We start from the raw sequence: 94,203 nt of genomic DNA on the forward strand, positions 1-94,203 counted from the left end.
CCCCAGGCTCGCCGCACTGCGTTGAATGGTCGCGCTCGCACGGGGCTCCGCTGGTCACGCAAGCTACCGCTCTCCGCCCCAGGCTCGCCGCTCCGAAGTAAGGTCGGGGACATGCTGCGCATCGGAGCTCATGTCGATCAGGACGACCCCGCCGCTCACGCCGAGGAGGTGGGGGCCGAGGTGGTGCAGTTCTTCCTCGGTGATCCCCAGGGCTACGACAAGCCCGTGCTGCCCGCCAAGGCGGTCGAGGGCGTGGACATCTACATCCACGCGCCCTATCTGATCAACGTGGCCACCACCAACAACCGCATCAGGATCCCCAGCCGCAAGCTGCTGGAGCAGCACCTCAAGGCGGCCGCGGGGCTCGGCGCCAAGGCCCTGATCGTGCACGGCGGCCACGTCAACAAGAACGACGACCCGCAGACCGGGTTCGACAACTGGCGCAAGGTGTTCGAGCGCATGGAATGCCCCATCCCCGTGCTGATCGAGAACACCGCGGGCGGCGGCAACGCGATGGCGCGCAAGCTGGAGCGCATCGCCCGGCTCTGGGACGCGCTCGACGGCTTCGACGTCGGCTTCTGCCTCGACACCTGCCACGCGCACGCGGGCGGAGAGGAACTGGTCGACCTGGTCGACCGAGTCAAGGCCATCACCGGCCGCATCGACCTGGTCCACTGCAACGACTCGCGCGACGAGTTCGACTCCGGTGCCGACCGCCACGCCAACCTCGGCCAGGGGAAGATCGACCCCGAGCTGATCCTGGCGGTGTGCCGGGCGGCCGCGGCGCCGGTCGTGGTGGAGACGCCCGCCGCCGGACAGGCGGACGACATCGCGTTCCTGAGGAAAAACCTCTAGCGAATGCACACAGCCTGTGGATAACTTCCCTGGATTACCGAGACGAAGAAACGGGTATAGGCATCAGCCCGCCCACGCGCCACTCAGGAACCGGGCCGTATTGACCAGCATGAGCGGCCCGGAAATCAGGGCATAGAGCGCGATCACCCACGCCCGCCTGGTCGCGACCTTGGCCACCAGCACCCACAGCGGGAACCACAGCACCAGCGAGCGCGGGATCGACAGGTAGTACGCCGACGTCATCAGCGCCGCCGCCTGCGCCCCCGTGTAGACCAGTTCGCTCCACCTACGCAGCACGAGCAGCCACACCAGCACGGCGACGGCGACCACGGCTCCGGCGATCTCCATGCGGAAGGCCACCGCGAAGTCGTCGACCCCCATGGCCGAGCGCCAGGTCGTCTTCCACGCCTCCCACGGCCACTCGAACTCGCGCCCCCAACCGGCCTCCTGCGCGTGCTTCCACGCCAGCCAGTCGCCCGACCTGCCGTAGTGGTAATACGAGTACGCCACCAGCGGCATGAAGGGCACGACCAGCCACCCGGCCCGCCGCGGTGCCTCCCTGCTCGCGAAGAACTCCACGACGAGCGCCACCGCCAGGAACAGCCCCGTGATCCGCACGCAGGAGGCCCCCGCCGCCAGCAGCACCGCCTGCGGCCACTGCCCCTGCCTGGCCGCCAGCCACGCGGGGATGGCGAAGGCCAGGAAGAGCGACTCGCTGTAACCCGCCGACAGGAACACCGCCATCGGGAAGACCAGCAGCGCCAGCACCGCCATCCACCCGTTGGCGCCCTCGAGCTCGGCCAGCCTGGCCAGCGCCACCATGGCCACCGCGCCGGAGACCAGCGAGATCAGCACCCCGGCCGCCGACCAGTCCGGCACCACGAGGTGCACGACGCGCAGCACGGCGGGCAGGCCGGGGAAGAACGCGGGCAGTCCGTCGTCCGCGGGCCTGCCCGGCTCGCCGTCGTAGCCGTACTGGGCGATCGTGATGAACAGCCCGGCGTCCCACTTGCGCCACTTGTCGGCGTACTCGCCGAGCGTCACACCGAGCAGTGTCGCCACCAGCAGCCCGGCCCGCGAGCCGAACCAGAGCAGCAGCGCGTCCCGGGTGGCCGAGCGAGTGATCATCGAATGACGGACGCCAGCGTGAACCGGTCAGGCGCGTCGTCGAAGACGCCGCCTCCCTGATCGTCGACGTCGGCCTGCCGCACCACGTCCTTGTCGGGCCGCAGGATGTCCCGGACCACGAACGCCATCATGATCGCGATCGTGATGATGCGTCCCCAGACAGCGGTGAAGTACGTGTCGTCACCGATGCCCAGGTCGTCCCGGTCGAGCGGAGACTGGGAGAGCAGGTAGAGCCAGATGGCCACGAAATACCAGACCTCGGCCAGCTGCCAGAGCACCAGCGGCTTCCAGTTGGGCCTGGCCAGCACCGCGAACGGCACCAGCCACAACACGAACTGCGGCGACCACACCTTGTTCGTCATCATGAAGGCGGCCAGCGCCAGGAAGCAGATCTGCGCCAGCCGCGGCCGGCGCGGTGCGGCCAGCGTGAGCACGGCGATGCCCAGGCACAGCAGCGCCAGCGACAACATGCCGAGCGTGCTGACATCCCACTCACCGAGGACCGGCCAGCCCTTGTTCTGGAAGAACAGCCATGGCGAACCCCAGTCGATCCCCCGCTCCTCGGAGAAGACGTAGAACCTGCGCCACCCCTCCCAAGCCAGGATCATGAACGGCGCGTTGACCACGATCCACGCGACCGCCGCCGAGACCATCGTCACCAGGAACGGCCGCCATCGCCCGGTACGCCACGTGAGCAGGAACAACGCGCCCACGAACATCAGCGGGTAGAACTTCGTCGCGATCGCGAGTCCCAGCAGCACCCCGGCGAACACGTGCTGACGCCGCGCCCAGGCCAGCAGCATGCCCATCGACAGCGCGCCGGCGACGAGGTCCCAGTTGATGTACGCGGCCAGCACCACGGCCGGCGAGATCGCGTACCAGAGCGCGTCCCACCGCCGCGTCGGCCCGGCCACCGCGGCCATCAGCAGGACGCCGATCACCAGGCAGATGCCCAGCAAGATGACCGTCAGGTCGTAGAACCTGACCGCCTGCGCGACCCTGTCGATCTCCAGCGCCCGGGCGATCCAGCTGATCACCTGCATGACCTCGCCCAGCACCACCGGGTATTCGACCTGCTTGTCGAAGGGCACCTGGGCGAAGTAGGGGTTCTGCTCGTACAGCTGCCGGTCGAAGTAGAGCGGGTAGATGTCGGTGTAACAGAAGTTCGTGTACGTGGACACCTGGTCGTTCCAGCCCCCGGTCCGGCACGGCAGCCGCACCACGTACGCGAGGGTCGCCCCCAGGGCCGCGATCAGCCCCAGGGGGAGGAACGGCACGGCACGCATCATCAGGGGGACGCGTGCCTCGGTCGTCTTCACCAACCCTCTTCCCGCCCCGTGGGCCGCGGAGCGGGCGCCAGGCCGCCGCCGAACCCTCCGTCGTCGCCGCCCTGCGGGAACCCGTCGTCGGTGTCCTCGCCGATGCCGTCGTCACCGGTGGTGCCGTCGTCGCCGGTGGCACCGTCGTTGCAGGGCGGGAAGAGGCAACCCTGGTCGCCGGTGGACGGGTCATCCTCGGCGAACGGGTCCTCGTTGGTGAACGGGTCCTCATCGGCACTGGGGGTGGGCGAAGGCGTGGGCGTGGGGCTCGGCACGATGTTCTGCGGCTGGCCGTAATCGGCCTTCTGCGGGAACTGCTCGATCGGCTTGCCCTCGTGCGCGAGCAGCATGAACTTCTGCCAGGCGGCGGTGGGCGGACCGGCGCCCTCGAACTCGAGGGACACCTCGTAGGGCCTGGTGTACGGGTTGTTGATGTTGTACTTCTTGCTCGGCTTGCCCTTGGGCGTGATCGGGCAGTTGGAGTGGATGGGCGGGACGACCGTGCCGTCCTTCCTCCGGCACTCCTCGCGGTAGAACCCGACCGCGGCGGAGTACTGCGGCGTGTAGCCGACGAACCAGGCGCCGTTCTCGTCGTTGTTCGTGCCGGTCTTGCCGGCCGCCGGGCGGCTGCCCAGCCCCTGGCCCCGCGCGGTGCCTCTCTGGAGCACGGCCTGCATGGCCACCGTGGCGTCGGCCGCGACGCCTTCGTCGATGACCCGCTTGCTGACCCGCTGCTCGGGGTAGACGACCTTCTTGTTGAGCTTGACTTCCTTGACCACGTGGTAGCGGGTGTACTTGCCGCCGTTGGCGAAGATCGAGTAGCCCGCGGCCTGCTCGACCGGGGTCACCGGAGCGCTGCCGATGGCGAACTGGTACTGGTGGTCCGCGATGTCCTTTTCCATGTCCTTCTGGTTGAACCCGGCCGCCTCGACGAGGTTCTTCACATCGTCGATCTTGTTGGGCAGGGCGAAGGCCATGGAGACGAACGCGGTGTTGACCGAGTCGGCGGTGGCCTTGACCACGTCGACGGCGCGGCCCACATTGTGGCTGTTCCTGAGGCCGCGCTCGAAGCCGGGGATCTTCTCCGGCACCGTGTCGCTGCCCGGCACGTAGCTCTTGAGCGAGTAGCCGGCCTGGAGCCAGGCGGCCAGCACATACGGCTTGAACGCCGAGGCGGCCTGCTTCTTGGACTCGAAGGGCTCGTTCCACGGGTCGGTGATGTAGTCGGAGCCGCCGTAGAACGCCACGACGCGCCCGTTACTCGGGTCCACCGCGGCCAGGCCGGCGTGGAACTCCTTGTTCATCCCGCTCATGGTGGTCGTGACGGCTTCCTTCGCCGCCAGCATGAGCCTCCTGTCGAACGTGGAGATGATCTGGTAGCCGCCGCTCTCGATCTCGTCGGAGGTGAGGCCGCGGGCCTCCAGCTCCTTCAGCACCTCCTCCACCATGTAGCCCTTGAGGCCGCCCAGCACGTTGGTGTCGCGGTACTTCTCCGTCTTGGGGAACTGGGCGGTCTGCTTGAGCTGGCCGTACTTGTCCGGCCAGAGCTCGGCCATGTTGTCGATGACGTTCTTGAAGCGGGCCCTGAGCGCGGGCTCGTCGGCGTCCCAGTTCGGCTGCTGGATGCGCGCGGCGAGGTAGGCGCTCTGCTCGGGGGTCAGCTTCGCGGCGGTGACATCCTTGCCGAAGTACGCCTTCGCGGCGGCCTGGACGCCGTAGGCCCGGCCGAAGTTGACCGTGTTCAGATACGTCTCGAGGATCTTGTCCTTGGACATGGTGTCGTCGAGCTTGACGGCCACGAAGATCTCGTTGACCTTCCGCTTGATCGACACTTCCTGACTGAGGCCGTCGAAGTAGTTGCGGGCCATCTGCTGGGTGATCGTCGAGGCGCCCTGGAGCTGCTGGCCGGTGGCCGTCATATACAGGGATCGGATCATGCCGGGGATCGAGATGCCGGAGTCCTCATAAAAGGTCTGGTTCTCGATGGCGATCGTCGCGTCTCTGACGGTCTGCGCCATCTGCGTGAGATTGACCTTCTCCCGCTTCGTGCCGAGCCGGGCGATCTCCCTCTTGCCGTCGTTGTAGTAGATCGTGCTCTGTTGCGCGGTCGCCTCGTCCTGGGTACCGGTGGGCACCGTGGTGTTGGCGTACGCCACCATGATCATGCCGAAGAGGCCGGCCACGAGCACCACGATGCTGGCCACGATGATCTTCCAGCTCGGCACGAACCTGCGCCAGCCGCCGCGGTTCTTCGTCGGCGGCCCAGGCGGACCAGGAGGCTCCGGCGGACCACCCTGCGGCTTCCTGCGCGAGCGCCGCGGGCTCTCGCTGATCATGGTCTCTTCGTTACTCACCGTGTGCGTGTCCTGGCGAGCTCGTGAGCGCGAGCGCGGCGGCGGCTGCTCGCCGGGCTGCGGAACCGGGGCGTCACCCCGGGGTGGCGAAGAGCCGTCGTACGGCTGCGCGGCCATGGTGCCCGTCTGCTCGAAGGCCGCTTCCGGACGACGCTGCGGCTGTGCCGAACCCATGGGTGCTTCGCCGGTTTGCGGTGGAGAACCCTGGGGCACAGAACGGGATGAGCTGGAGCGACGGCGCCTTCCCGGGCGGGCCGTCCCCTCATTCATGCTGTTACTCACACGTCCTCGCACTGTCGTCGGAACAAAAAACGGCGGTGGGCGTGAGGTTTCTCGCCGCCCTCGGTCTTCACGCTTGGCCGAAGAGGTCAGGCGGTCCGTTCCCGAGGACGTACGAAACCGTCAGGTGGTTCCAGGAACAACCTTGGCAGACCTCGACGACGTACACCCGGAACTCATCGTAATCATGGGCCATGGCCGCGAGTTCCGACGCGACCTTTGCCTGTCCGGCATGCCGTCCGAGCGCATCCCCGTAGACATAGGTCACGTTGGTGACGTTCTCCCTTTCGCACACCGGGCAGAGGCGTTCGGTCGGCTCGCCGAAGTGGCGTGCCGCGCGAAGGAGGTAGGGCTGTGCGTCGCAGATTTCGCCGCGCGAGGTGCGCCCGGCACGCAGAGAGCGGACTACCGCCTTTTTCGCGAGACCGTAATCCACCACCCTTCGCTGTGACCACATGAGCGCCAGACTACGGCGTTTCAACGGATCATCCCAACGACTCAGCAAATCCATAGATTGCCGCGATATAGCAGCCCGACGTATCCTGGGGATGTATCGGCTCGATACATCGACGCGAGAGGGGGCGGTTTCCGATGGCCGGCGGACAGGGCAGGGTCTTGGAGCTGGCCGTGCTCGGGTCGCTGCACGAGACGCCGCTACACGGTTATGAGCTGCGCAAACGGCTCAACGCCCTGCTGGGGATGTTCCGCGCGTTCTCCTACGGGTCGCTGTATCCCTGTTTGCGGTCACTTCTGGCGCAAGGCCTCATCGCGGAGGAGCAACCGGCTCCCACCACGATCGTCGGCGGCAGATCGAAGATCGTTTACAAGCTGACCGCCGAGGGGAAAGAACGGCTGCAGGAGCTGCTGACGCAGGCCGGGCCTTCCGCCTGGGAGGACGAAAGCTTCGGTGTGCACTTCGCGTTCTTCCGGCACACCGAGGCCGAAGTGCGTCTGCGCATACTCGAAGGCCGCCGTAGCCGGCTTGAGGAGCGGCTCGACGCCGTGCGGACGGCGCTGGCACGCACCCGGGAGCGCCTCGACAGTTACACGCTCGAGCTGCAGCGTCATGGGCTCGAGTCCGTCGAGCGCGAGGTGCGCTGGCTGAACGAGCTGATCGCAACGGAGCGTCGGGCCTCATCCGAGGAGAGGCCCGAAAGAGATACCACGTCAACTGATGAGTAAGGGAGCGAGTGCGATGGGTTCGGTTCGCGTGGCCATTGTCGGTGTCGGCAACTGCGCGTCGTCGCTGGTCCAGGGCGTTCACTACTACAAGGACGCCGACCCGGACACACGGGTCCCGGGCTTGATGCACGTGAGGTTCGGCGACTACCACGTCGGCGACGTCGAGGTCGTCGCGGCGTTCGACGTGGACGCCAAGAAGGTCGGCCGTGACCTGTCCGAGGCGATCGTCGCCAGCGAGAACAACACGATCAAAATCTGCGACGTGCCGCCCACGGGGGTGACGGTCCAGCGCGGCCACACCTTCGACGGCCTGGGCGAGTTTTACCGGGAGATCATCGAGGAGTCCGACGAGGAACCCGTCGACGTGGTCCAGGTGCTCCGTGACAACGACGTCGACGTCCTGGTCTCCTATCTTCCGGTGGGCTCGGAGGATGCCGACCGCTTCTACGCGCAGTGCGCCATCGACGCGGGCGTGGCGTTCGTGAACGCCCTGCCGGTCTTCATCGCCTCCGACCCGGAGTGGGCCAGGAAGTTCACCGAGGCCGGGGTGCCGATCGTCGGCGACGACATCAAGTCGCAGGTCGGCGCCACGATCACGCACCGCGTGCTGGCCAAGCTGTTCGAGGACCGCGGGGTGGAGCTGCTGCGCACGTACCAGCTCAACTTCGGCGGCAACATGGACTTCATGAACATGCTGGAGCGTAAGCGGCTCCAGTCCAAGAAGATCTCCAAGACGCAGTCGGTCACCTCGCAGATCCCGCACGAGATGGGCAAGGCCGACGTCCACATCGGGCCGTCGGACCACGTGCCGTGGCTGGACGACCGCAAGTGGGCGTACGTGCGGCTCGAGGGGCGGTCCTTCGGTGACACGCCGCTCAACCTGGAGTACAAGCTCGAGGTTTGGGACTCGCCGAACTCGGCCGGCATCATCATCGACGCGGTGCGGGCCGCCAAGATCGCCCTCGACCGGGGGATCGGCGGGCCGATCCTGTCGGCGTCGTCGTACTTCATGAAGTCGCCGCCCAAGCAGTTCTCGGACGACGAGGCTCGGGAGTACGTCGAGAAGTTCATCAGGGGTGAGGTCGAGCGCTGACCGCCGCCTGGCCCACGGCGCCGTACCCGCTGGTCGGGTGCGGCGCCTGTTTTTGCGGCGTTCAGAGCGGCCTGGGAGCCCCCGGAAGGGTCAGAGACGGGCGGCCGGGGGCAGTTCGGCTGCCGGGGCGGGTCGCCAGGTCAGGGGGTCGGAACCGAGCTCGGTCAGCAGGGGGACCTGTTCGCGGCACCAGGGCGAGATCGCCAGCAGGCCGTTCTGGACGCCTTCGGCGAACTCCTTCCACGGCATCCACCGCGTCTTCCCCACCTCCTCCGGATTCGGCACCACAGGTCCGTCCACGACGACGCGGTAGACCGGGCAGAGCTCGTGCTCGACGATGCCGTTGGCCATGACGGCACGGTAGGAGAAGGCGGGCAGTATCAGGTCGGCCCGGTCGACGGCGATCCCCAGCTCGTACGACAGCCGCCGCGCGACGGCCCGGTCCACCGCCTCCCCCGGCAGCGGATGACCGCAGCAGCTGTTGGTCCAGACCCCCGGCCACGTGACCTTGTGGTCGGCCCTTTTGGTGAGCAGCACGTGGCCTTCAGGATCGAAGACATAGCTGGAGAACGCCAGATGGAGCGGGGTCTCACGGCCGTGCACCGATGTCTTGGGCGCGGTGCCGAGCGCGTGGCCGTCGCGGTCGACCAGCACAACGTGTTCCTCAGTCGTCACGCTATGAAGCGTACGAGATCATGACGACCGCTGGGAACAGGCGACCCACCCGCTGCGCGGACCTCCCCCGCATCCTATTGGACGGCCGCTTGGCTAGGCTGGCGGCGTGTCATTTGTCGCCGATCTCCGCGTCGTCCTGCGTGGCAGGGACTTCAGACGGCTGTTCGGCACGCGGCTGGTCTCCCAGTTCTCCGACGGGATCTTCCAGTTCGGCGTGGCCGGATTCGCCTTCTTCAGCCCTGAGAGCCAGACGACCGCACTCCAGGTGGCCGCTGGACTGGCGGTGCTGCTGCTGCCGTACAGCATCCTCGGCCCCTTCGTCGGCGTGTTCATCGACCGCTGGTCGCGGCGTCAGATCCTGGTGGTCGCCCCCATCGTGCGTGGCGCGCTGCTGCTGGTGGCCGCGGGGCTGGTCGCCGCCGACGTGCCGGACGCGGTGTTCTACGGGGCGGCGCTGGGCGTGCTCGGGGTCAACCGGTTCTTCCTGGCCGCGCTGGGCGCGTCGCTGCCGCACGTGGTGCCCGCGGAGCGGCTCATGGCGGCCAACGCGGTCACGCCGACGTCGGGCACCGTGGTGACGTTCATCGGCGTGGGCGTGGCGGTGCTGCTGCGGAAGGTGTTCGGCAGCGACGACTTCGGCGTGGCGCTGCTGCTGATCACCTCTGGCGTGGTGTTCGGGCTGAGCTCGCTGGTCGCGCGCACGATGGACCGCAGGCTGCTCGGCCCCACGTACGACCCCAAGAGGCCGCAGGCCCGCCAGGCTCTGCGCAATGTGGTCGTCGGCCTCGTGGACGGCGCCAAGCATCTGGTGAGCCACCGCGTCGCCGCCGCCACCATGGGCGCGATGGGCGCGCACCGCTTCTTCTACGGCATGGCCACCGCGCTCGGCATCATCCTCTACCGCTACTACTTCTACAACGGCGACGCCGATGCCGCGCTGGGAGGTGTCACCCTGGTCGTGGCCACCTCCGGCGTCGGCTACTTCCTGGCCGTGATCATCACCCCGTACGCGACCGAGCGGTTCACGATCGAGCGCTGGGTGCCGATGGCCCTGTCCGGCGCCGGGGTGCTGACGGCGGCGCTGGTGCTGCCCTTCCAGGAGTGGGGGCTGCCGGTGGCCGGGTTCGTCCTGGGCGTGGCCGGGCAGAGCGTCAAGATCTGCGCCGACACCACGGTCCAGCGCGACGTCGAGGACATCTACCTGGGCCGGGCGTTCTCGATCTACGACATGCTCTTCAACGGCATGTACGTCCTCGCCGCGGCCCTGTCGGCGGCCATCCTGCCGGCGAACGGCAAGTCATACCTGGCCGTCGTGATCGTCTCGCTCGGCTACCCGGCGGCGGCGCTCGGCTACCGGTTGATCACCCGCCAAGGTCGTCCGACCTCGACCACTCCAGCAGCGCCTCGGTAGCCGCCTCCTTGCCGATCATGCCCTTGTCGAGCCTGAGGTCGAGCAGGAACTTGTAGGCCCGTCCCACCACCGGCCCGGGACCGATGCCCAGGATCCGCTGGATCTCGTTGCCGTCGAGCTCGGGCCGGATCTTGGCCAGCTCCTCCTCGTCGGCGAGCCTGGCGATGCGCTCCTCGAGGTGATCGTAGGTGCGCGACAGCGCGACCGCCTTGCGCTTGTTGCGCGTGGTGCAGTCGGCCCTGGTCAGCTTGTGCAGCCGGTCCAGCAGGTGCCCGGCGTCGCGTACGTAGCGCCGCACGGCGCTGTCGGTCCACTCCCCCGTGCCGTAGCCGTGGAAGCGCAGGTGCAGCTCGACCAGCCGCGCGACGTCGGCCACCACGTCCTTGGGGAACTTCAGCTCCGCCATCCGCTTCTTGGTCAGCTGGGCGCCGACCACCTCGTGGTGGTGGAACGACACCCGTCCGCCCGGCTCGTGGCGGCGCGTCTTCGGCTTGCCGATGTCGTGCATGAGCGACGCCCAGCGCAGGATCCGGTCCGGCTTGCCGTCCTCCTCCTGCGCGATGGCCTGGTCGAGCACGGTCAGCGTGTGGTCGTAGACGTCCTTGTGCCGGTGGTGCTCGTCTATCTCCAGGCGCAGCTTGGGCAGCTCGGGCAGCACGTGCGCCGCCAGGCCGGTCTCGACGAGGAGTCGCAGCCCCTCACGCGGGTAGGCGCCGCAGATGAGCTTGTCGAGCTCGTCGCGGATGCGCTCGGCGGAGACGATCTCGATCCGCTCGGCCATCGCCGTCATCGCGGCCAGCGCGCCCGGATCCACGGCGAACCCGAGCTGGGACGCGAACCTGGCGGCCCGCAACATGCGCAGCGGGTCGTCGTCGAAGGAGCGCTCCGGCGTGCCGGGCGTGCGCAGCAGCTTGCCGGCCAGGTCGTCGAGCCCGCCGTACGGGTCCGTGAACTCGTGCCCCGGCAGGCGCACCGCCATCGCGTTGACCGCGAAGTCGCGCCGCTCCAGGTCGGCCTCCAGCGTCTCGCCGTACATGACCTCGGGCTTGCGGGACTTCGGGTCGTACGACTCGCTGCGGTACGTCGTGATTTCGATCAGCCAGCCGCCCTTGCGCAGGCCGACTGTGCCGAAGTCGATGCCGATCGTCCACACGGCGTCGGCCCAGTCCCTGACCAGCTCCAGCACCCGCTCGGGGCGGGCGTCGGTGGTCAGGTCGAGATCGTTGCCGCTGCGGCCGAGCAGGATGTCGCGCACAGGACCGCCGACGAGGGCCAGCTCGTGGCCCTTGGCGACGAAAAGGCGGCCGAGCTCGTCGGCCACCGGGGCGATCTTGCGGAACAGGTCGGTCATGGCCCGCTGCTGGCTTTCGGTCAAAGTTGAGTCGGACAAACCGGGTCGGGTCCTTCGTCGGTCTGAACTTCCGGAACATATCCCCCGAGCCACACCAGGTCCGGGTTACCTTCGGTCAAGGGACCGTCGGGGGCCAGGGCAACAAGGCTAGGAGGTCTATATGAAGGACGCCCTCGCGATCCACCGCTGGCTCCTCGCCCACCAGGTCCATCATGAGATCGTACGCCTTCCGCGCCCCATGACATGCGCGGACGAACTACCCGAGACGCTCTCCGCAGCGCCCGGGAGGTGCCTGATGGTCACGGTTTTCGAGGTCGCCACCAGGATCGGGGGCGAGGCCGTCGTCGCGGTCGCCTCCTCGGTGGCACATCCCCCGCGCCCGGGAGCCGTAGGTGGTCTGCTCGGCGTGCGCCAGGTGCGACCGGCCCCGGCCCACGTCGTCAACGCGGCGACCGACTACGCCGACGGGCTGGTCTGCCCGCTGCTGCTGCCGGAGTCGTTGCCGATGCTCATCGACGACCGGCTGCGGGCCGACACGGAGGCCGTCTTCACCGCCACCGGCGAACGCCACACCGCCCTCAGTGTTCGGGCGCTCGACCTGCTGACACTCCTGCCAGGCAAGATGGTCGACCTGCGCAGCCCACGACCGCGAGGATCACGTGAGGCGGTCGCGGGGCGGCACTGAACCCGTACCATTGCGGGCGTGCGTCGTCGTACTCCAGCTCGGGCGTCCGCGTGATCCGTAAGGCCACGCTGCTCGCAGCGCTGTCCGCCGCGTTGCTCGCCCCACTGGTGGCGGCGACGCCGGACACGGCTGCCGCGAAGGCGAGCAGGCAGGGCATCAGCCTGTCGATCGCGTCGATCACACCGGACGTGCCCGACAGCCAGACCGATGTGATCAAGTTCACCGGCACGCTGCGCAACGACACCGGCGCGCCACTGTCAGGGTTGCGCGTCCGCCTGCGCTACACGGGGCAGAAGTTCACCGACCGCGCGCTCATGGCGGCCTACGCGACCGACCCGAACCCGGCGACACTCCCGGGCAAAGCCTCGTTCAGCTCCGCGATGGACATCCCGCCTCTGGCGGCCGGCGCGCAGGCACGGTGGGAGTTCACCGCGACGCCGGTGCAGCTCGAATACCGCTCGTTCGGGGTCTATCCGATCGCCGTCGACGTCGCGCAGAACGGCATCCCGGCGACCCAGGTGGCGCCGCAGCGGACCTATCTGACGTACGCGCCGCCCACGGTGCCGAAGGTGCCGCGCAACAAGCTCGCCATCGCCCTGCCCGTCATCGACCAGCCGCATCGGGCGACCGACGTCAACCCATCGCCCGACGCGAAGGGCGCGGCCCTGTTCGTTGACGACAAGCTGAGCCAGGCGATCACCGGAAAGGGCCGCCTGGCCGACATCGCCCGCATCGCCCAGGTCGCGCCCAGCGAAGCCACCTGGTTCATCGAGCCCTCGCTGCTCGACGACCTGTCCATGATGACCAAGAACTACCAGGTCAAGGCCAAGGACAGCGTGACGGCCAAGCCCGCCAACACCGAGGCCGGGCAGTGGCTGACGGCCATGCGCACCTCGCTGGCCGACTCCCCCGTGGTCGCGGTCCCGTACGCCGATCCCGACATCGCCGCGCTCGCGCACAAAGGGCTGGACGACCAGACCAACAAGGCGATCCAGCTCGGCGGTCAGAAGGCCAGGGCGCTGCTCGGCCGCAACGACGTGAAGACCACCGTCAACTGGCCGGCCGCGGGCGTGCTCGACGCCGACGCGCTCGACCTGCTCTCGGTCAGCGACGACAAGGTCAACAAGGTCCTGCTCAACTCGACCAACCTGCCGCCGCAGCCGCCCGTCGCGTTCACGCCCGACGCCGCCTCGACGATCGACTCGGTCAACGGCCCGGTCACCGCGCTGGTCGCCGACCCCGAGCTGAGCCGCCTGTTCGAGCCGGCCGGCCCCACGTCCGTGCTGCTCAGCACGCAGCGCTTCATCGCCGAGACTGCCATGATCTCCGCCGAGCCCGGCCAGACCCAGCCGAGGTCGCTGGTCATCGCCCCGTCCCGGCGCTGGGACCCCAACCCGGCGCTCGTCTCCGCCCTGATGAAGACCGCGGACCGGCTGCCGTGGCTGCGGCTGACCACGCTGGACTCCATCAAGCCGGGCAAGGCGTCGGTTCCACGTGCCGGCCTGACCTACACCGAGCAGGACCGCAAGGAAGAGCTGAGCGCCAAATACCTGACGCCGGTCAAGGACCTCGCGGCGAAGGCGCAGCTCACCTCCCTGATCACGAAGGCCAGGACGCCGTCGAGCTTCGACGCGGCGGTGCTCAGGGCGACCTCGTCGGCCTGGCGCAACAGCACGCGCATGGGCCGCGCGGTGACCAAGCTGGTGGACTCGGCCGTCGTGGAGCGGATCGACAGGGTCCAGATCACCGGGACGGGGCCCGACCGGCTCCGCACCCTGGCCGGCACCAACGGAGTCGTGCCCATCAGCGTGAAGAACTCCCTGGGCACCGACATCGCGCTCTACATCGACGTCCGGTCGAACGACCCCGATCTGCTGCAGGTCGACTACAGCCAGCAGGAGCCGATGACCATCAACGCCGGGCAGAGCGGCATGGTCCAGGTGGAGATGAAGGCCACCCCCGGCACCAGCGGCGACGCCACGGTCACCGTCCAGCTCAGGACCGCTGACAACAAGGCGTACGGCAAGCCGCAGCGGCTGACCATCCGCACCACCGGCTACACCGGCATCGCCTCCGTGATCGTGGGCGCGGCGCTCACCGTGATGCTCGCCGCCGTGGTGCTGCGGGTCCTGCGGCGCAGGTCGGAGCGGAAGCTGGCGCGGACCGCCAAGAACCGGGAGAGGGCAACCGTATGAGCCGCATGTTGCGTGCCAGCGCCATCATGGCGGCGGGCACGATGGTGTCCAGGGTCACCGGGTTCGTGCGGACCATGGTGCTCGCGTACGCCATCGGCACGGCGGCGCTGGGCGACTCCTACAACGCGGCGTACGCGATCCCGTACAGCATCCTCGACCTGCTGCTCCTCGGCGTACTGAGCAGCGTCGTGGTGCCGATGATCGTCCGGGCGCAGCAGCACGATCACGACGGCGGCCGGGCCTACGAGCAGCGGCTGCTGACGGTGGCCGCAGTAGCGCTGATAGGCGTGGCGGTGGTCGCCGTTTTCGCCGCGCCGCTGCTCATCGACCTCTACACCGACTGGGCTCCGGGCAGCAGGAAATACGAGGTCGCGGTCACGCTGGCCCGCTTCATCCTGCCGCAGCTGGCCTTCTTCGGCGTGGGTGCGGTGGCGGGCGCCATCCTCAACACGCACGATCGCTACGGCGCGCCCATGTGGGCGCCGGTCCTCAACAACCTGGTCGTCATCTGCGTGTTCGTGGCCTACGCCGTGATGACCGGGTCCCGCGGCCCCGAGATCGAGCTGGTGACCGACGGCGAACTGGCGCTGCTCGGTCTGGGCACCACGGCCGGCATCGTGGCACAGGCGGCCGTGCTGATCGTCGCGTTGCGGCGGGTCGGGTTCTCCTTCGTGCCGCGCTTCGACGTGTGGAACGCCCGGCTGGGCGAGATGGCCAAGGCCGGCGTCTGGACGATCGGCTACGTCATCGTCACCCAGCTCGGTTTCGTGCTGACCACCAACCTGTCCAGTTCAGCGGGCAATGTGGTGGAGGGGCACGGCATCACCCCGTACACACTGGCGTTCCAGCTCTTCCAGCTGCCGTACGGCATCATCGGCGTCTCGGTGATCACGGCCATGTTGCCGCGGATGAGCCGGGCCGTCGGCGAGGGCCGCTTCGACGACGTGCGCAGCGAGTTCGGGTCCAGCGTGCGGCTCGTCTGCGCGCTCATGATCCCGGTGTCGCTGCTGCTCATGGTGCTCGGCCCGGCGATCACCGTGCCCATCTACGCGCACGGGGCCACCCCCATCGCCGACGCCGTCTACATCGGCAACGTGCTGCAGGTCTACGGGCTGGCGCTGGTGCCGTTCTCGGTGTTCCAGCTGCTGCTGCGGGTTTTCTACAGTTTCGGCGACACGCGGACGCCGGTCTTCGTCGGTGCGGGCACGACGGCGGTCAACGCGGCGCTGATGGTGCTGTTCTACATGCTGTTGCCGGCCCGTTACGCGGTGATGGGGCTGGCCCTGGCCTACGCGATCGCGTACGGGCTGGGCGCGGTCCTGTCCTGGTGGCTGGCCAGCCGCCGGGTCCAGGGGCTCGGCGGATGGGCCATCGGCATGGGGCTGACCAGGATGTACCTCGCCTCGCTGCCCACGGCCGTGCTGGCGCTGACCACGGTATGGATCGTGACCCAAGTGTTCGGCGGGCTCCATTTCGGCAATTCGTTGATCGTTCTGGCCGTCGGCGGGGGCCTTGGCCTGCTGCTGTACCTCGGTGTCGCCCACAGAATGCGCATACCGGAGGTCAACTCGATCGTTGGGATGGTCGCAAGACGGGTAGGTCGGTAAAGAAACTCGGCACTACGATGGAGTCCGACACGCGCGAATGGAAGCAGGAGGGGCGTGGGCGGATCCACCCGGCATAGCGTGCCTTCGTGGGACACCACCACGCAGGTGAGTCGAGTCATGAGCACGCCCGATCGGCCAAGCGGAGAGAGCCTGTGAGCACGTCGGCCGTCGAACCCGGCACCCGTCTTGCCGAGCGCTTCCGGCTCGAGGACCGCGTCAGCGAGTCCGACGGCGCGACATTGTGGAAGGCGATCGACGAGATCCTGGCCCGTCCGGTGGCCGTGCACACCTTCGCCCCGGACTTCCCCCGCGTCCACGAGGTCGTCACGGCCGCCCGCGCGGCGAGCAGGCTGACCGACCCGCGGCTGACTCAGGTGTTCGACGCCGCCGAGGACGAGAAGCACGCCTACGTCGTCAGCGAGTGGGTCACCGGTGAGACGCTCACCGACCTCCTGTCCTCGGGCCCGCTGGAGCCGGAGCGCGCGGCCGGGCTGGTCGCCGAGGCCGCCGAGGCGCTCGCGCACGCCCACGAGTCGCAGCTCTACCACCTGTGCCTGCGCCCGGCGCACCTGGTGTGGACGACCGGAAACACGGTCAAGGTGCTCGGCGTCGCGGTCGACGCGGCGATGTACGGCCTGACCACCGACCAGCCGGCGCTCGACGACGCCGAGGGGCTGGGCCGGCTGCTGTACGCCGGACTGACCGGTCACTGGCCCGGCGACGAGGAAGAGGGCGGGCTGCCCGCCGCCCCCATGACCGACGGCCACTTCTGCACGCCCCGCCAGGTCACCGCCGGAGTGCCCGGCTACCTCGACGCCGTGACGGTGCGGGCGTGCCTGCCCGAGGCGCGCAAGGGTCAGGGCGCGCTGGCCAGCCCGTCCGAGGTCGCCGCGTCGCTGGCCGACGTGGCCAGGCCCATGCCGATTCCGATCTCCTATCCCTCGACGCCCGCGGTGGCCTCCGCCTCGCACACCGAGGGTCTGGACATCGCGCACCGCCAGCAGCGCACCGTTTCCCGGCCGACGCCCCCACCGCGACGGCCGCCGAGCGGCGGCAGCACACTCAACAGGGTGCTGATGACGCTGGTGGTGCTGCTCGTCATCGCCGCGGTCGGCGTCGGCGCCTGGACGATCGGCCGCAGCCTGGGCAGCCCGACCGAGCCCCAGGCCAAGAGCGCCAGCCCGAAGGCCTCCACCTCGGCCTCGACGCCCGTCCAGACGATCAAGCCGGAAGAGGCTCAGGGATTCGACCCGCTCGGCGACAAGGACGAGAAGTCGGACAAGGCGAAGCTGGCCATCGACGGCAAGCCCAGCACCTTCTGGGAGACCGAGGGCTACACCAGCGCCGAGCTGGGCAACCTCAAGAAGGGCGTAGGACTGCTGCTCGACATGGGCAAGTCCGTTCAGGTCAGTGACGTGATGGCTACGCTCTCCGATGCGGGAGGCGCGACCGTCGAGCTCAGGGTGGGCGACTCGCCCGATCTCGACGCGCTGAAGACGGTGGCGACCGAGAAGAACGCGGCGGGAAAGACCACGTTGAAGCCTGATCAAGCGGCGACCGGTCAGTACGTTTTGATCTGGTTTACGCGTCTTCCGGCAGAAGCGGGCGAGTTTCATGGCACCATCTATGAAGTAGTGGTGCACTCTCCCGGATCGGCATAATCAGGAATCTCTCTTGTGAACTCCCCACCCGAGACACCCTCAGCAGCGGAGCGGCCGGCAGTCACAGACGCCGAGCTGCTGACCGCGCACATCAACGGGGATCCTCACGCCTTCAGCGAAATCGTCAAGAGGCACCGCGACCGCATGTGGGCGGTCGCCCTGCGGACGCTCGGCGACCCTGACGAGGCCGCCGACGCAGTCCAGGATGCCTTCGTCTCCGCATATCGCAAGGCCGCCACGTTTCGCGGCGAGGCGGCCGTCACGACGTGGTTGCACCGCATCGTGGTCAACGCCTGCCTCGACCGGATGCGCCGCAAGTCCGTCCGGCCGGTGGCCGACGACGAGCTCATCGAGGCCGCTGAACGTGAAAGCCCGCTTCCCGACCAGACCGTCGAGCGCGAAGTCTCGATGGAGGTTTCGGCCGCGCTCAAACTTCTGCCCGCCGACCAGCGTGCGGCGCTGGTCCTCGTCGACATGATGGGATATTCGGTCGAAGACGCAGCTCAGGTGCTCCAGGTTCCCAGCGGCACCGTCAAGAGCCGGTGCGCCCGAGGGCGCGCGAAACTTGCCCCAATTCTTTCGCATCTGCGGAACCGAACGGACCTCAATCGCGTCTCATCCGCGAAGGGAGCAGAACTTCGTGACGGGTGATACGCACTACGATCTGGAAATCCTGGCCGAGCTGGCCGAGGGTCTCCTAGACGCCGCCACGGCGCGCCAGGTCCGCGAGCATCTCGCGGTCTGCGACCCCTGCGGGGAGCTACTGGCTGACCTGGCGGCGGTTCGCGAGGTGCTCGCGGCGACTCCCACTCCGGCCATGCCGATGGGTGTCGCACTGCGCATCGACAAGGCCCTTGCGGCCGAGGCGGGGTCTCGGCGGGGAGGTGTCGGCCTCGCGGAAACACCTGACTGGGACGAACTCATGCGGGACGCCCCGTGGGAGCGGCCGGTCAAGGCGCCCGAGCCCGCACGCTCGGCGGCCGGCTCCGAGGAGGTCGCCCCCGAGCCCGCGCGCCTAGGGGTGGTCTCCGACGACGGCACCATCGTCCCGGCCAAGCGCAGATCGTCCGGCCGGCGCCGATGGGCGCTGCCCGCGGTCGCGGCCGCGGCGGCCGCCGCCATGGTCGGCACGGTTGTGGTCTCGACGAACCTGCTCGCCTCGGGCGGAGACGGCGCCAGCGCGCCACGGGTCGTCGCGCTGCCGTCCGCCGACGTGTCCAGGAGCCCGATGATAACCAGGGCGTACACAATGACCGACAGCGGCTACAACTACAGCGACAACGTGTTGAAGCAGCCGCTGGAGAGCCTCTTCGGGCCGATGCCGATCATCCGTGGCGACGACGCCAGCGCCGACAAGGTCGCCAGGTGCGTCGGCAAGGTGGGCGAACGCAGCGGCCTCGGCGCCTTCACGGTCGACCAGGGGCAGTACAACGGCCAGGAAGCCCTCATCGTCGCCTCGTGGAAGAACAGGGCCGCCAAGAAGGTCCGCATCGACATCGTCGATCCGTTCAACTGCAAGAACCTGCGCAAGCCCACCATGGGCCGCTGGTAAAAGTACGCATCGCGGTTGTTGCCGCAGATAGGAGCCCGCGGAAACGCGGGCTCCTTCGTTTTGCCGGGGCGTTGTGGGTAGGGCAGGGAATCACGGCGGCCTAGGATCTGTTGACGCCGGTGCAACAGCAGACGAGGAAGGCGTGGAGCGTTGAGCGACGTTCGTAACGTAATCATCATCGGGTCCGGCCCAGCTGGCTACACCGCGGCCGTCTACTCCGCGCGCGCCGAGCTCAAGCCGCTGGTGTTCGAGGGCTCCGTCACCGCCGGCGGCGCGCTCATGAACACCACCGACGTGGAGAACTTCCCGGGTTTCCCGGACGGCATCATGGGTCCCGACCTCATGGACAACCTGCGCAAGCAGGCCGAGAGGTTCGGCGCCGAGCTGGTCGCCGACGATGTCATCGAGGTGGACCTGGAGGCGAACCCCAAGGTCGTCAAGACGTACACCGAGACCTACTACGCCAAGTCCGTCATCCTGGCCATGGGTTCCGGCTACCGCGAGCTCGGCCTGGTGAACGAGAAGCGCCTGTCCGGCCACGGAGTGTCCTGGTGCGCGACCTGTGACGGGTTCTTCTTCCGCAACAAGGACATCGTGGTCGTCGGCGGCGGCGACACGGCGATGGAGGAGGCCACGTTCCTGACCCGGTTCGGGCGCATGGTGACGGTGGTGCACCGCCGCGACACGCTGCGGGCCAGCAAGATCATGCAGGATCGGGCGTTCGCGAACGAGAAGATCCGCTTCGTGTGGGACTCCGAGGTCGTGGACGTGCTCGGCGACGCCAAGGTCGAGGCCGTGAAACTGCGCAACATCAAGACCGGCGAGGAGTGTGAGCTGGCCACCGACGCGCTTTTCCTGGCCATCGGCCACGATCCGCGTACGGACCTGGTCAAGGGGCAGATCGACCTGGACGAGGACGGCTACGTCAAGGTGGCCTCCCCGACCACCGCGACCAACATCCCGGGCGTGTTCGCCGCGGGCGACGTCGTCGACCACACCTACCGCCAGGCCATTACCGCGGCCGGCACCGGCTGTGCAGCCTCGCTCGATTCTGAGCGCTGGCTGGCCGAAAACGAGAAGTAAGGAGCGCACCGTGAAGGCTGTCACCGACGCCACGTTCGAAGCCGAAGTCCTCAAGAGCGACAAGCCCGTGCTGGTCGATTTCTGGGCGGAGTGGTGCGGCCCGTGCCGTCAGGTCTCGCCCATCCTGCAGGAGATCGCCAACGAGCACGGCGACAAGCTGGAGATCGTCAAGCTCAACATCGACGAGAACCCTGAGGTTCCGCGCCAGTACGGCGTGCTCCAGATCCCCACGATGAACGTCTACAAGGGTGGAGAGGTCGTGAAGCAGATCATCGGCGCCAAGCCGAAGGCCATGCTGCTTCGTGAGCTCGAGGGCATCATCTAGGTCGCCGCTCGCGGCGCGCTTCGCCCGGAAGAGCCCCTCGCGGTTTCGCGGGGGGCTCTCGCATGCGGCGCTGAGTCGCTCTCAGACGGGACGTAGTGCCCGTTCCGGGCTCATGGACCCCAGGAGCCGTTCCAGGGCCACCTCGACGTCCTCACGCCACGAGACGGCGGTCTTGAGCTCCAGCCGGAGCCGCGGGAATCGCAAATGCGGACGAACCGTTTTAAACCCCACAGAAAGCAAATATTCCGCCGGAACTACGCAACTAGGCTCTTCCCACTTGAGGTCGCCGAACGCTTCGATGGCTTTCACGCCGCGCCGCGTGAGGTCTTTGGCGACGCCCTGGATCAGCATCCTCCCCAGCCCGCCGCCGGAGAACTCGGGGATGATGTGCGCCGTCATCAGCAACACGGCGTCGGCGCTGACCGGCGAGGTGGGGAAGGCCACAGAGCGCGGACTGTAGAGTGGCGGGCTGTAGAGCACGAACCCTGCGGGAACCCCGTCGACATAGACGATTTTCCCGCAACTCCCCCACTCCAGCAGCGTGGCGGAGATCCAGGCTTCCTTCTCCAGTCCCGGGTCGCCCGACTCCACCGCACGCTCCCCGCTGACGGGATCGAGCTCCCAGAACACGCACCGCCGGCAGCGGCGCGGCAAATCTTCAAGGTTGTCCAGGGTTATGTTGACAAGCCGGCGCGACAACTACGGCCCCTATCGTTGACCCGGAAAAGCGCGCGAAAACCGCGTCCCCAGGTGGCATCGTAGCTCAGTGAAGAAGACGCCAGCGGACACCACGACGGTCGAGCCCGGTCACGTACGACATGTCCGTCTGGCGTAATCTGGTATTTCCGCCCGATATGACACCTAGGAGGTGGGCCGTGACAGGAGAGCTGGATCACGGTCAGACACCCGCGACCCAAGGGTCGCGCATCGATGCTTACGTCGATCGGTACGCCGCGCGAGCTGCCGGGATGGTCGCCTCCGAGATCCGAGCTCTCTTCGCCGTCGCGTCGAGGCCCGAGGTGGTCTCGCTCGCGGGCGGCATGCCGTACGTCACGGCTCTCCCCCTCGACATGGTCGGCGAGCTGGTCTCCGAGCTCGTCACCATGCGCGGCCCCGTCGCGTTGCAGTACGGTTCCGGCCAGGGTGACCCGCATCTGCGTGAGCAGATCTGCGACGTCATGCGGCTGGAGGGGATCCATGCCGGGGCGAACGACGTGGTCGTCACCGTGGGGTCGCAGCAAGCGCTCGATCTGATCACGCGCATCTTCATCGACCCGGGCGACGTGGTGCTCGCCGAGGGTCCCTCGTACGTAGGGGCACTGGGTACGTTCTCCGCCTACCAGGCCAAAGTGGTCCATGTCGCTATGGATGATCAGGGCATCGTGCCCGAATCGCTGGCCCAGACCATTTACGCGCTGGAGACCGCCGGGGCGCCCATCAAGTTCCTCTACACGATCCCCACCTTCCAGAACCCCGCCGGCGTCACGCTGAACATCGCCCGCAGGCAGCAGGTGCTCGACATCTGCCAGCGGGCCGGGGTGCTGATCATCGAGGACAACCCGTACGGGCTGCTCGGCTTCGACGGCGATCCCATGCGGGCGCTGCGTGCCGACAACCCCGACGGCGTGGTCTACCTGGGATCGTTCTCCAAGACGCTCGCCCCCGGCTTCCGGGTCGGCTGGGCTCTGGCCCCGCACGCCATCCGCGACAAGCTCGTGCTCGCCATGGAGTCGGCCGTGCTGTCCCACTCCTCGTTCACGCAGCTGGCCGTGGGGCAATACCTGGCCACGCAGCCGTGGCAGGAGCAGATCAAGACGTTCAAGGAGCTCTACCGCGAGCGACGCGACGCACTCCTGGACGCCCTCGACTCCCTGATGCCGCCCGAGGTCACGTGGACCCGCCCAGGCGGAGGCTTCTTCGTCTGGGCCACCCTTCCCGAAGGGCTCGACTCCAAGGCCATCCTGCCGCGGGCGGTGGCCGAGCGGGTCGCGTTCGTGCCCGGGACCGGGTTCTACTCGGACGGCAGCGGGGCCCGGCACATGCGGCTGTCGTACTGTTACCCCGAGCCGGACCGCATCCGCGAAGGGGTGCGGCGGCTGGCCGGGGTGATCGAGCAAGAGATGCAACTGCGGGACACGTTCGGGACCGGGTCAGTACGCGAACACGCCGGCGTGGACACACCTGGGCCGGATCTGGCTTAGCGGGTTTCCGCCGCGGGGTCGGCGTCGCCTTGGTCATGCCGGGCGGCACCGGCCCCGCCGCTTTTCGGGCTCGGGGCTTTCGGGCTCGGGGAAGCGATCACCGCACCTCACCCTCATGGAGCTCCGGGAGAAACGCCGGAGGTGGGCGGCTCGGACGGCGGCGCGCGGGAGAATCGTGGGAGAAGCACCTCACGTACACCATTCGCCCCCGGCGCCGGTACGGTTGGACAGCGTGCGATCAGCGGAGGAGATGTGATGAGCGATCTGGGCCACGTGCTTGTGCTGGCCGGAGGCCTCTCCTATGAGCGGGAGGTGTCTCTGCGCTCGGGTCGCCGAGTCAGCGAGGTGCTGCGCGCGGTCGGCGTCGACGTCGAGGCCCGCGACACCGACGCCTCCCTCGTGCCCTCGATCCTCGCCGACCCGCCGGACGCGGTCTTCGTGACACTGCACGGCGGCGCGGGCGAGGACGGCGCGATCCGCTCCGTCCTCGAGCTCCTCAACGTGCCGTACGTGGGCGCCGACCCGGACGCCTGCCGGGTGGCCTTCGACAAACCGACCGCCAAGGCCGTCGTCCGCTCCGTCGGCCTGAGCACGCCGGAGTCGGTCACCCTGCCGAAGGAGACCTTTCACGACCTCGGCGCCACGGTGGTGCTGGGCCGCATCGTGGAGCGGCTCGGCCTGCCGCTGTTCGTCAAGCCGGCCCGGGGCGGCTCCGCGCTGGGCGCGTCGATCGTCCGCACCGCCGAGGAGCTTCCCGCCGCGATGGTCGGCTGCTTCGCCTACGGCGACACCGCACTCATCGAGCGTTACGTCGACGGCGTGGAGGTGGCGGTCTCGGTGGTGGACTTCGGCAGCGGCCCGGTCGCGCTGCCCGCCGTGGAGATCGTCCCTGACGAGGGCGTGTACGACTACGCCGCCCGCTACACGGCCGGGCACACCGAGTTCTTCGCGCCGGCCCGCCTGCCCGCCCAGGCCGCCGCCGCCTGCGCCGAGACCGCGGTCACGGCCCACACCGCTCTCGGGTTGCGCGACATCTCGCGTACGGATCTGATCGTCGACGCCGCCGGCGTTCCCCATTTCCTGGAGGTCAACGTGGCCCCCGGGATGACGGAGACCTCGCTCCTGCCGATGGCAGCCGAAGCGGCCGGCCAAGACCTGGGCGAACTCTGCCGCACCCTCCTCCAAAACGCCGCCGCCCGCTCTCGCCCCTGACTCCTGCCGGCAAGGCTTGGGCCGTGTCCCCATCGGTCCAAGCTTCCCCGCCCGCGAGGGCTTCACGAACCAGCGCCGCCGGCCGTTTCCGGCTTGACGCCGTCAGCTTTTCCATGGCGCCGGCAACTCGTCCAAGTGTGACGCCAGGGATCTGGATCGCACCACAGATCAACCCACCAGTCCGTCCCCTCGGATCGGGCACCGGCAGGTGGCTCTCTCCCTCGACACCTTGAACATGACGCACGGGAGCAACTCCGCGGAGCGCCACTACTCACCCGCGCACACCACCCGCAGTGCCGGCATTGCCCGCCCGCGCTTCCTGTGCCGGACCCGACATCATCCACAGTGGGGCGCTCGCACCGCAACGCGCTCCACTGACCGCCACCAGCGCTTGTCGTCGTTCGGCACCGCTCAGGCCGAGCCGTAGCCGGCTGCCTGGATATCTCAGCGCGCACCGCCGCAGCATCAACCTGCTTGCCCTCCCCCACGTTGGTCGTCGCCGCTGCAACCGCATACGTGAAGGCGACCGATCGAGCGAATCTCCCAACCAGTCGGCAGTCGTAGCCTTACGGTGTGCTGATCGATCCGACGTACCCGAAGAGTTTCGCCAGCGACAACCACGCGGGCGTGCACCCCGACATCCTCGATGCCATCGCCGCCGCCAACCACGGAGACGCACCTGCCTACGGCGACGACAGCTGGACCTCCGCCTTCGAGGTCAAGATCAAGGAGGTGTTCGGCCCAGGCGCGGAGGGCTTCGCGGTGCTCAACGGAGCAGGCGCCAACATGGTCGGCCTGGCACTCATGCTCGGCCGCTACGACGCCGTCATCTGTGCCGACAGCGCCCACATCGCCACCCACGAAGCGGGAGCGGCGGAGCGCCTGCTCGGCGTGAAGCTGATGACGGTGCCCACCGAACACGGCAAGCTTCAGCCGGACGACATCAAGGCCCGTTTGGGCGGCATCGGCAACGTCCACGAAACACAGCCAACGGTCGTCTCCATCTCGCAGGTCACCGAACTCGGCACGTGCTACTCCCCCGACGAGATCACCGCCCTCGCCGACACGGCACACGCGGCGGGCCTACGCCTGCACATGGACGGTGCCCGGCTCGCCAACGCCGCGGCGTACTTCGGTTGCGACCTGAAGACCATCACCGCGGACGCCGGGGTGGACGTCTTCAGCTTCGGCGGCACCAAGAACGGCGCCCTCGCTGCCGAGGCGGTGGTGGTCCTCGACCCCTCTCTGACCGACGCCGTGCCCTACCTCCGACGCCAGTCCCTTCAGCTCGCCTCAAAGATGCGCTTCATTTCAGCGCAGCTCTCCGCGCTCCTGACCGACGACCTCTGGCTCCGGAACGCGGCACACGCCAACCAGATGGCCGCACGCTTGGCGAACGGGATCGCGGACATAGCCGACGTCTCCCTGGCTCAAGCCGTTCAGTCCAACGCCGTCTTCGCCGCTCTCCCACCCGCAGTCACGGAGACCCTTCTCCGCCGCTACTCGTTCCATTACTGGGACAAGGCGGCCGGCATCGTCCGCTGGATGACCGCCTTCGACACGACGTCTGAACACGTAGACGACTTCCTGGACGACATCCGCAAGGCCGTCGCCTCAACGTAGGACGCGCCGCTGCCTGGCCTTGGTTTCACGTGAAACACATCGCCTTCCGCCGCGCCTGTGAGCGGCGCGCACCCCCGCGCGCTCGCCCCTGTTTCACGTGAAACCAAGGCGGCCCCCAACGAACGCTCTTCGGGGCGGGCACGGGGCGTTTCACGTGAAACACGGCCGAGCCAAGGCGCCTACGAAAACACAGCGAGCGATAATGCGTCCCATCTGAGGACGACGCAGCCACCAAGGCCATGCTGCGCGCTAAGAAGGGAGCCGGCGCCGCCGATGGGCAGCATGCCCTTCTCCCGCCCGGCATCCAGTGCGGCGTCAGTCCCTGAGCTGTGAAGCCCCGCGAGCTTACGAGGATGACCCCGGGGTGCGCCCCGGGGAGCCTGGGACCCCGTAAGCGTGGGACCCGTAAGCGTCAGCCCGTGAGACCGTAAGCCCGCGAGCCAAGCCCTCATGGGACCCCCGAGTCCCCGAGTCCCCGAGTCCCCGAGTCCCCGAGTCCCCGAGTCCCCGAGTCCCCGAGTCCCCGAGTCCCCGAGTCCCCGAGGAGCATAGGCCCGCCAGGATCATGGGTCCGCGCCCCGTGAGGCGTGACGCGTGACCCCATGAGGTGTGAGGGTTCTGGAGTCGGTGAGGGGCAGGAGTTCGCAACTCGGTGAGCGCGTGAGCCGGTGCTGAGTGAGAGCGGCAAGTTCCGGGTGACGGGTGACGGGTGACGTGGCGACGACGGATCCACGGAGGCGACGGAGGCGACGGATCGACGCACGGACCCGAGCTGAGCGCGGACCCGAGCTGAGCGACAGACAGACCAACCGAGGGATCTACGCACGGACTCGACCTGAGCATGGACCCGACCGAGGGTGGGGATGTTTCACGTGAAACCGTGCGGCGGGCGCTCAGTCCCCGGCTTCGCGCATCGCCCGGACCGCCTCTGGCGCCATGGTGCCGATGATGCGCTCGAGGTCGTCGATCGTGGCGAACTCAACGACGATGCGGCCCTTGCGGCGGCCGAGGTCGACCTTCACCTTGGTCTCGAAGTGGTCCGAGAGGCGGTCAGCCAGATGGGTCAGCCCGGGTGCCGTGGGCTTGGCCACCTGGCGTTCGCGGGGCGGCTTCGTGGCGGCCTTGGCGCTGCCCATGGCGACGATCTCCTCCACGGCCCGCACCGAGAGGAGCTCCGCCACGATCCGCTTTGCCAGCTGGACTTGCTCCTCGGCGGAACTCAGGCCGAGGAGAGCGCGGGCATGGCCGGCACTGATGATCCCGGCGGCGACCGTGCGCTGAACTTCGGGCGGAAGGTTCAGGAGGCGGAGGGTGTTCGTGATGTGGGAACGGGACCGCCCCACCTTCTGGGCGAGCTGCTCGTGCGTCGCCTGGAAGTCGTCGAGGAGTTGTTGGTACGCGGCCGCCTCCTCCAGGGCGTTCAACTGCTCGCGCTGAAGGTTCTCGATCAGCGCGTCCCGGAGGAGATCGGTGTCCTGCGTGTTGCGGACGATGGCGGGCACGAAATCCAGACCGACCTGCTGGCACGCGCGCCAGCGCCGCTCCCCCATGATCAGTTCGTACTGACCACCACCAACGGGCCGGACCACGATTGGTTGCAGCAGGCCGACCTCGCGGATGGAAGCGGCTAGTTCCTCAAGTCGGTCCTCGTCAAAGATCTCTCGCGGCTGGCGCGGGTTCGGGACGATCGCCTTGAGTGCGACCTCCTTGAAGTACGCTCCCGCAATCGGCTTCGGCCCGGCCTCATCCGTCGATCCGTTGGCTGGGGCCGCCACCATCCCCGTGCCGTCAACGATAGGACCGGTCGGGATGAGCGCCCCGAGCCCTTTGCCCAATCCCCGCCGCTGCTGACTCACTGCGTCTCCTCACCCACCCGGCCGATTCGGGTCACTCCAGGAGAGGTTACCGTCGCGGGCCTAGCGGGGTGCCCCCTCGCCACACACCGTCCTATTGGATTTACACCGACACGGTCACAAATCTGCCCAACCCCTGACCCGTCCCCGGCGTCCTCCCCCCAGCCCTTCATCGCCGCCAACGCTTCCCAAGGCCATGGCGCGGAGAGCACAGTCGGCCCCCGTAGCGCACAAACGGGAGCGGCGCAGTCGCCGGCGCGGAAGCAGGCGGACGCCGAATCGGCAGCCGGAGCCTCACGCTGACGCGACGACATCGCCTACATGGACGCCGGACACACCGACACGGGCGCCGGAGGCCGGAGGCAGGACGCGGCGTAGACGCAAGACGCCGGCGCGGCGGGCCGGGGCACAGGCGCCGGATGCGAAGGCCGGACACGGGCGCGGGCGCCGGAGGCCGGAGGCCGGACGCGGACACGAAGGCCGGACACGAAGGCCGGACACGAAGGCCGGACACGGCGTGGACGCCGGACGCGGGCGCCGGACGCGGGCGCCGGATGCGGATGCAGGCGATTGACAGCATTCAGAGACGGCGGCAGAGGGCACCCACCAGCCGGCTGATCCACCCCCGTGTATCCACTGTCCGGGGCGGGTGCGATTGGCTCCATCCTTCGCGCGGAGGAAATGCCGTCTGCTGCCTGAGCGCGGGCATGGAGCGCCGTGATGCCGACAGTGGACAGTGCCCGTTCCGATGCCTCCGACGAGGGCGTAGCACCCACTACGGTCTCGCCGAGGCATCGTCTGTGGGCGATGCCCACGCACAGATCCGTGCCGCGAGCTGCCACCGCCCGTACTCAACGCTCAGCAACCAGCGAAACAGAGCCCAAGGTGGGCGGCCAGGAACCCTGGGTCATCAGCGCCGGACTCGAACGGAGCAACGTCCCGGCGTGATCGTCAGGCCACGGTGGCGCGGTGTGCGATCTCGCGTGCCGCGTCCATGTAAGCCATGGCGCCACTCGAGCCCGGATCGTACGTCATGACCGACTGCCCATAACTGGGCGCCTCCGAGAGGCGCACACTTCTCGGGATCACGGTCTTGAGGACCGTGTCGCCGAAGTGGGCGCGTACCTCCTCCGCAACCTGCGACGCCAGCCGCGTGCGCCCGTCGTACATCGTCAGGACGATCGTCGACAGCCGCAGCGTCGGGTTCAGGTGGGCCTTGATGAGATCCACGTTCCTGAGGAGCTGGCCGAGGCCCTCCAGCGCGTAGTACTCGCACTGGATCGGGATCATGACCTCCTCGGCGGCCACCAGAGCGTTGACCGTCAGCAGGCCCAGGGACGGCGGGCAGTCGATGACGATGTAGTCGAGGTCGATCGCGTCGTACGCGGCCAGCGCCCGGCGGAGACGGGCCTCCCGCGCCACCAGGGAAACCAGCTCGATCTCCGCACCCGCCAGGTCGATGGTGGCCGGCGCGCAGTAGAGGTTCGGCATGTCCGGGACCTGCTTCACGATCTCGGCCATGGGCAGGTCGTCAACCAGGACCTGGTAGACGTCAGGCACGTCGCCACGATGCTCGGTCGCCAGGGCGGTGGACGCGTTGCCCTGGGGGTCCAGGTCCACCACGAGGACACGCTCGCCATGCATGGACAGGGCGGCGGCGATGTTCACGGATGTCGTGGTCTTGCCGACGCCACCCTTCTGGTTCGCCACCGCGATCACCCGGCACTTCGAGGGGCGGGGCCAGATGCCGTCGCCAACGCCGGGGGCCTCGCCGGTCTGGGCGGCCGTCTGGGTTGCGGATGTTTCACGTGAAACCACTGAGCTGAGCGCCTCTCGTACCAACGGCGAATCGCCGGGGTTCAGGGGGGTCTGGGTCACGATGGCCATCCTTTCAACCAGTGGTGTGCCGGTGCCGGGAATTTGCTGTCGCGACACGCCCATTTCGGGCCAGCCAACCCCGGTTGGACTCTCAGACGGACGGTTGCCTGGCCATCCGAGACCGCATGACGCGACTGGCACAACCGTCACCTCCTTCGTCGCCGCCTGACTCGCTCCGGCGCGCGACCCGCTACCACCCGAACCAATGTTGCAGGCGGCTCGACCTTACCGCGCCCGACGGTCACAAGCTCGGCCGTTCGCGCTCCGCTGGCCTGCAATTGGGCCTCGGCCTCGGCCAGCTCGCCGGCGGCCCGCTCCCCCTTCATGGCGATCAACTCGCCACCCTCGCGGAGCAGCGGCATCGCCCATGTCAGGAGGCGCTCGAGCGGGGCCACCGCACGGGCGCTGGCGACGTCGAACACGCGCTTGCCCACCAGCTCCTCCGCCCGCCCCCGCAGCACCTCGACGTTGTCGAGTTTGAGCGCCTCGACGCACTCCTCCAGGAACACCGTACGGCGCAGCAACGGCTCCAGCAGCGTGACCGTGAGGTCCTGCCGCACGATCGCCAGCACGAGCCCCGGCAGCCCCGCCCCCGAGCCGATGTCCACCAGCTGCACGTCCTGCGGCACGACCTCGGCGACCACCGCGCAGTTGAGCAGGTGACGATCCCAGATCCGCGGCACCTCCCGCGGGCCCAGCAGCCCGCGGACGACGGCGGGACCCGCCAGGAGCTCGGCGAACGTGTTGGCGCGATCCCAAGCCTCCCCGGCGAAGACGTCCCGCGCTATGTCCGGCGGTTCCGGAAGCTCATCGCTCACTGGTCGGTGGCCCTTTCTTGGTGCTAGGTCGTAGCCGGGCGTGAACGCTCTGACGAGGACAGGCGTGGACAGGTCCAGAGCCGGTCCCTACCAAGGCTAGACGGGCGATCACAAGGGAAGACTAGCGGGCTGGTCCCAAGGTGACCTTCGAGCACGCCGCCGTCGTGGTGGGACCATCAGTCACCTTTTGGGGCCATATAGGGATTCAAGTGCCCATATCGGCAAATATCAGTAAATATCGGCCGTGCGCGGCACGTACAAGGATAAAAGAAAACGGCCGCCTGCCGCGCACTCAGGCGGGCAGCCGACCGCATCTCCCAACAAGAACCGCCCGCTCAGGCGGGCATGACCACCACGTACCGGTGGGGCTCCTCGCCCTCGGACTCACTGCGCAGTCCGGCGGCCGCCACCGCGTCGTGGACGATCTTGCGCTCGAAAGGCGTCATCGGCTGCAGCGCCTTCGGCTCGCCGCGCTCCCTCACCTGGTCGGCGACCTCGGTGCCGAGCTTGGTGAGCTCTGCGCGCCGACGCTCGCGGTAGCCGGCCACGTCGAGCATGAGCCGCGAGCGCTCCCCCGTCTGCCGATGCACGGCCAGGCGGGTGAGTTCCTGCAGCGCCTCGAGGACCTCTCCCCCGGGTCCCACCAGCTCATTGCTCTTGAGGCCCACGACGGAGACCATGGCGCGGTCGCCCTCGACGTCCATGTCGATATCGCCGTCGATGTCGGCAATGTCGAGAAGTCCCTCGACGTAGTCGGCAGCGATCTCGCCCTCCTGCTCGAGGGCCGCGAGATCAGGCTTCTGCTCGGCCTCGGTCATGGCCGGCCTCTCCTTCGTGTTCAAGACTTCTTGCTGCCGGTGCGCTTGCTGCGAGGCTGGCGGCTCGGCTGCTGCCTAACGATCTTAGGCTCCGGCGGGGGCGGAGGAGCCTGCTCTTCCGGCGGGGTCTTGCGGAGCTTGGCGATGAGGCCCTGCTTCGGCTGCACGGGGATCACGTTGCCCTTGGCGTCGAACTCGGGCATCGGGTGCCTGCTGTAGAACCAGTGCTGCTGACCGAGCGTCCACACGTTGGTGGTCACCCAGTACATGATCAGACCGAGCGGGAAGTTCAGGCTGAAGAAGGCGAACAGCGGAGAGATGTACATCAGGATCTTCTGCTGCTGCGCCATGGGGTTGTCCGGCATCTGTGCCATGGAGCGGGTGACGCTCTGCCGAACGGTGAGGAACGTGGTCAGCGAGCTGATCGCGACGAAGACGCCGATGACGACCTTCTCGGCAACCTGCGGAGCCCCGAAGAAGGTCGAGGGCAGCGGGGCGCCGAGGATGAGGGCATGCTTGGCGCTGTCGACCAGTTCCTGCGTCATGCCGAACTTCGCCTCGTCCGCCGCGATCGCCTGGAGCACGGTGAACATCGAGATGAAGATCGGGAACTGGGCCACGATAGGGAGGCAGCCCCCCAGAGGGTTGGCGCCCGCTCCTTGGTAGAGCGCCATGACCTCCTGGTTCATGCGCTGCTTGTCGTTCTTGTAGCGCTTGCGGAGCTCCTGGACCTTCGGCGCCAGCTCCTGCATCTTTCGCGACGAGCGCATCTGCTTGAGGAACAGAGGGAAGATCAGGATCCTCATGAAGATGGTCAGCGTGATGATGGTGAGCGCCCAGGTCAAGCCGCTGTTCGGGTCAAGGACCGTACTGTAGGCCTGGTGGATCCAGGCGATGACTTGGGCGACGGCTGTGTACAGCCAGTTGAGCCAGGACAGCTCCACCGAGCTATCTCCCTTGCGTTTCGTGGGACCGGACCGGGCGTGGGGGCACCGGGTCTATACCTCCGGGATGGAATGGGTGGCACCGCCCGATGCGCCGGACAGTCAGCCATATGCCGCGCACCGCTCCGTGCACGGCAATCGCTTCGAGTCCGTATGCACTGCACGACGGGTAGAAACGGCAGCGCGGACCGAGCATCGGGCTGATGAACGCCCGATAGAACCGGATCGGGATGATCAACACCCGAGCGGCGAGGCTCGGCACCCCTTGCGCCTGCTCCGTCATTTCTGTCCACCCGTCGAGGACTCGCGCCGCCTGAGCAAACGATCCAGCGCTGAATCGAGCTCGGCGGCCAGGTGCTCGAATCGCGCGGACGCGGCCGGTGGATTGGCGCGTACCACAAGCAGGCTACCTCGCGGCAGCCAGTCGAGACGGTCCCGCATCAGGTGTCGGAGCCGTCGCTTGACCTTGTTCCGGGTAACGGCGCCACCGACGGCCTTGCTCACCACGAAACCGACTAGCGGTGACTCTTCCCCGGAAATGCCAAGATGCACCACCAGGGTTGGGCGCCCCGCGCGCTTGCCGCGCCGGACCGCCGCTTCGAAATCCTCCCCGCGCCGCATGCGGGATCGATGGGAAAGCACCGTATACGCCTAACGCCCGCCGGCGAGATCCACCGGCGGGCACTCTGCTCCCAACAAGAAACCTGCTCGTTGGACTGCCACTTTACTGTCGCGCCCGGTCAGGCCGCGGTGGCAGTCCACTCTGCAGGTTTCTCATGGTCGGGACGGTCAGGCCGACAGCTTCTCGCGGCCCTTGCGGCGGCGAGCGGCGAGGATGGCGCGACCGGCCCGGGTGCGCATCCGCAGCCGGAAGCCGTGGGTCTTCGCGCGGCGACGGTTGTTCGGCTGGAAAGTACGCTTGCTCACGGGTGGGCTCCAGGCTTGATGATGCGCCCGGTCGGGCGCCTAACACACGAATGGCTTGTCAGGGAAGCAAGGGCACGCGAAATAGCCGTCGCGTGACAAGCCGACCGTCGTACGTTACGGGCGAACACCGCCCCAGGTCAAACCGGACGGGTTATCCACCTATCCACAGGCGGGTTTTCCACGGCCCGGGCGACGTCCACAGTATGTGCACCCAGGTGCCACTAGGCTGTGGACAACGTCTTGAACACAGCTGTGCACAAGGCTACTGTCGGCCCTTCCGGACCCGCCGAAACACTGTGCACAACATGTGGAGATCCTGTGGAGGACCTGGGCACGAAGCCCGGCCGCCACGTTGTGGATGAACGGACCGCTGATCGACCCGGCGGACACGTCATGTGGATAAACGATCGCGGGGGGCCGCGAGAGGGAGGAGGGGAACCGCACTGTGAACAGTGTCGACCTCGGCACGGTATGGGCGAGGGCCCTGGGCAACTTCCTCAACGAGAACGTGCCGATCCAGCAGCGCACGTGGCTGTCGATGGTGCGCCCGATCGCCCTGGCCAACGACACGATCGTGCTCGGCGTCCCCAACGACTTCCTCAAGGACCTCCTCGAGCAGAAGCTGCGCCCGCTGGTGGCGCACGCGCTGTCCCAGGAGCTCGGCCGGACCATGCGGCTGGCCGTGATGATCGACACAACGGCTCCCGAGCAGCCGCCCGGCGACTTTCGTCAACAGCCTGTGGCTCAGAGTTATCCCCAGAGTGTGGAGAGCCAGCCACGTTTTGCACAGCCGGTGCAACCCCAGCACCAGCAGGCTTCCGAGCCTCCGCAGTTCTATTCTCCACAGCCGGAGCCGGACCGGGTATCCACCGAATATCCACAGCCGGGCTTCTCTTTTGAACAGGCGCAGCCGTACACACCCCCTGTGGAGAAAGCGCCGGAACCGGCGCCGAACCGGTGGGAGGCGAAGAGCAACAAGCCCAGCGAACCAGCCAGGCTTAATCAGAAGTACACATTCGAGACATTCGTCATCGGGGCCAGCAACCGGTTCGCGCACGCGGCGGCCGTGGCCGTGGCGGAGTCGCCGGCGAAGGCGTACAACCCGCTCTTCATTTACGGCGACTCGGGGCTGGGGAAGACGCACCTGCTGCACGCGATCGGGCATTACGCCCAGAGCCTGTACGACGGCGCGCGGGTCAGATACGTGAGCTCGGAGGAGTTCACCAACGACTTCATCAACAGCATCCGCGACCACAAGGCCGACGGATTCCGCGGCCGCTACCGGGCGATCGACATCCTGCTCGTGGACGACATCCAGTTCCTGGAGGGCAAGGAGCAGACGCAGGAGGAGTTCTTCCACACCTTCAACACGCTGCACAACGCCAACAAGCAGATCGTCATCTCCAGCGACCGGGCGCCCAAGCAGCTGATCACGCTGGAGGACCGGCTGCGCAACCGGTTCGAGTGGGGTCTGATCACCGATGTCCAGCCGCCCGAGCTGGAGACCCGGATCGCGATCCTCAGGAAGAAGGCCATCCAGGAGGGCCTGGCCGCGCCGCCCGAGGTGCTGGAGTACATCGCCAGCCGCATCTCCACCAACATCCGCGAGCTCGAGGGCGCCCTGATCAGGGTGACCGCGTTCGCCAGCCTCAACAGGCAGGGCGTCGACCTGCAGCTGGCCGAAGTGGTGCTCAAAGACCTGATCACCTCGGAGTCCGACACCGAGATCACCATTGCGGCCATCATGAGCGAGACCGCCGACTATTTCGGCATCAGCATCGACGACCTGTGCGGCACCTCGCGCAGCCGGGCGCTCGTCACCGCCCGGCAGATCGCCATGTACCTCGCGCGCGAACTGACCGAGCTGTCGCTGCCGAAGATCGGCCAGCAGTTCGGCGGCCGCGACCACACCACTGTCATGCACGCCGAGCGCAAGATCCGGTCGCTCATCGCGGAGCGCCGGTCGATGTACAACCAGGTCAACGAGCTGACAATGCGTATCAAGCAGACACAGCGTGGATCTTGACGGTCATGCACAGCCTGTGGAAAACACTGTGGAGCAGCGGAAACGCCGAAAGACTGCGGCCGTACGCCTGGCAATGCCGTGAAAAATCCACCCACAGGGGCTGGGGACAAAGGTGGGGACACCTGGGGAGAACCTGGGGACGACTCGTGGATAACGTGTGGACGGCGTGTGCACAGTCGATCTGGGACTCCAGAAGGGCCACTTTTACCCCGTGGACAACCTGTGGAAACCTCGTGGATAACCCCGGGTTTCCCGTGGACGAACGCACCATGATCTGGGGAAGAGCTGTGGGGAAAGATTCGCCGTCCCCAGGCGCCGAAGTTTCCCCCAGGCTTCGCCCACACCGGCAGTGGATGAAAACAGGGCGGCTGACCAGCCACAACGCTGGTTGTCCACAGTTCCCACAGCCCCTAGTGTGATGACCTCTTATCTCTCTAACTAAGAAACTCAAAGACCCATAGTTGGGGTTCTCCCGGAGCGCGAGCGCGGGACAGTGGATCCTTGAGATCCTTGAGTCAACGACGAAACCAGGAGGCTGATCACCGTGATGTTCCGAATCGAGCGAGACGTCCTCGCTGAGGCGGTGGCATGGACGGCACGCAGCCTCCCGGCGCGCCCGTCGGTGCCCGTCCTCGCCGGCATGCGCTTGGAGGTCACGGAAGAGCAGCGGCTGAAGCTGTCCGGATTCGACTACGAGGTCTCCGCCGAGGTGACGCTCGAGCTCCACACCGGTGAGCCGGGGGTCGTCCTGGTCTCGGGCAAGCTGCTCGCCGAGATCACCCGCGCTCTTCCCGCACAGCCTGTGGATTTCGTGGTGGAAAGCGCCAAGGCGGTCGTCACATGCGGCAGCGCCCGGTTCACCTTGCTCACCATGCCTGTGGAGGACTATCCCTCGCTCCCGGCCATGCCGCCGGCCGCGGGCCGGGTCGGCAGCGACGTGTTCGCCTCCGCCGTCGGCCAGGTCGCCGTCGCCGCGGGCCGGGACGACACGCTCCCGATGCTCACCGGCGTGCGGATGGAGATCGAGGGCGACACCGTGACCCTCGCCGCCACCGACCGCTACCGGCTGGCCGTACGCGAGCTGAAGTGGCAGCCGGGACAGCCCGACTTCGCCGCCATCGCGATGATCCCCGGAAAGACGCTCGCCGACACGGCCAAGGCGCTCGGCACGACCGGCGCGGAGGTCGAGATCGCGCTCAGCTCCGCGGGCGGCACCGGCGAAGGCATGATCGGCTTCTCCAGCGCGGGACGACGGACCACGACGCGGCTGCTCGACCCCGAGTTCCCGAAGTACCGATCGCTGCTGCCCACCGAGTTCTCCGCCCGCGCCGACCTGTCCACAGGGTCGTTCGTGGAGGCGGTCAAGCGCGTGGCCCTCGTCGCCGAGCGCAACACCCCGGTGCGGCTGGCGTTCAAGAGCGGTGAGGTCGTCCTCGAAGCGGGCAGCGGCGACGAGGCGCAGGCCGTCGAGGCCCTGCCTGTGGATTACGAGGGCGAGGAGATGAACATCGCCTTCAACCACCAGTTCTTGCTCGAGGGCCTGGGCGCCATCGATTCGGACGTGGCGCGGCTGCAGATGACCACGTCCACGAAGCCCGCTATCCTCACCGGTGGCAAGCCTGTGGAAGACGGAGCCGCCACGGACTACCGTTATCTGATCATGCCCATCCGCCTGTCAGGCTGAACCTGTCATCGGGGATGATGGAAGCCTCACAAGGGGGTAGAGGACAGTCATGCAGATCGGCATGGTGGGACTGGGCAAGATGGGCGGCAACATGGCCGAACGGCTGCGCCGCGGTGGTCACGACGTCGTCGGCTATGACCGCGATCCCTCGATCAGCGACGTGGAGAGCCTGAAGGACCTGGTCGAACGCCTCCAGGCGCCACGCGTGGTCTGGGTCATGGTCCCGGCGGGCAAACCCACCCAATCCACGGTCGACGACCTCGGTGAGCTGCTCGACGAGGGCGACATCGTCGTCGACGGCGGAAACTCCCACTATGTGGACGACCAGAAGCACGCGGCCGAGCTGGCCGAGAAGGGCGTCGGCTTCGTCGACTGCGGCGTGAGCGGCGGCGTCTGGGGCCTGCAGAACGGCTACGCGCTCATGTGCGGCGGCGACAAGCCCCACGTCGACCGGCTGATGCCGATCTTCCAGACGCTCAAGCCCGAGGGCGAGAACGGCTTCGTCCACGCCGGCGAGGTCGGCGCCGGGCACTTCGCGAAGATGGTCCACAACGGCATCGAGTACGGCATGATGCAGGCCTTCGCGGAGGGCTGGGAGCTGCTCGAGGCCTCCGACGTGGTCAAGGACGTCAAGGGCTCCTTCGCCAGCTGGCGCACCGGCACCGTGATCCGCTCCTGGCTGCTCGACCTGCTGGTGCGGGCGCTGGACGACGACGAGCACCTCGACCAGCTGCGCGGCTACGCCCAGGACTCCGGCGAGGGCCGGTGGACCGTCCAGGCGGCCGTGGACCACGCGGTGCCGCTGCCGGTCATCACCGCCGCGCTCTTCGCCAGGTTCGCCTCGCGCCAGGACGACTCCCCCGCGATGAAGGTGGTCGCGGCGCTGCGCAACCAGTTCGGCGGGCACGCGATCGCCTCGGCCGAGGGCAGCACCGGCAAGGGCGCCGACGCGCCGGGCGCGGACGTGAAGCCTCCGCGCGAGGCCGACCGCTAGTTCGCGTGCCGGTGAGCGCAGAGGCGCGCGTGGCCCACTAACCTTCGTGTGGTGTATGTCGCCCACCTGTCGCTGACCGACTTCCGGTCCTACGCATCCGTGGAGCTCGGCCTGGAGCCGGGCGTCACGGCCTTCGTGGGGCCCAACGGCCAGGGCAAGACCAATCTGGTCGAGGCCCTCGGCTACGTCGCGACGCAGTCCAGCCACCGGGTGGCGAGCGACGCGCCCCTCGTACGCCGGGGCGCCGCGCGGGCGATCGTGCGCTGCGCCGTCCACAGGGACGACCGGCGGGCGCTCGTCGAGCTGGAGATCAACCCCGGCAAGGCCAACCGCGCACGGCTCAACCGCTCCCCCGTGTCGAGGGCGCGCGACGTCATCGGCCTGCTGCGCACGGTGCTGTTCGCCCCGGAGGACCTGGCGCTGTCCAAGGGCGACCCGTCCGAGCGTCGCCGCTTCCTCGACGACCTGCTGGTGGCCAGGGCGCCCAGATTCGCCGGCGTACGCGCCGACTACGACCGGGTCCTGAAGCAGCGCGGGGCCCTGCTGCGTACGGCCGCGCAGGCCCGCAGGGGGACCAGGGGCGCCAAACGCCAGGACAGCGACACCGCCTTTGCCGCGGCGGGCGCGGGTGACGTGCTGAGCACGCTGGAGGTGTGGGACGCCCACCTCGCCAGGCACGGCGCCGAGCTGCTGCGGGCGCGGCTGGAGCTCATCGAGGCGCTGCGGCCGCTGGTGGCGGGCGCGTACGCGGCGCTGGCCCCCACGAGCGCCCCGGCCACGCTGGCATACCGGACCACGTTGTCCACAGGTGGGGATGCGGAAGAGGGGGGTCCCGAGGGTGAAATCCCCGGTGGGCGGGGATCTTTCGATACACAGACGTTATCCACAGACTTGGGGAAAACCCTTGAAGAACGTCTGCGGGAGCGGCTATTGGAGGTTCGCTCGGCGGAGCTGGAACGCGGCGTCACGCTCGTCGGCCCGCACCGCGACGATCTGGTGCTCGGCCTCGGTGATCTGCCCGCGCGGGGCTACGCCAGCCACGGCGAGTCCTGGTCGTTCGCGCTGGCGCTGCGGCTGGCCGCCTACGACCTGCTGCGGGCCGACGGCGGCGATCCCGTGCTGATACTCGACGACGTGTTCGCGGAGCTCGACACCCAGCGCAGGCGCCGCCTCGCCGAGATCGTCGCGCCCGCCGAGCAGGTGCTCATCACCGCCGCCGTACCGGATGACGTGCCGCAAGAGCTGACCGGAGCTAGATTCGACGTCGCGGAGGGGAGCGTGACCCGTGTCAGATGAGGACAACAACCCCACGGCCAAGGGCGTGGCCATGGCCAGGGAGAAGCTCGCTCAGGCGAAAGCCGACGCGGCCAAACGCGGGCAGCTCCCCCGGCGCGAGCCCAGGCGCAAGGCCGCGGGCCCGCGCAGGGAGGGCGGCGATCCACAACTTTTCGGACGCGCCATCGCGGATCTGCTGGCCGATCGCGGCTGGGAGCGATCGGCGGCCGTCGGCGGGGTGTTCGGGCGCTGGTCCGACATCGTGGGTCCTGACCTGGCCGCACACGCCAAACCCGAGTCCTTCGACGACGGTGAGGTGGTGATCGTCGCCGACTCGACCGCGTGGGCCACACAGGTGCGGCTACTCGCGCGCACCCTCGTACGCAGGCTCAACGAGGAGCTCGGCGACGGCACGGTGACGAAGGTCAAGGTCAGGGGACCGCAGAACGCGCCTCGTCCTACGGGAGGGTTGCGGGTGACCGGAAGGCGGGGCCCGAGGGACACCCACGGTTAGGCGCCGAGGGCGATCAGACAGCCGCAGACGCGATAGGCCCCCTTTCCGGAGGGGGGATGCTTGCCTGGGGGCAAAACGAGCTAGCGGGCATCACAGGCGCGTTCATTGCCACCTCCGGCCTCCGGAGGCGGTAGAATGAAAAAGGATTCCGGACACGTCCGCTTGCGTGTCACCCCGGCAGCAAGCCGACTCCCCTGGGTGACCGCGCATCGGGGCACTCACGACGGTGACGGGCACGGCAGGGGCAGCTTTGTACTTCACGCCTCCCCCGCCGCGTGTCCGCGGCAGGAGGATTTCGCAGTTGTCCTACGACGCTAGCTCAATCACCGTACTCGAAGGACTTGAGGCGGTTCGCAAGCGACCAGGTATGTATATCGGCTCCACCGGGGAGCGTGGCCTGCACCACCTCGTCTACGAGATCGTGGACAACGCGGTGGACGAGGCGCTGGCCGGTTACGCCGACAGGATCGATGTCACGCTTCTCGCCGACAACGGCGTACGCGTGATCGACAACGGCCGCGGCATCCCCACCGGCATCCACCCGGTGGAGAAGCGCTCAGCCGTCGAGGTCGTGCTTACCACGCTGCACGCGGGCGGAAAGTTCGACAGCCAGTCCTACGCGGTCTCCGGTGGCCTGCACGGCGTCGGCTCGGCCGTCGTCAACGCGCTGTCCACCGCCATGGAGGTCGAGGTCAAGCAGGAGGGCCACTACTGGCGCCAGGACTACATCAACTCCAAGCCCGTCGCGCCGCTGGCCAAGGGCGAGGAGACGGATGAGACCGGCACCACGATCACGTTCTGGCCCGACTCGGACATCTTCGAGACCACCAACTGGAACTACGAGACGCTCTCCAGGCGCTTCCAGGAGATGGCCTTCCTCAACAAGGGCCTGACGATCACCCTCACCGACGAGCGGCCCGACCACATCAACGGCCAGCCGCGCCGCGTCGAATACCTCTACCAGGGCGGCCTGGCCGACTTCGTGCAGCACCTCAACGCCAAGAAGGAGCCGGCGCACGCGTCGATCGTCTCCTTCGAGGAGGAGGGCGACGGCATCGCGGTAGAGATCGCCATGCAGTGGAACAACTCCTACGCGGAGTCGGTCTACACGTTCGCCAACACGATCAACACGGCCGAGGGCGGCACCCACGAGGAGGGCTTCCGCGCGGCGCTGACGACGATCGTCAACCGCTACGCGCGCGAGCAGAAGTTCCTCAAGGAGGGCAAGGACGACAACCTCACCGGTGAGGACGTCCGCGAGGGGCTGACCGCGATCATCTCGGTGAAGCTGTCGGACCCGCAGTTCGAGGGCCAGACCAAGACCAAGCTCGGCAACACCGAGGCCAAGTCGTTCGTCCAGAAGGCCTGCAACGACCACCTGCGCGACTGGTTCGAGCGCAACCCCGGCGAGGCCAAGGACATCATCTACAAGTCGCTGCAGGCTTCCCGTGCCCGCATCGCCGCCCGCCAGGCCCGCGACCTGACCCGGCGCAAGTCGCTGCTGGAGTCCGGCAGCGGCCTGCCGGGCAAGCTGGCCGACTGCCAGTGGAACGACCCGGAGAAGTGCGAGCTGTTCATCGTCGAGGGCGACTCGGCCGGCGGCTCGGCCAAGGGCGGCCGCGACTCGCGTTTCCAGGCCATCCTGCCGATCCGCGGCAAGATCCTCAACGTGGAGAAGGCGCGGATCGACAAGGTCCTGAAGAACAACGAGGTCCAGGCGCTCATCACCGCCCTCGGCACCGGCGTGCACGACGAGTTCGACATCGCCAAGCTGCGCTACCACAAGGTCATCCTCATGGCCGACGCCGACGTCGACGGCCAGCACATCAACACGCTGCTGCTGACGCTGCTGTTCAGGTTCATGAGGCCGCTGATCGAGGCCGGCCACGTCTACCTGTCGTGCCCGCCGCTCTACAAGATCAAGTGGGACCGCAAGGGTGAGGACGCCTCCTACGCCTACTCCGACAGCGAGCGCGACGCGGTCATCGCCGAGGGCATGGCCAACGGCAAGCCCGACCCGCGGCCGCGCGACAACGTACAGCGCTTCAAGGGTCTGGGCGAGATGAACGCGGGCCAGCTCTGGGAGACCACGATGAACCCGGCGACCCGGCTCCTGCGCCTGGTCACGCTCGACGACGCAGCGCAGGCCGACGATCTGTTCAGCGTGCTCATGGGCGAGGACGTGGAGGCGCGGCGCGACTTCATCATCCGTAACGCCCGCGACGTGCGCTTCCTCGATGTTTAAGGATCTTTACCTGTGACGGACGTGAACACCACTCCCCCGGCTGACCGCATCGAGCCTGTGGACATCCAGTCCGAGATGCAGCGCAGTTACATGGACTATGCGATGTCCGTCATCGTGTCCAGGGCGCTGCCGGACGTGCGCGACGGTCTCAAGCCGGTGCACCGGCGCGTGCTCTACGCGATGTACGACGGTGGCTATCGTCCCGACCGCGGCTACTTCAAGTGCGCTCGCGTCGTCGGCGACGTGATGGGCACCTACCATCCTCACGGCGACACCTCGATCTACGATGCGCTGGTCCGCCTGGCGCAGCCGTGGTCGCTGCGCTACCCGCTGGTCGACGGGCAGGGAAACTTCGGCTCGCCGGGCAACGACCCGGCGGCGGCGATGAGGTACACCGAGTGCAAGCTCGCGCCCATCGCCATGGAGATGCTGCGGGACATCGACAAGGACACCGTCGACTTCCGCCCCAACTACGACGGCAAGTCGCACGAGCCCGACGTCCTGCCGGCGCGCTTCCCGCAGTTGCTGGTCAACGGCTCGGGCGGCATCGCGGTCGGCATGGCCACCAACATCCCGCCGCACAACCTGCGCGAGGTCGCGGCGGCGGTCAAGTGGTATCTGGAAAACCCCGAGGCCAGTGACGAGGAGCTGCTCGAAGCGTCGATCAAGCTGGTCAAGGGCCCCGACTTCCCGACGAAGGCGCTGATCGTCGGCCGGCGCGGGATCGAGGACGCCTACCGCACCGGGCGCGGCTCGATCACCATGCGCGCCGTGGTCGAGGTCGAGGAGGACAAGGGACGGCAGGCGCTGGTCGTCACCGAGCTGCCGTACCAGGTCAACCCCGACAACCTGGCCCTGAAGATCGCTGAGCTGGTGCGTGAGGGCAAGCTCACGGGCATCGCCGATGTACGCGACGAGAGCTCCTCGCGGGTCGGGCAGCGGCTGGTGATCGTGCTCAAGCGGGACGCGGTCGCCAAGGTCGTGCTCAACAACCTCTACAAGCACACCCAGCTCCAGGACACCTTCGGCGCCAACATGCTGGCGCTGGTCGACGGCGTGCCGCGGACGCTGCGCCTCGACCAGTTCATCCGGTTCTACGTGGCGCACCAGATCGAGGTCATCGTCCGCCGGACGCGCTACCTGCTTCGCAAGGCCGAGGAACGCGCCCACATCCTGCGCGGGCTGCTGAAGGCCCTGGAGCGGCTCGACGAGGTCATCGCCCTCATCCGGGCCTCGGAGTCCGCCTCGCACGCCCAGCAGGGCCTCATGGGGCTGCTGGGGATCGACGAGGTGCAGGCGCAGGCCATCCTCGACATGCAGCTGCGCAAACTGGCCGCCCTGGAGCGCCGGGCGATCCAGGACGAGTACGACTCGCTGATGACGCAGATCGCCGAGTACCAATCGATCCTGGCCAGCGAGGCCCGCCAGCGGGAGATCGTCAACGAGGAGCTCGCCGAGATCGTCGGCCGCTACGGCGACGGTCGGCAGACCGAGATCATCGCCTACGACGGCGACATGTCGATCGAGGACCTCATCGCCGAGGACGAGATCGTCGTCACGATCACCCGCGGCGGCTACGCCAAGCGCACCAGGACCGACCTCTACCGGGCCCAGAAGCGGGGCGGCAAGGGCGTACGCGGTGCGCAGCTGCGCCAGGACGACATCGTCGACCACTTCTTCGTCACCACCACGCATCACTGGTTGCTGTTCTTCACGAACAAGGGCCGGGTGTACCGCGTCAAGGCGTACGAGCTGCCCGAAGGAGCCCGTGACGCCCGAGGCATGCATTTGGCGAACCTTTTGGCCATGCAGCCCGACGAAACAGTTATGGAGGTTCTCGACCTACGCGACTACGACGTCGCTCCCTACCTCGTCCTGGCCACCCGCAGCGGCCTGGTCAAGAAGACGCGCCTGTCCGAATACGACTCCCCCAGGTCGGGCGGTCTGATCGCGATCAACCTGCGGGAGGACGACGAGGTAATCGGAGCCCGCCTGGTCTCCGAAACAGACGACCTGCTGCTGGTCTCCAAGGGAGCCCAGTCGATCAGGTTCACCGCCTCCGACGAGGCGCTTCGCCCCATGGGGCGGGCGACCAGCGGTGTCATCGGCATGAGGTTCCTCGAAGGTGACGAACTTCTCGCCATGAATAGGATCGCGGACGGTCAAGATGTGCTTATCGCCACGAAGGCTGGGTACGCAAAACGGACGCCAGTGGAGCAGTATCCAGTTCAGGGCCGTGGCGGTAGAGGGGTGCTCACGGCGAAAATCGTGAGTGCCCGTGGCAAGCTGGTCGGAGCCGTCATGGTCAACCCAGAGGACGAGGTCTTCGCGATCACGTCCGCCGGCGGGGTGATCCGGACGAGTGCCGGCGAGATCAAGCAGTCCGGCCGCCAGACCATGGGAGTGCGATTGATGAATCTCGCTGAAGGCGACAGCGTGGTGGCCCTCGCCCGGAACGCGGAGTCGATGGAGACTTCGGAGGAAACTGAGGAAGACGGGGGAGGAGAGTAGTCCATGAGCGCCCAGGGTGGCCCCGCCAGGACCAAGGCGGCTTCGGGCAACGGACAGCAACCGAACAAGCCCGCAGAAACCGAGATTTTCAACCCGGTCGACGAAGAGCAGGACAACACCTCGCCCTCCAAGGGCAGGCCCGTCCCGGCCAAGGAGGAGCCGCAGCAGCAGTCGCAGCAGCAGCGGCCGCAGACGCCCGCCTCAGGTCCGGCGCCCGCACCCGCGCCTGCGCCCGCAACTCCGCCGGGCCCGCCGGGTCCGGCGGGTCCTCCGGTGGAGGGCAACGACACCCTCCGCGTGCGGCCTTCGCTGGCCACCGAGGCTCCGCCGCCGCCTGCGGTCGAGCTGACGTCGTCGCCGAAGAAGAAGAAGGGGTCCAACGCGGGCGGGGGCCGGCTGCCCCGCAAGGCCCACCTGGTCCTGCGCCGCGTCGAGCCGTGGTCGGCCATGAAGTTCAGCTTCGTGGTCTCCCTGGTGTGCTTCGTGGTGCTGTTCGTGGCGGTGGCGGTCCTGTACGGAGTGCTGTCCGCCCTGGGGGTCTTCGACTCCATCGTGGAGCTGGTCAACCAGCTGGGGCAGGGCGAGCAGGGGCAGAACTCCATCCCGATCGACATTGCCTCGTGGTTCGAGCCGGTGCGCATCCTCGGCTACACCGCGCTGATCGGAGCCGTGAACGTGGTTTTGATCACGGCGCTTGCCACGCTGGGGGCGGTCATCTACAACATCTCCTCCGACCTGGTCGGGGGCGTTGAGGTGACCTTCAGCGAGGCCGAATAAGGGGTGTGTGACGGGCGCTCGCGCCGTGCTCGGTTGGCGAGGACGGCGCGAGCAGCACGCCGGAGGCGGTAAGCTTCTTTCGTCCGAACAACCGGTTCGCCTCTCCCCTGGGGGATACGGTAACGTTCGGTGTGCGCGGGGCTATAGCTCAGACGGTTAGAGCGCTTCCCTGATAAGGAAGAGGTCCCAGGTTCAAGTCCTGGTAGCCCCACAGAGTTTTCCCACTTCATAGGTCGTTTTCCGGAAATCGGAAGACGGCCTTTTGATCGTTTGCCATCAATCTGCCACCAAGATCGTCTGCCGCCAGGCGACAGAGATCAGTCCACATCGACAGTAGGCGACCCTCCAAACGGGCTCAATCGACCTCAAGTTGAGCGCTGACGGTGCCTCGCTCGGTGCTCCTGCTCGGCCCATAGCTGAGCCCGCGATGCAGCAGGATGACCTTGATGGCCTGCTCGACCCGCGTTACGGGATTTGGATCCGCCTCTGGAGCGTCCGCTCGGTCCCAGCCGTAACGGGGTGTCGGCGGCGGGGTGGAGCAAGATGCTCGGTGACGGCTGCTGAACCGCTGGCCACGCGCCGTTCACCAGGCTCGTGGCCATCCCGCTCTTCCATACCAGCATGACGACGAAGTTGGCGGTCTGGATCCAGCCGAGGTCGCCGTTGGCCAGGAAGCTCCAGGGATGGCGGGCCGGGTCGAAGCCTTCCTGGGTCAGCGCCTGGGCCAGGGCGACCGCGAAATCTCTTCAAGCTCTTTCAGGCGCCACGCCGGGCCCTCGCGCGGCTCGTTTCGGTCCAGCGACAAGGAGCGCTAACACACGTCCGGCGGCAGGTGCTCCTGAGCCCACTGTGAGATCTGCTCCAGCGCGGGCATGAGCGCCCGGCCGCTCTCGGTCAGCGCGTAGGCGACCGTGACCGGCGGTCCCTCGTCGACGGTGCGGGCGATCAGCCCCGCCTTGGTCAGCTCGGACAGACGGTCGGACAGCACCGAATCACTGACCCCGCCGATGGCGCGGGACAGCTCGCGGAACCCGGCGGGACCCGGGCTGAGGCTGCCGAGGACGACCCCGCTCCAGCGCTTCCCGAGCACCCGGAAGGCACGCGTCAGCGCCGCGTCACCGCGCTTGCAGGTGTCCGCGTCGTGGGAGGAGGTCGTCGCCATGCCCCTATGCTAGCCGATTCGGTGTCGCTTTGATTTTAGAAGCAAATATGAATAGCCTAGCGACACTTCGAAAGCTAGCGAGGAGAGAGCTGATGACCGAGAATGCTGGCAGGCGGCCGAGCGTGGTGGTCCTGGGCGGCGGGTACGGCGGTCACACGGTGGCCAAGCTGCTCGACGACATCGCCGACGTGACGCTCGTCGATCCCTCGGACTCCTTCATGCACAACGTCGCCGCGCTGCGGGCGCTGGTGGAGCCGGAGTGGCTGGACCGGATCTTCGTGCCCTACCGTCGGCTGCTGGTCAACGGGCGGTTCCTGCGCGATCGTGCCGTGGTCGTGGACGGGCGGCAGGTCACGCTGGCGTCGGACGCGCGGCTGGAGCCCGACTACCTGGTCCTGGCGACGGGATCCTCGTATCCGTTCCCGGCCAAGATCGACGAGCCGGCCGCCGAGACGGCCAAGGCGCGGGCGCGGGAGGCCCATGAGGCTCTGTCCGGGGCGCGGCGGGTGTTGCTGGTCGGCGCCGGGCCCGTCGGGCTCGAACTCGCCGGGGAGATCAAGTCCACTTTTCCCGGCAAACACGTCACCATCGCCGACGTCGCGCCCGACATCCTGACCGGCCCGTACGACCAGGCGCTGCGCGACGAGCTCCGTGCGCAGTTGGACAAGATGGGGGTCGAGCTCAAGCTGGGCAGCCCGCTGCGAGGGTTGCCGGACGCCGCTCCCGCCACGGCCGCGCCGGTCGCGGTCACCACGGAGGCGGGTGAGGAGCTGAGCGCCGACATCTGGTTCCGCTGCTTCGGCGTCACCCTGCACACCGGCTACCTGCGCGGCTCGCTCGCCGAGACCCTGGACGCCCAGGGGCACCTCCGCGTGGACGAGCACCTGCGGGTCCGCGGGCAGGACCGGGTCTTCGCCATCGGCGACCTCGCTGACGCGGACCGGAACATGGCGGGCTACGCCAGGATCCAGGGCGACTTGCTCGCGGCCAACATCCGCACGCTGATCACCGGGGAGGGCGAGCTGACCGCCTACGAGCGGCAGCCGCCCATGGTCGTCGTCCCGCTCGGCCCGGAGGCCGGCGCGGGCCAGTTGCCCGGCTACGACGGCATCGTGGGCCCCGAGGCCACCTCCGAGATCAAGGGCCGCGCCATGTTCGTCGAACGCAGCACTGCCCACTTCGACGTCCCCGACCGCGACCAACCGGCCGCCTGACTCCAAGCCGCGAATCACACCTGGATGCTGAAGATCACGGCGGCACGGAGGGCCGGCCAGGACCAGCAGCGGCACGGCCAGCGGATGCCGCAGGACCGCCGCGCCGTTCACAGCCGCCTGGGCCACCGGACGCACCAGGTCCAGGATCGGCGCCCGGCTACGCCGCCTGGTGCGCCGCTTCGGCAAACAGCATCTCGGGCGCGTTGGACTCCGCGGACGCGAGCACGAAGACTGCGGCACAGGGCCTCATGGTGCTGCTCGATGGGGATCGCAACCCCGAGCTACCAGAAGGCCCTGCCGTTATGCCCCGGCTGCCGAGAGATGACCCGAACAGGAACCGTGTTCGACTGATCAAGCCTGTCGAACGGTGAACGGAAGGCTTCTGAGACACCCGGCCTGGCCCGCATACCAGGGGGGAGAAGGCGAAGCGCGGACGTGCGGGAAGTGGATCTGTTGCCCGACGATCTCATCCGATACCGAGCACCGCGCCGCGTCGGAGTCCGTCGACCATGAGCATGACCGACGGCAGACAGTACGGCAGCGGCTTGGTCACCTTGAGGAATCGCCGAGCTTCGTCCACAGTCCAGGGCCGAACTGTGGAAGGAGAGGGCGAGGGCAGCGTGGTCAGGCGTGCGGGGCGCTGGAGATTCGTTGCGCTGGGTCAGCCCACGATCAGGTATTCCTTGGGCAGTACGTAGCGGCGGTCGCGCTCGCGCAGCGCCAGAGCCGAGCCCAACGTGAGGGGACCGGTCCGGCCGATGAACATCAGCACGATCAGCAGCAGCTGCCCCGCCGCGGGAAGGCCAGCAGTGATACCCAGGGACATGCCCACCGTGCCGAAGGCGGAGATGGCCTCGAACAGCACCTGATCCAGGGCATTAGGGCTGATCACCACCAGGAGATAAGTAGAGATCACGACCAGGCTGACCCCCATCAAAGTGATCGCGATCGCTTGGCGCTGGGCGGTCGCCGGGATCTGCCGGTGGCCGATGTTCACATCGGCGTACCCGCGCATCTCGGTCCACACCATGAAGATCAGTACTCCCAGGGCGGTCACCTTGATGCCACCCGACGTTCCCGCGCTGCCGCCGCCGATGAACATCAGCAGGTCGCTGACCAGCCAGCTGGAGGGGTGGAGCTGGGACAGATCGACGGTGTTGAAGCCGCCGGTGCGCATCACGGCGAGGAAGAAACTGGCCATGAGCTTGTCCCAGTCGGCCAGCGGCCCCATGGTGCGGGGGTTGTGCCACTCGGTGCTCAGGAGAATCAGCGTGCCCATCGCGAGCAGAAAGGCGGTGACGCCCAGGGTGAGGCGGGTGAGGACCGACCAGCGCCGGGGGTGACGCCACTGCCGCCACAGCTCGAACATGACGGGAAAGCCGAGCGAGCCCACCAGTACGGTCAGCGCGATGGTCAGGCAGATCCATGGGTCGGCGGCGAAACGCACCAGGCTGTCGGGCCACAGGGCGAAGCCGGCGTTGTTGAAGGCCGACATCGCGTGGAACACGCCCAGATACAGGGCGCGGCCCAGGCCATGGTCGTAGGCGGTGGCGAACCGGATGCTCAGCACGATCGCCGCCGCTGCCTCGCAGGTCAGGGTGAACAGCACGATGTTGCGTATCACGCGGCGCAGGTTCGGTGTGCCCAGCGCCTTGCTTTCGGCCTGGGCCAGCAGCCGGGCGCGCAGCCCGAGACGGCCCGAGACGAGCAGGGCGAACAACGTGCCCAGTGTCATGATCCCCAGCCCGCCGGCCTGGAACAGCAGGGCGATCACCACCTCGCCGAACGCCGACCACGTCGAGGCGGTGTCGACCACGACCAGGCCGGTCACGCAGACTGCCGAGGTCGCGGTGAACAGTGCGGTCAGCCAGTCGATCGAGCCGGGTGAGGCGGTGGCCATCGGCGTTTTCAGCAGCAGTGTGCCGATGAGGATGGTCAGGGCGAAAACGCCGACCACGACCTGCGCGGGATGCTGGAACTTGCCGAAGAGACCGGCGAATCCGATGGCTGGACCGTCCCGCCATCTTCGTATCCTCATGCCCGGTCTCACTCTCGGTCGGCGTACGCCTACGGCAGTTCGGCGAAGCGTTCGACCCGGTCCGTACGGCCGGAAACAATGATCATGTCGCCATGCCCGAGCTCGGTCTCCGCGGTTGCGTAGGTGAACTCCTCGCCCTGGGCTTTGACGGCCACGACCGTGACACCGTATCGGCGACGCAGGCCAGATTGCCCGAGCGGAATGTCGACGAATTCCTCCGGAGGACGCATCTTGGCGAACGCGAAGTTCTCATCCACCTGCATGTAATCGAGCATCCGGCCGCTGACCAGATGGGCGACGCGCTCACCCATGTCGTGCTCGGGGAAAACCACGTGATGAACGCCGATCCGGCGCAGGATCCGCCCATGCTGCCGGCTGACCGCCTTGGCCCAAATATGGCCGATTTCCAGCTCGACGAGCAGGGAAGCGGTCAGGATGCTCGCTTCGAGGTCGCTGCCGATCGCCACCACGGCGCGGTAGAAGTCGGGCACACCGAGCTGCCGCAAGGCTGCCAAGTCGGTGGAGTCCGCCGTGGCGATGTCGGTGATCTGCCCCGAGAGACCCTGCACGTGCTTGTGATTGTTGTCGATGCCCAGCACTTCGGTACCGCGCTGGGTCAGTTCGATGGCGAGCGCGCTGCCGAACCGTCCCAGTCCGATCACCACCACAGGCTCCCTCTTGCCAACCAACGATGCCCTTCTCCTCCGGTAGCTGGTAGCGGCGGGCGCCGTCTTTCGAGCGGCGGTGGAGCCCACGGCGAGAGGGGCCGTCCCGCCGGCTTCCCCGGCTCGATGGCCAGCCGCAGCCTGAGCAGCGCGGTGCCCATCAGGACAGCTACCCCGAACCTGGTGACGATCACCTGCTCTGGCGGAGCGGGACGTCACTTCCCGTCATCCCGGCGGCGAAGAGCACGATCACGAGGCTCGGCGTCCGACCCGCTTCACCCGGATCGTGCTCTCCACCCTCCGTCATGCCCGGGTCGCTACTGGGGCATAAGGACCTTGTCGATGACGTACACGGTGGCATTGGCCGTCGGAACGTTGCCGCAGACCACTTTCGCGTCGTTGATCGTAAGATCGTCACCCGAGCCCTTCACGGTCAGCTCGCGGCCCTCCATGGTCTTGAGGGTGCCGTCCTCCAGGTCGGCGGGTGCCTTCTTGCCCTCCACCACGTGGTAGGACAAGATCCGGGTGAGCAGTTCATTGTCTGCCATGACCGCGTCCCGTCTCTCCTGCGGGATCGCCTCGAAGGCCTCGTTGTTCGGCGCGAAGACCGTGATGTCCTTGGCGGAGTTCAGGCGGTCAGCCAGACCGGCCTGTTCCACTGCGTCCGCCAGCGTGGACAGTTCGGGGACCTCGGAGATCGCGGTCCCGACCGGCTGGCCGGCGATGCCGGTGAGGGTGTTCTCGATCGCGGTACATCCGGCCCCGAACGGGCTGCCCTCTGGTGAGGGCGACATGTCCGGAGATACCGGCGGAGACACGTCGGGAGAGGGTGGCGAGGGTGCGGGCGAGGCAGCGGATGCGCCGGCGGCGCCGGACATGGTTGCGGCAAGCGCCAAGGCCGCCGCGAGAAGCATGCGTTTCACGGTGATCCCTTCCAGTCCTGTGGATCCCGGCTGTGACCGGTCCACTCCAGGATCGCCGCCACGACCGTGAATAGAGGCCACGACCAGGGCAAACGAGCTCAAGAAGCTGTTGGGCGTCGCCCCGGACGTGGCGATCCAAACTCCCTGACAGGTCTAGAGCGCGCGTGTAGCCACAGGGTCATCCGCGCATTCAAAGAGGTGACGGGGGCTGCGAAGTAGGGGCCGCATGCGCTGGGCCGCCACAAAACCCTGATGGCGATCGGGGCCTCCCGCTTATAGAGATGGGTACGCCGCCGCCCGCATCGCGGCCCCCATCGCCGCCGAGTCGTGGTCAGGCTCGACCCCGTCGACCAGGACCACGTCACCGGGGATGTGGTCGGTACGCAGGCGCAGGATGTCCCGGTAGGCGGGGGAGTCGTACCAGGCGCGGGCCTGCTCGATCGACGGGAACTCGATGATCACCAGCCCGCCCGGCCAGTTGCCCTCGCGCACTTCCACCGGCGCCCCGTGCACCAGGAACCTGCCGCCGAACGGGTCCAGGGTGGACTGAACGCGCTCCAGATACTGGCACACGTCCTCGTGCAGTTCCTCGGGGTCACGCAGGTGGGCGACGGCGTACGCGGTCATGGTCACTCCTTCGTCAGCGGGCCGCGGTCCGGCGGCCTTGACCACCATGCTGCCGACCAGACGTAATGCCGTCGATTACCTCGGAGGTAGCCGGCGGCGGCCGCCTGGTGTGACGGCCGCCGCGAGTTTCCGGGCGGCTGCCTGCGGGCTTCGCTGCGGGCGGCTTTCCGGGCGGCTACGTGCGGGCCGCGCTGCGGTCGGCGGCGGGCAGCAGGCCCGAGTCCGGTGTACTGGTGACGGGGACGGGGTCGGCGAGCTCGCCGACGAAGTGGCCGTCGACGAGGTTGCGGAACGCCATCAGGTGCCACCGGCCGTCGTGCCGGACGAGGCGACCGGCGTAGAGCGAGGTGTCGGGGAACAGGCGGGCGGTGGAGGTGTCGAAAGGGCCGTGGATGCTGGGCCCGGTGACGCTGAAGATTCCCCCGGTGCCGTAACGCCGGCGCGCGTCGTCGTCGAGTTCGTTGTAGCCGCACGAGAAGATCAGGGTGGGGGTGCCGTCCACGACCTCGGCCTGGATGACCTCGATATGGCCGAACCCGGCGTCGGGCTCGGTCAGCGGCTGCTGGACATGCCACTGCTCGAGGTCGGTGGAGGTGCAGTGGCCGACAACGCCGCGGCTTCGCCAACGGCCGTGGTTGGCACGGGCGGTGACGTACATGTGCCAGCGGCCGTCGTCGCCCCGGAAGACGAACGGGTCGCGCCAGGCCTCCTCAGGCCAGGCAGGGTCGCCGTGCTTCTCGTACCAGCGGGCGTCGGCTTCGAGGATGGCGTCCGGTGAGTGTTTGTGCCAGACCTGGAGGTCCGCGGAGGTGGCGACGCCGACGCGCTGGACGTCGCCGCCGTCCTGCCGGGTGGTGCCGGTGTAGAACATCCGCCACTGGCCGGCGTCCCGTACGACGCTGCCGGTCCAGGTGGTCCAGTCGTCGAACGCCGGAAAGTCCGAGACCGCCAGCGCGTCGGGCAGGACCGTCCAGTCCCGAAGGTCGTCGGACACGGCGTGGCCGACGCTCGGGTGGCGGTGGCGGCGGTCGGGATCCCCGAGGCCGCGGGAGGCCCGGAGGTAGAACGCGTGGTGGAGGTCGCCGTCGTAGGCGTACCACGAGTCCCAGATCCAGCTGTCCGCCAGTCGCAACATTGATTTACCCCTTGATTCCACTATTGGCCACGCTGGCCACGAAACTGCGTTGGAAAACGATGAAAAGCACCATGATCGGCAAGGTGACCAGGGTGGTGTACCCCATGATCTGGCCCCATGGCACGCCCTCGGCTGTGCTGGACTGGAAGAAGTAGTCCAGGCCGACGGGGAGCGGCCGAAGGCCCTCCTCCTGTACGACCATCGTCGGCCACAGGTAGGAGTTCCAGATGGGCAGGAAAGTGAGGATGGCGCTGGTGGCGAAGGCGGGCCCGCTCAACGGGACGACGATGCGCCGGTAGACGGTCAGGAAACCCGCTCCGTCGATGAAGGCGGCCTCGTCGATCTCGCGCGGGATGGACTTGAAGAACTGCACGAACAGGAAGATCGAGAACGCGTTCGCGATGAACGGGACGATCTGCACGGCGTAGGTGTTGATCCAGCCGGTGGTGAGCTCGGGCGTCCCGGTGGCGAAGGAGACGTAGGGCAGATTGTTCACCCAGTACAGCAGCGGAAGCGCGAGCGTCTCGAACGGCACGATGAGGGTCGCGATGAGCACCCCCATGACGATGCCCTGCCCGCGCCAGCGCATCCGGGCGATGCCGAACGCGGCCAGGCTGTTGATCACCAGCCCGAGCCCGACGACCAGGAACGCGATGAGCAGCGAATTGGCGTAGAAGCGGGCGAGCGGGACCCGGTCGAACAGCCCTTGGTAGTTGTCGAGCCCGGCGTCGCCCACCGGCAGCAACGCCCGGATGGAGTCGAGGTCTTCGAAGATCTGCAGCTTGTCCTTGAAGCTGGACACGATCATGAAGACCATGGGCAGCAGGAAGGCGAGCGAGAACAGCGCGCCGGCGATGTAGAAGGCGGTGCGTCCGAGGGTCCGGCGGGCCTTGATGGTGGTCATGCGTCCTTCTCCCTGGTCAGCCGGCGCTGGATGAGCGCGACGCACAGCACGAGCACGAAGAACACGAAGGAGATGGCCGAGGCGTACCCGATGCGCTGTTTGCCGTAGCCCTCGGCGAAGGCCTGGTAGACGAGCGTGGAGGTGGAGTCCAGCGGCCCGCCCTTGGTCATGACGTTGATCTGCGTGAACAGTCCCAGCGCGGAGATGGTGATGGTGACCAGGACGAACACGAAGGTGTGCCGCAGGCCCGGCCAGGTGACGGAGGTGAAGGTGCGCCAGGGGCCCGCGCCGTCCATCTTGGCGGCCTCGTACAGCTCGCCCGGGATGGTCTGCAGCCCGGCCAGCCAGATGATCATATGGAAGCCGACGGCCTGCCAGATCGACATGACGACGATGGCGGGAAGCGCGGTGGAAGGGTCGGCGAGGAAGGCGACCGGGTCCCAGGACGGGTAGACCGCCTTGATCGCGTTGTTGACCAGTCCGTCTTCCTGGTAGATGAAGGCCCACAGGATCGACACCACGACCATCGACATCACGACGGGCAGGAAGAACACCGTACGGAAGAACACCCGTCCCCGGAATTTGCTGTTGACCAGGAGTGCCAGGAGCAGGCCCAGGCCGCCCTGGACGGGGACGACGACGAGGGCGAACACGGCGGTGTTGCGCAACGACTTCCAGAACAGCGGGTCGCCGGCGAGCCAGAAGCTGCCGCTCTTGCCGTCGGCGGCGACGGAGTCCGACAGCACCGACATGCCCTCGTAGGGGGTGCCGCTGCCGTTCTTGGTCAGGCTGCGCAGGGCGGTGCGGACGGTGCCCTCGGGTCCGGCGAGCTCGCGGACGCGGGCATCGTCGAGGGTGACCTTCTTGATGCTCAGGAGCTCTTCGAAGTTGGACAGGCCGACCCAGCGGGTGGGTTGCGGCGAGGATAGCTTGGCGTCGGTGAAGCCGAGGCTGAGGGCCAGGGCTATCGGGATGATGAGGAAGATCAACAGCAGGAACATCGCCGGGGCGGTGAACAGCCGTCCCGTCCTGGCCTCGGCCTTGCGGCGGTCGGCGGGCCGGTTGGGCCACCGCCGGGGCCGGTCCCGCATGTAGGTGACGGATCGCTTGGGTCTGCCGCGGGCATGCGTCAGGGACACGTGGACCTCACAAGTGGGGGGGCGGGTCCGGGGCGGGAGCGGCACGCCCCGGACCGGGGCCGATCACTGGTAGTTGTTGTTCTCGGCCAGGTTCTTGTCGATGGCGTCGACGGCGGTGTTCAGCGTGTCCTGTACGTTGGCGCCGGCGATGATGTCGAGCGCGGCCTTCTCGAAGGTCTTGGAGATGAACGGGTAGGCGGGTGTCGGCGGGCGGATGAGCGCGTACTTGCGGGCGAGCGCGATGTAGGTGTGCTCCTTGGTGCCTTCCTTGAACTTCTTGCCCAGCGCCTGCGCGCCGGCGGAAGCAGGAAGGTTGCCGAGCTGCTCGCTGAACGCCGACAGGTACTTGTCCTGCAGCCCGAAGCTGATCCAGCCGTTGACCGCCTCGGGGGTCTGGCAGGTCGCGGACATCCCCCACTGCCAGGAGCCCGCGCCGATGTAGGGCTGCTTGCCCAGGTTGGGCGGCGGCAGGATGAGGGTGTCCTCGTCGAACTTCTTCACCGCGTCCCCGACGCCCCAGGAGCCGTTCCACTGCATCGCGACCTTGCCCTGCAGGAAGGCCGTACGGTCGGCGGACTCCTTGGGGTTGGCCAGCTTGTTCTTGAACAGCCCTTGGAACCACTGGCCCCACTTGACCGCCTGGGGGCCGTTCAGGACGCCCTCGGCGGTGGAGAAGTCGGTGCGGTTGATGAGGTCGCCGCCGAAGGACTGCAGGAGCGGGGCGTAGGCGTAGGGGTACCACTCGGCGGTCCAGCCGGTGCCCAGGTCGAGGGGGTAGTCGTACTTGTCGGAGGCCTTGAGCTTGGCGAGGGCCGCGTCGAACTCCTCCAAGGTCCATGGCTGGTCGATGGTGGGGATCCGGATGTCGTTGTCCTCGAGGATCGACTTGCGCGTCAGGATGCCGAGGGCTGCGTCGTAGAAGCCGACCGAGTACAGCTTGTCGTTGTAGGTTCCCTTGACCCCCGGCAGCAGCGGGTCGGTCGCCTTGGCATCGATGGTCAGCGGCTGGAGGTAGTTGGCGTACGCCCAGCTCGGCATGATCGGAGCGTCGACGTCGAGGAGGCAGGGCAGGCTCTTGGACGCCGAGGCCGCCACGATGGCGTCGTTGTAGGACGCCTGCGGGAACGCCTGGACGGTGATCTCGTACTTGTCCTGCGAGGCGTTGTAGTCGTCGGTGACCTGCTGGACCAGCTTGAGCTCGACCTCGTTGCCGGCGTTGTGCGTCCACATGGTGACCTTGGTCTTGCCACCCGATGCCGCCGCGGCGGAACCGGTCGGCCCCGCGCTCGTCCCGCCGCCGCCGCAGGCGGCGAGCGTCAGCGCACCGGCGACGCCCAAGGCGGCCACGGAGAGATTCCGGGCTACTATTGACATGATCCCCTCCAAGGGAGGCAACGGCTGCGCCGTTGCGTGAGTGTTACTCACCTCCGCGTACTGGCCCTGATCCGACCAGTGCGCGGAGCGGCGACCGAGTCTCGGACGACGAGGCCGCCATTGATCCGGACCTGGCTGACCGCCAGGTCGTCCGCCGACTCGATGCGCTCGATGAGCCGGCCCACCGCCCACTTGCCCATCTGGCGATGGGGCAGCGCCACGGTGGTGAGTCCGGGACGGAGCGCTTCCGACACCAGGACCTGGTCGTCGAATCCGACGATCGACATGTCCTGGGGCACGCGAATGCCCCGCTCGAAGCAGGCCATGTAGACGCCCATGGCCATGCGGTCGGTGAAGGCGGCGACCGCCGTCACCTTCGGGAACTGCTCGAGCAGCCGCAACATGGCCGCGTAGCCGTCGGCGGCGTCGGTGCCCTCGGTCAGGGCGACGCGTCGCGGATCGCCGTCCCATCCGTGGCGCGCGGCGACGTCCTCGAACGCCTTGGTCCGCAGTCTCGTCGCGGGGTACTGCGGGGTGTGACAGATCCAGCCGACGTGGTGGTGGCCGGCGCGGGCGAGCTCCTCCAGGACCTCGGTCTCGCCGTCGTACTCGTCGGGCACCACCCAGTCGATGTCGCGGTCCGGGCACAGCGCGTCGACGAGAACGGTGGGCGCGGGCAGCTGTGACGGCAGGGCCAGCTCCCGGTGGAAGTAGGAGGCGACCAGAATGCCCGCGACCTGGTGCTCCTCCAGCAGTCGCAGGTTCTCGGCGATGGCTTCCGAGGTGCCGACCTCGATGAACAGCAGGTCGTAGTCGTGCTCGCGCGCGGCGGACTGGGCGGCTTCCAGCATCGTTCCGGCGTAGGGCTGGGTGGCCACGCCCAGGCTGAGCAGGCCCAGCAGCGGAGCCGACTGCGTACGCAGGCTGCGGGCGGCGCGGTTGCCACGGTAATCGAGCTCCGCCGCCGCCACCCGGACCCGCTCGGCGGTCGCCTCGGCGACCCGGCCTTCGGCCTTGCCGGACAAGACCAGCGACGCAGCCGCGACAGACACCTCGGCGCGGAGGGCGACGTCCTTCAGAGTGGCTGCCATGGCTCCTCGTTAATCGATTGACGTAAATCGATTAACGGCACAGTACGTCTGTGTATCGGGGACGTCAACAGCTGTTACCACTACGTGACGGAGACCGGATCCTCCATCACCTGACCAGTCCGGCTCGTTCGCGCTCGGCCGGAGCGAGGGTGTGGGCATTGGGGACGAAGGCCACGTCAAGCGCCTACTGCCGCATCAGTACCGCATGCTGGACGGCGTCCGGCCAGTCGCCGGCCGCCGGGCCAGGCGGACACGGAATCCGGGCTCGACGCCGCTCGGTGACGGCGCGGCGTTCGGCCCCCTCGGCCCGCCGGCCCGCCGCTAGACGCCGGCGGCCCGCCACGCGCTCATCGGCGCGGCCACGCGGTCATCGACCGCCACGCGCTCATCGGCTGGCTCGGCCTCCAGTTCCGCCTGGCCGGTCAGAAGCGCCTCGCGTAGTTGGGTGAGCAGCTCCAGCTCGGCGGTCAGCAACTGCGACGGCGCCTGGAGGGGCGGGCTCGACGGCGTCGGCGGCGAACCTCGCCGATGACCGGATCGCGACGCTCCACCGCCGACAGGTAAGCCCGCCGCGCCGCCCCCGGTACCGACTCGCCGGGCGGCCCTGCGACCGCGCGTCGCCGACGGCGCTTGCGCGCGTTGCCGGCGGGGTTGTCGCGGCTGCGGCTGCGGAAGCGGAGGGCCGGTGCCGGCGTACTGCGGTGGGCGCGGCCGGCCGTCGGCGGCGCACGTTCGTCGCTCGTCCTCAGGCCGGCCGACCTGAAAACGCCACCCCGGGCGTACGGGACTGCGTACGCCGAAAGCGTCCGGTCAAGGGCCGGGCGCTGCGGCGGTAGGCCGAAGTCCTACCTCTGGGCCGGGACGGGCGGTACGGCCGGGACGCAGTCCGGTCCGTTCGCGGCCGCCTGCCTCTGGTCGCCGGTTGCGGTTGCGGTGGCGGTGGCGTCGTTCGGGCCGATGGCCTTGGTCAGATGGCCGGGAGATCCGCAGCCGGTGTCGGAGGAGGCGTTGGCGATGCCGACGGCGGCCACTCCGCCCACGACCACAGCCGCGGCGCCGATCGCCAGCGCCACCTTTCGCGGAATCCGCATGGGAAACTCCTTGTCTCGGTGTTTGGTCTGGTCCGGACCGGTTCGGCCTCGGACGCCCTCATTCAGCCAGGCCCGGCATTCGGCCGGCGTTTGGCGAATCCGGAAGCACACCGCCTGCGCCGGGCGACCATACGCGGCCCAAACACCTGATCAGACAGGATGAACGCGCAGGCGGGGGAGCCGTTGAGAAGGGACGGACTTGTGCGGATCTTGATCGCCGAAGATGAGCCCCTGCTGGCGCGCACTCTGGCCACGGGGCTGCGCCGGCAGGCCATGGCGGTGGATGTGGCCGCCGACGGGGCCGCGGCGCTGGAGCGGCTGGCGGTCACCGACTATGACGTGCTGATCCTGGATCGCGACCTGCCCGTCGTACACGGCGACGAGGTGTGCCGCACCCTGGTCGCGGAGGGGGCGCGGTGCCGGATCCTGATGCTGACCGCGGCCCGCACGCTCGATGACACCGTCACGGGGCTCGGGCTGGGCGCCGACGACTACCTCACCAAGCCGTTCCGGTTCCCCGAGCTGGTGGCCCGGGTTCGGGCGTTGCAGCGGCGTCCCTCGCAGACGCGCCCGCCGGTGCTGACCGCCGCCGGGATACGGCTCGACCCGCACACCCAGCACGTCACCCGGGACGACCGGCAGATCCGGCTGACACGGAAGGAGTTCGCCGTGCTGGAGATCCTGCTGAGCGCCCAGGGCGGCGTGGTCAGCGCCGAACACCTGCTGGAGAAGGCCTGGGACGAGCACGCCGACCCCTTCACCAATGCGGTCCGCATCACCGTCCACGCTCTGCGGCGCAAGCTCGGCGATCCCCCCGTGATCCACACCGAGATCGGAGCCGGCTACCGATTGGCCGAGCGATGACGTCCCGGCCCCGGCTGACGATCCGCCTGCGACTCGCCCTGCTGTACGCCGCCACCTCCGCCGCGGCCATCGCCGCGGCGCTGGGCGGCGTCTACCTGGTGATGTTCGGCCTGCTCACCCCGGCCGTCGGCCCGACGCCGCCGATACCGACGAACAGCACCGCATCCGCGCCGGTCCCGCCCGACGGCTTGACTCCCACCCAGGACGCCTCGCAGGTGCTGGACACGCTGTTGCGCGCCTGCGGGGTGGTGCTGCTGGTGTGCTCGCTGGGCGCGCTGGTCATGGGCTGGATCGTGGCCGGGCGCATGCTCGCTCCCATCCGACGCGTCACGCTGACCGCGGCCGGGATCGCGGCGGGAAACCTGCACGAGCGTGTCGCCCTTCGGGGCCCCGATGACGAGGTCAAGGAGCTGGCCGACACCTTCGACGGCATGCTCGCCCGCCTGGAGGCCTCCTTCGACGGCTACCGGCGCTTCGCCGCCGACGCCTCCCACGAGCTGCTCACCCCACTCGCCACGAGCCAAGCCCTTCTGGACGTCGCCGCGGCCTCGCCCCGGGCCTGTGACGTGCCCGCGCTGCTCGCCGACCTGACCGAGGTCAACGCCCGCAGTGAGCAGATCGTCAACGCCCTGCTCGACCTCGCCCGAGCCGAGCACGGCATCATCGCGGCCTCGACGGTCGATCTGGCCGGCTTCGCCCGCGACGCGGTCGCCGTCACATCGGGGGAGGCCTCGCATCGGGACGTGTCGGTGGTATCCCGGCTTGACCCGGTGCCGGTCACCGGTGACCCGACCCTGCTGCGCCAGCTCGTGACCAATCTGGTCACGAACGCGATCCGGCACAACAAGCCCGGCGGCCGGGCGAGCATCACCGTCAGCGCCGACCGCGGTCGGGCCGTGATGACGGTGAGCAACACCGGTTTTCCGGTCACCGAGGACGAGCTGAAGCAGCTGTTCGAGCCGTTCACCCGCGCCACCGGCCGTACCCGTCACGGCTCCGGCGACGGTCCGGGCGGGCACGGCTTGGGGCTGGCGATCGTCCACGCGGTCACCACCGCTCACCACGGCACGCTCACCGCCACTCCCAACCCCGACGGTGGCCTGACCGTGCTCATCACCCTGCCCTTGGACGGCAGGCAATCGTAGAGACGTCCACTCCAGTGCCGATCACTGTGCGAAGGGCAATGGCCGGTGGCCGCTCGCGGTGGTTGTTCCACCTGTTCAAGTCCTGGTAGCCACAGGACCTCGCCTACGAGAGCGACCTCTTTTCCTGATCAGTCGAGGCAGAACTCGTTGCCCTCGGGATCGGCCATCATGATGTGACCGGCGTCGAGCGGGGGAGCGGGCTCGTAGCGCCGGAGCCGGATGGCGCCGTGGGAGACGAGCCGCTCTGCCTCCGCCTCCAGGGCCGCCATCCGCGCGTCGCCCTCGAGCCCCGGGGCGGCCCGCACATCGAGGTGCACGCGGTTCTTGACCTGCTTGCCCTCCGGCACCCGCTGGAAGAACAGCCGCGGTCCGGAGCCTTCGGGGTCGACCACCGCCGAGGCGTTGTTGCGGCTCTCGGGCGGCACGCCCATCGCCTCCAGAGCCTGCTCCCACGACTCGAAGCCCTCGGGCGGGTCCTGCAGCCGGTAGCTGAGGGCCTCGGCCCAGAACGCCGCCAACCCGGCGGGGTCGGCGCAGTCGAAGGTGATCTGAACGTTGCGGGCCATTTCAGCTCGCCTCCTGACGGGTCTGCTGGTGGGTGTGCAGGTAAAGGTCGCGGAGCAGGCACACCTCGGCCAGATGGTGGATCAGCTCGCGGTTGATGTGCAGCACCAGTGCTGCCAAAGGACGCTCGGCGTGCGGCGCCTCCGCCTCCCCGCAAGGGCGGGCGAGGCCGGTTTCGCCGAGGGACTCGACCCCGGCCAGCCACATCGCGTACTCCGCGTCGAGCTGGGCCAGCGCCTCGGTCGCGGTAGCGGCGTACTCGAACGAGTGGTAGTCGGTGGGCGTGCGGCCGAAGTGCGCGGCGTTGCGCATCGCGAGCACGCCGACGATCACGTGCCCGAGTCGCCAGGCGATCGTCGTGAACGGTGGCGGGTCGGGCACCGGCATCGCGAAGTCGATGATCAACGCGCCGGACCCGGCCTGCACCGGTGCGGCGCCGGTGCCGCGCGGGCGCACACTCCAGCAGCCGGGCGCCGGCTCCCAGAAGTACTCCTCGTCGGTGAGCCCGTCGAGGCGTTCGCGCAGCTGCTTGGTCCAGTGCCAGTCGAGCTGTTCTCGGAGCAAAGGGTTCCAGGTCTGGTCGGTCATGGCTTCACCCTCGCGCAAATAGCGGACAGGATCGTTCCGTGATCTGTGGAACGATGAGCGCATGACCGTCGAGGCGACGACCGAGCGGGTGCTGCGGTTGCTGGCGCTGCTGCAGCGCCGGCCGTCCTGGACCGCCACCGAGCTCGCCGCCGAGCTGAGGGTCACCGACCGCTCGGTGCGCCGAGACGTGGAGCGGCTGCGCGCGCTCGGCTACCCCGTGCACGCGACGCCGGGCGTCGGCGGCGGCTACCAGCTCGGCGCGGGCACCCGGCTGCCGCCGCTGCTCTTCGACGACGAGGAGGCGATCGCGACGGCGGTGTCCCTGCGGCTGGCGTCGGGGGGCACGGTCGCGGGGGCGGGCGAGGCGGCACTGCGGGCGCTTGCGAAGCTCGACCAGGTGATGCCGCCCCGGTTGCGTGCCGAGGTGCGGGCGGTGTACGGCGCCACCGAGACCCTGGTCGGCCCCGGGATCGAGATCGACGCGGAGCTGCTGATGACGCTCGCGCGGGCCTGCCGCGACGCCGTGCGGGTGCGGTTCCGGTACGCCGGCCGCGACGGCGGGGAGCGCGAGCGCACGGTCGAGCCGGTGCGGATGGTCGCCACCGGCCGCCGCTGGTACCTGATGGCCTGGGACGTCGACCGCGACGACTGGCGCACTTTCCGGCTGGACCGGATGCGCGAGGTGGAGGCGACGACCTGGCGCTTCCGGGCGAGGGAGCATCCGGACCCGGTCGCCTACGTGCAGCGGGGAGTGACGGAATCGCCGTACCGGTATCTCGCCCGGGTGCGGGTGCACGCCGGGGCCGACCGGGTGCGGGAGCTGGTGCCGCCCCAGGTGGGGCGCGTCGAGGACGATCGTGACGGGTGGTGCGTGCTCGTCGTCGGCGGGGAGGACCTGGACTGGCTCGCCGTGCACGTGGCCAGACTGGGCTTCGAGGCGGAGGTGCTGGAGCCTCCGGAGCTGCGGGAGGCCGTCGCCCGGCTCGCCCGCCGCCTCGCGGCGATGGCGGTTCCGTCGTGACGTAGTGCACCCAGTCGGACTGTGCGATCGCCGCTTGAACGTTCTCAGACGGCCGGTCGCGGTAAATGATCAAGTCGCAAGGATCGCGAGGGTCGCCGCGATCGTCCCGTGAAGCCGTAGCGCGGTCGTCTCCGGGGCCACCCACGTCCCGGCCCGGATCTGACGGTGGGCCGTGGAAGCAAGACTCTCCGTAGCCCGCCCGGGGACGATCCGGCCGCTCCGCCCCACACGTCCGGCGACTGGCCTGCCTTGTAACCATTTTTGCGCTTCTTACCAAGCAGGGGTGTCAACCGACGAAGGGAGCATGGCCGGTGCGTCGTAAACGGGCGGAGATCGCTACAGATCCCGTCGCATTCGAGGCCTTCTACCGGCGGCATGTCGATGCGGTCACCCGGTTCCTCGCCCGCCGCGTCGACGACCCGCACACGGTCGCCGACCTGGTCGCGGAGGTCTTCATCGGGGTGCTCGACTCGGCGCACACCTATCGTCCGGAGTTGGGCAACGAGATCGCGTGGTTGTACGGCGTGGCACGCAACACGCTCTCGGCCGAGAAACGCCGGGCCTTCAAGGAGACCCGGCTGACGAGCCGCATAAGCGGCCGGCGGCCGCTGGCGACCGACGACATAGCCACGCTCGAGGAGCGAATCGACGCGGAGCAGCCCGCCAGGCGGGCCTTCGAGGCCATGGCCGAACTGTCCGAGGGGGAACGCGCCGTGCTCGAACTGGTGGTCATCGACCAGCTGACGGTCACGGAGGCGGCCACCGCCCTCGGCATCCGGCCGGGGACCGCCAAGGTGCGGCTGCATCGCGCTCGCCGGACGCTGCAGCATTTGCCCTTCGTCATGGAAGGAACGCCGGGATGAATTTCGAGGAGCAGATACTCATGGAGCTGAAAGCCGAGATCGCCGCACGCAACGAGCGGCGCCGCCGCACCGGTCGCCGGCTGCTCGCCGGGGCGGCGGTGGCAGGGCTGGCCGCGGTGGCGGCGGTCGCCGTACCGATGCTGACAGGATCGGAGACGCCCGCGTACGCTCTCACGCAGAACTCGGACGGGACGATCAGGGTTTTGGTCAACGAGTTCAGGGACGCCGATCGGCTCGAACGGGACTTGGGAGCGATGGGCGTGACGGCCGATGTCACTTACGTCAAACCCGGCAAGTGGTGCAAGCCGGACCGCGGTCAGATCGTCGGTGGTGACTCGACCACACACGAGGACTGGAGGAAGACCACCTCGTACAAGGCCGCCCAACCCGCTACCAAAGGGATCGAAATCAACCCCCGCTACATCGGCAAGGGCCAGACCCTCGTGCTGGAGTTCACCGAGAACGCGGACCAGACCTCAGGTCCCGAGAAGCCGCGGGCGTTGTGGCAGTTCTCGGCACGCGTGATGTCCGGCCCGGTCAAGCCATGCGTCGTGATCGACAATCCGAGCTGGAACGACCCGGGCGGCCCCGAAGCGCAGCCGCCCGCAGGAAGCTGACGATCGACGACCGGGCGTACTTGCCCGGCCGGTGAACAACTCGCCCGCCGCCGGATCGATCCCGCGGCGGGCGGGGGACAGCGCGGCCCGTGTGAGCACCTGCCGGGAGGTGTCAGGTGTCGCCGCAGTCTGAGCCGTGCATCGAAGGCCGGCGGGTCATTCTCCTTCATCAGACACCCGATGTAGAACACATCAGGTGGACATCATCGAGACCCCTGCCCTGGACCTCCTTCCATTGCGTGTCGAGCATGCCGACGAGATGGCCGTCGTACTCTCCGACCCGGACCTGTACGCGTTCACCGGCGGCACACCACTCTCCGCGCAGGAACTTCGCGATCGCTACGAGCGGTTGGTCGCCGGACCGCCCGGCTGGCGCAACTGGGTGGTCCGGTCGCGGGAAGAAAAGCGTCTGGTCGGATATGTCCAAGCCACCATCGACGGTGAAACCGCCGAAATCGCCTGGGTGATCGGTACGCCGTGGCAGGGCCGCGGCCTGGCGACCGCATCCGCCGAGGCCCTGGTCGGCTGGCTTCTGGAGCAGGGGATCAGCACGATCGTCGCGCACATTCACCCCGACCACGCGGCCTCGGCCTCTGTCGCGGCCTCCGCCGGGTTGCGCCCCACTGACCGGTGGCACGAGGGCGAGGTCCGCTGGGAACGGACTTCCGCCTAGCTGTCCGGGAAGAGCGCCTGCCGGCGGAGCCGGACTTCGGACGGACCGTTGAACGGTGCCAGCGACACCACCGTCTGGGGCGTCCGCAGTCCCTCGTTCGCCGCGAACAGCGTCCGCGCCGCATCGAGGGAAACGTCGTCGCCCGCCACCAGGGAGGCGTGGTCGTGCAGCTCACAGACGGCGTCCGTCATCTCGGTGGAGCCGCCGGTTCCCGCACCCCAGGTGTCCCACAGCAGCGTCTCGACCTTGTTCAGCGCGGCGAGGTCGACCCGCATGTCATGTGCCACGAACCACTCCCCGTACATCGGCCCCTCCTCCGGAGGATGGAGTCCGAACGTCTTCGGGTCCGCCCCGCCTTCCCGGATGGACTGCCAGGCCTTGCCCGCCACCAGGAAGCGGTCACGCGGCACGTCCATCGGGTCGAAGTCGATCTTCCACGCGTCGGCGAGCATCGGGTCGGTGAGTTGCGGATCGGCGAGCACCCAGCCTCGCTCGCCGTCCCAGTACTCGGTCACCACGTGGTCGGAGTGGAACCCGTCGGAGCCGAAGTAGTCGGCGAAGCCGATGCGCAGGCGCGCGGGAACGCCCGCGTGACGAAGGAACGAGCAGTACAGCAGCGAGAAGTCGCGGCACACGCCGATGAAGCGGTGACCGGGCTCGCGCCGCTCGGTCAACGGCGCGGTGTTCCGTTCGACGATGATCCGCAGGATGTCGTCGACATAGCGCGTCTCGGCATCGTTGTGCAGGCGGTCTTGGGGGATGGCATACCGGAACACCGGGCCTTCCAGGCGGTGGATGATCAGGTCGCGAGCTGTGCGGGCAAGATCCGCTGGATCGTCGGGAAGGCCGGCGTAGAGGTGGGAGAGGGCATTGGGCGCGGAGAAGGCGCTCTGAGCGGCATAGAAGGCGGCTTCGTCCGCTGCGAGACGGTTGGATGGCATGGCTGAACCCCAGAAGACGTGGGCTGAATGGTCGACTGCCGGCCGGCGCCCCTTACCGTGTCAAAATCTTCCGTTGATTGTCCAGATTTCCTGTTGGTCGTCCCGGCTGCGGCGGGCGTAGGCGCGGGCCGCGCGGACACGGTCGCCGCAGCGGACCGAGCACCAGTGGCGGCGGCCGTGGGTGCGCAGCAGGTAGCGGTTGCAGGGGGCGGCGCCGCAGGCGGCCAGGCGTTCGGCGTCGGGGCCGGTGAGCAGGTCGGCGGTGTCGGCGGCCAGCGCCGCCAGTGCGTGGTCGACGGCCTGGTCGACGGGGTGTGTTTGGACGCGGTGCAGGCCGCGGGCTTCGTCCCAGTGGAGCAGGGACGCGGTGGGGACCTTGGTCAGAGCGTCGTTCACGGCGCGCACCGACTCCGCCGGGGCGGGGAGCGCGCCGATCCGTGAGGCGAGGAGCGCCCGCACGTGCTCACGGAGCCCACGCAGCCTGGCTGTGCACACCTCCTGCAGGCCGACGCCGGCCGGGGCGAGGTCGTGCTCGGCCAGCCACCGGGTCGCGGCCTCGGGCGTGCCGAGGAGATCGTAGCGGCGGTCGCCGGGCAGGGTCACCGCGCTGTTGGCCAGGTCCAGCGCGGGGTAGCGCTCCGCCCCCGGAGCGGGCGGCAGGACGGCATGAACGGGGTGCTCCATGGATCTCATGTTAGCTGTTGGCGTTTTCCGTGAGGATGCACTACCGTCAATCACGGAAAATCGTTCTGTCTTCCGTGAGGTGCTTCCAATCATGGCCATCGAGCAGGTCCCCGTCCGGGTCTTCGGCGGCCCGACCGCCCTCATCGAGTACGGCGGGCTCAGGTTCCTCACCGACCCGACCTTCGACGCTCCCGGCGACTACCCCCTGGGCGGCGGCCGCTTCCTCACCAAGACGGCCCCCGCCTCCGCCACTCCTGCCGACCTCGGCCGCGTCGACGTGGTCCTGCTCTCCCACGACCAGCACCCTGACAACCTCGACCACTCCGGCCGGGCTCTGCTCGCCGACGTCCCCCTGACACTGACCACTCCGAGCGGCGCGGGCCGCCTGGGCGGCGCCGCCCGGGGCCTGGCGCCCTGGGAGCACGTCGACCTGGACCGCCCCGGCGGCGGCACCGTGACCGTGACCGTGACGAGCGTGCCCGCCTTGCACGGCCCCGAGGGCTCCGAGCCGATCGTCGGCGAGGTCGTCGGCTTCGTACTGACCGGGGACGATCTGCCCACGGTCTACATCAGCGGCGACAACGCGTCCCTGCCGCGGGTGGAGCAGATCGCCGAGCGCTTCGGCCCTGTGGACACCGCCGTCCTCTTCGCCGGCGCCGTCCGCACGGCCGTACTCGACGGGGCGTTGCTCACCATCGACAGCGGCCAGGCCGCCGAAGCCGCCAAGATCCTCGGCGCGCGCCGGGTCGTGCCCGTGCACGTCGACAGCTGGGCTCACTTCACCGAGGGTCGCGACGACGTGGTGGCGGCCTTCACCGCCGCAGGGCTGGCCGACCGCCTGCAGTTGAACGGTTGAGACCGCCTGCCGGCGCACCGCGAGGCGTCTCTTTGTCCACAGGGTGTGCATAGGCAACTTCGCGAATCTGGACGAACGGGATGACCTCCTCTGGTCACGCTCTGAGACCTCGCAGGTCCGGTCTGTGCTGCGATGACGTCTACCTAAGGGCCTCCGCGGCCGAGGCCCCGGAGGTCGCCCGAGGGTGGAGCTTTATCCACAGGCGACACGGGTTATCCACAGGCAGCTGCGGGTCGCGGGGTATCACGCAGTAACAGCAGGGCAAGGGCCGGTACGGCGGCCAGGCTGGTCATCAAGACCACGGCGCCCGTCAGGTCACCCTTGACGAGGAGCGGGGTGATCAGGGCGGCCCCGATGGGCGGAGTGGCCTGCATCATCGTGCGGAAGACGCTGAAAACGCGACCGCGCTGCGACGGCGGGACACGCTCCATGCGCAACGACTGCGCCCAGACCGTCATGGGGGCGCTGAACGTCCCCATGATCAGAAAGGCGGCGGTGACCGGGATCCATCCGGGAGCGCCCAGGAGCGCGAGGATGCCGGCCGCGGCCACCAGCTCGACGACCGCGATCGCGGTCAGCCTGCCGATCCTGGGGCGCCAGGCGCCCGCCGCGAACCCGCCCAGCACCTCCCCCACGGAGAGGGCGGCCATGAGCAGGGACAATGTGGCGCCGTCGCCAGGGAGACGCTCTTTGGCCAGCCAGGGGGCCATCACCATGGTCATCGCGCCTTCGGCGATGTTGAACGCCATGAACGCCAGCGTCGTGCCGATGAGCACCCTGTCACGGAAGACCGGGATTCCCTTGACGGCCGGACGTGGGTGCGGGCGCAGAGGAGTGCGGACCCGGGTCAAGGTGATGGCGAAGCAGGCGTACGTGGAGGCGTCCAGCGCCAGCAGGGTCACCGGGCCCATGGTCGTCAGGAGCGGCGCGGACACGGTGAAGCCGATGATTCCCGACACCGAGTAGCTCAGGGACTCCAGAGCGTTGGCGGCGTCGCGCTGTCCTGGGGTCACCAAGTCCGGAATGGAGGCGGGGACGGCGGCCATGGGGATCATCTTCAGCAAGCCGTACACGGCCGCGACCAGGAAGGGAAGCCATTCCGGAACGGCGCCGGCGGCCGCGGCGACCGGGATCGACGCCACCGCGAGACCGCGCAGGACGCTGTCGGCGATCAGGACCGTCCGCTTGTCGAACCGGTCGAGGACGGGCCCGGCCGCGAGGCCGCCGACCAGGACCGGGGCGGTGTAGCAGACGGCCAGCGCCCCCAGCTTCGCCGTGCCGTTCTGCTGGCCGAGCACCAGCCAGGACAGGGCGATGTAGGTCATGCTGTCGCCCATCACGGACACGGACGCGCCCATCCACAGGCGGCGGAAGTCCGGCCTGCTGCGGAGCAGGCGAACATAAGTCGACACGGGTTCTGTCCTTACGTGGTTCGTAGATACCGCATCGCGTACGACCGCCAGGGCCGCCACCGCTGTGCCCGCGCCTGGATGGTCGGGTCCGCGGGCAGGAGGACGTCGGGGTCACCGAGGGCGCGCACGCGGATCCGGGCCACGGCCTCCGCCGTCACGCCCGGCAGCGCGAGGAGCTCGCGTTCGACCTGGTCGCGGTCGGCCTCGGGGCCGAGGTGGACGGTGCCGGCGAGCAACGCCTTGACCAGGTCGGCCACCGGGGCCGGGACGTCCGCGCCGGCCAACGCCTCCATGCGGGGAAAGGCGTGGGTGAGGGCGGACGATGGTGGCAGCGGGGCGCCGTAGCGCTGGACCAGGCGGGTGAGCAGGGCGCGGCCGGTGTTCGTCTCCTCGTCGAAGATCGAGCGGATCGCCATCTCGGCGGCGTCGACGTGACCCGGCACCCGCCTGCCCGGGGCGGCGGCGATCAGGGGAGCCAGGAACGGGTCGGCGCCGAGGTGGTCGTGGACGTCGCGAGGGTCGGCGTCCAGGTCGAGGAGGCGACGGCAGCGCCGTACCGCGGCCGGGAGGTCCTTCATCGTGTCGAGGCGCAGCTCGCAGGACACGTGTCCGCGGCCCGGACGGAGCGTGACGACGCCCAGGCCGTACGGAAGGGTGAGGGCCCGGCGGTAGGAATCGTCGCCGGCCTCCTCCAGGCCGGGGATCGCGCGCTCGGCCAGATACCCGAACAGGTCGGCCAGGTCCAGGGGCGGGCGGTAGGCGAGGCGCAGGTGAAGCACTCCGTGGGGCTGCGGGCGCGCGGGGCGGAGCGCGGTGGGGGTGGTGCCGTACACCTTGTGGATCGTGTCGTTGAACTGGCGGATCGTGGAGAAACCGGCGGCGAAGGCGATCTCGCCGGCAGGCAGATCGGTGGTCTCCAGGAGGGTCCTGGCGTTGGCCGCGCGCTGCGCCCTGGCGAGGGCCTGCGGGCCCGCGCCCAGGTCGGCCACGAGCTGGCGGCGCAACTGGCGCTCGCTGTAGCCGAGCCGGTCGGCGAGTCCGGTGACGCCCTCCCGGTCCACGAGCCCGTCGGCGATCAGCTGTACGGCGCGGCCGGTGACGTCCGCGCGGACGTTCCACTCGGGGGAGCCGGGCGCGGAGTCGGGACGGCAGCGCTTGCACGCACGGAAGCCCGCCTCCTGGGCGGCCGCGGCGGACGGGTAGAAGCGGACGTTCTCCCGCTTGGGGAGCGCTGCCGGGCAACTCGGGCGGCAGTAGATGCCGGTGGTCACGACGGCGACGAAGAAGCGGCCGTCGAAGCGGCCGTCCCTGCTCCTGAGCACGGCGTAAGCGTCTTCGTCTGCGAGCACGTGCCCCACTCTTCCGCCCGGCGGGCGATGCTCACTAGTGATGATCGGACATCGAGCCTCGTGAGAGACGATGGGCGGCCATGGACATCACCAGTGCCGTCGTCACGCGCTCGCCGACACGCCGATCGGCGGTGCTCTGCCCGGCGCTCGTCCGCAGCGGCGGCCGGCCCGGCTCCCTCAACCGCTATAGAGGCGGATCGAGGACCTCGGCCAGGGCGGCGACGGCGGATCGGGCCGAGCGGATGCGCCCGGTCTGCGCCTCGTCGGTCCAGCCCAGCCGCAGGCCCTCGGCGGCCAGCTCGTCGAACGCGGCGAACGCGGCGAGCTTCTGCCGGATGACCTTGGACCAGGCGTCGTCCTCGATCTGGTAGTAGACGTTCCGCTGCCCGGGTTTGCGCAGCCTGCGGATGAGTTTGATGGACGTCAGGAGCTGCAGGTTCGTGGTCAGGGACGCGCGGCTCGCGCCGATGGCCGCGGCGATGTCTCCGGCCGTCTGCTCCGGCGGGTCGCACGCCATGAGCCAGCCCAGGACGCGGCCGGTGATGGGGGCGAGCCCCCACTCCTGGGAGACGAACGTCGCCACCCGCTCGACCCAGTCGAGCACCTGCTCGCGGCCGGGGCCGTCCTGCGCGGTCATGCGATCAACCTAACGCGCGCCTTCCCACCGGAGACCGACCGGCGTCGGCACGGCGTGAGCGAGGACTCCCGGTTATCCGGCGGCCATCCGCCTGAGCTGCTGCGCCCGTGTCCCGGCGTCCCCCGGCAGGTCGCGCTCGGCCAGCCCGGCCGCGATCCGCTCGCGGAACTCGACCGGCCGGTGGTCGTCGTACTTGAACTTGGCCCGTACCCCCACCACCTCCAGCCGCAGCCCGCGGATCGCCGACAACATCTTGCGGTACGGTCCCTCGTCGGCCGCCACCACGCCGTGATCGCCGTCGGGCTGGTGATGGGCCAGCTGGCGGCGCAGGATCTCCGCCTTGCCCTCCTTGTCGTCCACGATCCGCGCCGCGCACGTGAGCTGGACCGTGGCGTAGTAGCTGGTCGGCACGCCGTTGTCGGGGGAGTCGGACCGCCATGTGGACGGGATGTAGGCGTAGTCGTCGTGAACGCTCACCACCACCGCCGGGTTGGCCTCCAGCGCCACCCAGATGGGGTTGGGCCTGGCCAGGTGGAGCACGATCTCCGCGTCGCCGTCGAACAGGAAGTGCGTCGGCACCACGATCGGCGGGCCGCCGTTCGCGCCGTTGGCGGCCAGCTGCCCGAAGTCGCGGGTACGCAACCAGCTCCGCCACTCGTCTCCCTCGCGAGCCGCGTCCCATGGATGAATCAGCACCGAAACCTCTTTGTATTAGTACATAATGTATTTTGTGCTAGAAAAATACCGGATCACCGGTGGGACCGCCAGCGAGATTGCCGCCGGCGTCGAGGCCGCCGTGTCGGAGGGGCGGCTGGCGCCGGGGGCGGCGCTCCCGCCGGTACGCGAGCTGGCCGCGCTGGCCCAGGTCAGCCCCAACACGGCGGCGGCCGCGTACCGGCTGCTGCGTGAGCGCGGAGTCGTCGAGACCGCCGGGCGGCGCGGTACCAGAGTCAGGCCCAGGCCCGCGAGCACGGCCCGCGAGGACATCCGCATCGAGGTGCCCCCGGGCGTGCGCGACCTGTCCAAGGGCAACCCCGACCCCGCCCTGCTGCCGTCCCTGCATGAGGCGCTCGCCGCCGCGGCCCGCGCGCACCAGGAACGGCCCGCCATGTACGGCACGGACGACGACGAGGAGCTCCTCGCCCTGGCCGGGGCCCGCCTGCGCGGGGACGGCGTGCCCGTGGCGCCGCTGGCGATCACGTCGGGCACCCTCGACGCCGTCGAACGCGTCCTGGGCGCCTACCTGCGGCCCGGCGACGCGATCGCGGTCGAGGATCCCGGCTGGTCGTCCCTGCTCGACCTGGTCGCGGCGCTCGGCCTGCGCCCGGTGCCGATGCGGCTCGACGACGACGGCCCGCTCCCCGGCGAGCTCGACAAGGCGCTGCGGGCCGGCGCGCGGGCCGTGGTGATCACGGCCCGCGCCCAGAATCCGTCCGGCGCCGCCGTCACCGCCGAGCGTGCCGCCGCTCTGCGCGAGCTGCTGGCCGCGCACCCCGGCGTGCTGCTCGTCGAGGACGATCACGGCGACGGCTTCGTGGACGTGTCCCTGCACCCGCTGGCCGGCACCACGGCCCGCTGGATCCTCGTCCGCTCCACGGCCAAGGCCTTCGGGCCCGACCTGCGGCTGAGCGTGATCACCGGCGATCCGGCCACGCTGGACCGGCTGCGCGGGCGGCAGCGGCTGGCCACGGGCTGGGTCAGCCACCTGCTGCAGCGGGCCGTGGCGCACCTGTGGCGTACGGGAGCGGTGGACACCGCGGCGGTGGCGGCCTCGTACGCCGAGCGCCGGGACGGCCTGGTCGCGGCGCTGGCCGAGCGCGGCGTCCGGGCGCAGGGACGCACCGGGCTCAACGTGTGGGTGCCCGTCGCGGACGAGGCCGCCGCGATCAGCTACCTGCTGGCGCGCGGCTGGGCCGCCGCCCCGGGGGCGCGCAACCGCGTCGCCACGCCGCCCGCGCTCCGCCTCACCGTCTCCCCGCTGTGGCCGGACGACATCCCGCCGCTGGCCGACGACCTCGCCGCCGCCGTCCGGCCCCCGTCCCGCGGCCGGTACGGCTAGTCACGCACCAGGCCGGCGCGCAGCGGCGCGAGGAAGAGGCCCGCGTCGAACGCGGTGCGCACGGTCCCCTTACCCAGCGGAAGGCACACACGCCGGAGCCGCAGCGGACGCTGAGCCCGCGCGAACTCGAGGTGCTGCGGCTCATCGCCCGTGGCGCGACCAATCGGGACATCGCCGGGAAACTCTTCATCACCGAGGCGACGGTGAAGACGCATCTGCTGCACATCTTCGCCAAGCTGGCGGTCAAAGACCGGGCGGCCGCGGTGACGGCGGCGTACGAGACCGGCCTGCTCAAGCCGGCCGCCGAGTCGGACCACCACTAGCGTCCGTCGTATCCAGGCCTGTGGGGTGACCACCCCCGACATATGGCCTGACAAACTTCCACAGGCTTCCTTACTTGGAACGCACTAATTTCCGGTAGATGACTCTCTGTGGTCATGTGGAGTGGGGCCGGAGTAGCCGGGGCGGATGCCTCTCGGTCGGACCCCGTGGAGCCCGCTCCCGTGGGGAGACCTGGCCAAACATGAACAACGTTCTGGTTGGGTGTCCGTCTTGTCCCGATACCTGGGGATTTCTGACACAGCAATGTTGCGATCATGGTGACGATTGGTCAACTCTCCCTCATTCTCTGTTATGGTCCCGTCTTGTCCGAAATTGGGACACCCTTTACCTTCCTAGGAGGATCATGAGGCGCACACAGAGGTCCGTCGCCATCGCCACGGCGCTGGCAGCGGCCACCGCCCCCTTGCTGGCTCTCGCGTCCCCGGCGGCCGCTGAATCCACCAAGGCCACCCACTCCACCCAGACCGTCCAGAACCTGCCGCTGGACTGGCTCTCCTTGGACGCGCTCAGCGGCACCCAGCTGCTGCAGCGCGTCAAGGAGTTGCTGGGCAAGGGCTACGTTCCCCAGGCGCTGAGCGTGACGAACGCGGCCAACCCGCAGTACACGTCCGTGTGGATCAAGGACGCCACCAGCAAGGTGAACGTCCTGCAGGGCCTGTCGGCCACGAGCCTGCCCAAGACCATCACTGAGCAGCTGAAGGCGGGCTTCCAGCCCAAGCTGATCACCGGCACCGGCACGGGCGCGGACGCCGTCTTCGCGGTGGTCTTCGAGAAGACCACCCAGCTGGCCAAGTCCCAGCTGAGCATGACCAAGGAGACCTTCGCGAAGGTCAACGCCGAGTTCACCGCCGCCGGTTTCAGCATCGCCTCGCTGGACGTGTACGGCACGGTCGAGAAGCCGCTCTACGCGGCCGTCTGGGTCGCCGGCGCCGCCACGGGCTCCGTCCAGGTGACCCTGGGGCAGACCGTGGAGCAGCGCGGCCAGGAGCTGCTGGCGAAGGCGAAGCAGGGTCTGCGTCCCGTCGCCATGGCCGTCGAGCCGGGCAAGCTCATCACCACCGTGTGGAGCAAGGGCAGCACGACGGGCCTGAAGGAGTACCTGAGCCTGTCCAAGCTGACCTACACGCTCAAGTCCACGCAGCTGAAGGCTCTGGGGTACCAGCCGGAGATCCTGGACGCCGAGGGTGGCACCATCTCGTCGATCTGGAGCAAGAGTTAAGAGCCTGTGGTCCGCCGGATGATCGATCTCGGCGGGTAAGGACTCCGTCGGTCCGCCTACGTCCCCGTATCGGGGAGCCGGCTGTCCGGCCGGTGCCGCCGATGGAGAAGGGCCGCACCCCGCAGAGGAAGATCACCCGCACAGCGGAGCATCCGGTGAAGCCGCGGCCGATGATCGTGAGCTGAGTCCGGCACAGGAAGAGTGTGCCGGACTCAGCTCCACGATAGTGCAGGTCAGCGGCGACCGCCTGCCCGAGGCTCACGCGGCGGCGCGCTCGCGCTGGAAGACGCGCACGCCGGCGACGGCAAGGGGCAGGAACAGCAGGGCGAACACGGTGCCGATCACGTACGTCAGGTCGATCGGGATGAACATCATCCCGACGAAGGCGCCGAGGTAGACCGCGGTCAGCCACCAGCCCACGACGCCCGCACGGGCGAGTCCGGCGCAGAGCGCCAGCAGGCCGAGGAAGGCGAACATCTCGGTCCCGCTCCACAGCGGCATGAAGGCCGACCCGTCCACGGTGTCGGAGATCCGCACCGCGTCCCCGATCGGGAGCTGCTGCCCGATGACCATCCGCCACCAGTCGTCACGTACGGCGCCGGACACGTTCAGGAGTCCCAGCGCGGTGGCCAGCACGCCCAGCAGCGTCGGCCAGCGGCCCTTGCGGCCGCGGACCAGCCCGGGCACCACGAGCGCGCCCAGCGCCCCGGCGATCAGGCCGTAGTGCAGCAGCATCGCCGACAGTTCCGTCAAGAAGGAGTCGCGGGCCAGCGAGGTGACGTAGTCCGCGGTCGAGTTCGAGGCCTGGGGCGGGCAGGCCATCATGCCGGCGAACATCAGCAGGGGGCTGCTGATCAGCGCGGCGCCGCCGACGCGCCGCAGGAACCGGCTCGCGCGGTCGGGGACCACGTCCGCAGGGGGCGCGGGGGTGTGGGTGAGGGGGGTCATGTCGTACCTCCGTGTCTTGTGGCGCTCGATGTCGCCCGGCGGATCCTGGGGCGGATCGTCGTGGTCAGAACTCTCCCGCTCAGGGGCTCATCGGCGCGTCATCCATCGCGCACCATGATCGCTCCCCGCTTCGACGGACCGGGGACTCTGACCGGGTCCGCTGTTCGGCGGATCCCGTGGCCTGCGGGGGTCCGCCATCCGGGGGAGTCGGCCGGTGGAACGCATGGTTACCATCGGTGGCCATGACGATGACCCGGCTGAGGGACGTCCGCCTCATCCCGCTGGTGTTCGGACCGCTGATCGGCTTGCTGGCCGTGATGGAGATCCGGCTCGACGACTTCTTCGGTGACAGCGCCGCCGTCACCTGGATCGCGGGCGTCCTGCTGGGGGCCGGGGTGGTGCTCGCTGCCTGGTACCCGTTGGCCGGTACGATCTTCGCGGCCGTCTGCCTGCCGATTCCCGTGGCCGTGTTCGACGCGCCAGGGATCGGGGGCGCGGCGATGATCGGGATGATCGCGGTGGTCGCGTGGGCCGGCTGGCGCGAGCCGCCCCGGCGCTCGGCCCTGGCGTTCTGCGTCGCGGGCGTGTCCTTCGCGAGCACCTCGCTCGTCATCGGGGAGTCGCTGTGGGAGTTGTTCTTCATCGCGGCGATCCTGCTGCCCGGCTGGTGCATGGGGCTGCTCGCCCGCCGCAGCGGCGAACGCGCGGCCGAGCTCGCCGAGCTCGCCGCCGCCCTCGACGCCGAACGCGAGGCGAACGCCCAGGCCGCGGTCGCGCAGGAGCGTACGCGCATCGCCCGCGAGGTGCACGACGCAGTCGCGCACTCGGTCAGCGTGATGACGCTGCAACTGGGCGGCTTGCGCCGGCTGCTCGCCGGCCGCCCGGCCGAGCAGGAGATCGTGGCCGGTCTGGAGCGTCTCGGGCGCCAGACGGTGGAGGAGATGCGCGGCCTGGTCGGCATTCTGCGCGAGCACGTCGACGGCGAACGGCCGGCGCCCTCGCCGTCGCTGGCCCGCGTCGGCGAGCTGATCGCGGATGTCCGCGCCGCCGGCCTGCCGGTGACCCTGGACTCCCCGGAGGAGCCGCCCCAGCTGCCGCCGGTCCTGGACCTCACCGCGTACCGGGTGCTCCAGGAAGCCCTGACGAACGTGCTCCGGCACGCCGGCGAGGTGCCGACCGCGGTCACCATCGACTACACCGACCGTGCCCTCACCATGGAGGTACGCAACGAACCCGGCGCGCAGGCTCCCCCGGAGCAGGGCGCCCGGCGCGGCGGCCACGGGCTGGTCGGCATGCGTGAACGCCTGGCGATGGTGCAGGGAACCCTGCACACCGGCGCCGAACCGGACGGCGGGTTCGCCGTACGCGCCCGGTTCCCCATTCCTCGCACATGGTAGGAAAAGCGACATGGCAATCTCGGTAGCGCTTGTCGACGACGAGGCGATGATCCGCGTCGGCCTGCGACTGGTCCTCAGCGGCGAGCCGGACATCGAGGTCGTCGGCGAGGCGTCCGACGGCGTCGAGGCCCTCGACCTGGTCGCGCGCACCCGGCCCGACGTCGTGCTGATCGACGTGCGCATGCCGAGGATGGACGGGCTGGAAGCGTCGCGGCAGCTCGTACGCGACCACTCCGAGAGCAAGGTCATCGTGCTGACCACGTTCGACGAGGACGCGCACGTCGCCGCGGCCCTGCGTGCGGGCGTCAGCGGCTTCCTGCTGAAGGTCGCCCCGCCCGAGCACCTCGTCGAGGCCGTCAGGACGGTGGCGGCCGGTGGCGGCCTGCTCGACCCGGCGGTGACCTTGCGCGTGATCGCCGCATTCGCCGGCCAACCGGACCCCTCCCGCGGCACGAGCCGGGCGGCCGAGCTGGAGTCGCTGACCAATCGCGAGACGGACGTACTGAAGCTCCTGGCCCAGGGCCTGACGAACACCCAGATCGCCGCCCGGCTCTACCTGGGGGAGGCGACGGTCAAGGCGCATCTGTCCCGGGTACTGATGAAGCTCAATCTGACCACCCGCGTCCAGGCGGTCGTCTTCGCCTATGAGAGCGGCCTGGTCCGTCCCGGCGAGAACGGCCGCCCCTGAGGTGTTACTGTGCGCAACCCGTTGCGCACAGTAACGATCCGACGCGTGAACCATATGGAACGCGCCACTGGCGCGGTGACCCATCAACGGCACCCTGGGCATCCAACGGGTTCCTGGTCAGGCGTGACACGGAAGGTAGGGAATCAGAGCGCGCAACACCTCGGCGGCGTGCCGGGCAGCCGTTTTCTGCAGGGCATCGTTCTTGTCTCTGTCCGAGTAGTCGGAGACCCCGCGGATCACCACCCATCCATGCATCTGGGACGAGTTACCGCGCTCGTGGAATGCCTGCGCCAGGCCGCCGGCTTCCATGTCGACCACGGAAACCTTGTCGTTGTAATGCTTGAGATATCTTCTGATCTCAGATTCGGCGTCCGCGATTACGGCGTCGCCGGTTCCGATGATGCAGGGAATGACGTGAAACCCTTCGGCGGATTCGTCATCACTCGTGAACCGGGCCGGTTCGCCGTAATCGATGAAGAAGCTGTTGACGGCGTTTCCCACCATGGCAGGCGTCTCGCGGTCCTCGCCTCTGCGCTGGATCCCGGCAGCCGTTTCCTTCCGGAGATCGTAGTAGACGGCTCGCGTTCCGATGGCGACGTCGCCCGCTGAGATGTCCGGATAGAATCCGCCCCCGATGCCGACGAGGGCGACGACAGCAGGCCGGAACGTCTCCCTGAGATTCTCGAAGGCGACCATCGTCGATCGTTGGCCCTGGCCCAGCGAACGGATCATCGCCACCCTGGTGGCCGAGCCTCGGAGGCCGACCGTTCCACGGAAGAAGGGCAGTCCGTTCACGGGCTCACGTTCGAGTTCGAGGGCTGTTATGACCGCCCTGGCCTCCGATTCTTTGATCGTTATCACGCCGACGTCCGCCCGCCTGTCCACCCCCGCCTCCGCCCCGTGTCGGTGGATGACTGTGGCGCCCTCACCGACCGCGGAGCCGTTGACGGTCATGGGGCCGCCCTGATTGACTATTCCGCTGTTCCAGAACTGCCCGGTCATGCGTGGCCTCCTCCTGCTGCGCTTCCGAAGGATTCGGGTAGGTCGATTCTCACCTGCGCATGGGGACCGACCGCGGAGCCGTTGACGTTCATCGACTCGCCGAGGTTCATGATTCCGGTGTTGATGATATTGGTGGCGCGCTCCTCGAACTCTGAGATGTCGACACCCTTGTCGCGCAGGAACTCTGTCGCTGCTTTCAGCAGACGATCCTCGATGAGCTTCACATGGTCAGAGATGAGCGTTCGGTCGAGTTGGGCCGACTCCCACGGCATGCGCTTCTCTTCTCGGACGCTCAGCTTCGCTCCGATCCTCACGCCGCGTTTGGCATCCAGAACGCGGGTGCGTCGCGCGCGGAACGCGCCGAGCAGAATGGCGGGGACGTGGATCAGACGCCACGACCGCATGGTGTCGGTGAGAATGTTGGTAATACCTCGTACCGCCGCTCGGAGGACGGCTCCAGGCCTGCGCTCGCCGTACTCGTCGAGAACGTGATAATCGTCCGGCGTACGGGTCAACGCGCACGCGGCGAAATCCAGGCTCAGTGCGCGACCTTTGACCGTGGTGCGCACGAACACCGTTGTGACCAGCTCGCCGACGACCGACGTACGGATCTCAAGGAAGTGATGGAACCGATCGAACGGCCGGTCGATTATTTCGTTGATTTTGTCGGCGGACGGCTCGCCGAGCAGCCAGTCGCGTTCGGAGGGCACATCGGCTTCCGCTATGAAGATACGGTCGGCTTTTCTGAAGTCGGGAAGGCTGGTGGCGTCATCCGCTCCGTCGAGCCGTTGCATCTCGTCCTTCAGGTGGATGACCAGCTCATGTGCCTTGAACGGGAGAGGGTAGAATTCCCGGTCCGCCATGCTGCCCGCGCCTTTCTGCAACAAGTGGATGCTGAGCGGCGGGCTCCAGCGATGGATCAGCCGTCCGGCCCCGACGAATGGCTTGCGTGAGTCGTCGAGAGCCAGGATGTCGCGGAAATTCTCCGGTTGCGGCTCCTCCTTGGGCGGCCTGCGATAGATGACGTACGGGTGGTACTGCTGTTCGTTGATCGTCTGATATCGGCGGCTCTTCGGCGCGGGCAGACGGCCCTTGGCCGTTCGGTGCAACGCGATGCGTTGGGCGGCGCCGCAACCGCACGCGACGACGGCTATCAACATCCCCGTGATCGTCGCCTGCTGCAGCAGTTGCGTGAGAGGGATGCCCGCCATGCCGGAGATCACGGGAACGGCGACGACCAGGACGCCGCTGCCGATCCAGGCGAGTTTCATCGAGCGGAGCTGCGCGGCGAGGTCGTTCGACTGGCTGCGCCAGCGGGCGCGACGCAAGAACCGGTCCGCGCGCTCTTTCACCTTCAGCGGCAGGGCGACCAGTGCGCTTCTGACGGCGGTGGCGAGACACCAGCACAGGCCGAACAATGCCGCCACGGCGACGGTCGCCGCGGGTGTCCGTACAAGGCCGCCGAGGAGGACCGAGAGGGTCAGTATCCACCTCAGGGTTTCCAGGCACCACGCCCGCCAGGCGTGGACGACCACCGGCACCAGATCGAAGCCGTAGGAGGGCGCGACCATGTGCTTGGAGTCGTTGTACACGCGGCGGATGACCATCTCGCGGAAGTCGCGATCAAGGTAAACGCCGGCACAGAGGTACCGTGTCGCCCTTGAGTCGACTGCCCCCGTGCCGTTTTCTGGACGTACCATGCGCGATCGGGCCATGAGCCCTCCCCGGCAGCCATTTAGGTAAATCTGACCATAAGTCGGTCGCGACTTAGAGTCAAGTAGACCTTTAAATGGTGGGTATGGCAATGAGCAAGACAGTCCGCCGGCGCCGCCCACCCGCCTCCCTGATTGCCGCGGCCGTGGATCTGGTGATCTTCACTGTGCGCGATGGCCGCCTTCAGGTGCTGCTGATCGAGCGCGGCAACACGCCCTACCGGGGCCATGCGGCACTGCCGGGCGGGTTCGTGCGCGACGGTGAGACGCTGGACGCGGCCGCCCGGCGGGAGCTACGAGAAGAAACCGGAGTCGTCGGCGACAACCTGCACCTGGAACAACTGCGCGCTTACGGCGAACTCGATCGTGACCCACGCGGACGCGTCATCACCATCGCCTACCTCGCACTCGGCCCCGATCTACCTACGCCCGAGGCGGGAACCGACGCATCCGCCGCCCACTGGACCCCGGTCTCCACAATCCTCCACGGGCGGGTCGCACTCGCCTTCGATCACGAGGAGATCCTCCGCGACGGGCTGGAGCGGGCCAGGTCGCACCTCGAGCACACCACGATCGCCACCGCCTTCTGCAGGGAGCCCTTCACCATCGCCGACCTGCGCCAGATCTACGAGGCGGTGTGGGACGTCGCCCTTGACCCCAGCAACTTCCGCCGCAAGGTCATGAAGACCGAGGGCTTCGTCGTCCCCATCGGTGAACGACGGCTCCCCGATGTCGGCCGCCCGGCCGCCCTGTTCCGCAGAGGGCTCGCCGAGACACTCACTCCACCGTTGACGAGATCGTCCACGGCATCGGCTTCCGGGAGGGGACGCCGAGCACGGAAAGCCGTAAAATTTCATGCCACAGAGATTGATGAAGAGAACTTTCAGAGTTATGTTCATGATCGACCCGTTCGCTCCCGTGGACGGTGAGATGTCGACATGTCCCCTGACGGTGGCCTTTCCCCCGCCCGCCGAGGTTGATCACCATGACGCCAACGTAGTTCTGTCGCCACGAGGGCTCATCGACATCAAGGAACTGGGCGCCCCAACCGCATCCCCCATACGCACCTGTTCAGAGAGGTGAGCATGCCCACGACCGGCAGCCCGACCTGGCCGAACACCCTCAGATCCGCGATCACTGCCCTGTTGCTCGCTCTCGCGGCAGCGCTACTTCCCCAGCCCGCCTCAGCGCAGGGCACCGGCCTCCTGGCGGTGCCCCACAAGAGCCCGTTCAACTGCGGGAAGACCTTCTACGCCAACAACTGGTCTCCCGGCCACAACCCATCGGGTTCTCTCGACTGGCAGGACTACGGGGGCGATGACATCAACGGTGAAACTGTGCGCGCCACCGCTTCCGGCACCGCGTACTTCTACGACGCGGGAAGCACCAGCTACGGCAAGTGGATAGAGGTCCGTCACAGTGACGGCAGCAGAACCCGCTATGCCCACCTCGCGACCATGGTGCGGTCAGCCGGAGGCTCAATGGGCGTCAGCCAGGGCACCGCGATCGGAACGGTCGGCTCGACGGGCGGCTCCAACGCCCCGCACCTGCACTACGAGCAGCGGACCTCCAGCGGTGCGGTGGACACCAGCCCGACCGTTGACGGCGTGACCGTGTCGTTGGGCCAGAAGAAGGCCGTTACCAGCACCAACGCCTGCAGCGGCAACCCCCACACCCCCGAGGAGGTCTGCGGCAGCGGTTACGCGGTCATCGACTCGGCCGGCCTCACCGGTGGTACCACCTACCTGCTCTACAACTCGGGTAACGGCTACAACTGCGTCGCGACGCTGAAGACGACGAATGTCGGCTCAGCGTCGTCGATGTCGGCCTTCCTGGAGCCGCAAGGGGAGAGCCGGACGACCGACTCGGGCAGCTACGGCTATTACGCGGGGCCGGTCAGGCGCGACGCGGCCGGACAATGCGTCAAGTGGGGCGGCTCGATCGGCAGCAGCTCATACACCAGCCCCTTCGAACACTGCGATTAAATCTATCTGTACCTAAGCAAAACGGACATCGGCGTAATCTCGTCGCATGCCGGCCGAGGCTGGGCGGCGATCCGATGGAAGCCGAAGCCGCGTCCGTCCGGCAAGCCCGGGCGGACCGTGGCTGAGAACCGCGTTGCCGGGGCCTGACTCCTCGCTCCTGGGGGAGTGCTGCGGAAGAAATCGATCAGCAGTTCTACCGGTCATCACCGGCTCGCATGGCGAGTGCCGGCAACTGTTCACACCCTGACGCATTTGGGTGATCGGTCGTTGAAGGAACCGTGGAAGCGTTCTTCCGGCGACTGTTTTCCCGGCAGCGCAAAGACGTCAAGGCCCACCTCCCGATCATGGGAAGTGGGCCTTCGACGTGCGGTGGAGCCTGCTGAGACAGGCGCAAGGCGGTAGATGGTCACGACCGTGGTCGCCGCCGCGCAGGCGACAGGGTCAGGGAGCGTTTCGCCGGCGTGCAGGAGTGGAAGAGGTGCGGCTGACTGTGCCCCGCGGCTCTTGACAGCGCCTGTAAGGTGCTCGAAGTGCCTGACCAGCATTCGCGACAAGGGTGATTCGTATGTCATACCCCTCCCATGATCGCTATGACCGCCGTCCCGAATCGACCCGGCCGAGAGTGAATCCCGCGCGAGTGTGGGGAGGCGGCGTGGCCGCCGCCGTGGTGGCAGCGTTGATCGTGGTGGTCGGAGTCATGATCAGCAAGCGGCTCCTGGGCATCCGCGTGCTCACCCCCGACGGGGCATCCGCCTACGGCAGCGCGGCGACCACGGGATATGCGATCTCGGCCGCCGCTGCCGCACTTGTCGCCACGCTGCTGCTGTACATCCTCATGCTGTCGACCCCCGAGCCGACCAGGTTCTTCGGCTGGATCGCCGGGCTCTGCACCGTCATCGTCACGATCCTGCCGTTCATGTACTCCGCAGACCTCATCGAACAGCTCGCCACGGCGGCCATCAACCTGGTCATCGGCATCGCCATCCTGTCGCTGCTGGCGTCGATCGGACGTACGGCCATCGAGCACGTGCCGGATCCGGGACCGTACCCGTACGACCAGCCCCGCGGGCGTGAGCCCCGGCCATACGAACAGCCCGGCTACGAGCGATCCCGTGGCTACGAGCCGCGCGGACATGAGCGCCGAGACTACGACCAGTAGGGCTGATCGGGACCATCAGTCGGTGTACTCGACGACGTCGAGCTCCACCCCGCCCGCGGCGTGCTCCACGAACTCCTTGCTGGTACCCGCCACAAATGGCCTGACCGACCCGCTGAACCTGAGTGGTCAACGCATTAGTCTGATTCCAGGACGACTCGGACGGAGGCGGACGCAGATGAGCGAGACCGATCCGCACATCCACGTCGAGCAGAAGGTGGTGCAGGCCAGCGCCGGCGGCCGCAATATGACCGTGTCGTTGCTGGGCCTCGTGCCTGATTCACCGAGTGTCGTCACCACCGGTTGCGGACTCCAGGTGCCCTATGCGATGACCTCTCCTCGTCCGGAAAGCGTCACCTGCCTTCCCTGCCGGGAACACGCTTCCCAGGAGCACCTGCGTTTCGCCGAGCAGGTGGAGCGCCTGAGCCGGTGGCCTGGCGGGCCCGTCACCGGCGACGAGGCGGCCAAGGCCGCGCAATGGGCCCGGGACCTCGCGAAGAGGTTCTCCGGCTGGCCATGACTGGTGGGCCGGCTCGTTTTGGCGGGCGAGACGATGTTGTCCTGGTGGTAGTCCTGGACTGCGCCGATCTGGATCGGTCCGCGGCGTTCTGGTGCGGGGCACTCGGCTACAGCGCTGAGTCAAGCTCGACGGGGCGTTATCGGCGATTGCTACCCCCAGGAGGGAACGGCGTTGAGCTGCTGTTGCAGCGGGTTCCAGAGCCGAAGGTGACCAAGAACCGGATGCATCTGGATCTGCGCGTGCCTGACCTGGAGACGGAGGTGGCCAGGCTGGTGGCCTTGGGCGGGCGGCGCACCACTGACAGTCCCGTCGAGGAAGACGGCTGGGCTTGGTATGTGCTCACCGATCCCGACGACAACGAGTTCTGTGTGTTGCAGCCATCAGAGAAGCTCGCCGGGCCTTGATCACGACGTACGCCGAGGACCCGTTGGCCGCCGCCCTCATCCTCAGGGAGCGATCAGAACCGGAGTCCCCAGAGGCAGTCCTGCCAGTACCTTGAGCGCGCGAGCAGGCACCCTGATGCAGCCGTGCGTGACCGCCTTGCCGAAAACCTTCCGGTCCGGCCAGCCGTGGAAGGCGACCGTGCCGGGACCGCCGCCGAAGGTGTCGAGCGTCTGCGAGTGCGTGCCGAGTGGCAGGATCAGCGGGCTGTAGGTCTTCTTCTTCGGCGACATCAGGGCCAGCAGGAAGGTCCTGCCCACCGGGGTGGGCGTCTCAGGGCCGCCGACGGCCACCGTCCAGGTGCCGAGCTTCTTGCTCGCGTTCATCACGGTCAGCTGCCTGGTGCCCAGCTTCACGATGGCGCGGTAGCGGCTGCGCGCCTTCTTCAGGCCCTTGGCCTTGATCCAGCCGGTCACGTGGTTGGGCTTGCTGGGCAGGAGCACGCGGTACCAGCCCTTACGGGCCCCCACCACCGGGACCCAGGTCTGGCTGCCGAGCTGCTTCGCCGGGAGGGTGGCGGCGGGCTTGCCGCCGGGCTGGGCGTAGACGGCCACCGTGCGTGCGGGGTGGACCACGATGCCGCTCAGCTTGCCGTACGTGTCGGTGTCCTGCGGGAGGCCGCTCAACTGCGTGAACGTGGTGGCCTTGGGGAGTGCGGTCGCCATGACCGAGGCGCCGGCGGCGAGGGTCACGGGCGACGCGGCAACGGCCCCGGCGGGGATCGAGGCGACGAGGCTCATGGCGACGAGCGCGGCGCCGATGAGTCGGCGGGGGGCATCGAGCGGCACGATCGGCTCCTGAGGGTTCTAGTGCACATACAACACGAACGCGTAACCATCTGGCCTGGTAGATAACGGTTTGGAACGATTGAAGACTCTCGGCCAGCGGTGTGACATTTTTACACATGTGAGCCGTTTGAGGCTCTTGGTATCTCATACACCTCGAGGTGCGCTCGTGACACCCCCCAGACTCTCCTCAGTCCGTCGCTGGATCACAGCGGCACTCACGCTCGCCGTGGCCGCGCTCGCGGTCCTGGCCATCTCCAATACGGCCTCAGCGGCACCTGGCGACAACGGCGACGTCAAGATCCACAAGTGGACGACGCCGGAGGACGACCGGCGCGACGAGCCGCACGTCTGCGTGTTCTATCTGGTCGGGTTCAACTTCGACGCGGCCGAGCAGGTGAGTTGGGAGATCAAGTCCTGGCCGCCCACGGGTGACAAGACCACGGTGAAGAGCGGCACCCTCGTGCTCGACAAGGACGGACATGGCCGTACCGTCGACATGACCCTGCCGGACGGGCACTACAAGCTGTTCTGGACCTTCGCGGGCAAGAAGGGCGCGCCCAAGCACAAGGTGTTCTGGGTCAAGTGTGAGTCCACGCCGACGCCGACGCCCACGCCGTCCCAGACGCCGACGCCGACGGTGACGCCCTCCCAGACGCCGACGTACACTCCGACTCCGACTTCCACGCCCACTGCGACGCCCACGGTGACCCCCACTCCCACGAAGACGCCCACCTCGACCCCGAAGCCGAGCTACACGCCGACTCCCACCCACCCCGGCCAGCGTGATCACGGGACGGTGACCCACGACTGGATCGAGTGGGACGAGAACGTCACGCAGACGCAGGACGAGCCCAAGCCCGCGCCCACTCCGACGCCGGTGAAGACCAACATCCCGGTCACTGGCTGACACGAGACACCGAACGACGAGGGCCCGGATCAACGCGATCCGGGCCCTCCGTCGTATCTCAGCTCCAGACGAGCATGCGCAGCGGATCCGCGAGCATCGCGTTCAAAGCCCTCCAGAGGCATCTCGCAGGCGCCGGTGATGATGCGGGACGCCGAACCGTCCGCCAATGGCGCGCCACCGGCGTGGTCAACGGCTCCTCCGCCGTGATCGCCGTGGTCGACGACCGGGTGGTGGGCCTCCTGGTGCTCGGGATGCGCGGGGGAAAGATCGCGTTCGCGCACGGCATGGCCTCCCCGAAACGGCTCGGCCGTCTCACCGCGGTGTGGTCGGAGCAAGAGCACGGCGCACCGATCATCGAGTCCTGGTGACTGACGTCACGTAAGAGCTCTCGTCAACGCCAATAGGGCCGCCCTGAGGGTTCGAGGAGTTCTCAATCCTCCTCGGCGAAGACGATCTCGCGGCGCTTGCGAATCGTCGGGAGTACGGCGACGACGAGCGCTGCCACGGATAGGGCCAGGAGCACCGCGGAGATCGGCCGGGTCAGGAAGACCGACGCGTCGCCACGGGAGATGATGAGCGCCCGCCGCAGGTTCTCCTCGAGCAGGGGTCCGAGGACGAAGCCGAGCAGCAGTGGCGCCGGCTCGCAGCCGCACTTGATCAGGATGTAGCCCAGAATCCCGAAGAACACGATCGCGTAGACGTCGTACGCGTTGAACCCCAGGGAGTATGTGCCGATCGCGGCGAACAGGATGATCATCGGGAACAGCACCTGGTACGGGATGCGCAGCATGCGCACCCAGACGCCGATCAGCGGCAGGTTCAGCAGCACGAGCAGCACGTTGCCGATCCACATCGACGCGATCAGGCCCCAGAACAGCGCCGGTTCGTCGGTGATGACGTTAGGGCCGGGGGTTATGCCGTGGACGATGAAGGCGCCGACCATCAGTGCCATGACCGGGTGGGCGGGCAGACCGAGGGTGAGCAGCGGGATGAACGACGTTTGCGCGGCGGCGTTGTTCGCCGACTCGGGGCCGGCGACGCCCTCGATCGCGCCGTGCCCGAACTCCTGCTGCCGCTTCGAGATCCGCTTCTCGACGGCGTACGAGGTGAACGAGGCCAGCACGTGGCCACCGCCGGGCAGGACGCCGAGCGCGGCTCCGAGACCGGTGCCCCGCAGGATCGGGCCGACGATCCGGCGCCGGTCCTCGCGGGTCGGCCAGAGGTTCTTCACCTTGCTGATGACCGCCGTGCGGGTCTGCTCGTTCTCCAGGTTGCGCAGGATCTCGGCCACCCCGAACATGCCGACGGCGACCGACACGAAGTCGATGCCGCCGTACAACTCACGCTGGCCGAACGCGAACCGGGGCGTGCCTGTGTAGGTGTCCTGGCCGACCGTGCCGAGCAGGACGCCGAGCGCGATCATCGCCAGTGCCTTGAGCGCCGAGCCACGCGCCAGCGCGATCGACACGATCAGGCCCAGCAGCACCAACGAGAAGTATTCGGCCGCGCCGAACTTCAACGCGACGCGGGCCAGCGGCGGGGCCGCGACGGCCAGCGCGACCGTGGCCACCGTACCCGCGATGAAGGATCCGACCGCGGCGGCGGCCAGCGCCGCGCCGGCCCGGCCCTGCCGGGCCATCTCGTGCCCGTCCAGCGCGGTGACCGCCGCCGACGACTCACCGGGCAGATTGATCAGGATGGCGGTCGTCGAGCCGCCGTACTGTGCGCCGTAATAGATGCCGGCCAGCATGATCAGCGCCGTCACCGGCTCGAAGCTGAACGTGATCGGCAGCAGCATCGCCACCGTCGCCGTCGGCCCGATGCCGGGCAGCACGCCGACCGCCGTCCCGAGCAGCACTCCCACGAAGCAGTAGAGGACGTTCTGGACCAGGAGGGCGGTGGAGAAGCCCAACGCGAGGTTGTCGAGAAGTTCCATGCCTCAATCCGGATGCCGCGTCAGAACCCCAGCCATGGGCCCCATAGCGGGATCCGCAGCTGAAGTCCGACGACGAAGATGAGTGTGCCGGCCACGGTCAGCCCGGCGGTCACGGCCACGGCCGTGACCAGCCGTACGCGCGAGCTGGCCAGTGTGGTCAGCAGGGCGGTCACCGCCGACGTCGGTACGAATCCGAGGCCGCGGACGGTGAATCCGAAGAACAGGACCGCGACCACGATGGCGGCGACCGCACGCCAGGGGATCGGCCCGAACGAGATCACTTCGCCGGCGATGAGTCCCTTGATGACGATCGCCAGGCCCAGGGCGGCCACGGTCGCGCCGACCAGCAGCGGGAAGGCGCCGGGGCCCATCCGCAGCGGGGTGCCCAGCTCGTAGCCGAGCGACCCCACCACGAATGCGCCACCGATCAGGACGAAGATTCCCCCGGCGAGGACGTCGGGGAAGGACCGGCGGCGCTCCACCTCAGGAGGCCTTGACGCCGGCGTCGGCGATGACCTTCGCCCAGGTGCCGAGCTGCTCTTCGAGCTTGGCCCGGTGTGCCTGCGGGGTCGCGTCCTCGGCCGGGACCGGCGCGGTGCCGAGCTTGGCCATCTGGTCGATGACCTTCTGGTCGGCCAGTGCCACCTTCAGCGCCTCGGTCAGCTTCTGGACGACCTCCTGCGGCGTGCCCTTCGGGACGTAGAGACCGTGCCACACGCTGACCTGGAGCTGGGGCAGCCCGGCCTCGGTAGTGGTGGGCACGTCGGGCAGGCTCTTCACCCGCTCCGGCGTGGTGACCGCGTACGCCTTCACCTCGCCCGCGGAGATCTGGCCGCTGGTGTTGGTGGTCTGGTCGCACATGAAGTCGACCTGGCCGCCGACGAGGTCGGTCAGCGCGGGGCCGGTGCCTTCGTACGGAACCTCCTGGAGTTTGACCCCGGCGGCGGTCTGGAACAGCAGGCCGCACAGGTGAGATGCGGCGCCGATGCCGGCGTTGGCCAGCGTGACCTTGTTGGCGTTCGCCTTCACGTAGGTCACGAGGTCCTTGAGCGTCGCGGGTGCGAAGTCCTTGCGGGCGACGACCGTCATCGGCACCTCGGTGACGAGCCCGACCATCTCGAAGTTCTCGAGCGGCTTGTAGCCCAGGTCCTTGTACAGGGCGGGCGCCGTCGACATGCCGATGTGGTGCATGAGCACGGTGTAGCCGTCGGGCTCGGCCCGCGCGACCTCGCCGGCGCCGACCGTACCGCCCGCGCCCTCGACGTTCTGGACGACGATCTTGCCGCCGAGTTTGGCGGCCATCGGCTCGGCGATCATGCGAGTGACGGTGTCCGTCGGGCCGCCCGCGCTGAACGGTACGACGAACGTGATGTTCTGGTCCGGGTAGCCTCCGCCGGTAGGGCCTCCTCCGCCGGTGGTGCCTCCGTTGCCGGAACAGGCGGCGACGAGCGAAACGACGCCGATCGCAGTGATCATCCGCGCGGCGATCCGATACCTGCTGGCCGTTCTCATATCGCGACCTCCTCGTCAGCGCATGCGCCATTTTTCGGTGAGTGCGCCGCATCAGTCTCGGCTGGCAGGGACGCGGATGGTGTCAGAGGAATCCCAAGGAATGCGCCGGGTGTCAGAGAAATCCCAAGAACTGAAGGGCTAACACGAGCATCGATCCCCGCCGTACAATCCGGTATGCGGATCACCATCATCGAAGATGACGACCGCGTTGCGCGGGGCCTGGTGACCGTCCTGGCCCAGGCGGGTTTCGAGGTCCACCGCATCGCCACCGCCGCCGAGGCCGTGCGTGCCGCCCCGTCCGATGTGGTCCTCGTCGACCTCGGTCTGCCCGACGGCGACGGACTCGACGTGATCCGCAAGCTGCGTGACCACCCGGAGACCGCCGTCATCGCCGTGACAGCACGATCGGAGGAGCACGAGCGGGTCCGTGGCTTACGCGCCGGCGCCGACGACTACATCGTGAAGCCGTTCGGCATCCCGGAGTTGCTGGCCCGGATCGACGCCGTCCTGCGACGCACCCGGGTGGCCCGCGCCATGAGCCACCCGGACGAGCCGCTCGTCCTCGGCCCGATGCGGATCGGCGTCGGCACCCGCGAGGTCACCGTTGACGGCACGCCCCTGACGCTGACCCGCAAGGAGTTCGAGCTGCTCCTGCTGCTGTCCCGGCGGGCGCCGAACGTGGTGAGCCGCGACGTCATCCTCGACCAGATCTGGGGCGCGACCTGGGAGTCCTCGAGCCGCACCCTGGACACCCACATCGCGGCGTTACGGCACAAGCTCGGGCCGGCCGTGCTCATCCGCACGATCCACGGGGTCGGCTATCGGCTCCTGGCCGACCGGCCGGAGCTGATCGGCTGACACGCCGTGCACCGTCGCCTGCTCGTCGTCCTGGTGCCCCTGGCGGTGCTGCTCGTCGCGGCGCTCGGGGTGCCGCTCAGCGTCACCGTGGCCGAGCGGGAGATGCAGGAGACGTACGTCGACCGGCTGAACGACGTCGGCCGGTTCGCGTCCCTGGCCGAGACCGCGCTGTCCACCGGGCGGACGGAGGCGCTCCAACAGGAGCTGGCGCGCTACCACGAGCTGTACGGCATCCCGGTCGCGGTGATCGACACGTCTGGCACGGTGCTGCTCGGACCAGCCGGTGCGTACCAGGAGGCGGCGCGGGCCGAGCCGGCGTTGCCCAGGATCGTGACCGCGGCTCTGGCCGGGGCGAGGCCCGAACCGTCCGGGAAATGGGCGCCGTGGGACGACTCCGCACTCGTGGTCGCGGAGCCGGTGGGCCGGGACAGCGAGGTCGTCGGCGCCGTCGTGACGATCTCCGACCTGTCGAGGACGCGCCATCGCATCCTCGTGCGATGGGCCCAGCTCGCAGGGCTCGGACTGCTGCCGTTGATCGCGCTGGTGGCCGTCGCCTGGCCGGTGTCGGCGTGGGTGCTGCGGCCGGTGCGGGAGCTGGACGCGGCGAGTTCGCGGATCTCACAGGGCGACCTCACGATCCGGGCGGACGCCGAGGCCGGCCCGGCCGAGCTGCGGCGGCTGGCGGAGTCGTTCAACACCATGATGGACGCGGTCGAGAACGCCGTGGAGCGGCAGCGGGCGTTCGTGTCCGACGCGTCGCATCAGTTGCGCAATCCCCTGACCAGCCTCCGGCTGGCCGTGGAGAGTCTGGAACCGCATCTGCGCGCGTCCGGCAACGGGCTGCAGGTGTACGACGTCGCCGTCGACGAGCTTAAGGCGATGCAGCGGCTGCTGAACTCGCTGCAGGCCAGTGCGCGGATGGAGAGCATACGGACGGCGTCGCCGGTGGATCTCGACGCGGTGCTGGCCACCCGGGTGGACCGGTGGCGGGCGTTGACGGCGACGGCGGGGCAGACACTGGCGGTCGACGTGCCGCCGGGGCTGCGGTTGCTGGAGCCGCCGGGCGGACTGGGCAGCATCCTGGACGAGCTGATCAGCAACGCGTTACGGCTGTCGGACGCGCAGGTGGTGGAGGTAACCGCCCAAGTCGTCCCCGGTGGTGCGGGCGCCGTCCCCGGCGGTGCGGGCGCTGGACGCGGCGACGCCTCCGCGGCCGGAGGCGTGGTCACGATCGCCGTCCGTGACGACGGCCAGGGGATCGACGCGTCCGAGCGGGCACAGGCGCTACGGCGGTTCTGGCGGTCGCCGCGGCACCAGAACGTGCCCGGGACCGGCCTGGGACTGGCGATATGCGCCGACCTGGTGGGGGCGGCCGGGGGCGAGCTGCGGCTGGAGGAGGGCCTGCCACGTCCGGACGGGTCAGGGCACGGATTCGCCGCGGTGGTCGCGTTGCCGGTCGTTCCGCGGGTGGCGTCGTCGTCCGGCGCCCCGGCGCCGTCGCCGGTCTGAGGACCCGGGCTCCGTCGCTGGCCTGTCGCTGTCCCGGGTCAGCGCTTGCGATCGCGGAACCAGTTGGCCGCGCCCGGATGGAGCGGGATCGATGCGGTGGAGATCCCGGTACGCACGTTGATCTGCCACGCTTCGGGAACGGCTTCGGCGTCGTCGCGACTGGCGGAGGTGATCGTGCCGGTGTGCGTGAAGATTGTGTCGGTGATGGCGTAGACCAGGTCATCGGGCAGGTCGTTGCGCACGAGAAGCACGTTCGGCACAGCGACGGTGCGGGTGGCCGGGACGCCGGCGTAGGCAGTCGCGGGGATCATGGCCGGCGTGTACGGACCTGGGAACGCCGTGAAGAGCGCGTCTGCCTGTGCGTCCAACGGGATCAGCCGGATCAGGTGTCGCTGCGCCAGATCTGTGATGGCGGGTGTCGGGACGCCGGTCAGGGAGAACATCGCGTCGATCTCGCCGTCGCGCAGTGCCGCCGCCGATGCGGCCTGGCTGAGGTACTGACTGTCGGCGTTCACAGGGCCGAGCTTCAGAACCCGCAGCGACGTGAATTCGGTGCCTGAGTCGCGGGCACCGAGGGATATGCGCTTGCCCTCGAGGTCCCGGAACTCGTCGATGGCTGAACCGGCCATGACCACGAGATGCAGGTGACTGTCGTAGAGCCGGCATACCGCCGAGAGTCCCTCGGGCGCGCTGCCGTCGGTCGTGATCAGCGCGTCCAGGCTCGTCAGCCCAAGGTGCACCTCGCCGTTCCGCAGCATCCGGATGTTGTCGGTGGACGCCCCGCTCGGCACGGTGGTCAAGGTGGCGCCTGGCACGTGCTCGGAGACGTGTTCGGCCAGCGCACCGCCGATGCGCCGGTACACCGCGCCTGCGGGCCCGGTGGCCAGTCGCAGGTGGACCTTGTCGCCCTCGGGCTGCTGGGAGCAACCGGCGAGCAGCCCTCCGGCGGCCAGGAGCACCGCCCGCCGGCTGAGCCGTAACTCCGGGTTCACCACCATGCCGAGATGATACGGACGGTGGGCGTCGTACGACGTCGTCTCGGTCACCGGAGCCGCCCGCACCCTCAAAATCGGCCGCTCCACCGCCTGCGCCTCCGAGGCGGTGGTAGGGCCACCTCTACCACCGTCCTGGGGTGGTCTTCATGGTGTCCTCCGCTGAGCGCGGCCAGACTGATCAAGGAAGTTGGCCAAGCGCCCAATTGACTGGAGGATCCCCTTGCGTGTTCAGGTGAACGGCACGTCGCTGTACGTGGACGTAGAAGGCGCGGCCCTGGAGCCGGACGGCTACGCGATGCGCGAGAAGCCGACCCTCCTTCTGCTGCACGGCGGCCCCGGCCATGACCACTCGATTTTCAAGCCCGCCTATGCTCAACTGGCCGACCTGGTCCAGATCGTCTACGTCGACCAGCGGGGCAACGGCCGCAGCCAGAACTCCGACCCGGCCACCTGGAACCTCGACCAGTGGGGCGACGACGTGCGCGCCCTGTGCGACACGCTCGGCATCGTCAAGCCGATCGTCCTGGGCTGGTCTTGGGGCGGAGCCGTAGCCATGAGCTACGCCTCCCGTCACCCCGGCCACCCGGCCAAGCTGATCTTGCAGAGCACCGTCGCCCGCTGGGATCTGGACCGGATCGTCGAAGGCTTCCGTGCCGAGGCCGGAGAGGAGGCCGCCACGACCGCCAAGGCGTTCCTCACCGAGGGAACCCCGGAGACGTTCGCCGCCTTCGGGCGGCTCTGCGCCCCCGCCTACAGTCCCGACCCGAACTTCCCCGCGGAATCCGACATCCAGGCCATGGCCCGCATGATCCCGAACCCCGGGCTCACCATGAGCTTCATGTCCACCGCCCGGTTCGACCTGACCGCGCGCCTGGCCTCCATCCGGTGCCCGGCGCTCGTCGTGGCCGGTACCCGCGACCCCATCACGCCGCTGTCCACGGCGCGGGAGATCGTGGACGGCCTGCCCGGGGCGCGCCTGGAGGTGTTCGAACGCTCGGGCCACTTCATCCCCGACACCGAGGGCGAGCGGTTCTTCTCCCTGCTGCGCTCCTTCATCACGGTGTGATCTCCTTACCGTCTCGCGACGGCACTCTCGTCCCCTCAGGCAGCAACGCGACCAGCGGCTCGTCGAGACCGACCGCGCCTGTCGCGGCCAGCTGCGCCAGAGTCAGCGCCGTGAACACCTTGGTCACCGAGCCGATCTCGAACACGGTGTCGGCGCCAGGAGCGCCTCCCGTTTGTCCGGAGCCTCGGATCTCCGTCGACTTTCCCGCCACAGCGGCAACTACCACGCTCACATGCCGTGCCGTGAGCAGGCCAACGGTCTCCTCTACCAGACTGCCTAGATCTGCCATATCGGACAATCTAAGAGATCGGCCATCGCCGCAGGCGACATAGCATCTGGCACCCGATCGTTCCGGACAGTGGAACGTGCGGTGGACGCCACGCCGGCCCAGCCAGCCAGATGCCCAGACATTCGCCGGCTCCCTGCTCCGAAGAGCGGGACTGTACGGTCTTCGGTGTAACTCCTGATCAAGGAGAACGCACCTGATGAGTACTGTGATCCAGGCATCGACGGAGATCGACCTGGAGGACG

At 68.4% G+C, this 94,203-nt stretch carries 91 protein-coding genes and 1 tRNA gene; 47 read left to right on the forward strand and 45 right to left on the reverse strand.

Translation table 11 applies throughout. The annotated features are described in order from the left end of the window. Nucleotides 1–111 precede the first annotated feature (111 nt). Complete coding sequence (locus ACIBX3_RS54415; protein WP_397128692.1) at nt 112–855, forward strand: deoxyribonuclease IV; 744 nt, start codon at nt 112–114, stop codon at nt 853–855. A 63-nt stretch (nt 856–918) separates the two neighbouring features. On the opposite strand, the gene ACIBX3_RS54420 is transcribed toward ACIBX3_RS54415, so the two are convergent. From ACIBX3_RS54420 to ACIBX3_RS54435, 4 genes are all read right to left on the reverse strand, one after another. Then, nucleotides 919–1,983 carry a mannosyltransferase family protein gene (locus tag ACIBX3_RS54420; protein WP_397128693.1) on the reverse strand — a complete coding sequence of 355 codons (1,065 nt, stop codon included), beginning with the start codon at nt 1,981–1,983 and terminating at the stop codon, nt 919–921. Further along, nucleotides 1,980–3,302 carry a glycosyltransferase family 87 protein gene (locus ACIBX3_RS54425; RefSeq protein WP_397128694.1) on the reverse strand — a complete coding sequence of 441 codons (1,323 nt, stop codon included), beginning with the start codon at nt 3,300–3,302 and terminating at the stop codon, nt 1,980–1,982. Before ACIBX3_RS54425 ends, ACIBX3_RS54420 begins: the two co-directional genes overlap by 4 nt. Beyond that, nucleotides 3,299–5,830 (reverse strand): transglycosylase domain-containing protein, encoded by a 2,532-nt coding sequence (locus ACIBX3_RS54430; RefSeq protein ID WP_397128695.1) that lies wholly within the window; start codon nt 5,828–5,830, stop codon nt 3,299–3,301. Before ACIBX3_RS54430 ends, ACIBX3_RS54425 begins: the two co-directional genes overlap by 4 nt. Nucleotides 5,831–6,005: 175 nt before the next feature. Then, nucleotides 6,006–6,446, reverse strand: a complete 441-nt coding sequence (locus ACIBX3_RS54435; protein WP_397128696.1) for a DUF5318 family protein — start codon at nt 6,444–6,446, stop codon at nt 6,006–6,008. Nucleotides 6,447–6,526: 80 nt separating this feature from the next. Here ACIBX3_RS54435 and ACIBX3_RS54440 point away from each other — a divergent pair, with 80 nt between their 5' ends. Next, entirely contained in the window at nt 6,527–7,117 is a 591-nt protein-coding gene (locus ACIBX3_RS54440; protein WP_397128697.1) for a helix-turn-helix transcriptional regulator, read from the forward strand. A 13-nt stretch (nt 7,118–7,130) separates the two neighbouring features. Then, nucleotides 7,131–8,210, forward strand: a complete 1,080-nt coding sequence (locus ACIBX3_RS54445) for an inositol-3-phosphate synthase (RefSeq protein ID WP_397128698.1) — start codon at nt 7,131–7,133, stop codon at nt 8,208–8,210. Between the two features lie 90 nt (nt 8,211–8,300). Here the strand turns inward: ACIBX3_RS54445 and idi are convergent, their stop codons facing one another. Continuing rightward, a complete protein-coding gene (idi, locus tag ACIBX3_RS54450; RefSeq protein ID WP_397128699.1) occupies nt 8,301–8,885 on the reverse strand; it encodes an isopentenyl-diphosphate Delta-isomerase in 585 nt (194 codons plus the stop codon). Between the two features lie 106 nt (nt 8,886–8,991). Between idi and ACIBX3_RS54455 the strand changes: the two genes are divergently transcribed. Next, the gene (locus ACIBX3_RS54455; RefSeq protein ID WP_397128700.1) at nt 8,992–10,296 is read left to right on the forward strand and encodes an MFS transporter; all 1,305 of its coding nucleotides are present in this window, start codon (nt 8,992–8,994) and stop codon (nt 10,294–10,296) included. Here the strand turns inward: ACIBX3_RS54455 and ACIBX3_RS54460 are convergent. After that, complete coding sequence (locus ACIBX3_RS54460; protein ID WP_397128701.1) at nt 10,247–11,647, reverse strand: CCA tRNA nucleotidyltransferase; 1,401 nt, start codon at nt 11,645–11,647, stop codon at nt 10,247–10,249. The two genes, ACIBX3_RS54455 and ACIBX3_RS54460, sit on opposite strands and share 50 nt — an antisense overlap. Before the next feature lie 160 nt (nt 11,648–11,807). Between ACIBX3_RS54460 and ACIBX3_RS54465 the strand changes: the two genes are divergently transcribed. The 8 genes from ACIBX3_RS54465 (at nt 11,808) to trxA (ending at nt 20,755) form a co-directional block, all read left to right on the forward strand. Continuing rightward, entirely contained in the window at nt 11,808–12,332 is a 525-nt protein-coding gene (locus ACIBX3_RS54465) for an aminoacyl-tRNA deacylase (protein ID WP_397128702.1), read from the forward strand. Between the two features lie 50 nt (nt 12,333–12,382). Further along, entirely contained in the window at nt 12,383–14,527 is a 2,145-nt protein-coding gene (locus tag ACIBX3_RS54470) for a DUF6049 family protein (RefSeq protein WP_397128703.1), read from the forward strand. A 5-nt stretch (nt 14,528–14,532) separates the two neighbouring features. After that, on the forward strand, nt 14,533–16,134 hold the full coding sequence (murJ, locus tag ACIBX3_RS54475; protein WP_397128704.1) for a murein biosynthesis integral membrane protein MurJ: 1,602 nt from the start codon (nt 14,533–14,535) through the stop codon (nt 16,132–16,134). A 152-nt stretch (nt 16,135–16,286) separates the two neighbouring features. Further along, nucleotides 16,287–17,795, forward strand: a complete 1,509-nt coding sequence (locus ACIBX3_RS54480) for a protein kinase family protein (RefSeq protein WP_397128705.1) — start codon at nt 16,287–16,289, stop codon at nt 17,793–17,795. A gap of 15 nt (nt 17,796–17,810) precedes the next feature. Beyond that, the gene (gene sigM / locus ACIBX3_RS54485; protein ID WP_397128706.1) at nt 17,811–18,446 is read left to right on the forward strand and encodes an RNA polymerase sigma factor SigM; all 636 of its coding nucleotides are present in this window, start codon (nt 17,811–17,813) and stop codon (nt 18,444–18,446) included. After that, on the forward strand, nt 18,436–19,347 hold the full coding sequence (locus tag ACIBX3_RS54490) for an anti-sigma factor family protein (RefSeq protein ID WP_397128707.1): 912 nt from the start codon (nt 18,436–18,438) through the stop codon (nt 19,345–19,347). Before sigM ends, ACIBX3_RS54490 begins: the two co-directional genes overlap by 11 nt. Before the next feature lie 150 nt (nt 19,348–19,497). Then, nucleotides 19,498–20,430 (forward strand): thioredoxin-disulfide reductase, encoded by a 933-nt coding sequence (gene trxB, locus ACIBX3_RS54495; RefSeq protein ID WP_397128708.1) that lies wholly within the window; start codon nt 19,498–19,500, stop codon nt 20,428–20,430. A 10-nt stretch (nt 20,431–20,440) separates the two neighbouring features. Then, nucleotides 20,441–20,755 (forward strand): thioredoxin, encoded by a 315-nt coding sequence (trxA, locus tag ACIBX3_RS54500; RefSeq protein ID WP_397128709.1) that lies wholly within the window; start codon nt 20,441–20,443, stop codon nt 20,753–20,755. Nucleotides 20,756–20,836: 81 nt separating this feature from the next. Here the strand turns inward: trxA and ACIBX3_RS54505 are convergent, their stop codons facing one another. Beyond that, nucleotides 20,837–21,454 carry a GNAT family N-acetyltransferase gene (locus ACIBX3_RS54505; protein ID WP_397128710.1) on the reverse strand — a complete coding sequence of 206 codons (618 nt, stop codon included), beginning with the start codon at nt 21,452–21,454 and terminating at the stop codon, nt 20,837–20,839. Between the two features lie 155 nt (nt 21,455–21,609). Here ACIBX3_RS54505 and ACIBX3_RS54510 point away from each other — a divergent pair, with 155 nt between their 5' ends. From ACIBX3_RS54510 to ACIBX3_RS54520, 3 genes are all read left to right on the forward strand, one after another. Next, entirely contained in the window at nt 21,610–22,956 is a 1,347-nt protein-coding gene (locus tag ACIBX3_RS54510) for a PLP-dependent aminotransferase family protein (RefSeq protein ID WP_397128711.1), read from the forward strand. A 255-nt stretch (nt 22,957–23,211) separates the two neighbouring features. After that, complete coding sequence (locus ACIBX3_RS54515; protein ID WP_397128713.1) at nt 23,212–24,168, forward strand: D-alanine--D-alanine ligase; 957 nt, start codon at nt 23,212–23,214, stop codon at nt 24,166–24,168. 573 nt (nt 24,169–24,741) lie between these two features. Further along, on the forward strand, nt 24,742–25,791 hold the full coding sequence (locus ACIBX3_RS54520) for a threonine aldolase family protein (protein WP_397128714.1): 1,050 nt from the start codon (nt 24,742–24,744) through the stop codon (nt 25,789–25,791). Between the two features lie 893 nt (nt 25,792–26,684). Here ACIBX3_RS54520 and ACIBX3_RS54525 read toward each other — a convergent pair. The 8 genes from ACIBX3_RS54525 to rpmH form a co-directional block, all read right to left on the reverse strand. Next, on the reverse strand, nt 26,685–27,647 hold the full coding sequence (locus ACIBX3_RS54525) for a ParB/RepB/Spo0J family partition protein (protein ID WP_397128715.1): 963 nt from the start codon (nt 27,645–27,647) through the stop codon (nt 26,685–26,687). A gap of 948 nt (nt 27,648–28,595) precedes the next feature. Then, nucleotides 28,596–29,390: a ParA family protein gene (locus ACIBX3_RS54530; RefSeq protein WP_397128786.1), complete on the reverse strand. Its 795-nt coding sequence runs from the start codon at nt 29,388–29,390 to the stop codon at nt 28,596–28,598. A 278-nt stretch (nt 29,391–29,668) separates the two neighbouring features. Beyond that, nucleotides 29,669–30,340 carry a 16S rRNA (guanine(527)-N(7))-methyltransferase RsmG gene (rsmG, locus tag ACIBX3_RS54535; protein ID WP_397128716.1) on the reverse strand — a complete coding sequence of 224 codons (672 nt, stop codon included), beginning with the start codon at nt 30,338–30,340 and terminating at the stop codon, nt 29,669–29,671. Nucleotides 30,341–30,675: 335 nt separating this feature from the next. Continuing rightward, a complete protein-coding gene (locus ACIBX3_RS54540) occupies nt 30,676–31,158 on the reverse strand; it encodes a protein jag (protein WP_397128717.1) in 483 nt (160 codons plus the stop codon). 20 nt (nt 31,159–31,178) lie between these two features. Continuing rightward, entirely contained in the window at nt 31,179–32,102 is a 924-nt protein-coding gene (gene yidC / locus ACIBX3_RS54545) for a membrane protein insertase YidC (RefSeq protein WP_397128718.1), read from the reverse strand. A 4-nt stretch (nt 32,103–32,106) separates the two neighbouring features. After that, on the reverse strand, nt 32,107–32,385 hold the full coding sequence (yidD, locus tag ACIBX3_RS54550) for a membrane protein insertion efficiency factor YidD (RefSeq protein WP_397128719.1): 279 nt from the start codon (nt 32,383–32,385) through the stop codon (nt 32,107–32,109). Then, a complete protein-coding gene (gene rnpA / locus ACIBX3_RS54555) occupies nt 32,382–32,723 on the reverse strand; it encodes a ribonuclease P protein component (RefSeq protein ID WP_397128720.1) in 342 nt (113 codons plus the stop codon). Before rnpA ends, yidD begins: the two co-directional genes overlap by 4 nt. Before the next feature lie 168 nt (nt 32,724–32,891). After that, the gene (gene rpmH, locus ACIBX3_RS54560) at nt 32,892–33,029 is read right to left on the reverse strand and encodes a 50S ribosomal protein L34 (RefSeq protein ID WP_043614899.1); all 138 of its coding nucleotides are present in this window, start codon (nt 33,027–33,029) and stop codon (nt 32,892–32,894) included. Nucleotides 33,030–33,474: 445 nt separating this feature from the next. On the opposite strand from rpmH, the gene dnaA reads away from it, so the two are divergent. The 9 genes from dnaA (at nt 33,475) to ACIBX3_RS54605 (ending at nt 45,266) form a co-directional block, all read left to right on the forward strand. Then, complete coding sequence (gene dnaA / locus ACIBX3_RS54565) at nt 33,475–35,055, forward strand: chromosomal replication initiator protein DnaA (RefSeq protein WP_397128721.1); 1,581 nt, start codon at nt 33,475–33,477, stop codon at nt 35,053–35,055. Nucleotides 35,056–35,599: 544 nt separating this feature from the next. After that, nucleotides 35,600–36,739, forward strand: a complete 1,140-nt coding sequence (gene dnaN / locus ACIBX3_RS54570; RefSeq protein ID WP_397128722.1) for a DNA polymerase III subunit beta — start codon at nt 35,600–35,602, stop codon at nt 36,737–36,739. A 49-nt stretch (nt 36,740–36,788) separates the two neighbouring features. After that, nucleotides 36,789–37,733 carry a phosphogluconate dehydrogenase (NAD(+)-dependent, decarboxylating) gene (gene gnd, locus ACIBX3_RS54575; RefSeq protein WP_397128723.1) on the forward strand — a complete coding sequence of 315 codons (945 nt, stop codon included), beginning with the start codon at nt 36,789–36,791 and terminating at the stop codon, nt 37,731–37,733. Nucleotides 37,734–37,784: 51 nt separating this feature from the next. After that, nucleotides 37,785–39,029: a DNA replication/repair protein RecF gene (recF, locus tag ACIBX3_RS54580; RefSeq protein WP_397128724.1), complete on the forward strand. Its 1,245-nt coding sequence runs from the start codon at nt 37,785–37,787 to the stop codon at nt 39,027–39,029. Next, nucleotides 39,019–39,522, forward strand: a complete 504-nt coding sequence (locus ACIBX3_RS54585; protein ID WP_397128725.1) for a DUF721 domain-containing protein — start codon at nt 39,019–39,021, stop codon at nt 39,520–39,522. Before recF ends, ACIBX3_RS54585 begins: the two co-directional genes overlap by 11 nt. A gap of 301 nt (nt 39,523–39,823) precedes the next feature. Beyond that, on the forward strand, nt 39,824–41,767 hold the full coding sequence (gene gyrB / locus ACIBX3_RS54590) for a DNA topoisomerase (ATP-hydrolyzing) subunit B (protein WP_397128726.1): 1,944 nt from the start codon (nt 39,824–39,826) through the stop codon (nt 41,765–41,767). 12 nt (nt 41,768–41,779) lie between these two features. Further along, on the forward strand, nt 41,780–44,278 hold the full coding sequence (gene gyrA, locus ACIBX3_RS54595; RefSeq protein ID WP_397128727.1) for a DNA gyrase subunit A: 2,499 nt from the start codon (nt 41,780–41,782) through the stop codon (nt 44,276–44,278). A 3-nt stretch (nt 44,279–44,281) separates the two neighbouring features. Continuing rightward, a complete protein-coding gene (locus ACIBX3_RS54600) occupies nt 44,282–45,055 on the forward strand; it encodes a DUF3566 domain-containing protein (RefSeq protein WP_397128728.1) in 774 nt (257 codons plus the stop codon). Between the two features lie 137 nt (nt 45,056–45,192). Next, nucleotides 45,193–45,266: transfer RNA gene (locus ACIBX3_RS54605), tRNA-Ile, on the forward strand. A gap of 154 nt (nt 45,267–45,420) precedes the next feature. Here ACIBX3_RS54605 and ACIBX3_RS54610 read toward each other — a convergent pair. After that, nucleotides 45,421–45,783, reverse strand: coding sequence for a hypothetical protein (locus ACIBX3_RS54610; RefSeq protein WP_397128787.1), 363 nt, complete (start codon nt 45,781–45,783; stop codon nt 45,421–45,423). An 83-nt stretch (nt 45,784–45,866) separates the two neighbouring features. Beyond that, nucleotides 45,867–46,217, reverse strand: a complete 351-nt coding sequence (locus ACIBX3_RS54615) for a winged helix-turn-helix transcriptional regulator (RefSeq protein WP_397128729.1) — start codon at nt 46,215–46,217, stop codon at nt 45,867–45,869. Nucleotides 46,218–46,309: 92 nt separating this feature from the next. On the opposite strand from ACIBX3_RS54615, the gene ACIBX3_RS54620 reads away from it, so the two are divergent. Beyond that, nucleotides 46,310–47,431, forward strand: coding sequence for an NAD(P)/FAD-dependent oxidoreductase (locus ACIBX3_RS54620; protein WP_397128730.1), 1,122 nt, complete (start codon nt 46,310–46,312; stop codon nt 47,429–47,431). A gap of 661 nt (nt 47,432–48,092) precedes the next feature. Here the strand turns inward: ACIBX3_RS54620 and ACIBX3_RS54625 are convergent. From ACIBX3_RS54625 to ACIBX3_RS54675, 11 genes are all read right to left on the reverse strand, one after another. After that, nucleotides 48,093–49,469, reverse strand: a complete 1,377-nt coding sequence (locus ACIBX3_RS54625) for a TrkH family potassium uptake protein (RefSeq protein WP_397128731.1) — start codon at nt 49,467–49,469, stop codon at nt 48,093–48,095. 29 nt (nt 49,470–49,498) lie between these two features. Continuing rightward, on the reverse strand, nt 49,499–50,137 hold the full coding sequence (locus ACIBX3_RS54630; protein WP_397128732.1) for a potassium channel family protein: 639 nt from the start codon (nt 50,135–50,137) through the stop codon (nt 49,499–49,501). Between the two features lie 314 nt (nt 50,138–50,451). Then, nucleotides 50,452–51,048: a fasciclin domain-containing protein gene (locus ACIBX3_RS54635; protein ID WP_397128733.1), complete on the reverse strand. Its 597-nt coding sequence runs from the start codon at nt 51,046–51,048 to the stop codon at nt 50,452–50,454. 282 nt (nt 51,049–51,330) lie between these two features. Then, entirely contained in the window at nt 51,331–51,684 is a 354-nt protein-coding gene (locus tag ACIBX3_RS54640; RefSeq protein WP_397128734.1) for a DUF1330 domain-containing protein, read from the reverse strand. Nucleotides 51,685–51,859: 175 nt separating this feature from the next. Next, a complete protein-coding gene (locus ACIBX3_RS54645; protein WP_397128735.1) occupies nt 51,860–52,819 on the reverse strand; it encodes a hypothetical protein in 960 nt (319 codons plus the stop codon). A 4-nt stretch (nt 52,820–52,823) separates the two neighbouring features. After that, nucleotides 52,824–53,723, reverse strand: a complete 900-nt coding sequence (locus tag ACIBX3_RS54650; RefSeq protein ID WP_397128736.1) for a carbohydrate ABC transporter permease — start codon at nt 53,721–53,723, stop codon at nt 52,824–52,826. Next, a complete protein-coding gene (locus ACIBX3_RS54655) occupies nt 53,720–54,862 on the reverse strand; it encodes a carbohydrate ABC transporter permease (RefSeq protein WP_397128737.1) in 1,143 nt (380 codons plus the stop codon). The genes ACIBX3_RS54650 and ACIBX3_RS54655 overlap by 4 nt, the downstream gene beginning before the upstream one ends. 63 nt (nt 54,863–54,925) lie before the next feature. Further along, nucleotides 54,926–56,236 carry an ABC transporter substrate-binding protein gene (locus tag ACIBX3_RS54660; RefSeq protein WP_397128738.1) on the reverse strand — a complete coding sequence of 437 codons (1,311 nt, stop codon included), beginning with the start codon at nt 56,234–56,236 and terminating at the stop codon, nt 54,926–54,928. Between the two features lie 47 nt (nt 56,237–56,283). Continuing rightward, nucleotides 56,284–57,327, reverse strand: coding sequence for a LacI family DNA-binding transcriptional regulator (locus ACIBX3_RS54665; protein ID WP_397128739.1), 1,044 nt, complete (start codon nt 57,325–57,327; stop codon nt 56,284–56,286). Between the two features lie 321 nt (nt 57,328–57,648). After that, nucleotides 57,649–57,801 (reverse strand): hypothetical protein, encoded by a 153-nt coding sequence (locus ACIBX3_RS54670; protein ID WP_397128740.1) that lies wholly within the window; start codon nt 57,799–57,801, stop codon nt 57,649–57,651. 371 nt (nt 57,802–58,172) lie between these two features. Continuing rightward, on the reverse strand, nt 58,173–58,418 hold the full coding sequence (locus ACIBX3_RS54675; protein ID WP_397128741.1) for a hypothetical protein: 246 nt from the start codon (nt 58,416–58,418) through the stop codon (nt 58,173–58,175). Between the two features lie 201 nt (nt 58,419–58,619). Here ACIBX3_RS54675 and ACIBX3_RS54680 point away from each other — a divergent pair, with 201 nt between their 5' ends. Both ACIBX3_RS54680 and ACIBX3_RS54685 read left to right on the forward strand, forming a co-directional pair. Further along, nucleotides 58,620–59,282: a response regulator transcription factor gene (locus ACIBX3_RS54680; RefSeq protein ID WP_397128743.1), complete on the forward strand. Its 663-nt coding sequence runs from the start codon at nt 58,620–58,622 to the stop codon at nt 59,280–59,282. Continuing rightward, nucleotides 59,279–60,427: a sensor histidine kinase gene (locus tag ACIBX3_RS54685; RefSeq protein ID WP_397128744.1), complete on the forward strand. Its 1,149-nt coding sequence runs from the start codon at nt 59,279–59,281 to the stop codon at nt 60,425–60,427. The genes ACIBX3_RS54680 and ACIBX3_RS54685 overlap by 4 nt, the downstream gene beginning before the upstream one ends. 128 nt (nt 60,428–60,555) lie before the next feature. Here the strand turns inward: ACIBX3_RS54685 and ACIBX3_RS54690 are convergent, their stop codons facing one another. Together ACIBX3_RS54690 and ACIBX3_RS54695 are read right to left on the reverse strand one after the other, a co-directional pair. Further along, nucleotides 60,556–60,993: a VOC family protein gene (locus ACIBX3_RS54690; protein ID WP_397128746.1), complete on the reverse strand. Its 438-nt coding sequence runs from the start codon at nt 60,991–60,993 to the stop codon at nt 60,556–60,558. Between the two features lies 1 nt (nt 60,994). Then, the gene (locus tag ACIBX3_RS54695) at nt 60,995–61,579 is read right to left on the reverse strand and encodes a DinB family protein (protein ID WP_397128747.1); all 585 of its coding nucleotides are present in this window, start codon (nt 61,577–61,579) and stop codon (nt 60,995–60,997) included. Between the two features lie 61 nt (nt 61,580–61,640). Between ACIBX3_RS54695 and ACIBX3_RS54700 the strand changes: the two genes are divergently transcribed. The 4 genes from ACIBX3_RS54700 (at nt 61,641) to ACIBX3_RS54715 (ending at nt 64,753) form a co-directional block, all read left to right on the forward strand. Continuing rightward, on the forward strand, nt 61,641–62,600 hold the full coding sequence (locus ACIBX3_RS54700; protein ID WP_397128748.1) for a helix-turn-helix transcriptional regulator: 960 nt from the start codon (nt 61,641–61,643) through the stop codon (nt 62,598–62,600). Nucleotides 62,601–62,911: 311 nt separating this feature from the next. Continuing rightward, on the forward strand, nt 62,912–63,463 hold the full coding sequence (locus ACIBX3_RS54705) for an RNA polymerase sigma factor (RefSeq protein ID WP_397128749.1): 552 nt from the start codon (nt 62,912–62,914) through the stop codon (nt 63,461–63,463). After that, nucleotides 63,460–64,080: a hypothetical protein gene (locus tag ACIBX3_RS54710; RefSeq protein WP_397128751.1), complete on the forward strand. Its 621-nt coding sequence runs from the start codon at nt 63,460–63,462 to the stop codon at nt 64,078–64,080. Before ACIBX3_RS54705 ends, ACIBX3_RS54710 begins: the two co-directional genes overlap by 4 nt. 196 nt (nt 64,081–64,276) lie before the next feature. Further along, nucleotides 64,277–64,753: a GNAT family N-acetyltransferase gene (locus ACIBX3_RS54715; protein ID WP_397128752.1), complete on the forward strand. Its 477-nt coding sequence runs from the start codon at nt 64,277–64,279 to the stop codon at nt 64,751–64,753. Here the strand turns inward: ACIBX3_RS54715 and ACIBX3_RS54720 are convergent. Further along, nucleotides 64,750–65,694, reverse strand: a complete 945-nt coding sequence (locus ACIBX3_RS54720) for a transglutaminase-like domain-containing protein (RefSeq protein WP_397128753.1) — start codon at nt 65,692–65,694, stop codon at nt 64,750–64,752. The two genes, ACIBX3_RS54715 and ACIBX3_RS54720, sit on opposite strands and share 4 nt — an antisense overlap. A gap of 60 nt (nt 65,695–65,754) precedes the next feature. Next, nucleotides 65,755–66,378 (reverse strand): ABATE domain-containing protein, encoded by a 624-nt coding sequence (locus tag ACIBX3_RS54725; protein WP_397128754.1) that lies wholly within the window; start codon nt 66,376–66,378, stop codon nt 65,755–65,757. 91 nt (nt 66,379–66,469) lie between these two features. Here ACIBX3_RS54725 and ACIBX3_RS54730 point away from each other — a divergent pair, with 91 nt between their 5' ends. Beyond that, nucleotides 66,470–67,234 (forward strand): MBL fold metallo-hydrolase, encoded by a 765-nt coding sequence (locus ACIBX3_RS54730; RefSeq protein ID WP_397128755.1) that lies wholly within the window; start codon nt 66,470–66,472, stop codon nt 67,232–67,234. A 212-nt stretch (nt 67,235–67,446) separates the two neighbouring features. Here the strand turns inward: ACIBX3_RS54730 and ACIBX3_RS54735 are convergent, their stop codons facing one another. The 4 genes from ACIBX3_RS54735 to ACIBX3_RS54750 all read right to left on the reverse strand — a co-directional run bounded on the left by ACIBX3_RS54735 (nt 67,447) and on the right by ACIBX3_RS54750 (nt 71,328). Continuing rightward, nucleotides 67,447–68,646: an MFS transporter gene (locus ACIBX3_RS54735; RefSeq protein WP_397128756.1), complete on the reverse strand. Its 1,200-nt coding sequence runs from the start codon at nt 68,644–68,646 to the stop codon at nt 67,447–67,449. Between the two features lie 11 nt (nt 68,647–68,657). Next, the gene (locus tag ACIBX3_RS54740; protein WP_397128757.1) at nt 68,658–69,995 is read right to left on the reverse strand and encodes a DNA-3-methyladenine glycosylase 2 family protein; all 1,338 of its coding nucleotides are present in this window, start codon (nt 69,993–69,995) and stop codon (nt 68,658–68,660) included. A gap of 184 nt (nt 69,996–70,179) precedes the next feature. Then, a complete protein-coding gene (locus ACIBX3_RS54745; RefSeq protein WP_397128758.1) occupies nt 70,180–70,632 on the reverse strand; it encodes a GbsR/MarR family transcriptional regulator in 453 nt (150 codons plus the stop codon). A gap of 72 nt (nt 70,633–70,704) precedes the next feature. After that, nucleotides 70,705–71,328: an FMN-binding negative transcriptional regulator gene (locus ACIBX3_RS54750; protein ID WP_397128759.1), complete on the reverse strand. Its 624-nt coding sequence runs from the start codon at nt 71,326–71,328 to the stop codon at nt 70,705–70,707. 25 nt (nt 71,329–71,353) lie between these two features. Here ACIBX3_RS54750 and ACIBX3_RS54755 point away from each other — a divergent pair, with 25 nt between their 5' ends. The 3 genes from ACIBX3_RS54755 (at nt 71,354) to ACIBX3_RS54765 (ending at nt 74,252) form a co-directional block, all read left to right on the forward strand. Continuing rightward, on the forward strand, nt 71,354–72,691 hold the full coding sequence (locus ACIBX3_RS54755; RefSeq protein WP_397128760.1) for an aminotransferase class I/II-fold pyridoxal phosphate-dependent enzyme: 1,338 nt from the start codon (nt 71,354–71,356) through the stop codon (nt 72,689–72,691). A 131-nt stretch (nt 72,692–72,822) separates the two neighbouring features. Continuing rightward, complete coding sequence (locus ACIBX3_RS54760) at nt 72,823–73,014, forward strand: response regulator transcription factor (protein ID WP_397128761.1); 192 nt, start codon at nt 72,823–72,825, stop codon at nt 73,012–73,014. A gap of 362 nt (nt 73,015–73,376) precedes the next feature. After that, nucleotides 73,377–74,252 carry a hypothetical protein gene (locus tag ACIBX3_RS54765; protein ID WP_397128762.1) on the forward strand — a complete coding sequence of 292 codons (876 nt, stop codon included), beginning with the start codon at nt 73,377–73,379 and terminating at the stop codon, nt 74,250–74,252. A gap of 258 nt (nt 74,253–74,510) precedes the next feature. On the opposite strand, the gene ACIBX3_RS54770 is transcribed toward ACIBX3_RS54765, so the two are convergent. Beyond that, complete coding sequence (locus tag ACIBX3_RS54770; RefSeq protein WP_397128763.1) at nt 74,511–75,200, reverse strand: hypothetical protein; 690 nt, start codon at nt 75,198–75,200, stop codon at nt 74,511–74,513. Between the two features lie 242 nt (nt 75,201–75,442). Between ACIBX3_RS54770 and ACIBX3_RS54775 the strand changes: the two genes are divergently transcribed. Further along, nucleotides 75,443–76,597, forward strand: a complete 1,155-nt coding sequence (locus ACIBX3_RS54775) for a sensor histidine kinase (RefSeq protein ID WP_397128764.1) — start codon at nt 75,443–75,445, stop codon at nt 76,595–76,597. Nucleotides 76,598–76,607: 10 nt separating this feature from the next. Then, on the forward strand, nt 76,608–77,285 hold the full coding sequence (locus tag ACIBX3_RS54780; RefSeq protein ID WP_397128765.1) for a response regulator: 678 nt from the start codon (nt 76,608–76,610) through the stop codon (nt 77,283–77,285). Nucleotides 77,286–77,402: 117 nt separating this feature from the next. Here ACIBX3_RS54780 and ACIBX3_RS54785 read toward each other — a convergent pair whose 3' ends face one another. Next, nucleotides 77,403–78,287 (reverse strand): hypothetical protein, encoded by an 885-nt coding sequence (locus ACIBX3_RS54785; protein WP_397128767.1) that lies wholly within the window; start codon nt 78,285–78,287, stop codon nt 77,403–77,405. After that, on the reverse strand, nt 78,284–80,002 hold the full coding sequence (locus ACIBX3_RS54790; protein ID WP_397128768.1) for a hypothetical protein: 1,719 nt from the start codon (nt 80,000–80,002) through the stop codon (nt 78,284–78,286). Before ACIBX3_RS54790 ends, ACIBX3_RS54785 begins: the two co-directional genes overlap by 4 nt. 83 nt (nt 80,003–80,085) lie before the next feature. Here ACIBX3_RS54790 and ACIBX3_RS54795 point away from each other — a divergent pair, with 83 nt between their 5' ends. The 5 genes from ACIBX3_RS54795 to ACIBX3_RS54815 all read left to right on the forward strand — a co-directional run bounded on the left by ACIBX3_RS54795 (nt 80,086) and on the right by ACIBX3_RS54815 (nt 84,064). Next, nucleotides 80,086–80,928 (forward strand): NUDIX hydrolase, encoded by an 843-nt coding sequence (locus ACIBX3_RS54795; protein WP_397128769.1) that lies wholly within the window; start codon nt 80,086–80,088, stop codon nt 80,926–80,928. Nucleotides 80,929–81,084: 156 nt separating this feature from the next. Then, nucleotides 81,085–81,984: a M23 family metallopeptidase gene (locus tag ACIBX3_RS54800; protein WP_397128770.1), complete on the forward strand. Its 900-nt coding sequence runs from the start codon at nt 81,085–81,087 to the stop codon at nt 81,982–81,984. 565 nt (nt 81,985–82,549) lie between these two features. After that, nucleotides 82,550–83,143, forward strand: coding sequence for a DUF6069 family protein (locus tag ACIBX3_RS54805; protein WP_397128771.1), 594 nt, complete (start codon nt 82,550–82,552; stop codon nt 83,141–83,143). Nucleotides 83,144–83,318: 175 nt separating this feature from the next. Next, the gene (locus ACIBX3_RS54810) at nt 83,319–83,660 is read left to right on the forward strand and encodes a hypothetical protein (protein WP_397128772.1); all 342 of its coding nucleotides are present in this window, start codon (nt 83,319–83,321) and stop codon (nt 83,658–83,660) included. Then, nucleotides 83,657–84,064 carry a VOC family protein gene (locus ACIBX3_RS54815; protein ID WP_397128773.1) on the forward strand — a complete coding sequence of 136 codons (408 nt, stop codon included), beginning with the start codon at nt 83,657–83,659 and terminating at the stop codon, nt 84,062–84,064. Before ACIBX3_RS54810 ends, ACIBX3_RS54815 begins: the two co-directional genes overlap by 4 nt. Before the next feature lie 42 nt (nt 84,065–84,106). Here the strand turns inward: ACIBX3_RS54815 and ACIBX3_RS54820 are convergent, their stop codons facing one another. Further along, nucleotides 84,107–84,889 carry a L,D-transpeptidase gene (locus ACIBX3_RS54820; protein ID WP_397128774.1) on the reverse strand — a complete coding sequence of 261 codons (783 nt, stop codon included), beginning with the start codon at nt 84,887–84,889 and terminating at the stop codon, nt 84,107–84,109. 166 nt (nt 84,890–85,055) lie between these two features. Between ACIBX3_RS54820 and ACIBX3_RS54825 the strand changes: the two genes are divergently transcribed. Next, complete coding sequence (locus ACIBX3_RS54825; protein WP_397128775.1) at nt 85,056–85,796, forward strand: hypothetical protein; 741 nt, start codon at nt 85,056–85,058, stop codon at nt 85,794–85,796. Nucleotides 85,797–85,870: 74 nt separating this feature from the next. Next, nucleotides 85,871–86,164 (forward strand): hypothetical protein, encoded by a 294-nt coding sequence (locus tag ACIBX3_RS54830; RefSeq protein ID WP_397128777.1) that lies wholly within the window; start codon nt 85,871–85,873, stop codon nt 86,162–86,164. Nucleotides 86,165–86,226: 62 nt separating this feature from the next. Here ACIBX3_RS54830 and ACIBX3_RS54835 read toward each other — a convergent pair whose 3' ends face one another. The 3 genes from ACIBX3_RS54835 to ACIBX3_RS54845 are packed head-to-tail and all read right to left on the reverse strand — an operon-like array spanning nt 86,227 to nt 89,244. Further along, nucleotides 86,227–87,732, reverse strand: coding sequence for a tripartite tricarboxylate transporter permease (locus ACIBX3_RS54835; RefSeq protein ID WP_397128778.1), 1,506 nt, complete (start codon nt 87,730–87,732; stop codon nt 86,227–86,229). 20 nt (nt 87,733–87,752) lie between these two features. Then, entirely contained in the window at nt 87,753–88,214 is a 462-nt protein-coding gene (locus ACIBX3_RS54840) for a tripartite tricarboxylate transporter TctB family protein (RefSeq protein WP_397128779.1), read from the reverse strand. A 1-nt stretch (nt 88,215) separates the two neighbouring features. Continuing rightward, a complete protein-coding gene (locus tag ACIBX3_RS54845; RefSeq protein ID WP_397128780.1) occupies nt 88,216–89,244 on the reverse strand; it encodes a tripartite tricarboxylate transporter substrate-binding protein in 1,029 nt (342 codons plus the stop codon). Between the two features lie 174 nt (nt 89,245–89,418). On the opposite strand from ACIBX3_RS54845, the gene ACIBX3_RS54850 reads away from it, so the two are divergent. Then, on the forward strand, nt 89,419–90,102 hold the full coding sequence (locus tag ACIBX3_RS54850) for a response regulator transcription factor (protein ID WP_397128781.1): 684 nt from the start codon (nt 89,419–89,421) through the stop codon (nt 90,100–90,102). 6 nt (nt 90,103–90,108) lie between these two features. Continuing rightward, nucleotides 90,109–91,611, forward strand: coding sequence for an ATP-binding protein (locus ACIBX3_RS54855; protein WP_397128782.1), 1,503 nt, complete (start codon nt 90,109–90,111; stop codon nt 91,609–91,611). 38 nt (nt 91,612–91,649) lie between these two features. Here the strand turns inward: ACIBX3_RS54855 and ACIBX3_RS54860 are convergent, their stop codons facing one another. Continuing rightward, entirely contained in the window at nt 91,650–92,609 is a 960-nt protein-coding gene (locus ACIBX3_RS54860) for a TAXI family TRAP transporter solute-binding subunit (RefSeq protein WP_397128783.1), read from the reverse strand. Between the two features lie 217 nt (nt 92,610–92,826). Between ACIBX3_RS54860 and ACIBX3_RS54865 the strand changes: the two genes are divergently transcribed. Further along, the gene (locus tag ACIBX3_RS54865; RefSeq protein ID WP_397128784.1) at nt 92,827–93,672 is read left to right on the forward strand and encodes an alpha/beta fold hydrolase; all 846 of its coding nucleotides are present in this window, start codon (nt 92,827–92,829) and stop codon (nt 93,670–93,672) included. On the opposite strand, the gene ACIBX3_RS54870 is transcribed toward ACIBX3_RS54865, so the two are convergent. Then, nucleotides 93,662–93,904 (reverse strand): serine hydrolase, encoded by a 243-nt coding sequence (locus tag ACIBX3_RS54870; RefSeq protein WP_397128785.1) that lies wholly within the window; start codon nt 93,902–93,904, stop codon nt 93,662–93,664. The two genes, ACIBX3_RS54865 and ACIBX3_RS54870, sit on opposite strands and share 11 nt — an antisense overlap. Nucleotides 93,905–94,203: the final 299 nt, after the last annotated feature.

It is taken from the genome of Nonomuraea sp. NPDC049480 (assembly GCF_044465905.1).
In the GTDB taxonomy this organism is placed as follows: Bacteria; Actinomycetota; Actinomycetes; order Streptosporangiales; family Streptosporangiaceae; genus Nonomuraea.

What these genes read in the sequence shown, in the direction of transcription:
- ACIBX3_RS54415 (WP_397128692.1), top strand. Translation starts at nt 112, where the DNA reads ATGCTGCGCATCGGAGCTCATGTCGATCAGGACGACCCCGCCGCTCAC.
- ACIBX3_RS54420 (WP_397128693.1), bottom strand. Translation starts at nt 1,983, where the DNA reads ATGATCACTCGCTCGGCCACCCGGGACGCGCTGCTGCTCTGGTTCGGC.
- ACIBX3_RS54430 (WP_397128695.1), bottom strand. Translation starts at nt 5,830, where the DNA reads ATGGGTTCGGCACAGCCGCAGCGTCGTCCGGAAGCGGCCTTCGAGCAG.
- ACIBX3_RS54435 (WP_397128696.1), bottom strand. Translation starts at nt 6,446, where the DNA reads ATGGATTTGCTGAGTCGTTGGGATGATCCGTTGAAACGCCGTAGTCTG.
- ACIBX3_RS54440 (WP_397128697.1), top strand. Translation starts at nt 6,527, where the DNA reads ATGGCCGGCGGACAGGGCAGGGTCTTGGAGCTGGCCGTGCTCGGGTCG.
- ACIBX3_RS54445 (WP_397128698.1), top strand. Translation starts at nt 7,131, where the DNA reads ATGGGTTCGGTTCGCGTGGCCATTGTCGGTGTCGGCAACTGCGCGTCG.
- ACIBX3_RS54460 (WP_397128701.1), bottom strand. Translation starts at nt 11,647, where the DNA reads ATGACCGACCTGTTCCGCAAGATCGCCCCGGTGGCCGACGAGCTCGGC.
- ACIBX3_RS54465 (WP_397128702.1), top strand. Translation starts at nt 11,808, where the DNA reads ATGAAGGACGCCCTCGCGATCCACCGCTGGCTCCTCGCCCACCAGGTC.
- murJ (WP_397128704.1), top strand. Translation starts at nt 14,533, where the DNA reads ATGTTGCGTGCCAGCGCCATCATGGCGGCGGGCACGATGGTGTCCAGG.
- ACIBX3_RS54510 (WP_397128711.1), top strand. Translation starts at nt 21,610, where the DNA reads ATGACACCTAGGAGGTGGGCCGTGACAGGAGAGCTGGATCACGGTCAG.
- ACIBX3_RS54515 (WP_397128713.1), top strand. Translation starts at nt 23,212, where the DNA reads ATGAGCGATCTGGGCCACGTGCTTGTGCTGGCCGGAGGCCTCTCCTAT.
- ACIBX3_RS54540 (WP_397128717.1), bottom strand. Translation starts at nt 31,158, where the DNA reads ATGACCGAGGCCGAGCAGAAGCCTGATCTCGCGGCCCTCGAGCAGGAG.
- yidD (WP_397128719.1), bottom strand. Translation starts at nt 32,385, where the DNA reads ATGACGGAGCAGGCGCAAGGGGTGCCGAGCCTCGCCGCTCGGGTGTTG.
- rnpA (WP_397128720.1), bottom strand. Translation starts at nt 32,723, where the DNA reads ATGCGGCGCGGGGAGGATTTCGAAGCGGCGGTCCGGCGCGGCAAGCGC.
- gnd (WP_397128723.1), top strand. Translation starts at nt 36,789, where the DNA reads ATGCAGATCGGCATGGTGGGACTGGGCAAGATGGGCGGCAACATGGCC.
- ACIBX3_RS54600 (WP_397128728.1), top strand. Translation starts at nt 44,282, where the DNA reads ATGAGCGCCCAGGGTGGCCCCGCCAGGACCAAGGCGGCTTCGGGCAAC.
- ACIBX3_RS54615 (WP_397128729.1), bottom strand. Translation starts at nt 46,217, where the DNA reads ATGGCGACGACCTCCTCCCACGACGCGGACACCTGCAAGCGCGGTGAC.
- ACIBX3_RS54620 (WP_397128730.1), top strand. Translation starts at nt 46,310, where the DNA reads ATGACCGAGAATGCTGGCAGGCGGCCGAGCGTGGTGGTCCTGGGCGGC.
- ACIBX3_RS54625 (WP_397128731.1), bottom strand. Translation starts at nt 49,469, where the DNA reads ATGAGGATACGAAGATGGCGGGACGGTCCAGCCATCGGATTCGCCGGT.
- ACIBX3_RS54635 (WP_397128733.1), bottom strand. Translation starts at nt 51,048, where the DNA reads ATGCTTCTCGCGGCGGCCTTGGCGCTTGCCGCAACCATGTCCGGCGCC.
- ACIBX3_RS54640 (WP_397128734.1), bottom strand. Translation starts at nt 51,684, where the DNA reads ATGACCGCGTACGCCGTCGCCCACCTGCGTGACCCCGAGGAACTGCAC.
- ACIBX3_RS54645 (WP_397128735.1), bottom strand. Translation starts at nt 52,819, where the DNA reads ATGTTGCGACTGGCGGACAGCTGGATCTGGGACTCGTGGTACGCCTAC.
- ACIBX3_RS54650 (WP_397128736.1), bottom strand. Translation starts at nt 53,723, where the DNA reads ATGACCACCATCAAGGCCCGCCGGACCCTCGGACGCACCGCCTTCTAC.
- ACIBX3_RS54660 (WP_397128738.1), bottom strand. Translation starts at nt 56,236, where the DNA reads ATGTCAATAGTAGCCCGGAATCTCTCCGTGGCCGCCTTGGGCGTCGCC.
- ACIBX3_RS54665 (WP_397128739.1), bottom strand. Translation starts at nt 57,327, where the DNA reads ATGGCAGCCACTCTGAAGGACGTCGCCCTCCGCGCCGAGGTGTCTGTC.
- ACIBX3_RS54675 (WP_397128741.1), bottom strand. Translation starts at nt 58,418, where the DNA reads ATGCGGATTCCGCGAAAGGTGGCGCTGGCGATCGGCGCCGCGGCTGTG.
- ACIBX3_RS54685 (WP_397128744.1), top strand. Translation starts at nt 59,279, where the DNA reads ATGACGTCCCGGCCCCGGCTGACGATCCGCCTGCGACTCGCCCTGCTG.
- ACIBX3_RS54690 (WP_397128746.1), bottom strand. Translation starts at nt 60,993, where the DNA reads ATGGCCCGCAACGTTCAGATCACCTTCGACTGCGCCGACCCCGCCGGG.
- ACIBX3_RS54695 (WP_397128747.1), bottom strand. Translation starts at nt 61,579, where the DNA reads ATGACCGACCAGACCTGGAACCCTTTGCTCCGAGAACAGCTCGACTGG.
- ACIBX3_RS54700 (WP_397128748.1), top strand. Translation starts at nt 61,641, where the DNA reads ATGACCGTCGAGGCGACGACCGAGCGGGTGCTGCGGTTGCTGGCGCTG.
- ACIBX3_RS54710 (WP_397128751.1), top strand. Translation starts at nt 63,460, where the DNA reads ATGAATTTCGAGGAGCAGATACTCATGGAGCTGAAAGCCGAGATCGCC.
- ACIBX3_RS54720 (WP_397128753.1), bottom strand. Translation starts at nt 65,694, where the DNA reads ATGCCATCCAACCGTCTCGCAGCGGACGAAGCCGCCTTCTATGCCGCT.
- ACIBX3_RS54725 (WP_397128754.1), bottom strand. Translation starts at nt 66,378, where the DNA reads ATGGAGCACCCCGTTCATGCCGTCCTGCCGCCCGCTCCGGGGGCGGAG.
- ACIBX3_RS54730 (WP_397128755.1), top strand. Translation starts at nt 66,470, where the DNA reads ATGGCCATCGAGCAGGTCCCCGTCCGGGTCTTCGGCGGCCCGACCGCC.
- ACIBX3_RS54745 (WP_397128758.1), bottom strand. Translation starts at nt 70,632, where the DNA reads ATGACCGCGCAGGACGGCCCCGGCCGCGAGCAGGTGCTCGACTGGGTC.
- ACIBX3_RS54755 (WP_397128760.1), top strand. Translation starts at nt 71,354, where the DNA reads ATGTATTTTGTGCTAGAAAAATACCGGATCACCGGTGGGACCGCCAGC.
- ACIBX3_RS54765 (WP_397128762.1), top strand. Translation starts at nt 73,377, where the DNA reads ATGAGGCGCACACAGAGGTCCGTCGCCATCGCCACGGCGCTGGCAGCG.
- ACIBX3_RS54770 (WP_397128763.1), bottom strand. Translation starts at nt 75,200, where the DNA reads ATGACCCCCCTCACCCACACCCCCGCGCCCCCTGCGGACGTGGTCCCC.
- ACIBX3_RS54775 (WP_397128764.1), top strand. Translation starts at nt 75,443, where the DNA reads ATGACGATGACCCGGCTGAGGGACGTCCGCCTCATCCCGCTGGTGTTC.
- ACIBX3_RS54780 (WP_397128765.1), top strand. Translation starts at nt 76,608, where the DNA reads ATGGCAATCTCGGTAGCGCTTGTCGACGACGAGGCGATGATCCGCGTC.
- ACIBX3_RS54785 (WP_397128767.1), bottom strand. Translation starts at nt 78,287, where the DNA reads ATGACCGGGCAGTTCTGGAACAGCGGAATAGTCAATCAGGGCGGCCCC.
- ACIBX3_RS54790 (WP_397128768.1), bottom strand. Translation starts at nt 80,002, where the DNA reads ATGGCCCGATCGCGCATGGTACGTCCAGAAAACGGCACGGGGGCAGTC.
- ACIBX3_RS54795 (WP_397128769.1), top strand. Translation starts at nt 80,086, where the DNA reads ATGGCAATGAGCAAGACAGTCCGCCGGCGCCGCCCACCCGCCTCCCTG.
- ACIBX3_RS54800 (WP_397128770.1), top strand. Translation starts at nt 81,085, where the DNA reads ATGCCCACGACCGGCAGCCCGACCTGGCCGAACACCCTCAGATCCGCG.
- ACIBX3_RS54805 (WP_397128771.1), top strand. Translation starts at nt 82,550, where the DNA reads ATGTCATACCCCTCCCATGATCGCTATGACCGCCGTCCCGAATCGACC.
- ACIBX3_RS54810 (WP_397128772.1), top strand. Translation starts at nt 83,319, where the DNA reads ATGAGCGAGACCGATCCGCACATCCACGTCGAGCAGAAGGTGGTGCAG.
- ACIBX3_RS54815 (WP_397128773.1), top strand. Translation starts at nt 83,657, where the DNA reads ATGACTGGTGGGCCGGCTCGTTTTGGCGGGCGAGACGATGTTGTCCTG.
- ACIBX3_RS54830 (WP_397128777.1), top strand. Translation starts at nt 85,871, where the DNA reads ATGCGCAGCGGATCCGCGAGCATCGCGTTCAAAGCCCTCCAGAGGCAT.
- ACIBX3_RS54835 (WP_397128778.1), bottom strand. Translation starts at nt 87,732, where the DNA reads ATGGAACTTCTCGACAACCTCGCGTTGGGCTTCTCCACCGCCCTCCTG.
- ACIBX3_RS54845 (WP_397128780.1), bottom strand. Translation starts at nt 89,244, where the DNA reads ATGAGAACGGCCAGCAGGTATCGGATCGCCGCGCGGATGATCACTGCG.
- ACIBX3_RS54850 (WP_397128781.1), top strand. Translation starts at nt 89,419, where the DNA reads ATGCGGATCACCATCATCGAAGATGACGACCGCGTTGCGCGGGGCCTG.
- ACIBX3_RS54860 (WP_397128783.1), bottom strand. Translation starts at nt 92,609, where the DNA reads ATGGTGGTGAACCCGGAGTTACGGCTCAGCCGGCGGGCGGTGCTCCTG.